89 protein-coding genes, 1 tRNA gene and 1 pseudogene are annotated in these 94,732 nt (G+C 63.6%); 43 read left to right on the forward strand and 48 right to left on the reverse strand.

Annotated features, from left to right (window positions below):
- Positions 1–43 precede the first annotated feature (43 nt).
- On the reverse strand, positions 44–997 hold the full coding sequence (gene tal / locus API01S_RS17320) for a transaldolase (protein ID WP_061305457.1): 954 nt from the start codon (positions 995–997) through the stop codon (positions 44–46).
- Between the two features lie 282 nt (positions 998–1,279).
- On the opposite strand from tal, the gene carA reads away from it, so the two are divergent.
- The 3 genes from carA to API01S_RS17335 all read left to right on the forward strand — a co-directional run bounded on the left by carA (position 1,280) and on the right by API01S_RS17335 (position 6,601).
- Positions 1,280–2,434, forward strand: coding sequence for a glutamine-hydrolyzing carbamoyl-phosphate synthase small subunit (gene carA, locus API01S_RS17325; protein ID WP_006221078.1), 1,155 nt, complete (start codon positions 1,280–1,282; stop codon positions 2,432–2,434).
- 10 nt (positions 2,435–2,444) lie between these two features.
- The gene (gene carB / locus API01S_RS17330) at positions 2,445–5,687 is read left to right on the forward strand and encodes a carbamoyl-phosphate synthase large subunit (RefSeq protein WP_050730890.1); all 3,243 of its coding nucleotides are present in this window, start codon (positions 2,445–2,447) and stop codon (positions 5,685–5,687) included.
- Between the two features lie 146 nt (positions 5,688–5,833).
- The gene (locus API01S_RS17335; protein ID WP_061305458.1) at positions 5,834–6,601 is read left to right on the forward strand and encodes an SDR family oxidoreductase; all 768 of its coding nucleotides are present in this window, start codon (positions 5,834–5,836) and stop codon (positions 6,599–6,601) included.
- 70 nt (positions 6,602–6,671) lie between these two features.
- Here the strand turns inward: API01S_RS17335 and API01S_RS17340 are convergent, their stop codons facing one another.
- The 6 genes from API01S_RS17340 to API01S_RS17365 form a co-directional block, all read right to left on the reverse strand.
- Entirely contained in the window at positions 6,672–7,316 is a 645-nt protein-coding gene (locus API01S_RS17340) for a histidine phosphatase family protein (protein WP_006221075.1), read from the reverse strand.
- A 25-nt stretch (positions 7,317–7,341) separates the two neighbouring features.
- Entirely contained in the window at positions 7,342–8,250 is a 909-nt protein-coding gene (locus API01S_RS17345; protein ID WP_050730892.1) for a LysR family transcriptional regulator, read from the reverse strand.
- 10 nt (positions 8,251–8,260) lie between these two features.
- Positions 8,261–9,346 carry an ABC transporter ATP-binding protein gene (locus API01S_RS17350; RefSeq protein ID WP_006221073.1) on the reverse strand — a complete coding sequence of 362 codons (1,086 nt, stop codon included), beginning with the start codon at positions 9,344–9,346 and terminating at the stop codon, positions 8,261–8,263.
- Positions 9,343–11,055: an ABC transporter permease gene (locus API01S_RS17355; protein WP_061305460.1), complete on the reverse strand. Its 1,713-nt coding sequence runs from the start codon at positions 11,053–11,055 to the stop codon at positions 9,343–9,345. The genes API01S_RS17350 and API01S_RS17355 overlap by 4 nt, the downstream gene beginning before the upstream one ends.
- A gap of 84 nt (positions 11,056–11,139) precedes the next feature.
- Positions 11,140–12,465, reverse strand: coding sequence for an ABC transporter substrate-binding protein (locus tag API01S_RS17360; protein ID WP_006221071.1), 1,326 nt, complete (start codon positions 12,463–12,465; stop codon positions 11,140–11,142).
- 131 nt (positions 12,466–12,596) lie between these two features.
- Positions 12,597–13,016 carry a FlxA-like family protein gene (locus tag API01S_RS17365; RefSeq protein WP_061305462.1) on the reverse strand — a complete coding sequence of 140 codons (420 nt, stop codon included), beginning with the start codon at positions 13,014–13,016 and terminating at the stop codon, positions 12,597–12,599.
- A 142-nt stretch (positions 13,017–13,158) separates the two neighbouring features.
- Here API01S_RS17365 and API01S_RS17370 point away from each other — a divergent pair, with 142 nt between their 5' ends.
- Together API01S_RS17370 and greA are read left to right on the forward strand one after the other, a co-directional pair.
- Complete coding sequence (locus API01S_RS17370) at positions 13,159–14,484, forward strand: solute carrier family 23 protein (protein ID WP_050730894.1); 1,326 nt, start codon at positions 13,159–13,161, stop codon at positions 14,482–14,484.
- A gap of 392 nt (positions 14,485–14,876) precedes the next feature.
- Positions 14,877–15,353, forward strand: coding sequence for a transcription elongation factor GreA (gene greA, locus API01S_RS17375; RefSeq protein ID WP_006221068.1), 477 nt, complete (start codon positions 14,877–14,879; stop codon positions 15,351–15,353).
- 129 nt (positions 15,354–15,482) lie between these two features.
- Here the strand turns inward: greA and API01S_RS17380 are convergent, their stop codons facing one another.
- Positions 15,483–16,085 carry a YhbY family RNA-binding protein gene (locus API01S_RS17380; protein WP_006221067.1) on the reverse strand — a complete coding sequence of 201 codons (603 nt, stop codon included), beginning with the start codon at positions 16,083–16,085 and terminating at the stop codon, positions 15,483–15,485.
- An 18-nt stretch (positions 16,086–16,103) separates the two neighbouring features.
- Here API01S_RS17380 and API01S_RS17385 point away from each other — a divergent pair, with 18 nt between their 5' ends.
- The 5 genes from API01S_RS17385 (at position 16,104) to API01S_RS17405 (ending at position 22,069) form a co-directional block, all read left to right on the forward strand.
- Positions 16,104–16,736 (forward strand): RlmE family RNA methyltransferase, encoded by a 633-nt coding sequence (locus API01S_RS17385; protein WP_006221066.1) that lies wholly within the window; start codon positions 16,104–16,106, stop codon positions 16,734–16,736.
- 216 nt (positions 16,737–16,952) lie between these two features.
- Positions 16,953–18,842 carry an ATP-dependent zinc metalloprotease FtsH gene (gene ftsH, locus API01S_RS17390; protein ID WP_006221065.1) on the forward strand — a complete coding sequence of 630 codons (1,890 nt, stop codon included), beginning with the start codon at positions 16,953–16,955 and terminating at the stop codon, positions 18,840–18,842.
- An 18-nt stretch (positions 18,843–18,860) separates the two neighbouring features.
- Complete coding sequence (gene folP / locus API01S_RS17395) at positions 18,861–19,706, forward strand: dihydropteroate synthase (protein WP_006221064.1); 846 nt, start codon at positions 18,861–18,863, stop codon at positions 19,704–19,706.
- Positions 19,703–21,046 (forward strand): phosphoglucosamine mutase, encoded by a 1,344-nt coding sequence (gene glmM, locus API01S_RS17400; protein ID WP_006221063.1) that lies wholly within the window; start codon positions 19,703–19,705, stop codon positions 21,044–21,046. Before folP ends, glmM begins: the two co-directional genes overlap by 4 nt.
- A 216-nt stretch (positions 21,047–21,262) precedes the next feature.
- Positions 21,263–22,069 (forward strand): GNAT family N-acetyltransferase, encoded by an 807-nt coding sequence (locus tag API01S_RS17405; protein ID WP_006221062.1) that lies wholly within the window; start codon positions 21,263–21,265, stop codon positions 22,067–22,069.
- 194 nt (positions 22,070–22,263) lie between these two features.
- Here API01S_RS17405 and ppx read toward each other — a convergent pair whose 3' ends face one another.
- Positions 22,264–23,751: an exopolyphosphatase gene (ppx, locus tag API01S_RS17410; protein WP_006221061.1), complete on the reverse strand. Its 1,488-nt coding sequence runs from the start codon at positions 23,749–23,751 to the stop codon at positions 22,264–22,266.
- 223 nt (positions 23,752–23,974) lie between these two features.
- On the opposite strand from ppx, the gene ppk1 reads away from it, so the two are divergent.
- The 6 genes from ppk1 (at position 23,975) to API01S_RS17440 (ending at position 30,576) form a co-directional block, all read left to right on the forward strand.
- Positions 23,975–26,050, forward strand: coding sequence for a polyphosphate kinase 1 (ppk1, locus tag API01S_RS17415; RefSeq protein ID WP_050730896.1), 2,076 nt, complete (start codon positions 23,975–23,977; stop codon positions 26,048–26,050).
- A gap of 220 nt (positions 26,051–26,270) precedes the next feature.
- Complete coding sequence (pstS, locus tag API01S_RS17420) at positions 26,271–27,311, forward strand: phosphate ABC transporter substrate-binding protein PstS (RefSeq protein WP_050730897.1); 1,041 nt, start codon at positions 26,271–26,273, stop codon at positions 27,309–27,311.
- Positions 27,312–27,479: 168 nt separating this feature from the next.
- Positions 27,480–28,496: a phosphate ABC transporter permease subunit PstC gene (gene pstC / locus API01S_RS17425; protein WP_006221058.1), complete on the forward strand. Its 1,017-nt coding sequence runs from the start codon at positions 27,480–27,482 to the stop codon at positions 28,494–28,496.
- Positions 28,497–28,522: 26 nt separating this feature from the next.
- Positions 28,523–29,377 carry a phosphate ABC transporter permease PstA gene (gene pstA / locus API01S_RS17430; protein WP_006221057.1) on the forward strand — a complete coding sequence of 285 codons (855 nt, stop codon included), beginning with the start codon at positions 28,523–28,525 and terminating at the stop codon, positions 29,375–29,377.
- 48 nt (positions 29,378–29,425) lie between these two features.
- The gene (pstB, locus tag API01S_RS17435) at positions 29,426–30,202 is read left to right on the forward strand and encodes a phosphate ABC transporter ATP-binding protein PstB (protein WP_006221056.1); all 777 of its coding nucleotides are present in this window, start codon (positions 29,426–29,428) and stop codon (positions 30,200–30,202) included.
- Between the two features lie 297 nt (positions 30,203–30,499).
- Positions 30,500–30,576: transfer RNA gene (locus API01S_RS17440), tRNA-Pro, on the forward strand.
- A 467-nt stretch (positions 30,577–31,043) separates the two neighbouring features.
- On the opposite strand, the gene API01S_RS17450 is transcribed toward API01S_RS17440, so the two are convergent.
- Entirely contained in the window at positions 31,044–32,813 is a 1,770-nt protein-coding gene (locus API01S_RS17450) for an AIPR family protein (protein WP_061305467.1), read from the reverse strand.
- 524 nt (positions 32,814–33,337) lie between these two features.
- Between API01S_RS17450 and API01S_RS17455 the strand changes: the two genes are divergently transcribed.
- Entirely contained in the window at positions 33,338–34,120 is a 783-nt protein-coding gene (locus API01S_RS17455) for a hypothetical protein (RefSeq protein WP_156487120.1), read from the forward strand.
- Positions 34,121–34,175: 55 nt separating this feature from the next.
- Here API01S_RS17455 and API01S_RS17460 read toward each other — a convergent pair whose 3' ends face one another.
- The 6 genes from API01S_RS17460 to API01S_RS17480 all read right to left on the reverse strand — a co-directional run bounded on the left by API01S_RS17460 (position 34,176) and on the right by API01S_RS17480 (position 38,761).
- Positions 34,176–34,415, reverse strand: a complete 240-nt coding sequence (locus tag API01S_RS17460) for a hypothetical protein (RefSeq protein ID WP_061305472.1) — start codon at positions 34,413–34,415, stop codon at positions 34,176–34,178.
- 42 nt (positions 34,416–34,457) lie between these two features.
- Entirely contained in the window at positions 34,458–34,628 is a 171-nt protein-coding gene (locus API01S_RS29650; protein WP_409360611.1) for an Arm DNA-binding domain-containing protein, read from the reverse strand.
- Between the two features lie 294 nt (positions 34,629–34,922).
- Complete coding sequence (locus API01S_RS17465; protein ID WP_061305474.1) at positions 34,923–36,713, reverse strand: sulfatase-like hydrolase/transferase; 1,791 nt, start codon at positions 36,711–36,713, stop codon at positions 34,923–34,925.
- Positions 36,714–37,063: 350 nt separating this feature from the next.
- Positions 37,064–37,285, reverse strand: coding sequence for a hypothetical protein (locus tag API01S_RS17470; protein WP_050731164.1), 222 nt, complete (start codon positions 37,283–37,285; stop codon positions 37,064–37,066).
- 152 nt (positions 37,286–37,437) lie between these two features.
- A complete protein-coding gene (locus tag API01S_RS17475; RefSeq protein WP_061305476.1) occupies positions 37,438–37,944 on the reverse strand; it encodes a YciE/YciF ferroxidase family protein in 507 nt (168 codons plus the stop codon).
- A 94-nt stretch (positions 37,945–38,038) separates the two neighbouring features.
- A complete protein-coding gene (locus API01S_RS17480; protein WP_254598607.1) occupies positions 38,039–38,761 on the reverse strand; it encodes a DUF4142 domain-containing protein in 723 nt (240 codons plus the stop codon).
- Positions 38,762–38,797: 36 nt separating this feature from the next.
- Between API01S_RS17480 and API01S_RS17485 the strand changes: the two genes are divergently transcribed.
- Positions 38,798–39,967 (forward strand): zinc-dependent alcohol dehydrogenase, encoded by a 1,170-nt coding sequence (locus API01S_RS17485; protein ID WP_050731166.1) that lies wholly within the window; start codon positions 38,798–38,800, stop codon positions 39,965–39,967.
- 32 nt (positions 39,968–39,999) lie between these two features.
- Here the strand turns inward: API01S_RS17485 and API01S_RS17490 are convergent, their stop codons facing one another.
- From API01S_RS17490 to API01S_RS17500, 3 genes are all read right to left on the reverse strand, one after another.
- The gene (locus API01S_RS17490) at positions 40,000–40,923 is read right to left on the reverse strand and encodes a DNA/RNA non-specific endonuclease (RefSeq protein WP_167351711.1); all 924 of its coding nucleotides are present in this window, start codon (positions 40,921–40,923) and stop codon (positions 40,000–40,002) included.
- An 85-nt stretch (positions 40,924–41,008) separates the two neighbouring features.
- On the reverse strand, positions 41,009–41,611 hold the full coding sequence (locus API01S_RS17495) for a LysE/ArgO family amino acid transporter (RefSeq protein ID WP_050731167.1): 603 nt from the start codon (positions 41,609–41,611) through the stop codon (positions 41,009–41,011).
- A gap of 112 nt (positions 41,612–41,723) precedes the next feature.
- The gene (locus API01S_RS17500; protein WP_006221028.1) at positions 41,724–42,632 is read right to left on the reverse strand and encodes a LysR family transcriptional regulator; all 909 of its coding nucleotides are present in this window, start codon (positions 42,630–42,632) and stop codon (positions 41,724–41,726) included.
- Between the two features lie 116 nt (positions 42,633–42,748).
- On the opposite strand from API01S_RS17500, the gene API01S_RS17505 reads away from it, so the two are divergent.
- The 3 genes from API01S_RS17505 to API01S_RS17515 all read left to right on the forward strand — a co-directional run bounded on the left by API01S_RS17505 (position 42,749) and on the right by API01S_RS17515 (position 46,018).
- Positions 42,749–43,705, forward strand: coding sequence for a hydroxymethylglutaryl-CoA lyase (locus tag API01S_RS17505; RefSeq protein WP_061305478.1), 957 nt, complete (start codon positions 42,749–42,751; stop codon positions 43,703–43,705).
- Between the two features lie 65 nt (positions 43,706–43,770).
- The gene (locus API01S_RS17510) at positions 43,771–44,997 is read left to right on the forward strand and encodes a CaiB/BaiF CoA transferase family protein (RefSeq protein ID WP_254598608.1); all 1,227 of its coding nucleotides are present in this window, start codon (positions 43,771–43,773) and stop codon (positions 44,995–44,997) included.
- Between the two features lie 34 nt (positions 44,998–45,031).
- Positions 45,032–46,018: a tripartite tricarboxylate transporter substrate binding protein gene (locus tag API01S_RS17515; protein ID WP_061305481.1), complete on the forward strand. Its 987-nt coding sequence runs from the start codon at positions 45,032–45,034 to the stop codon at positions 46,016–46,018.
- 15 nt (positions 46,019–46,033) lie between these two features.
- Here the strand turns inward: API01S_RS17515 and API01S_RS17520 are convergent, their stop codons facing one another.
- The gene (locus tag API01S_RS17520) at positions 46,034–46,258 is read right to left on the reverse strand and encodes a YdcH family protein (RefSeq protein WP_006221025.1); all 225 of its coding nucleotides are present in this window, start codon (positions 46,256–46,258) and stop codon (positions 46,034–46,036) included.
- Positions 46,259–46,512: 254 nt separating this feature from the next.
- On the opposite strand from API01S_RS17520, the gene API01S_RS17525 reads away from it, so the two are divergent.
- On the forward strand, positions 46,513–47,661 hold the full coding sequence (locus API01S_RS17525) for a sterol desaturase family protein (RefSeq protein WP_039883481.1): 1,149 nt from the start codon (positions 46,513–46,515) through the stop codon (positions 47,659–47,661).
- A 4-nt stretch (positions 47,662–47,665) separates the two neighbouring features.
- Here API01S_RS17525 and API01S_RS17530 read toward each other — a convergent pair whose 3' ends face one another.
- The 6 genes from API01S_RS17530 to API01S_RS17555 form a co-directional block, all read right to left on the reverse strand.
- A complete protein-coding gene (locus API01S_RS17530) occupies positions 47,666–48,403 on the reverse strand; it encodes an anti-sigma factor (RefSeq protein ID WP_061305483.1) in 738 nt (245 codons plus the stop codon).
- Positions 48,400–48,969 (reverse strand): sigma-70 family RNA polymerase sigma factor, encoded by a 570-nt coding sequence (locus API01S_RS17535; RefSeq protein WP_061305484.1) that lies wholly within the window; start codon positions 48,967–48,969, stop codon positions 48,400–48,402. Before API01S_RS17535 ends, API01S_RS17530 begins: the two co-directional genes overlap by 4 nt.
- Positions 48,970–49,088: 119 nt before the next feature.
- Positions 49,089–49,652 carry a DUF3455 domain-containing protein gene (locus tag API01S_RS17540; protein WP_006221021.1) on the reverse strand — a complete coding sequence of 188 codons (564 nt, stop codon included), beginning with the start codon at positions 49,650–49,652 and terminating at the stop codon, positions 49,089–49,091.
- 141 nt (positions 49,653–49,793) lie between these two features.
- Positions 49,794–50,420: an isochorismate family cysteine hydrolase YcaC gene (gene ycaC, locus API01S_RS17545; RefSeq protein ID WP_050731175.1), complete on the reverse strand. Its 627-nt coding sequence runs from the start codon at positions 50,418–50,420 to the stop codon at positions 49,794–49,796.
- A 118-nt stretch (positions 50,421–50,538) separates the two neighbouring features.
- On the reverse strand, positions 50,539–51,510 hold the full coding sequence (locus API01S_RS17550) for a LysR substrate-binding domain-containing protein (protein WP_006221019.1): 972 nt from the start codon (positions 51,508–51,510) through the stop codon (positions 50,539–50,541).
- A 267-nt stretch (positions 51,511–51,777) separates the two neighbouring features.
- A complete protein-coding gene (locus API01S_RS17555; RefSeq protein WP_061305486.1) occupies positions 51,778–52,743 on the reverse strand; it encodes an AraC family transcriptional regulator in 966 nt (321 codons plus the stop codon).
- Positions 52,744–53,058: 315 nt separating this feature from the next.
- Here API01S_RS17555 and API01S_RS17560 point away from each other — a divergent pair, with 315 nt between their 5' ends.
- Positions 53,059–54,105 (forward strand): aldo/keto reductase, encoded by a 1,047-nt coding sequence (locus API01S_RS17560; protein ID WP_061305488.1) that lies wholly within the window; start codon positions 53,059–53,061, stop codon positions 54,103–54,105.
- Between the two features lie 220 nt (positions 54,106–54,325).
- Positions 54,326–55,063: pseudogene (locus tag API01S_RS17565) on the forward strand (YoaK family protein); the annotation flags it as partial.
- Between the two features lie 77 nt (positions 55,064–55,140).
- On the opposite strand, the gene API01S_RS17570 reads toward API01S_RS17565, so the two are convergent.
- The 4 genes from API01S_RS17570 to API01S_RS17585 form a co-directional block, all read right to left on the reverse strand.
- Positions 55,141–55,857, reverse strand: coding sequence for a tetratricopeptide repeat protein (locus API01S_RS17570; RefSeq protein ID WP_061305490.1), 717 nt, complete (start codon positions 55,855–55,857; stop codon positions 55,141–55,143).
- Between the two features lie 131 nt (positions 55,858–55,988).
- On the reverse strand, positions 55,989–56,537 hold the full coding sequence (locus API01S_RS17575; protein ID WP_039883479.1) for a fasciclin domain-containing protein: 549 nt from the start codon (positions 56,535–56,537) through the stop codon (positions 55,989–55,991).
- An 86-nt stretch (positions 56,538–56,623) separates the two neighbouring features.
- On the reverse strand, positions 56,624–57,304 hold the full coding sequence (locus API01S_RS17580; protein ID WP_061305492.1) for an anti-sigma factor: 681 nt from the start codon (positions 57,302–57,304) through the stop codon (positions 56,624–56,626).
- Positions 57,301–57,846: a sigma-70 family RNA polymerase sigma factor gene (locus tag API01S_RS17585; RefSeq protein ID WP_006221012.1), complete on the reverse strand. Its 546-nt coding sequence runs from the start codon at positions 57,844–57,846 to the stop codon at positions 57,301–57,303. The genes API01S_RS17580 and API01S_RS17585 overlap by 4 nt, the downstream gene beginning before the upstream one ends.
- Before the next feature lie 235 nt (positions 57,847–58,081).
- On the opposite strand from API01S_RS17585, the gene API01S_RS17590 reads away from it, so the two are divergent.
- A complete protein-coding gene (locus API01S_RS17590) occupies positions 58,082–58,744 on the forward strand; it encodes a thiopurine S-methyltransferase (protein ID WP_006221011.1) in 663 nt (220 codons plus the stop codon).
- Positions 58,745–58,798: 54 nt separating this feature from the next.
- Here the strand turns inward: API01S_RS17590 and API01S_RS17595 are convergent, their stop codons facing one another.
- The 6 genes from API01S_RS17595 to API01S_RS17620 form a co-directional block, all read right to left on the reverse strand.
- Positions 58,799–59,566, reverse strand: coding sequence for an SDR family oxidoreductase (locus API01S_RS17595; protein WP_061305493.1), 768 nt, complete (start codon positions 59,564–59,566; stop codon positions 58,799–58,801).
- Complete coding sequence (locus API01S_RS17600) at positions 59,563–60,558, reverse strand: NAD(P)H-quinone oxidoreductase (protein WP_061305495.1); 996 nt, start codon at positions 60,556–60,558, stop codon at positions 59,563–59,565. Before API01S_RS17600 ends, API01S_RS17595 begins: the two co-directional genes overlap by 4 nt.
- An 18-nt stretch (positions 60,559–60,576) precedes the next feature.
- Positions 60,577–61,281, reverse strand: a complete 705-nt coding sequence (locus tag API01S_RS17605; protein ID WP_006221008.1) for an ABC transporter ATP-binding protein — start codon at positions 61,279–61,281, stop codon at positions 60,577–60,579.
- Positions 61,274–63,055, reverse strand: coding sequence for a branched-chain amino acid ABC transporter ATP-binding protein/permease (locus API01S_RS17610; protein WP_039883478.1), 1,782 nt, complete (start codon positions 63,053–63,055; stop codon positions 61,274–61,276). The genes API01S_RS17605 and API01S_RS17610 overlap by 8 nt, the downstream gene beginning before the upstream one ends.
- 22 nt (positions 63,056–63,077) lie before the next feature.
- Complete coding sequence (locus tag API01S_RS17615; protein WP_061305497.1) at positions 63,078–63,944, reverse strand: branched-chain amino acid ABC transporter permease; 867 nt, start codon at positions 63,942–63,944, stop codon at positions 63,078–63,080.
- A gap of 121 nt (positions 63,945–64,065) precedes the next feature.
- Complete coding sequence (locus API01S_RS17620; protein ID WP_006221005.1) at positions 64,066–65,265, reverse strand: ABC transporter substrate-binding protein; 1,200 nt, start codon at positions 65,263–65,265, stop codon at positions 64,066–64,068.
- A 330-nt stretch (positions 65,266–65,595) separates the two neighbouring features.
- Between API01S_RS17620 and API01S_RS17625 the strand changes: the two genes are divergently transcribed.
- The 3 genes from API01S_RS17625 to API01S_RS17635 are packed head-to-tail and all read left to right on the forward strand — an operon-like array spanning position 65,596 to position 68,283.
- Positions 65,596–66,378, forward strand: a complete 783-nt coding sequence (locus API01S_RS17625; protein WP_061305499.1) for an SDR family oxidoreductase — start codon at positions 65,596–65,598, stop codon at positions 66,376–66,378.
- Positions 66,378–67,355 (forward strand): 3-hydroxyacyl-CoA dehydrogenase, encoded by a 978-nt coding sequence (locus API01S_RS17630; protein WP_061305501.1) that lies wholly within the window; start codon positions 66,378–66,380, stop codon positions 67,353–67,355. Before API01S_RS17625 ends, API01S_RS17630 begins: the two co-directional genes overlap by 1 nt.
- Complete coding sequence (locus tag API01S_RS17635) at positions 67,348–68,283, forward strand: beta-keto acid cleavage family enzyme (RefSeq protein ID WP_061305503.1); 936 nt, start codon at positions 67,348–67,350, stop codon at positions 68,281–68,283. The genes API01S_RS17630 and API01S_RS17635 overlap by 8 nt, the downstream gene beginning before the upstream one ends.
- Positions 68,284–68,310: 27 nt before the next feature.
- Here API01S_RS17635 and API01S_RS17640 read toward each other — a convergent pair whose 3' ends face one another.
- The gene (locus API01S_RS17640) at positions 68,311–69,381 is read right to left on the reverse strand and encodes a glycerol dehydrogenase (protein ID WP_006221001.1); all 1,071 of its coding nucleotides are present in this window, start codon (positions 69,379–69,381) and stop codon (positions 68,311–68,313) included.
- 9 nt (positions 69,382–69,390) lie between these two features.
- Complete coding sequence (locus API01S_RS17645) at positions 69,391–70,095, reverse strand: GntR family transcriptional regulator (protein WP_006221000.1); 705 nt, start codon at positions 70,093–70,095, stop codon at positions 69,391–69,393.
- A 124-nt stretch (positions 70,096–70,219) separates the two neighbouring features.
- Between API01S_RS17645 and API01S_RS17650 the strand changes: the two genes are divergently transcribed.
- Genes API01S_RS17650 through API01S_RS17665 form a run of 4 tightly spaced genes read left to right on the forward strand, consistent with a single transcriptional unit; the run spans position 70,220 to position 74,527 of the window.
- Positions 70,220–71,077 (forward strand): transketolase, encoded by an 858-nt coding sequence (locus tag API01S_RS17650; RefSeq protein WP_061305505.1) that lies wholly within the window; start codon positions 70,220–70,222, stop codon positions 71,075–71,077.
- Positions 71,078–72,064, forward strand: coding sequence for a transketolase family protein (locus API01S_RS17655; protein WP_050731187.1), 987 nt, complete (start codon positions 71,078–71,080; stop codon positions 72,062–72,064).
- 25 nt (positions 72,065–72,089) lie between these two features.
- Positions 72,090–72,893, forward strand: coding sequence for a shikimate dehydrogenase family protein (locus API01S_RS17660; RefSeq protein WP_061305507.1), 804 nt, complete (start codon positions 72,090–72,092; stop codon positions 72,891–72,893).
- A 35-nt stretch (positions 72,894–72,928) separates the two neighbouring features.
- Positions 72,929–74,527, forward strand: a complete 1,599-nt coding sequence (locus API01S_RS17665) for a GMC family oxidoreductase (RefSeq protein WP_061305509.1) — start codon at positions 72,929–72,931, stop codon at positions 74,525–74,527.
- Between the two features lie 97 nt (positions 74,528–74,624).
- Here the strand turns inward: API01S_RS17665 and API01S_RS17670 are convergent, their stop codons facing one another.
- From API01S_RS17670 to API01S_RS17690, 5 genes are read right to left on the reverse strand one after another with little or no spacing between them, the layout of a single operon-like run.
- Positions 74,625–75,638, reverse strand: a complete 1,014-nt coding sequence (locus API01S_RS17670) for a proline racemase family protein (protein WP_006227860.1) — start codon at positions 75,636–75,638, stop codon at positions 74,625–74,627.
- Between the two features lie 53 nt (positions 75,639–75,691).
- Complete coding sequence (locus tag API01S_RS17675) at positions 75,692–76,483, reverse strand: ABC transporter permease (protein WP_061305511.1); 792 nt, start codon at positions 76,481–76,483, stop codon at positions 75,692–75,694.
- A complete protein-coding gene (locus API01S_RS17680) occupies positions 76,480–77,343 on the reverse strand; it encodes an ABC transporter permease (RefSeq protein ID WP_061305513.1) in 864 nt (287 codons plus the stop codon). Before API01S_RS17680 ends, API01S_RS17675 begins: the two co-directional genes overlap by 4 nt.
- Entirely contained in the window at positions 77,340–78,392 is a 1,053-nt protein-coding gene (locus API01S_RS17685; protein ID WP_061305515.1) for an ABC transporter ATP-binding protein, read from the reverse strand. Before API01S_RS17685 ends, API01S_RS17680 begins: the two co-directional genes overlap by 4 nt.
- Positions 78,393–78,405: 13 nt before the next feature.
- Complete coding sequence (locus API01S_RS17690; protein WP_061305517.1) at positions 78,406–79,458, reverse strand: ABC transporter substrate-binding protein; 1,053 nt, start codon at positions 79,456–79,458, stop codon at positions 78,406–78,408.
- A gap of 144 nt (positions 79,459–79,602) precedes the next feature.
- Between API01S_RS17690 and API01S_RS17695 the strand changes: the two genes are divergently transcribed.
- From API01S_RS17695 to API01S_RS17720, 6 genes are all read left to right on the forward strand, one after another.
- A complete protein-coding gene (locus API01S_RS17695) occupies positions 79,603–80,685 on the forward strand; it encodes a GlxA family transcriptional regulator (protein WP_061305518.1) in 1,083 nt (360 codons plus the stop codon).
- 23 nt (positions 80,686–80,708) lie between these two features.
- Positions 80,709–81,419: a glutathione S-transferase gene (locus tag API01S_RS17700; protein ID WP_061305520.1), complete on the forward strand. Its 711-nt coding sequence runs from the start codon at positions 80,709–80,711 to the stop codon at positions 81,417–81,419.
- A 527-nt stretch (positions 81,420–81,946) separates the two neighbouring features.
- Positions 81,947–83,431: a methyl-accepting chemotaxis protein gene (locus tag API01S_RS17705; protein ID WP_061305521.1), complete on the forward strand. Its 1,485-nt coding sequence runs from the start codon at positions 81,947–81,949 to the stop codon at positions 83,429–83,431.
- 93 nt (positions 83,432–83,524) lie between these two features.
- Positions 83,525–83,758, forward strand: coding sequence for a DUF1653 domain-containing protein (locus API01S_RS17710; protein ID WP_061305523.1), 234 nt, complete (start codon positions 83,525–83,527; stop codon positions 83,756–83,758).
- Complete coding sequence (locus tag API01S_RS17715) at positions 83,755–84,381, forward strand: 3'-5' exonuclease (RefSeq protein ID WP_006220985.1); 627 nt, start codon at positions 83,755–83,757, stop codon at positions 84,379–84,381. The genes API01S_RS17710 and API01S_RS17715 overlap by 4 nt, the downstream gene beginning before the upstream one ends.
- Positions 84,381–84,740, forward strand: a complete 360-nt coding sequence (locus API01S_RS17720; protein ID WP_050731196.1) for a nucleotide pyrophosphohydrolase — start codon at positions 84,381–84,383, stop codon at positions 84,738–84,740. The genes API01S_RS17715 and API01S_RS17720 overlap by 1 nt, the downstream gene beginning before the upstream one ends.
- A 3-nt stretch (positions 84,741–84,743) precedes the next feature.
- Here API01S_RS17720 and API01S_RS17725 read toward each other — a convergent pair whose 3' ends face one another.
- Complete coding sequence (locus API01S_RS17725) at positions 84,744–85,034, reverse strand: antibiotic biosynthesis monooxygenase family protein (protein ID WP_006220981.1); 291 nt, start codon at positions 85,032–85,034, stop codon at positions 84,744–84,746.
- Positions 85,035–85,115: 81 nt separating this feature from the next.
- On the opposite strand from API01S_RS17725, the gene API01S_RS17730 reads away from it, so the two are divergent.
- The 3 genes from API01S_RS17730 to API01S_RS17740 all read left to right on the forward strand — a co-directional run bounded on the left by API01S_RS17730 (position 85,116) and on the right by API01S_RS17740 (position 87,138).
- Entirely contained in the window at positions 85,116–85,526 is a 411-nt protein-coding gene (locus API01S_RS17730; protein WP_061305525.1) for a hypothetical protein, read from the forward strand.
- A 383-nt stretch (positions 85,527–85,909) separates the two neighbouring features.
- Positions 85,910–86,386 (forward strand): hypothetical protein, encoded by a 477-nt coding sequence (locus tag API01S_RS17735; RefSeq protein WP_006220979.1) that lies wholly within the window; start codon positions 85,910–85,912, stop codon positions 86,384–86,386.
- A gap of 44 nt (positions 86,387–86,430) precedes the next feature.
- Positions 86,431–87,138, forward strand: a complete 708-nt coding sequence (locus API01S_RS17740; RefSeq protein ID WP_050731200.1) for a hypothetical protein — start codon at positions 86,431–86,433, stop codon at positions 87,136–87,138.
- A gap of 9 nt (positions 87,139–87,147) precedes the next feature.
- Here the strand turns inward: API01S_RS17740 and API01S_RS17745 are convergent, their stop codons facing one another.
- Both API01S_RS17745 and API01S_RS17750 read right to left on the reverse strand, forming a co-directional pair.
- Positions 87,148–89,556 carry a DUF3772 domain-containing protein gene (locus tag API01S_RS17745; protein ID WP_061305533.1) on the reverse strand — a complete coding sequence of 803 codons (2,409 nt, stop codon included), beginning with the start codon at positions 89,554–89,556 and terminating at the stop codon, positions 87,148–87,150.
- A gap of 227 nt (positions 89,557–89,783) precedes the next feature.
- Positions 89,784–90,710: a LysR family transcriptional regulator gene (locus API01S_RS17750; protein ID WP_061305535.1), complete on the reverse strand. Its 927-nt coding sequence runs from the start codon at positions 90,708–90,710 to the stop codon at positions 89,784–89,786.
- A gap of 248 nt (positions 90,711–90,958) precedes the next feature.
- On the opposite strand from API01S_RS17750, the gene API01S_RS17755 reads away from it, so the two are divergent.
- Positions 90,959–92,476 carry an acetyl-CoA hydrolase/transferase family protein gene (locus API01S_RS17755; protein ID WP_061305537.1) on the forward strand — a complete coding sequence of 506 codons (1,518 nt, stop codon included), beginning with the start codon at positions 90,959–90,961 and terminating at the stop codon, positions 92,474–92,476.
- Positions 92,477–92,483: 7 nt separating this feature from the next.
- Here the strand turns inward: API01S_RS17755 and API01S_RS17760 are convergent, their stop codons facing one another.
- Positions 92,484–93,428, reverse strand: a complete 945-nt coding sequence (locus API01S_RS17760) for a LysR substrate-binding domain-containing protein (protein WP_061305538.1) — start codon at positions 93,426–93,428, stop codon at positions 92,484–92,486.
- Positions 93,429–93,557: 129 nt separating this feature from the next.
- On the opposite strand from API01S_RS17760, the gene API01S_RS17765 reads away from it, so the two are divergent.
- Complete coding sequence (locus API01S_RS17765) at positions 93,558–93,824, forward strand: isoleucyl-tRNA synthetase (RefSeq protein ID WP_254598609.1); 267 nt, start codon at positions 93,558–93,560, stop codon at positions 93,822–93,824.
- Positions 93,825–94,334: 510 nt separating this feature from the next.
- Here the strand turns inward: API01S_RS17765 and API01S_RS29205 are convergent.
- Positions 94,335–94,580, reverse strand: coding sequence for a hypothetical protein (locus tag API01S_RS29205; protein WP_156487122.1), 246 nt, complete (start codon positions 94,578–94,580; stop codon positions 94,335–94,337).
- Positions 94,581–94,732 lie beyond the last annotated feature (152 nt).

A 94,732-nucleotide genomic window follows, 5' to 3' on the forward strand; every position in this document is an offset into this window, starting at 1 on the left:
GACATCGGGATCGCTACTTGCGCACGCGAAAATATTTTCGCGATCAGCGGCGTTGGGCGTCGATCAGGGCATCCAGTTTCATGGCGTCGGCCACGAACAGGCGGATGCCCTCGGACAGCTTTTCGCTGGCCATGGCGTCGTCGTTGAGCAGCGTGCGGAAGCTGATTTCGTCTGCGGCGATGCGGTCGAGGGCAGGGCCGGTATCGTCGGCGCGCAATTGCGCGGGCGCATCGCCTTGCGTGTTCGCCAGTTGATTCAGCAGATCGGGGCTGATGGTCAACAGGTCGCATCCCGACAAGGCCAGGATCTGGCCTACGTTGCGGAAGCTGGCGCCCATGATTTCGGTAGAAATTCCCTGTTGCTTGTAGTAACGATAGATGCGGGTCACCGACAGCACCCCGGGATCGCGTGCGCCCGCGTTGTCCGCTTCCACCCACGCAGCGCCGGCGCTCTTCTTGTGCCAATCGTAGATGCGGCCGACAAACGGCGAGATCAGCTGCGCCTGCGCGTCGGCGCAGGCCACGGCCTGGGGCAGCGAAAACAGCAGTGTCAGATTGCAGCGCACTTCTTCTGCTTGCAGGACGCGGGCGGCCTGGATGCCTTCCCAGGTGGAGGCGATCTTGATCAGCACGCGCTCGCGCGGCACGCCGGCCGCTTCATACAGGGCGATCAGGCCGCGTGCGCGTTCGATGGTGGCGCGGGTGTCGAACGACAGGCGCGCGTCCACTTCCGTCGACACGCGACCGGGCACGATGTTCAGAATGGCGCGCCCGAACGCGACGAGCAGGCGGTCGACCAGCTCGGGCGAAGACGCGCCCGGATGATCGCGCACGGTCTGTTCCAGCAGGGGGCGGTAGGCATCCTGCTGGACGGCTTTCAGAATCAGGGACGGATTGGTGGTGGCGTCCGTGGGACGCAGCGCCTTCATCGCTTCAAAGTCCCCCGTGTCGGCGACGACGGTGGTGTGATTGCGCAGGGCGTCAAGTTGGCTGGACATGGACAGTAACGGCTCACGGCGGCTAGGGTTGAAGATTCCCTAGCGTATCACTGCCGCCGCCATCCGGCCGTCGCCCACAAGCGGGAGGTCGGATGCCATTGCGGTAACCGCGCTGGCAGGCGTGGACCGCGCCGCACCATGGCTATTCGACGCGCGCGGCAGCCTCGCCAAAGAGGGGCTAATCGTCGATCCCGGCCTTATTTGGCGCGGTTCGCCGGGGATTTTGCTCGGTCAAGGTATAATCCGAAGGTTTGATTATCGATTCTAAAACCGGGGTTTACTGTGCTGCCGCAACTTTTTCCCGAGGGGATCAACCGCTTCCCTCCTGCAATTCTGGCTCTGGCGGACGGTACCATTTTTCGAGGCGTGTCGATCGGTGCGCCTGGGGCTACCGTTGCCGAAGTGGTGTTCAACACCGCGATGACCGGGTACCAGGAAATTCTCACCGATCCCAGCTATAGCGGTCAGATCGTTACGCTGACCTATCCGCACATTGGCAACACCGGCGTCAACGCCGAAGACGTGGAAGCCAATCGCGTCTATGCCGCCGGACTCGTGGTCCGCGACTGTCCCGCCCGCGTGTCGAACTTCCGTTCCACGCAATCCCTGCCCGACTATCTGGCCGCGCAGGGCATCGTCGCCATTTCCGGCATCGACACCCGCAAGCTCACTCGCATCCTGCGCGAAAAGGGCGCCCAAGGCGCCTGCATTTTCGTGGGCACCGACGCCGAGCGCGCCGTTGAAATGGCCAAGGGCTTTGCCGGCATGGCCGGCCAGGACCTGGCCAAGGTCGTGTCGCTGAAAGCCAGCACCGAATGGACCGAAGGCACCTGGCAATTGGGCGAAGGCTTCTCCAAGCCCGACCAATCCAAGTTCCACGTCGTCGCTTACGACTTCGGCATCAAGACGAACATCCTGCGCCTGTTGGCCGACCGCGGTTGCCGCCTGACCCTGGTGCCGGCGCAGACCAGCGCCGAGGACGTCCTCAAGCTCAACCCCGATGGCGTGTTCCTGTCCAACGGCCCCGGCGACCCCGAGCCTTGCGACTACGCCATCGACGCCACCCGCGTGTTCCTGGACAAGAAGCTGCCGGTGTTCGGCATTTGCCTTGGCCACCAGATCATGGGCCTGGCCGTGGGCGGCAAGACGCTCAAGATGAAGACGGGCCATCACGGCGCGAACCATCCCGTGCAAGACCTCCAGTCCAAGCGCGTGTTCATCACCAGCCAGAACCACGGCTTCGCGGTCGACGCGGCCAGCCTGCCGGCCAATGCGCGCGTGACGCACGTGTCGCTGTTTGACGGCACGTTGCAGGGCTTCGAGCTCACCGACCGCCCGGCCTTCTGCTTCCAGGGTCACCCCGAAGCCAGCCCGGGTCCGCACGACATCCTTGAACTGTTCGACAAGTTCATCGCCCTGATGTCCGGCCAAAAGTAAAGATTGCATCATGCCCAAGCGTACAGACCTAAAAAGTATTCTCATCATCGGCGCCGGCCCCATCATCATCGGGCAGGCCTGCGAATTCGACTATTCCGGCGCACAGGCGTGCAAGGCGCTCAAGGCCGAGGGTTACCGCACCATCCTGGTGAACAGCAACCCGGCCACGATCATGACGGACCCGGAAACGGCCGACGTCACCTACATCGAGCCCATCACCTGGCAAGCCGTCGAAAAGATCATCGAGCGTGAAAAGCCCGATGCGCTGCTGCCCACCATGGGCGGCCAGACCGCGCTGAACTGCGCGCTGGACCTGGCCCACAACGGCGTGCTGAAAAAGCACAACGTTGAACTGATCGGCGCCAACGAGCACGCCATCGAAAAGGCTGAAGACCGCCAGAAGTTCAAGCAGGCAATGACCGACATCGGCCTGGAATCGGCCAAGTCGGGCGTCGCCCACAGCATGGACGAAGCCTGGGAAGTGCAGCGCCGCATCGCGGTGGAAGTGGGCACGTCGGGTTTCCCGGCCGTCATCCGCCCCAGCTTCACGATGGGCGGTTCGGGCGGCGGTATCGCCTACAACGCCGAAGAATTCGAAACCATCTGCCGCCGTGGCCTGGAAGCGTCGCCGACCAACGAACTGTTGATCGAAGAGTCGCTGCTGGGCTGGAAGGAATTCGAGATGGAAGTGGTCCGCGACAAGGCGGACAACTGCATCATCGTCTGCTCGATCGAAAACCTGGACCCCATGGGCGTGCACACGGGCGACTCGATCACCGTGGCCCCGGCTCAGACGCTGACCGACAAGGAATACCAGATCATGCGTAATGCATCGATCGCGGTGTTGCGCGAGATCGGCGTGGATACGGGCGGCTCGAACGTGCAGTTCGCCGTCAATCCGAAGAACGGCCGCATGATCGTCATCGAGATGAACCCGCGCGTGTCGCGTTCGTCGGCGCTGGCCTCCAAGGCCACCGGCTTCCCCATTGCCAAGGTCGCTGCGCGCCTGGCCGTGGGCTACACGCTGGACGAGCTCCAGAACGAAATCACCGGCGGTGCAACGCCGGCCTCGTTCGAACCGTCGATCGACTACGTCGTCACCAAGGTGCCGCGTTTCGCCTTCGAAAAATTCCCCACCGCCGACGCGCGCCTGACCACCCAGATGAAGTCCGTGGGTGAAGTCATGGCCATCGGCCGCACCTTCCAGGAATCGTTCCAGAAGGCGCTGCGTGGCCTGGAAGTGGGCGTAGACGGCCTGAACCAGAAAACCACCGACCGCGAAAAGCTGCAAGTCGAGCTGGGCGAACCCGGTCCGGAACGCATCTGGTACGTGGGCGACGCCTTCGCGCAAGGCTTCACGCTGGACGAAGTGCACAACATCACGCACATCGACCCGTGGTTCCTGTCGCAGATCAAGGAAATCGTCGACATCGAACTGGCGCTGGAACAAAAGACGCTGGCGGATCTGGACTACGCCACGCTGTTCGAACTGAAGCGCCGTGGTTTTTCCGACCGCCGCCTGGCGTTCCTGCTGGATTCGGCTGAATCCGAAGTGCGCAAGCTGCGTCATCAGCTGAACGTGCGCCCGGTCTACAAGCGCGTGGACACCTGCGCCGCTGAATTCGCCACCCGCACCGCGTACATGTATTCCACGTACGAAGAAGAGTGCGAATCCGCGCCCACCGACCGCAAGAAGATCGTGGTGTTGGGCGGTGGCCCGAACCGTATCGGCCAAGGCATCGAATTCGACTACTGCTGCGTGCACGCGGCGTTGGCGCTGCGCGAAGACGGGTACGAGACCATCATGGTCAACTGCAACCCGGAAACCGTGTCCACCGACTACGACACGTCCGATCGCCTGTACTTCGAACCGCTGACCCTGGAAGACGTGCTGGAAATCGTCCACAAGGAAAACCCGGTCGGCATGATCGTCCAGTACGGCGGCCAGACCCCGTTGAAGCTGGCGCGCGCCCTGGAAGCCAACGGCGTGCCGATCATCGGCACCAGCCCGGAATCCATCGACGTCGCCGAAGACCGCGAGCGTTTCCAGAAGCTGTTGAACAAGCTGGGCCTGCGTCAGCCGCCCAACCGCACCGCGCGCACCGAAGGCGAGGCCCTGGCCCACGCCACCGAGATCGGCTACCCGCTGGTCGTGCGTCCCAGCTACGTGCTGGGCGGCCGCGCGATGGAAATCGTGCACGAGCAGCAAGATCTCGAACGCTACATGCGCGAGGCCGTCAAGGTCAGCAATGACTCGCCGGTGCTGCTGGACCGCTTCCTGAACAACGCCACCGAAGTGGACGTGGACTGCCTGGCCGACGGCGAAACCGTCTTCATCGGCGGCGTCATGGAACACATCGAACAGGCCGGCGTGCACTCGGGCGACTCGGCTTGCAGCCTGCCGCCTTATTCGCTGTCGGCGGAAGTCATCGCCGAGATCAAGCGCCAGACCACGATGATGGCCAAGGCCCTGAATGTCAGCGGCCTGATGAACGTGCAGTTCGCCATTCAAGGCGGCGACGTCTACGTGCTGGAAGTGAACCCGCGTGCCTCGCGCACCGTGCCCTACGTGTCCAAGGCCACCGGCCTGCAACTGGCCAAGATCGCCGCGCGCGCCATGGCCGGCCGCACGCTGGCTGACCAGGGCATCACGAAGGAAGTCGTGCCGCCTTACTTCTCGGTCAAGGAAGCCGTGTTCCCGTTCGTGAAGTTCCCGGGCGTGGACACCATCCTGGGCCCGGAAATGAAGTCGACCGGCGAAGTGATGGGCGTGGGCATGAGCTTCGGCGAAGCCTTCGTGAAGTCGCAGCTGGCCGCTGGCGTGCGCCTGCCGGAGTCCGGCACGGTGTTCATCAGCGTCAAGAACCAGGACAAGCCCCGCGCCGTTGAAGTGGCGCGCGGCCTGCATGCCCTGGGCTTCAAGCTGGTCGCCACGCGCGGCACGGCGGCCGAGATCGAAACCGCTGGCATTCCGGTGCAAGTGGTGAACAAGGTCACCGAAGGCCGTCCGCACATTGTCGACATGGTCAAGAACGGCGAAATCGCGCTGGTCATCAACACGGTCGAAGAGCGTCGCAACGCCATCGTCGATTCGCGCACCATCCGTACGCAATCGCTGGCGGCCCGCGTGACGTTCTTCACCACCATCGCCGGTGCGCGCGCCGCGGTCGAAGGCATGCAGTATCTGCGCCAGGGCCTGGGCTTGCAGGTGTATCCGCTGCAAGACCTGCACGCGTCGTTGTCGAGTAACTGACGCAGGCAGCGCGCCCACGGCGCGCTGCAAATGAAATCTGCGAGCAGAGCAGCCCGTGCAGTCACGCCGGGCGGCTTGTTGTAGGATGCCGGGGCGGCCCTCTGTTATACAGGGGCCGCCCTTTTCAATTACCGCCCGGACCCACCATGAATCGAGTCTTCATCACCGGCGCCAGCAGTGGCCTGGGCCGCGCGCTGGCGCAACAGTACGCCGCCGAGGGCGCCACGCTGGGACTGCTGGGCCGGCGCGAAGATGCGCTGCGCGAACTGGCCGACAGCCTGCCGGGCGAGCATCGCTGCTATGCGGTCGATGTGCGCGATCGCGCCGCGCTGCATGCCGCCGCGAACGATTTCATCGCGTTTTGCCAGGGTCGAGTGGACGTGGTGATCGCCAGCGCGGGCATCAGCGCCGGCACCTTGACCGAGCACGGCGAAGACTACGACGTGTTCAAGGCCATCGTCGATACCAATCTGCTGGCCACCGTGGCCACCTTCGAGCCATTCGTGGGCGACATGCGTGCCGCCCGATCGGGGCGACTGGTGGGGATTGCCAGCGTGGCGGGCGTGCGCGGCTTGCCGGGGGCGGGCGCGTACAGCGCGTCCAAATCGGCCGTGGTGACTTATTGCGAAAGCCTGCGGCTGGAGCTGGCCGCCGACGGAATCCGCGTCGTGACCATTGCACCGGGCTACATCAAGACGGCCATGACCGCCAAGAATCCGTACTCCATGCCCTTCCTGATGGAAGCGGACGCCTTTGCGCAGCGCGCGCAGGCGGCGATCGCTCGCGGCACGTCGTACACCGTCATCCCCTGGCAGATGGGCGTGGTGGCCAAGCTGATGCGCTTGTTGCCCAACGCGGTGTATGACAAGCTGGCGCGCGATGCGCCGCGCAAACCGCGCAAGTCGGGGAAGTAGCGGCGCCGCTGCCCTTACGGCGCGACCCTTGAGGCGCGACCCTTAGGGCAAGATCCCTACGGCGCGACTCTTACGGCACGACGTCGTCGCCGACTTCGTCAGCCACGTGGCCGACATCGCCCCAATCCAGCACTTCCCATTTTCTGCCCTGCACACCGACGCGGTTGATGCTGACGTTCAGCAGCGCCGCATCGCGTTCGCCGTTCAGCGGCACGCCCGACGCATGGCGCCAGATGATGTCCAGCACGCCACCGTGGGTGAACAGCAGGATGCGTTCGCCGTCGTGGCGGCTGGCGATGTCGTCCACCGTCGAGATCACGCGCGACTGAAACTGGCCCAGCGTTTCGCCGCCGTCCAGCGGCCGCAGCGGATCGCGGCTTTTCCAGGCGGCGGCAGCTTCCGGCGCCTGCACGTCGATGTGTTCGTGGTCCAGGCCTTCCAGCACGCCAAAGCCACGTTCGCGTATGCCGGGTTCGACGCGCACGCGCAAACCCAGTTGTTCGGAAACGGGCACGGCGGTGGCGTGCGCGCGTTGCAGGTCGCTGCTGTAGATGGCGTGAATGGGCGTGTGGCGCGCGTCTTCGCGCAGGCGGGCGGCAAGCAGACTGGCCTGGTTGACGCCGAATTCGTTCAGGGGAATGTCTTTCCAGCCTTGCAGGCGGCGCTGGCGGTTCCAGTCGGTTTCGCCATGGCGGATGAACCAGATTTCAGTCATTACGGTCGTGATGCGGGAGAAAGGCTTAGAGCTGGGCCGGCGCGAGGGCCGCGCGCGGCTTCCAGATGGTTTGGATGATGGAGCTTAACGCCACCAGCGCGGGCTCGCTAGCGCGCTCGTAAGGGAGGATGAAGGCTAGCATGGCGTCGGCGCGCGCCTGGCCCCACACCATGAAATCGTTCGAGGCGGCGCCCGTCAATGCCGTTTCTTCGCGCAGCAGGGCGCAGCCCGCGCCCGCGCGCACCAGCGCTTCCAGATTGGCCTGGTCATCGTTCTGCATGACGATGCGGGGCGACAGGCCATGGCGTTCAAACATGTCGCGCAGTAGCAGATGGGTGTGGCTGCCAGAGGGGCCGTCCAGCCAGGGCAGCTGCGCCACCTCGCGCCAGCCGCCGCGCTTGAGGACCGCCGCATGTTCCTTGGGCAAGGCGATGCGATAGCGCACGCTGCGCAGCGGCAGCCAGAGCACGCCGCGAGGCGGATTGGCGGCGATGGTCAGCGCAGCCGGCAAGCGGCCGGTGCTGACCTGTTCGGCCAGCGTGGCGGTGGGCAGCGTCTGCGTCTTCAGCTCCACCAGCGGCAGGCGCTGGGTGACTGCCGAGGCCAGTTCGCCCAGCCGCAGGAAGTCCGGTTTTTCACTGGGCACGCCCAATTCCACCACCCCGTGCAGGCTGCCTTGCAACTGCTGCGCTTCGGACTTGAACTGCGCGCCCAGCACCAGCAGCGATTCGGCCGTGGGCAGCAGCACCTCGCCCGCTTTGGTCAAGGCCAGCCGGCCGCCGCTGCGATCGAACAGCGCCACGCCCAGGCTCTGCTCCAGCGCCTTGATCTGCGCGGTCACGGCGGGCTGGGTCAGCGACAGCGCCTCGGCCGCCTTCGTCAGGTTGCCCAATCGGGCGACCGTGACGAAGGCGCGGATCTGATAGATTTCCATGGCCGCCAGTTTAGGCCGCGAGCAGCCGTACCTGGGTAGGTTCCAAGCCGATGGAAACGGGTGCGCCCGTGGGGAACGGCGACAAGCCGGCCAGGTGCGACTGGTCCGCCGTCAGGCGTTGTTCGCCGATCAGCACCTGATAGCGCGTGAACTCGCCCAGGAACTCGCTGCTTTCCACGATGCCCGGCAGCCACACATAGCGGGCGTCGCCCAGGCCATCCGCCATTTCTATCTGCACCGTGTGCGGCCGGAAGCTGGCCGCCAGGCGGCTGGCGGCGGGCGCCTCGGTGGTCAGCGGAAGATGCAGGTCGCCCACGCCGGGCACCGCCAGCACGACGCTGCCGCTGGTGCGTTCGCGCACGTCGCCTTCCAGCACGTTCATCGTGCCCACGAAGTTGGCCACGAATCGGTTCACCGGATAGTCAAAGAGCGTGCTGGGCGCGCCGATCTGCTGCACCACGCCGTGGTCCAGCACCGCCATGCGGTCGGCCGTCGTCATGGCTTCTTCCTGATCGTGCGTCACAAAAATGGTGGTGATGCCCAGCCGGCGTTGCAGACTCAGCAGGTCCTGGCGCATCTGCACCCGCAGCTTCTTGTCCAGGTTCGACAGCGGCTCGTCCAGCAGCAGCACCTGCGGTTCGATGACGATGGTGCGGGCCAGCGCCACGCGCTGCTGCTGGCCGCCCGACAACTGGTTGGGCCGGCGCTTGCCATACTGCGACAGCCCCACCAGCTCAAGCGCGGCCTCGACCTTGGCGCGGATCTCGGCGCGGGGCAGCTTGCGTTCGACCAGGCCAAAGGCCACGTTGTCCCACACCGTCATGTGCGGCCATAACGCGTAGTTTTGAAACACCATGCCGATGTTGCGATTCCAGGGCGGGGTGCCGGTGATGTCCTTGCCGTCCACCAGCAGCTGGCCCGCGCTGTGGCGATTGAAGCCTGCGATCAGCCGCAGCAATGTCGACTTGCCCGAACCGGACGGCCCCAGCAAGGCGAAAAACTCACCCGGCTCGATATGGATGTTCACGTCTTTCAGCACTTCCGTCTTGCCATAGGACAGGCGGATGTTGCGGCACTCTACGCTGACCTTCTTCATGCGGATTCCCCTTCAGTGCGTGCCGGACGCTGGCGCGACTGCGCGCGCTCTACCAGCAAGTGCGATACATACGTGCCGATGGCCACGGCGGCCACCGCCAGCACGCCCAGCGCGGCGCCGGGCCCCCGGCCCGCCGCGCTTTGCATATACAGATAGATGCCGTAGCTCATGGGCGCCTGGCTGTCCTTGGTGACCAGCATGATGGTGGCCGACAGCTCCACCGCTGCCGTCACGAAGCTGGTCACAAAGCCAGCCAGCATGCCGCCGGCCATCAACGGCACGACGACTCGGCGGATCGTGCTCATGCGCGTGGCGCCCAGCGATTGCGCGGCTTCCTCCAGCGACACGTTGATCTGCTGCAGCGACGCCACGCAGGAACGCAGCGCATAGGGCAGGCGCCTAACGGAGTACGCGATCATGATGATGATCCACGACGAGGTCAGCAGCGTGCCGGTGCCCGGCAGCTCGACGCCACGGAACGTGCGCAGAAAGCCGATGGCCAGCACGATGCCCGGAATCGCCAGCGCCGCGGACGCCATGAAGTCCAGCCACTGCCGCGCCGGCAGCCGTGTGCGCAGCATCAGGTAGGCGATGGCGGTGCCCAGGATCACGTCGATACCGGCGGCCAGGCCGCAGTAAAGCAGCGTGTTTGCGATCATGCCCTGCGACTCTGAAAACACCGCCGAGTAATGCGCCAGCGTGTAGCCGTCGGGCAGCGGCGCGAAGCTCCAGACACTGGCCAGCGACAGCAGCAGCACGCCCATGTGCGGCGACAGCACCAGCAGCAGCACCAGGATGATCCAGCCATAGGCCAGCACGCTTTCCATCGGCCCCAGCTTGCGCTTCTGGATCGAGTTGCCGCCCTTTTGCAAGGTCGAGTAATCACGCCCCTTGAGCACACGCGCCGACAGCCACAAGGCCAGGATCGAAAACGCGATCATGATCACGCTGATCACATAGCCCAGCGGGTCTTCCAGGCCCACCTGCGTGATGCGCAGGTACGCCTGCGGCGCCAGCATGTTGGTGGTGCCCAGCACCAGTGGCGTGCCCAGGTCATCGAACACCTTGACGAACACCAGCGATGCGCCGGCCACATAGCCGGGCAGGGCCAGCGGGAAGATCACGCGGCGGAACAGGCGGAAGCCGCGCGAGCCCAGGTTGAAGGCCGCTTCTTCCATGGCGCCGTCGATGTTGCGCAACGCCACCACCAGGTTCATCAGGATGAACGGGAAGTAGTGCAGCGCTTCCACGAAAATGACGCCGTTCAAGCCTTCCATGAACGGAATCGTGAAGCCGAACCAGTCGTTCAGCAGCAGGTTGACGCTGCCCGAGCGACCGAAGATCAGTTGCATCGCCACCGCGCCGACGAAGGGCGGCATGATCAGCGGCAGCACGCCCAGCGTCTGGATGATCAGCGCGCCACGAAAGTCGAAGCGCACGGTGAAGTACGCCAGCGGCACGGCGATCAGGGATGCCAGCAGCGCCGACCAGCCCGCCACATACAGGCTGTTGAAGAACGCTTCCTGCATCAGTGGCTGATTGAAGAACGCGCCGAAGTGGCCCATCGTGAAGCTGCCGTCGGCGTTCACGAAGGCGCTGTAGAAGACGGTGCCCACGGGCACGGCAAGAAAAAGCAGCAGAAAGCCGAACACCAGCAGCGCCGTCAATACGGGGCCGGCGGGCAGGCGTGAGTGGCCCGAAGAATTCATCGAGATTCCCGAAATCGTTGCCAGGGGAAGCGAACGCGGCGCGCCAGATATTGCGCGCGCCGCGCGCGTATTGCCGGATGCGGCTTACAGCGCGGCGGCCTGCCGGGCCAGTTTCACGGCTTCTTCGTAGTTCGCCTTGGACTTGCCGTTCCACTCGCCTTCCAGCTGAGTGATCTGCTGGTTCACCGAGGCGTCTTTCTTGTTGCCCGCGAAGATGGCCAGGAACGCCGGGTCGGCGGCTTTCTTGCCATCGACCAGCGGCGCCCACGCCAGCTTGCGCGCCTGGGCCAGCAGTTCGGCGGCCTTGCCAGACTTGGCCTTGTCGCCCAGCTTGGCTTCGGCGTCGTAGATGGCCTTGGTGGCCGCCTGCAATTCCTTCAGGCGGAAAGTGACAGTTTGGTCATACAGCGACTGCACGACGTAATAGCGGGTCTGAGACAGGTCCGCGTTGAATTGCACCTTGCTGCGCTTGGCGATGTCGGCGGGGTCCGGATAGCCGGGCGGAATCTTGCCGGCAAGCGCCGAATACGGCAGGACCGGCAGGCGCGAGATCTTCGGTTCCAGCAACAGCTCCTGGCCGGCCTGGCTCAAGGTGAACGCGATGAACTTCTTGCCTTCCTCGGTGTTCTTGGCCCCCTCGATCAACGCGATGTTGGCGGGCACGATGGCGGTCTCGGACGGGTAGACGAATTCCACCGGGAACTTGGAATACTTGCTGGACAGGCCGAAGAAGTCGATGACCGGGCCTGCGCCGAACTGCCCGTTGTTGACGCCGTCAGGCACGCCGAACGAGCGCTCGGTCACGGCGCTGCTGTTGCCCGACATGCGCAGCAGGGTGTTCCAGCCATCGTCCCAGCCTTCGCCTTGCAGGATGGTTTCGACGGTCAGGTGCATGGTGCCCGAGCGCGATGGCGACGTTATGCCGACGTGGCCGAACCACTTGGGCGACAGCAGGTCCTTCCATTCCACGGGCGCGGGAATCTTGTGCGCCGCGATGTAGCGCGTGTTGTAGACAATGCCGTAGCCGGCGAGCGCCTGGCCCAGGTACATGCCCGAGGGGTCGTTGATGGGGTAGTTGCCGATCTTGTCCGGCACATCCTTGTTCGCCACGTCGGACGACTTGGCCAGCAGCTTGTCGCGGCCCAGCACTTCGAAGGCGTCGGGCGCGCTGGCCCAGAACACTTCCGGACGCTGGCCGGCAGGCGTTTCACGCACGTACGCAATGCCCGACACGGTGTTCTTGTTCAGGATCTCCAGCGTGATGCCGGGGTTGGCCTTCTCAAACGCGGATTTGTAGGCCTGGGTCAGGTCTTTGGGAAACGACGTGATCACCGTGACGGTGCCGGCCAGGGCAGGGGCCGAGCAGACGGCCAGCAGGGCTCCTGCAAGGGCGGTGCGCATTGCATGCATGGTTTGTCTCCGTAGTTTTAATTTGTCTGGAGACAGTAATGTCTGGTCTGCTACGCGTCCAATCAGAAATTTTGATGCGCCTCATCAGCGCGGGCGCCCGGATTGCAGCGCCCGGTGAGTCAGGGATTTCCTTAACCGCCGGCGGCTGCGGCGGCCATCGCGGCCTTGGCCTGCTGGATGATCACCTGCTGGATCTGGCCTTGGATCTGCATGGCCTGACCATTGAGCGACTGCAATTGCTGCGCCTTCATTTCGTCCGACATGCCGCTGGCCTGCACCTTGGCGATCTGATCCATGATGCGCTTGAGCTGCTTTTGCAGCTCTTTGATCTGACGGGTGAAGTGGTCGTCATTGCTGGTGTCTTCGGTCTCCTTGGCGCCGCCCACATTCATGGAGCCGGGGGTGGTGACCCGAATCTTGCCGTCAGGGGTAACCGTCGTCGCCGCCGCATCAGAGGCCGCTTTCGCCTCTTTGTTGGCTTGGATCTTCTGCGCCCACATGTCGGCAAGACTGCCGATCCGGGACGTGCCGCCGATGGAATTGATCGCCATGATGTCTCCTGGTACTTGGGGGGATTGCGGGGGCCTTCAATCCATGAACGGCAGTGGCGCGGCCGAACTTAAACATTGCCGCCTTTTCGCGGCCCCCTTTACACTGGCGCCCGCTTACCCCGACTCCTTATTTGGGATATCCATGTCCAATTCCTATTTTCCGCGTTGGCGTCTGGCGGACGACGCTGAACCCGGCGTCATCATCGCGCCTGATGAACGGCTGTCATGGCCGAAGAACGTCGCCATGGGCGCGCAGCACGTGGTGGCCATGTTTGGCTCGACGGTGCTGGCGCCGTTGCTGATGGGCTTCGATCCCAACGTCGCGATCCTGATGTCCGGCATCGGCACGCTGATCTTCTTTCTGTTTGTGGGCGGTCGCGTGCCCAGCTATCTGGGTTCCAGCTTCGCCTTCATCGGCGGGGTGATCGCCGTTACGGGCTACGCGGGCGGCGGTGCAAACGCCAACATCGGCGTCGCGCTGGGCGCCATCATCGCCTGCGGGTTGGCCTATACGCTGATCGGCGTGCTCGTGTGGATCGTCAACGCGCGCTCGGGCAGCGGCGCCAACTGGATCGACGCCTTGATGCCGCCCGTGGTCACGGGCGCGGTGGTTGCGGTGATCGGTTTGAATCTGGCGCCCATCGCCGCCAAGGGCGCCATGGGTGCGTCGGGTTTTGACACGTTCATGGCGTTGGTCACCATAGTTTGCGTGGGCGGCATTGCTGTCTACACCAAGGGCATGGTCCAGCGCCTGCTGATCCTGGTCGGCCTGATCCTGGCCTGCGTGGTGTACGCGGTGCTGGCCAATGGCATGGGGCTGGGCAAGCCCATCGACTTTTCGGGTGTGGCCGCGGCGGCCTGGATCGGCCTGCCGCACTTTGCGGCGCCGGTCTTCAAGGCCGAAGCCATGGGCCTGATCGTGCCGGTCGCCATCATCCTGGTGGCGGAAAACCTGGGCCACGTGAAGGCGGTCAGCGCCATGACGGGCCAGGACCTGGACCGCTACCTGGGCCGCGCCTTCGTGGGCGATGGCGTGGCGACGATGGTGTCGGGCGCGGTGGGTGGCACGGGTGTCACGACCTACGCCGAGAACATCGGCGTGATGGCGGTTACTCGCATCTACTCGACGCTGGTGTTCGTTGTGGCCGCGTTGATCGCCATCGTGCTGGGCTTTTCGCCCAAGTTCGGCGCGCTGATCCAAACCATACCGGGGCCCGTGCTGGGCGGCATGTCGGTGGTGGTGTTTGGCTTGATCGCCATTGCGGGCGCCCGCATCTGGGTGGTCAATCAGGTGGATTTCAGCGACAACCGCAACCTCATCGTGGCGGCGGTCACGCTGGTGCTGGGAGCGGGCGACTTCACCATCAAGATCGGCGACTTCATGCTGGGCGGTATCGGCACCGCGACGTTCGGCGCGATCATCCTGTACGCGCTGCTGCGCCGCAGAAAGCCGGTCGCCGTCAACTAGCGGCGGCGCAGGGGGCGGGGCCGTGGTTGGCGCCCCCTGATGGCCAAATGCTATCGAAGAGTATATTTTTGCCCGGTTCGTGGGTCGCTTCATGCAGGCGGCAACCCCCGCCATCCTGAGGATTTTTGAGAAAAATAGCGGGTTTTGGCGGGTTACGGCAGTGAAATGCGCGCAAAAGCACGTTTTCCGGGCTCGCTTGCAATTCCGGTGGAGTTTGCCCACAATATGACTTTGATTGCCCCGGTTCCGACCCGAGCCGGGGTTTTGTTTTGGTCGTCCGCGCCGCTTGCCTCGCTTCAAATCTTGTCCCGACCGCAGGTGCGCGCCAGGGTAACGACCTTCACCGAGAACGCTCCGTCGGGGCGTTTTCTACTTTTTGTTTGGGAAACGACATGTCTGCCATTCCTTTGACCGTGCGCGGGGCCGAGCGCTTGCAAGAAGAGCTCCAGCGGCTGAAAACCGTGGAACGTCCTGCCGTTATTAACGCCATCGCCGAAGCGCGAGCGCAGGGCGATCTGTCGGAAAACGCCGAATATGACGCTGCTCGCGAGCGCCAAGGCTTTATCGAAGGCCGGATTGCCGAACTTGAAGGCACGCTTTCCAATGCCCACCTGATCGACCCCACCTCGCTGGATGCCGAAGGCCGTGCCGTGTTTGGCGCAACCGTCGACATCGAAGACCTGGATTCGGGCGACCGCGTGACGTACCAGATCGTCGGCGACGTCGAGGCCGATATCAAGGCAAATCTGATTTCCGTGTCGAGCCCGGTGGCCCGTGCGCTGATCGGCAAGAGCGAAGGCGATGTGGTCGAGGTCAAGGCCCCGGCTGGCGTTCGCGAATACGAAGTTCTGGGCGTGCGTTACATTTAACGCGTTCGCCTTGGCGGTAAACTGTCAAAACGCCATAGCTTGAAGCCTGCTTAGGCTGGCTGCCCGCGGTACCTGCGCGGATCGCTATGGTGGACCGGGCGCGTGAAGCGCCCGTTTTTGTGCCCGGCCTTATTTTTTTGCAGTCTTGCGGCTGGTGCCGCTGCGTGCCCCGGCGCGCAGGCTCAATGCGCTGCCGGCGCGGCGCGGAATGCCGTGGCCGCTGGCGGTAGCCCGCTTGTTGCTGGGGCGCATGGGCTTGCCGTTCTTGTTCAGCTGGTCCTGGGGCACGAAGCGCGCCTTGGCGGGCTTGGGCTCTTCGGATTCGCTGCGACGCGGACGCTTGGCCAGGCTCTTGCCTTCGGCGGCCAGCTTCTTCGGCGTGTAGGGCTCGGAGGCACGGCGCTTGGCGGGAGCCTCGGGCTCCATTGCGGCCAGCGCGGCGGGCTTGACGTTGCCGGCCAGCGGGCGGAACAGAATCAGGGTCTTGCCCAGGTGATGCACAGGGGCGCAAGACAGAGTGTCGCAAATCGTCGACAACATGGTATCGCGGGCCTCGCGGTCATCGCCGCCGGCGCGTACCTTGATGAGGCCATGCGAAGCCAGTGCCAGGTCGATTTCCTTGAGCACGGCTTCGGTCAGGCCATTGTCGCCAATCAGGACGACGGGGCGCAGAGGGTGAGCGGCGGAGCGAAGGTCGCTGCGCTCACGAGAGGTAAGTTCTAATATAGGCATGCGTGGAATTGTACGGTAATGGCCAAGAATAAATTCTCTAAAGACTGGATTCACCAGCACATCAATGATCCCTATGTGAAGCTGGCGCAACAGAAGGGCTATCGCGCCCGCGCCGCCTTCAAGCTGATCGAGATCCTGGACACCGAAAAGCTGATGCGCCGGGGCGACCTGGTCATCGATCTGGGGTCGGCGCCCGGCAGTTGGTCCCAAGTGGCGCGCGAGCGTCTGGCGGGCCCGGGCGGCGTCGTGGATGGACGTATTATTGCGCTGGATCTGCTTCCCATGGAGCCGGTGGCGGGGGTGGAATTCATCCAGGGCGACTTTCGCGACGATGACGTTCTGAAACAATTGGAAGACATGGTCGGATCTCGCGCCGTGGACCTTGTAATCTCGGACATGGCCCCCAACTTGTCAGGCGTGGGTAGTGCCGACTCCGCGCGCATTCAACACGTGTGCGAGCTGGCGATGGAGTTTTCCCGCGCTCACCTCAAGCCCAATGGGGCGCTGATCGTCAAGGCCTTCCACGGCAGCGGATTCTCGCAAATCGTGCAGACCTTCAAACAGCACTTCAAGCGAGTGGTCGAGCGCAAGCCGAAGGCGTCACGGGATAAATCCTCTGAAACCTTTCTGGTTGCCCGCGATCTGAAGTAACCCGGGCCAGGGCGCGCTGCCCCGGAACCCCGAAGAACTTACCTGCTTGCCGAGACAACGACCACCATAACGACAAATCAGACGTAACTAAACGGGCCCCAGGGATCCCAGGACGCAATCAGGTCCAACAGGGTAGAATGGGCTATTGACATACTTGTGACTGTGCCATATGCGGGTGCGCGGTCGCTGGTCGGAATCGAAAGCAGGAGATCGACCTTGAATAATTCATTTTCGAAAGTCGCTGTCTGGATGGTGATAGCCCTGGTGCTATTCACTGTCTTCAAACAGTTCGACGGACGCGCTCAGACCCAGGACGGCGTGACCTACACGCAGTTTATGGACGACGCCAAGGCGGGACGTATCCGCAAGGTCGACGTTCAGGGCGACGTGCTGTACGTCACCCCCGACGCGGGCCGCGCCTACACGCTGACTTCTCCTGGCGACCTCTGGATGGTCTCCGATCTGCTGAAGTACGGCGTTCAGGTTTCGGGCAAGCCGCGCGAAGAACAATCGCTGCTGATGAGCATCTTCGTGTCCTGGTTCCCCATGCTGCTGTTGATCGGCGTGTGGGTGTTCTTCATGCGACAGATGCAGGGCGGAGGCAAAGGCGGGGCGTTCAGCTTCGGCAAGTCTCGCGCCCGCATGCTCGACGAAAACACCAACCAGATCACCTTTGCCGACGTTGCAGGCTGCGATGAAGCCAAGGAAGACGTCCAGGAACTGGTCGACTTCCTGCGCGACCCCAGCAAGTTCCAGAAGCTGGGTGGCCGCATACCGCGTGGCGTGCTGATGGTGGGCTCGCCCGGTACCGGTAAGACGCTGCTGGCCAAGGCCATCGCGGGCGAAGCCAAGGTGCCGTTCTTCAGCATCTCGGGTTCGGACTTCGTTGAAATGTTCGTCGGCGTGGGCGCTGCCCGTGTCCGCGACATGTTCGAGAACGCCAAGAAACATGCGCCTTGCATCATCTTCATCGACGAAATCGATGCAGTCGGTCGCCAGCGCGGCGCCGGTCTGGGTGGTGGCAACGACGAACGCGAACAAACCCTGAACCAGATGCTGGTTGAGATGGACGGCTTCGAATCCGGCCAGGGCGTCATCGTTATCGCCGCCACCAACCGTCCCGACGTGCTGGATCCGGCGCTGCTGCGTCCCGGCCGTTTCGACCGTCAGGTCGTCGTGCCGCTGCCCGATATCCGTGGCCGCGAGCAGATCCTGAAAGTCCACATGCGCAAGGTTCCGCTGTCTCCCAACGTCGACGCGACCATCCTGGCTCGTGGCTGCCCCGGCTTCTCGGGCGCGGACCTGGCCAACCTGGTCAACGAAGCTGCTCTGTTCGCCGCGCGCCGTAACGGCCGCACGGTGGATATGTCCGACTTCGAAAAGGCCAAGGACAAGATCATCATGGGCGCCGAGCGCCGCTCGATCGTGATGCCTGAAGAGGAACGCAAGAACACCGCGTACCACGAATCCGGCCACGCAATCGTTGCACGCATGCTGCCCAAGACCGACCCGGTCCACAAGGTCACCATCATCCCGCGCGGCCGTGCGCTGGGCGTGACGATGCAGTTGCCCGAAACCGACCGCTACAGCATGGACAAGGGCCGCTTGCTGTCCACCATCGCCGTGCTGTTCGGCGGCCGTATCGCCGAAGAACTGTTCATGGACCAGATGACGACGGGCGCCTCGAACGACTTCGAACGTGCTACCGCCATCGCCCGCGACATCGTCACCCGCTACGGCATGACTGACGAGCTGGGCCCGATGGTCTATGCCGAGAACGAAGGCGAAGTGTTCCTGGGTCGCAGCGTCACCAAGACGACCCACATGTCGGAAGCCACCATGCAGAAGGTGGACACCGAGATCCGGCGCATCATCGACGAGCAGTACAGCGTCGCGCGCAAGATCCTGGAAGACAACCGCGACAAGGTCGAAGTGATGACCTCGGCGCTGCTCGAATGGGAAACCATCGACGCCGACCAGATCAACGACATCATCGAGGGCCGTCCTCCGCGTCCCCCGAAGACGCCGCAAGGCCCGTCCGATTCCACCGACACGCCTCCCAGCACCGGTCTGGCAGCAGGCGGCAGCACGGCTGCAGCAGTCTGAGGTTTTTTGTCCTGAGTTATGGCAAATAACTTCCTTTGCGGGCGCTTCGAGTTTGATCTCGAGCGCCCGCTTGTCATGGGTATCGTCAATGTCACGCCGGATTCCTTTTCCGACGGCGGCCAGCACGACGATACGGATTCCGCGGTGGCGCATGCGCGCCAACTCATCGAAGAAGGCGCGCAGATCCTGGATCTGGGCGGCGAATCGACGCGTCCCGGCGCCGACCCAGTCTCGGTTGCTGACGAATTGTCCCGGCTCCTGCCGGTGATCGAGGCGTTGCGCGATTGCGGTGTGCCCTTGTCGATCGACACCTTCAAGCCGGAAGTCATGCGCGCCACGCTGGACGCGGGCGCCGACATGATCAACGACATCTACGGCTTCCGGCAGCCCGGCGCCATCGAGGCGGTGGCGCAATCGCGCTGCGGGCTTTGTGTCATGCACATGAAGGGCGAGCCGCGCACCATGCAGGCGGCGCCTCCCGAGTACACGGACCTGATCGGTGAAATCGGGCTCTTCCTGGGTTCGCGCGCACAGAAGCTGCGAGCCGCCTGGGTGGACCCGCGCCGTATCGTGCTGGACCCGGGGTTCGGGTTTGGCAAGACGGCAGATCAAAATTTCCAATTGCTACGCCGGTTGTCTAGCCTGCGTAGTATCGGTTATCCATTGCTGATCGGCCTGTCGCGCAAAAATATGATCGGGCAGGCCACGGGCCGACCGGTCGGCGATCGGCTGTCCGGCAGCATCGCCGCAGCGCTTGCCTGCGTGTCGCGGGGCGCCTCCATCGTGCGAGTACACGATGTTGCCGCCACCGTCGACGCCCTCAAGGTATGGCATGCGGCTGAACAAGGAGCAATCAGTTCATGAGTCAACGTAAGTATTTCGGCACCGACGGGGTGCGTGGTGAAGTCGGCGGTCCGGTGATCAACGCCGAATTCGCGCTGCGCCTGGGTTATGCGGCCGGCCGCGTGCTCGCGCGCGAACACGCCGTGCGTGGCGGCAGCCGCCCCCAGGTCGTCATCGGCAAGGACACGCGCATTTCCGGCTACATGCTGGAATCCGCCCTGGAAGCCGGTTTGTCGGCCGCGGGCATCGACGTGCTGCTCGCCGGGCCGATCCCGACCCCGGCCGTGGCATACCTGACGCGCGCGCTGCGCCTGGTGGCTGGCATCGTCATCAGCGCCTCGCACAACCCGTATCAGGACAACGGCATCAAATTTTTCTCGGCACAGGGCATGAAGCTGCCGGACGAAATCGAAGCCGCGATCGAAGCGGCGCTGGACGAGCCCCTGGGCTGCGTCAGTTCCGAAGGCCTGGGCCGCGCGCGCCGCATGTCGGATTCGCAAGGTCGCTACATTGAATTCTGCAAGAGCACGTTCCCCAACGATCTGGACCTGAACGGGATGAAGATCGTGGTGGACGCCGCCCATGGCGCCGCGTACAACATCGCCCCGCACGTGTTCCGCGAGCTGGGCGCCGAAGTGCATGCAATCGGCGTGCACCCGGACGGCTTCAACATCAACAAGGGCGTGGGCGCGCTGCACCCCGAGTCGCTGGCCAAGGAAGTGCAGGCGCGTGGCGCGGACCTGGGCATCGCGCTGGACGGCGACGCCGACCGCCTGCAAGTCGTCGATGGCGACGGCCGCATCTACAACGGTGACGAACTGCTTTACGCCATCGTCCGCGAACGCATGCAGCGCGGCAAGGTCGACGGCGTGGTGGGCACCTTGATGACCAACTTCGGCTTCGAGCGGGAAATGAACCGTCTCGGTGTCGGCTTCGAACGCGCCAACGTCGGCGACCGCTACGTACTGGAGCAGATGCAGGCGCGCGGCTGGCAGTATGGCGGCGAAAGCTCCGGCCATCTGCTGTGCCTGGATTGCCATTCCACGGGCGATGGCATCATCGCTGCCCTGCAAGTGCTGACGGCGTTGCGTCGCGCCAATACGACGATGGCCGAGTGGGTGCGCGATCTGCGCATGTACCCGCAGAAGATGATCAACGTGCCGCTTACGCCGGGTCAGGACTGGAAAACCCACGCTGGGCTGACTGCTGCCCGCGCGGCGGTCGAAGCCGAATTGAACGGGCGTGGCCGCATCCTCATTCGTGCCTCCGGCACTGAGCCGAAGCTTCGCCTGATGGTCGAAGCGGAAGATGAATCCCTTGCCGTTTCCTCTGCCGAGAAGCTCGCCGCCAGCTTGGCCTGAGCCGGGTCCAGCCCTTATGGAAAAAAAGCCACTCACCGGTATCGGTGAGTGGCTTTTGTGCATTCATTCACAGTATTGAATTGTAAAGTTTTGTCGAGATCTGCCCGAAATTGACCTATCTCCTCCGAACTACACTTCATGGTCACGTAACATATTGGTCAAGTCTTTGACATACAGGGCGTCCAAACTGACTGGACTCTCTAGGAGCAACGCGCAATGCTGGAATTAGCACGCACCACCCCAAGCCGCAATCCCGCCGGACCCTTCAAGGGAAACGCCCCCAAGGTGCTGGCGGTGGGCCTGGCGCGCACGGCGGAAGAAATCGAGCAGATCCAACGTCTGCGTTACGACGTCTTCACCGAGGACATGGGCGCGGTGTTTCCCGACGCGCATGACGGCATCGAACACGACCGCTTCGATCCTTACTGCGAGCACCTGATGGTCCGCGAAATGGATACCGGCCGTGTCGTCGGCACGTATCGAATCCTGACGCCCGAGAAAGCGCGCGAGGCCGGCGGCTATTACGCCCAGTCCGAATTCGATCTCTCCGGCTTGGGCCCGATTCGTGACCAGCTGGTTGAAGTGGGGCGCTCGTGCACCCATTCCGACTACCGCAATGGCGCGGTGATCATGTTGTTGTGGTCGGGCCTGACGGAATACCTGCGGCGCGGCGGCTATGAATACGTGCTGGGTTGCGCCAGCGTCAGCCTGCGCGATGACGGCGTCACCGCGGCCGAGGTCTGGCGCACCATCGCGCCGCACCTGCCGCAAGCCAGCGAGCCCCAGGTAACGCCCCTGCACCGCTATCCCGTGGAAAAGTTGAACAGCACCTTGCCCGCGCGCGTGCCGCCGCTGATCAAGGGTTATCTGAAGCTGGGCGCCAAGGTGTGCGGCGAACCCGCCTGGGATCCTGACTTCAACGCCGCCGACTTCCCCGTGTTGCTGAAGATGGAACGGATGGACGAGCGCTATCGCCGCCACTTCGGCCTGGACCAACCCACGGCCCTGAACGGCCAGCGCTGATCGCCATGCGCCGCCTGCTCCGCCGTATGAAAACTAGGTTGATACGGCGGGCTACGCGACCGCTGCGACTTGAACTCAAGCAACTGAGGCGGCAGACGAACCTGTCTCTGTTCTAAAAAAATGGGCGATGACGCGGTTGCGGCATCGCCCATTTCTTTGTGCGCCGCACCCCGGCAGGGTGCGCGGCGCGTTCGTCAGAATTCCAGCACTTCGAACGAGAACCCCACCTTGCTCCATTCGGCTTCTTCCGCGCGCAGCGTGAAGTCGCTCAAGGGGTGTTCGGCCAGCCATTGCCGATTGACGCGCACGACGATTGAGTTTTCGCGCACCGATGCCGTCAACGGCAGGGGTTCGATCTCGCCACGGCGGCGGAACAGCAGCACCGCCAGACGCAGGCTCAGGATGGCTTTCCATTGCGCCCGCGTGCGGATCAACGGTTCCAGCTTGGTCAACTTGCCCTGATGGCCCAGCGCCAGCAGCGCCAGCAATTGCTGGTCGGCGCGCGAGAAGCCCGGCATGTCGGCGTTTTCCAGCACGTAGGCGGTGTGCTTGTGATACGCGTTGTGCGCGATCGACAGGCCCACTTCGTGCAAGTCTGCCGCCCAGGCCAGCGCGGGCCGGAGCTCGGCGCGTTCCTGGCCTTCCGGGAACATGGCGTCGAACAACGTAAGCGCGGCATGGCGCACGCGGCGCGCCTGGTTCACGTCCACGTGGTAGCGCTTCATGAACTGACGCACCGATTCGTCGCGCTTGTCGTGCTCGTCATCGCGGCCCAGCAGGTCATACAGCACGCCCAGGCGCAGCGCGCCGTCGCCCGTGTGCATGACGTCGATGCCCAGCTCGTCGAAGAGCGCGGACATGATCGCCAACCCGCCTGGCAGCACATCGGAACGTTCGATCTTGATGCCGGGCAACTCGGATGGGATCACGCGGCCCGAACGCACGATGCGGTCTTTCAGCTTGGCCAGCCCCGCGCGCGTGATGCCGCGATCCGAAAAGCGGCTTTCGGTCAGGATGGCGAACAGGGCCTTGGCCGTGCCGGACGAACCATAGGCTTCTTTCCAGCCCATCTTGCGGTACTGCTTGGCGATCACTTCGATTTCGCGCCGCGCGGCTAGTTCGGCCTGCTTCATCTGGTGGGCATCGACCACGCCGTCCGAGAAGAACTGGCGGCTGTAGCTGACGCAACCCATGTAAAGCGAGGACATCAGGCCGGGTTCGTGGCCCTTGCCGATGATCACTTCGGTAGAGCCGCCGCCGATGTCGATGACCAGGCGCTTGTTGGGCGAGGGGGGCAGGGTGTGCACCACGCCCGAAAAGATCAGGCGCGCTTCTTCGCGGCCGGCGATGACTTCGATGGGAAAACCCAGCGCCGCTTCGGCGCGCGGCAGGAAGTCGCGCGTGTTGCGAGCGACGCGGAACGTGTTGGTGGCCACCGCGCGCACCCGGTTGGGGTGGAAGCTGCGCAGGCGGTCGCCAAAGCGTTCCAGGACGGCTATGGCGCGCTCGATGGCGTCGTCGCCAAGGCGTTTGTCGGCGTCCAGGCCGGCGGCAAGCCGCACGGTTTCCTTGAGACGGTCGATCTGATAGATCTGGGGCGTACCGTCCTGTTGAACGATGCGTCCGATGGAGAGGCGAAAGCTGTTGGACCCGAGGTCCACCGCGGCCAGAAGTTGATCCATGCGGCTCGTAATATAGGCTTTGAGGTGGCCTGATTATAGAGACCCCATGTGACAGTGCCTTGAGATACGGGTTTTCGCTTATGGATCATGGGCTTGGCCGAATAAAGACGATGCGCTATATGTCCCGATTTTGACGTACGCTACGGTTTTGGCGTTGTGTCATAGAACCGTCACTCTTTTGCAGTAAAACTCCACGCTCTGTCCCCAACGTATGGAATCCGGTATGCCCACACGCCCGCCCGGCGAGCCCTTGCTCATGAATCGAGAGTTGTCGCTGCTCAAATTCAACGAACGCGTGCTGGCGATGGCGGAAAACCCCACGACACCGCTGCTGGAACGGCTGCGCTATGTGTGCATCGTCAGTTCCAATCTGGACGAGTTCTTTGAAATCCGGATTTCCAGCCTGAAAGAGCAGCAGCGCCAGTCGCCCAATCTGGTGGGCCCCGATGGCATGACGCCCGACCAGGCGTTCGAAAATGTCCAGCACGCCGTGCACGCCTTGGTCGCGCGCCAGTACAACCTGCTCAACGACGACATCCTGCCGGCGATGCAGGCCGAGGGCATCACCCTGCATCACGCGTCCGAATGGAACGCCGAGCAGCAGCAATGGGCGCGAGACGTCTTCAATCGCGACGTGATGCCCTTGCTGACGCCGATCGGACTGGACCCCGCCCATCCGTTTCCCCGCGTCTACAACAAGAGCCTGAACTTCATCGTGTCGCTGGCGGGCGCCGATGCTTTCGGGCGGCAGGCGTCGATCGCCGTCGTGCAGGCGCCGCGCGCGCTGCCGCGACTGATCAAGATGCCGCCCGAGCTTTCCGGCCATCCCGAAGGCTTCATCCTGCTGACCTCGCTGCTGCGCGCCTTCGTCGGCGAACTGTTTCCCGGCCTGGAAATGCTGGGCTGCTATCAGTGGCGCGTGACGCGTAACAGCGATCTGTTCGTGGACGAGGAAGAAGTCACCAACCTGCGCCACGCGTTGCAAGGCGAGTTGTCGCAGCGCAATTTCGGCGCGGCGGTGCGGCTGGAAATCGACAAGCTGACGCCGGTCGAACTCGAAACCTTTTTGCAGCGCGAGTTTTCGCTCAAGGCCGAAGATACCTACCGCGTCCCAGGCCCGGTGAACCTGTCGCGCCTCATGCAACTGTGCAATTCCGACCTGCGCCCGGATCTGCTGTTTCCCGAATACCGTGCGCCCGTGCCGGCCCCGTTCGACCGGGTGGGCGACAAGCCGCAGGATCTGTTCGAGGCCGTGGCCGAGCAGGATCGCCTGCTGCATCACCCGTATCAATCGTTCCAGCCCGTCATCGATTTTCTGACGGCGGCGGCGCTGGACCCCGATGTGATGGCCATCAAGCAGACCATCTACCGCACGGGCGAAGATTCCGAGCTGATGAAGATCCTGCTGGCCGCCGCGCGCGCCGGCAAGGAAGTGACGGTGGTGGTGGAGTTGATGGCGCGCTTTGACGAGCAGACCAACATCAACTGGGCGTCCAAGCTGGAAGAGGTGGGCGCGCACGTGGTGTATGGCGTGGTCGCGCACAAGACGCACGCCAAGATGGCGGTGGTGCTGCGCCGCGAAAAGGGCCGCTTGCGCCGCTATGCGCATCTGGGCACCGGCAATTACCACCCGCGCACCGCGCGTCTGTACACGGACTTTGGCCTGTTGACCGCCGATCCCCGCCTTTGCGAAGACATGGACAAGGTGTTCGCGCAGTTGACGGGCCTGGGCGCGCGACGCTCGCTCAAGGCGCTGATGCAGTCACCGTTCACCATGCACGACGGCATGGTGGCGCTGATCCGCGCCGAGGCGCGAGCCGCCAAGGCCGGCAAACGCGCCCGCATCATGGCAAAGATGAATTCGCTGCTGGAAGAGCAGATCATCGAAGAACTCTACAAGGCCAGCCAGGCCGGCGTGAAGATCGACCTGATCGTGCGCGGCGTGTGCGCGCTGCGCGCCGGCGTGCAGGGGCTGTCCGAGAATATCCGCGTGCGGTCCATCGTCGGTCGCTTCCTGGAACACTCCCGCGTCTTCTATTTTTATGCCGAGGGCGAGGAAACGGTGTACCTGTCGTCGGCCGACTGGATGGATCGCAACTTCTTCCGCCGCGTTGAAATCGCCTTCCCGATCTACGACAAGACGCTGAAAAAGCGCGTCATCGATGAAGCGTTTACCTATGCGCTGCGCGATAACCAACTGGCATGGCAGCAACAGGCGGACGGGGATTACGCCCGTGTCAAAAGCCGTCGCGAACCCTTCAACCTGCACCAATACCTGATGCAGAAATTGGGCGTGTAATCACCCGGAAAGCAAATGGGGTTTGTCCCCGAAACATTGCGGCCGCCTCGTGAATACGGGCGGCCGCAATGTTTTTGGGTTGTCACAGGGGGGGCTGGATGAAGCGTATGTGACTGTCACTATCTTGTCACGTTGGCCCCCTAAGATGCGAGGGTCGCTGAAAGACAGGCACTAGAAAAAGCCTGACTAGACTCCTTTAACGAGCACAGAAGGAACCCTGATGTTCAAACGTGTCTTCAAACAAGTTTCCGTGGGCGTTGCGCTGAGCGCCGCCGTCTTCGCCGTCCAGGCCGCCGATGTGACCGGCGCCGGCGCATCGTTCCCGTACCCGATCTACGCCAAGTGGGCGTCGGACTACAAGGCAGCCACCAACAACGCGATCAACTACCAGTCGATCGGTTCGGGCGGCGGCCAACAGCAGATCATCGCCAAGACCGTCGATTTCGGCGCGTCGGACGATCCCATGAAGGCAGCTGACCTGGAAAAGAACGGCCTGCTGCAATTCCCGGCCGTGATCGGCGGCACCGTCGCCGTCGTGAACATCGACGGCGTGGAACCGGGCAAGCTGAAGCTGTCGGGCGCCGTGCTGGCCGACATCTTCCTGGGCAAGATCAAGAAGTGGGACGACAGCGCCATCAAGGCACTGAACCCGGACGTGAAGCTGCCGTCGGCCGACATCATCGTCGTGCACCGTTCGGATGGCTCGGGCACGACCTTCGGCTGGACCAACTACCTGTCCAAGGTGTCGGCCGACTGGAAGTCGCAAGTCGGTGAAGGCAAGGCCGTCAAGTGGCCCACCGGCCAGGGTGGCAAGGGCAACGAAGGCGTCGCCGCCTACGTCGGCCAGCTGAAGAACTCGATCGGCTACGTTGAATACGCCTACGCCAAGCAGAACAAGCTGGCCTGGACGCAGTTGAAGAACAAGGACGGCAAGTTCGTCCAGCCGGAACAGAAGGCATTTGCCGCCGCGGCCGCCAACGCCGACTGGAAGAGCGCGCCGGGCATGGGCGTGGTCCTGACCGACGAGCCGGGCGCCGATTCGTGGCCCGTCACCGCCGCCACCTTCATCCTGGTGCACAAGTCGCAAGCCAAGCCGGCGCAAGGCAAGGCCGTGCTGGAATTCTTCGACTGGGCGTTCAAGAACGGCGCCAAGTCGGCTGAAGCCATGGACTACGTGCCGCTGCCGGAAGCCGTCACCAAGGAAATTCGCGCCGCCTGGGGCGAAGTGAAGTCCGCCGACGGCACCCCCGTCTGGAAGTAAATCGGGGGTGGCGCAGGCAAGTGGCGGTAGTGATTCTTCGGATGACGCCACTGGCCCCAGCGCCCGGCCCTCAGCGACCGCCCCGGAATTCTTGCCTGGCAAGAGAGCCGGGGCGGCTCGCCCCAGCAGCTCCCGTTTCCAATCAGGTCATCTAAGGAAAGTCCATCCATGAGCGCGGTAATGGATAATAGTGTGCCGCTTCCGCCCAGCGTGGCGGACTCCGTGACTACCGGCACGCCTTCGCCTATGAAGCAAAATAAAAACGCGCTGATGGATGCGCTGTTCAAGAATCTGACCCGCCTGTTCGCCTTCTTGGTGTTCATCCTGCTGGCGGCAATTCTCGTATCCCTGATCTACGGCAGCCGCGAATCGCTGGCCAAATATGGCTTGTCGTTCCTGTGGCTCAACGATTGGGATCCGGTCAACCAGAACTACGGCGCGGTGGTCCCCATCATCGGCACCTTGCTGACGTCGGCCATCGCCCTGATCATCGCCGTGCCGGTCTCGTTCGGCATCGCAATCTTCCTGACAGAACTGTCACCCACCTGGCTGCGCCGCCCGCTGGGCACCGCCGTGGAAATGCTGGCGGCCATTCCGTCCATCATCTACGGCATGTGGGGCCTGTTCGTCTTCGTGCCGGTGTTCCAGCAGTACGTGCAACCCTTCTTGATCGCCACGCTGGGCAACGTGCCCGTCATTGGCGGCCTCTTTGCCGGGCCGCCTTTCGGCATCGGCATCTTCACGGCGGGCCTGATCCTGTCGATCATGATCATCCCGTTCATCGCCGCCGTCATGCGCGACGTGTTCGAGCTGGTTCCCGCAATGCTCAAGGAATCGGCCTACGGCCTGGGCAGCACGACCTGGGAAGTGATGTGGCGAGTCGTGCTGCCTTTCACCAAGTCCGGCGTCATCGGCGGCATCATGCTGGGCCTGGGCCGGGCGCTGGGCGAGACGATGGCCGTGACCTTCGTGATCGGCAATGCGTTCAAGTGGTCGGGGTCGCTGTTCTCGCCGGGCAACTCGATCGCCTCCGCGCTGGCCAACGAATTCAATGAGGCAGGCGGCATCCAGAAGTCGGCGTTGCTGGAATTGGGCCTGATCCTGTTCCTGATCACGACCGTCGTGCTGGCCCTGGCCAAGGTGTTGCTGGTTCGCCTTTCCGCCGGCGAAGGCAAGAAGACCTGACGCGCCGCGAGCACAAGGAAAAGATCATGGCTGTATCCGTACTCAATATGCAGAATGGCGTCTACCGGCGCCGCCGCATCCTCAACCGCATCATGCTGACGGTGTCGCTGGGCACGCTGGTGTTCGGCCTGTTCTGGCTGTTCTGGATCATCCTGACGCTGCTGACCAAGGGCGCGCCCGCGCTGTCCTACACGCTGTTCACCGAGATCACGCCGCCGCCCGGGCAAACGGGCGGCCTGATCAACGCGATCTTCGGCAGCGTGGTGATGGCGGGCGTGGGCACGCTGATCGGCACGCCGGTCGGCATCCTGGCCGGCACGTATCTGGCCGAATACGGCCAGCGCGGCTGGCTGGCGCCCGCCACGCGCTTTCTGAACGACGTGCTGCTGTCCGCGCCGTCCATCATCATCGGCTTGTTCATCTACGCCGTGTACGTGGCGCAGGTGGGGCATTACTCGGGCTGGGCCGGCGCGCTGGCGCTGTCCATCCTGGTCATTCCGGTGGTGGTGCGCACGACCGACAACATGCTGCTGCTGGTGCCCAACAGCCTGCGCGAAGCCGCGGCGGCGCTGGGCTGCCCCAAGTGGCGCATGATCACGCTGGTGTGCTATCGCGCCGCCAAGACCGGCATCATCACCGGCGTGCTGCTGGCGATTGCCCGGATCTCGGGCGAGACCGCGCCGCTGCTGTTCACGGCGCTATCCAATCAGTTCATGTCGTTCAACATGAACGCGCCGATGGCCAACCTGCCCGTCGTCATCTACCAATACGCCGCCAGCCCGTTCAAGGATTGGAACGACCTGGCCTGGGCCGGCGCCACGCTGATCACGCTGCTGGTGCTGGGCATCAACATCCTTGCCCGCAACATGTTCCGCAAGTAAAGATCGCTTTGCCGGCGCGCATGGCGCGCCGGAGCCAAGGGAAAAGAAATGGAAAACACCGCTACCGCCGTCAAGAACAAGATCGAGGTCAAGAACCTGAACTTCTACTACGGCAAGTTCCATGCGATCCGCAATGTGAACATGTCGATCCAGGAGAAGAAGGTCACCGCCTTCATCGGCCCGTCGGGCTGCGGCAAGTCGACGCTGCTGCGCACGTTCAACCGCATGTTCGAGCTGTATCCCGGCCAGCGCGCCGAAGGTGAAATCATCCTGGACGGCGAGAACCTGCTGACGGCCAAGACCGATATTTCGCTGATCCGCGCCAAGGTCGGCATGGTGTTCCAGAAGCCCACGCCGTTTCCCATGAGCATCTACGACAACATCGCGTTCGGCGTGCGCCTGTTCGAGCGCCTGTCCAAGGGTGAAATGGACGAGCGCGTGGAATGGGCCTTGAGCAAGGCCGCGCTCTGGAACGAAGTGAAAGACAAGCTGCATCAAAGCGGCAACAGCCTGTCCGGCGGCCAGCAACAACGCCTGTGCATCGCGCGCGGCGTGGCCATCAAGCCGGAAGTGCTGCTGCTGGACGAACCCTGCTCGGCGCTGGACCCGATTTCCACCGCCAAGATCGAAGAGCTGATCGCCGAACTCAAGAACGACTACACCGTCGTGATCGTGACGCACAACATGCAGCAGGCGGCGCGTTGCTCGGACTACACCGCCTATATGTACCTGGGCGAGCTGATGGAATTCGGCCAGACCGACCAGATCTTCGTGAAGCCCTCGCGCAAGGAAACCGAGGACTACATCACGGGCCGCTTCGGCTGATCCGTGCGTCGGCATCGTGCTTGACACAAAACGGCGCGCCTTCGGGGTGCGCCGTTTTGCATCTTGCGGATCAGGAGCGCACACCGGCGCCCGGGCGTGGCCCGGGCGCTTGCCAGGTGTTGCCCTTTGAATGCTCTGCCCCGGCGAGCTTGCCGGTAGACACGTCGACACTGCAAAATAATTTGTGCTTCAACGATAAAGGTGTCAATTACGGGCAGCTGACGGGGGACGCGATGAGGCCCCGGTATCGGGGGCTCTCGCCGGAGAAGCCGGGATTCTGGTATAGTTGCCACCCTTCGGGGCGTAGCGCAGCCTGGTAGCGCATCTGCTTTGGGAGCAGAGGGTCGTGAGTTCGAATCCCACCGCCCCGACCAAAAAATATCAAGGGCCTAGCTTAATCAACGAGCTAGGCCCTTGTGCTTTGGGGGCCTGCGCTAAGCGGAATCTTCAGTGGGATGCCTTCCTTGCTGCGCGGTCTGCTCTCCGGCCATACTGCGACTTCGCGCGCCCGGCCACGATGACCCGCCGAAGGCGTCAAATTTCCCAGGCTAGGGCTCTCAGGCCTCGGCGGTGGGGTCGCGGGCGTACAACTCGCGTATGCGAGCCGCATCCAGGGCAGGCGGGCGGTCGAAGACATCCATAGAAAGCGAAAAGAACTGTATGTATACACAGCATATCTCAAGCTGAGAGGTCTGGCGCGCAGTTCTCCCCCCGCCGCGCCCGCGCGCTAAATAGCGCACTCCCGACTCAAGTGTGCGCCACCCTAAGACCAGCGCCAATGCTCACTGCCGGCTAATTGGCCCCGCTCGCGCAAGTGACGCAAGAGGACGCAGTCGGATCGTCATTTTTTTCTTTTAGGTACAGTCGAGGAAGGTCGGGGCGTGGCCTTTTTCGTGGCGTTTCTTTGCGCTTGCATCTTGCATCGTTTCAAGACGCGCTCAGTGAACCCTTCAGTCCTCAAGACCGTGGCATCCAACGAGCCGCCAGCCGCCCGGCTTACAAGAGCGGCTGCTTTGCGGAACAGCTCCTCTGATTCCGTGTTATCCCACAACGCGTCGATCATGCTGCGGCACTTCCGTTCCATATCGTTAGAGTTCATTCGTGGGAGGGGCGCGGGCATCAATTGCCACCGGAGTGCCAACAAAATTTCGTATCGGGCGGCGCGGAAATCTTTGTCTAGAAACTGATTTCTAAAGAGGTATTCCAGACGGTACATCGCAAGTGCTGCGACATAGTAGGGGTCAAGTTTATCGTTCGCGCCAAATAGGTCTTTGCCGACCCTATCCAGAATTCTGCGATAGCTCTTCGTCGCTCTGTGGGGTTCTTCCAGAAACATAGAAGCAAATGCACGTATCAAACTGCCCGGTGTCACGATCCGCGTTTTCTCAACACCGGTGACACTGTGATACTGGCGCGAGCGTCGTTCATAGTAGAGCCGTTGAGACTCGTCAAACGAAGAAAAAAAGGCTTCCAGTTTTTTCTGGAAGCTGGATAACGCCAGAAGTTGCTCTTCACGAACCTCGGTCTGCCTATTGGTGGCGACAATTATCGAAGCGATAACATCGTCATCCTTGGTGGCTATAAGTCGAAGAGGCACCATGACAGTAGAGTCAAGCACTTCCCGTCGGTCAAACAGCACATGGCTCGTCTGGCAGCCATTCACGATTTGATAGTCTTCGATGTAAAACCGGTTGGCCGTTGCCCGAAGTGTTTTCGCAATGATGGTAACGCCGTTATTCATCAGCGCGAATCGAGAGCGTGACGTTGGATCAGCAAGAGTGTCGCGCATCTCTGAATTGACGGCGTTGAAGTCCTGCCAGTCACGCACATTGTCGTAGAAGATGCCTTTGAGGATGTCCCCGCGTGAATCAGAGATTAGGGGGAGAAATTCCGTTGCCGGTAATAATCCAATATATGCCTCCGAAACCGCTGTCACGGTTGGAACAACCGTCCGCAATGCAAATTCAAATTCCCTGGAGATTGAGTTTTTGGATTCGCGGTAGATGTCTTGGATGTCATCCGCGCCCATTGGGATGAAGTCGACGGCAGCAAAGAGTTTAGTGTCGAGTAGCTCTTGGACGGCAGCATCTTTCCGCGCAACAAGATTTGCGTCCCCAACCCAAGTTCCCGTCGTGACGTAAAACATCTTGCACGTTGGCCGCCCTCGCTTAAAGCGACTGCTATGGTTGTAGACTGCGGTCATCAGCTGTGCCGCTCGGTTCAACGGCTTATTACGCTGAAGTGCCGGTTTTTCTTTGAAAAAGTCGCTGACGCCGAAAGAGAACTGTCCGATTTTGGCCATGTCGAACGATGATGATCTTTCTGCTTGGACGAAAAGAAACGACGCTTCGATATGGCCATTACTGGTGACCAGTTCCTCAATTTGGGCTGCGTCTTCAATGAAGACCCCGTTCACCACTATCGCGAGCGCGTCGATGCCGGTGTCCCCGCCTGAACCGATTACCAAGTCTCCTATTTCGTCACCGTCGCCGAGATGCCGCCCAATAGTGAGGTATGCCGCGAAATGCTCAAACCGGCTATCTTCGTCTAGCTTTTCCAGCCCGTGTTCGACACTAAACTCATTTAGAAGCGATTTCGTTACTCTATCCATGATGTCCTTGGCGGCGTGTTTTTTAGCCAGATGTGAGCTGGGCGGTCTCCGGCGAGTTCGGAGTATTACTGGATGTTAACGCTTCTGCGGTGTAAGTAGTCGCCCTATGCATTCGATCTGGGTGGCCTGCAGGGTGCTCAATTTTTGCGCAGATTTGAGAAAGGGGTGGGGAACACGCAACCTTCCCAACCTGACCCGAAAATTATGTGTAAGTCATTGATTTATATGAATAAAAATGATTTTTCCTAAAACCTCACCTGACCTCAACTTGGACCCAGCTGTTTCGTAAGTTATTGATTTGTATGGGAATATATTTTTTATAAAGTTAGGGAATGGAAACCTAACCAAGTTAGGCTTTGGTTAGGAAAAGGTTAAGTTTTCTGAAACCGCCGAAACCCGCATAAATAAAGGCGCTCCTGCCGAATTGCTGTGCCAGTTAGGAAGGTTAGGTTTTTCCCAGCCCCTCCCGGAATTCATGAAAGGAGGCTACATTCGCGGCACCTTTGATCTCTTGGGTTGATGTCATGATCGCTTCGGTGCTGGCCTACCTATCGAGCCTAGAGTTCCTCGTTAATTCGCTCGTCACTGTGTTCGCGTTCCTGGGCGGATGCCTGCTAATCGCGGTTCGGCGCAGAATTCGCACGGTCGAATTTACGACGCACTTCGGAAGAGTCACGCATGAGGGGGCTGGACATCACCTCGCATCGCTCAAGGTCATGTTGCAGGGAGAGGAAGTGGCAAACCTATGGTGGGGCACGGTGAAGGTGTTCAATGATTCGGGGGAAGATCTGACCGCGTTAAACATTCATGTGGTATCTGGCCCTGGACTATTGCTCAACGAACATACCGCCGTCGAGGGGACTGCGAACATCCTATGGCATGCGCCCGAGTATGCGGAGAGGATTCGCGTTCCAGAAGGTGAGAAGCCCACGCAGAATCAAATGTCGCTTTATTATTCCGGCCGACACTACCTCCTGCCAGTTTTCAATCGTGGTCAAGCCGCTGTTATGTCGTACCTTATCTCAGTGCCGCCAGGCGCGTTTCCGAGCATAAACGTTTCGGTCGAACACAAGGGCGTCAGGACCAAGTATCGGCGGGATATTCCTCGCACCCTTGGCGTGTCTACCAAGGTGAGTGCATGGGTCGGGCTTCTCTCAGGACTCCTATTGGTGTGTGCGAGCGCCGTTTTGCAGGCAGATATCTGGGTTATTGGGCTTCTAGGATTCTTCTACGGCTGTTTCGCTTCACACATTGGTGCCCTGCTGACTCGAATGGCGCGAGTCTTTTGGTCTGTCGTTGCGCGATAAGCTCCTAAAGCACTGCCGATGCCTCACTTCCTTCCACCTCACGAGGCCATGGCAATCAATCAGCGGCGTCGCCTAGAAGGTCGGCCCGGTACGGAGCGACGTAGATGGCATATCGCCCCTTGATTGATTTGTGGTCGTTCTCGCTCTTGCGGTTGGTCTCGATCTCCTGGGAGAACCAGACATTGAACAAGCGGCCTTCTGTCTTCGGAATCGCGTCGCCCTCGGAATCGAGAAGGGCGGCGGCATGCTTTGGGTCCATGCCTTTCTGGAGCTTTTCCTGACGGGCCTGTCGCATCTCTCTCGCGGCCCTCGGGCTCAGCAACCGATAGGCTCCCAGCTAAATGTGCTCCCTCTTGCCCGTGGTCGGCCCGGTGTAGCGAAAGATCCACGCCCACCGGCCATCAGGTCGAATGCGATGGATGAGGCCGCCTCCGTCGTTCAGTTCGATTTCCTTTGCGCCGTGCCGTGCATTGCGCAGTGCCGTATCAGTCAGTAGATTCGTCGCCATAGAAAGCCTGGGTATTGGGGGCCATTTTTGGGGGAGCGTTTTGCGGCTGGTGCCGGCTGTGGGAAGACCTTGGCGGACTTCAAATGGCTGGGAAGCCAATAAAGATGCGAGTGAAGCGTTTCCTGGCGGACGTTCGCGGACTGCGGCGGAAACGCTTTTTTTTGCTTTGGGAGCAGAGGGTCGTGAGTTCGAATCCCACCGCCCCGACCAAAAAATATCAAGGGCTTACGCTGTCATGGCGTAAGCCCTTGTGCTTTTTTCTCCCCCATTTGCCATTCAATTGGCTTGACCCCGTTACAGGTCCAGCCGATCAATCCGCCAATCGATCCCTTCCATTTGGGGCATTTCACGCCCGTCATCGACGCCGATCTCATCCTTGATCGCGGCTTCCAGCTTGGCGCTCATCGCCGTCACCAATACTGCGTTACGGTCCTGGTCCGCCGCCATATTGGTAATTTCTGTCGGATCGGCCTGCAGATCGAAAAGTTCGACGTCGTTCCAGCGATAGAGCTCGTCGAGGGTGGACGGGCGGTTGCGTTGCAGCGGTGAGAAATATCGGGTGAGCTTGTAGCGGCCGTCGAAGACCGTGCGCAGGCTGCCGCGCTTTTTCAGGTCTGGCTGGTAAGCGGCGGCCTTGACCGCGGCCTTCGGGTCTTGACCGGCCGTCTTGGCTTGCGCAATCAGTCGAATCAATTCACTGTCGTTCGTCGCCAGCCCGCTGTAAGTGAACAGGATGCTCTTGCGGATTTCATTGACTCCGGCATTGCCGGGTTGGGTCAACAGCGCCGAGAAATCCTTTCCAGGCAATTCCCGGTTCGCGTATTCGGCGGCATGCGTCGGGGGCACTCCACACATGGCCAGAAGCGTGGGTGCGAGATCGATGTGGCTGGTCAGCGCATTGCATGTCTGGTGGCCCTGGACATCGGGATGCGAGATCAGCAGCGGGACGTGAATCGCTTCTTGATAGGCGAACGGCCCCTTGCCGCGCAGCCCGTGCGCTCCGCCCATTTCACCGTGATCGGACGTAAACACGATGATCGTGTTGTCGGCCAGGTCCAGCGCCTTGAGTTCGTCAAGAAGCCGGATCAGTTGCGTGTCGACGGAAAGGAGCGAGTTCGGATAGAAGTCGCTGAAGCGTTGCCAGCGCTCTTCCTGCATCGGAATCGCGCCAAGCGTATAGCCCCACGCCCGATTGAACTCAGCGTGCGCGCGCGGCCGGCCCGAGGCATCGATCGGCTGCTTGAGCGTGGCCGGCAAGCCGGTATTCCAGGTCTTGCGATACATCGTGTGGTCCGGCGCCCGCGTCGCGTGCATGAGCAGGCGGCCGTTGTCCTGCACCGCCTCGTCCGGCCGGTCGGTGTTGAAATACATGATGTCGTGCGGGTTCACCAGGCTCACGAAAAGCGACCACGGCTTGCCGTTCGCGTTGAGCGCCTGGCCGTGTTCACGCATCCATGAAATCGCACTCCCTGCCACCATGTGGTCGTGCTTGTAACCACCTAGCGAATGGGCAAGCACATCCCCCGGCCAGTTGAAATCGGAGAAGCCATAGGCGTCCATCTCGGTCGTGAACAGGCGCGAGGGCGTATCGGTGTCGAACTCGCGGTTCAGATGCCACTTGCCTTTGTAGGCAGAGTAGTAGCCCGCTTTGCGCAGCATATGGCCGATGGTGGGTATCTTGGTCGATAACGCCTGGACGTAGGGCATATCAGCGTTCTCGAACATCCGGTTGTCCGGTGTCTGCAAGCCGGTCAAGAGCACGGCGCGAGAACTGGTGCACATGACTGCCGGACAGTAGTGATTGGTAAAGCTGACGCCCCGGCGCATCAGGCGTTCGTGCCCGGGTAGCGAAAAGCCGACGGGGCGCTCGTTGAAGTAGCGCTCTTGATCGGTGAAAACGAAGAGTATGTTTGGCTGTTGCTGACGCTGGTTTGGCCTGCCGGGAGCGGCAGAGGAAGAGGGCGGGGAATGCGTCGCAAACGTGTCCTCGGCCAATGCGGCAAGAGGCGCCGCGGCAAGTCCGCCCGCCAGAGCCATGAAGCGCCGCCGCGCCACGGAAGTTGCGGGTTGGTCGACATCTTTCATGCGCGCCTCGATGGATAAGGAACCGACGGGAAAATTTGCCGCCTGGGCTCGGCAGACGGCCGGTTCGAGGGCCGTGACGCGCGCGCGAGGACATGGCACCTAACTAACGTATTCCCGCGCGGGAAAAATAACAATATCGGCGCATTGATGGATATCAATGACGCGCTATTCCACTTTTAGACCCGCGTACTGCGCAGGCGAATTCACAAGCCTGCCGTCGTATGGCCGCGCGAAGCGTGCACGGTTCAATGGTCTCCCTGGCCGCGATCCATACGGCCAAAGAAACTACCTCTTTAGGATGACGCAGGTGCAGAGCCGCATGACATTTGCATGCGGCCCCGCCATGGCTCCTATTCGCTGATGTGATGGAACTGCACAGACTCCGGCGCAATGCCGCCCTGTTGCAAACGTTGGTCGACCCGCGCTGCTTCCGCTGCCCCATTCTCCACGGTGGGAAGATCCAGCCAGTTCGCCAATTCCCGCTTCGCTTGCAGGGTGTCCGAAATATCGCCGTTGACCAGTGCAACGCCATCGGCGCCGTCCAGTTTTCGATAGCTGATCTGCGTTTTCATTGTTCTCTCCTGTAGTCGACCGACCCGCGCGTGCGCCGGGCCTGTACTGCAAGAGCGCAGCAAGTATCGTTCCCTGCCTTTTGGAACGCGGGGCAACGACGGTCAGGAGATTCCCGGAGGGCGGCTGCGCGCCGCCCCCCGGGCCTCTTTGCTTACTTGGCCTTGCCCGCCTTGGCTGCTTCGGCGTTGGTCTGTTGTAGCGCCAGCATGCTCAGTTTTTCGTCGGTGGCCTTTTCTTCGGCCAGCGTTTCCTTAAGCAGCGTCAGCGCCTCGGTCAAGCCCAGTTGCTTGGCGAAAGTGCACAACGTGCCATAGCCGGCAATTTCGTAATGCTCGACCTTCTGCGCCGCCGCGATCAAGGCGGCGTCGCGCACCGGTCCTTTTTCTACGTCGTCGATCACGTCCCGGCTTTCTTCGACCAGGCCTTCCATCGCCGCGCACTTGACGCGCTTGAGACGGAAATCGGCGGACTCGACGATCTTGTCGATGCGTTCAACCTGGCCGCGAGTTTCTTCCAGGTGCTGCGTGAACGCGTCGGCAAGCGCCGAGTCGGAGGCGGCGCGGGCCATCTTCGGCAAGGCGCGCGTCAATTGTTTTTCTGCGCTGTAGATGTCCGACAGTTCGTGGATGAATAGATCCTGCAAAGTCTTCTGCGTCATTGTCTGCTCCCGTGGGTGGTAAGGGGTGAATGCTGATCAGGATTGGCCAGGATTGGCGCACCCTCATCCAGCAAACGACATGCCTGCCGGCACGTCACTTTGCGTGTGACTTGACCGACTTCTGAAGCGCGCGCGCTTCTTCCAGATGGCGCTTGAGCGCCGGCAAGGTGTCGGCGGCAAAGCGCTTCAGGTCCGCGTCGGTAGCTTCCTTGGCCGCCTTCTCGAACAGCTCGATGGCGTCCTCGTGCGCGGCGACGCCGACCTCATCGGTATAGGCCTCGTCGAAACCCTCGCCGCGCAGCTCCAGCGCCTTCAGCTTGGCGCTCTGCACCAGCGATGGGGCGGAAGGAGTCTCGTAGCCTTTCCGTTTCGCCAACGCTTGTAATTGCTGCGCTACCTGCGTGTGGTCGTCGATCATCTTTTGGGCAAACTGCTTGACCTGTGCATTGCTGGATTTTTTCAGCGCCAGCTTGCTGCCCTCGATTTCGAGATAGCCGGACTCGGCTGCGCGCGTCAGGAAGCCACGGTCTTCGCTATTGAGTTTGGTGATGGACGCCGCGGAGTCCGCAGGGTTCTGGCGGGGCTGGGTTTGCGCCACGGCGACGCCTTGCGCGCTCAGTGCGACGGCGACGCAAAGCGCTGTGAAGTAGACATGCTTGGTCATGCGGCTCTCCTTGGTGGCGCCCGCCAGCGCGATGCGGCCGAAAGGGCCGCGCAATCCAGCAAGCCGCATGCCCGCGAGCGCGGCAGTGCGTTCCCCAAGTCGAATGAAAATTGCCCCGCGAGGGCACGATAGTTGCTGCCGCGTCCGGGCCATTCGCAACCGTGCGATTGCACGTCAAAGGGGACACACATGAAAGCACTCTGCTGGCACGGAAAGCACGATATCCGGTACGACACGGTTCCGGATCCGATCCTGGAGCATCCGGGGGACGCCATCATCAAGGTCAGCGCCTGCGCTATCTGCGGTTCAGACCTTCACCTGTTCGACGGCTTCATGCCGCAAATGAAATCCGGCGACGTCATGGGGCACGAGTTCATGGGCGAGGTCGTGGAAGTGGGCAGCGAAACCCGGCGTCTGAAAGTGGGCGACCGCGTCGTCATACCCTTCACCATTACCTGCGGCGAGTGCGATCAGTGCCGACGGGGCAATTTCTCGGTGTGCGAACGCACCAACCGCAACGCGGATGCGGCCGCCAAGATGTTCGGCCATAGCACGGCGGGCCTCTTCGGATACACGCATCTGACGGGGGGCTACGCGGGCGGTCAGGCGGAGTTCGTTCGCGTGCCGTGGGCGGACACCACACATATTCCCGTGCCGCCCGAACTCAGCGACGACCAGGTGCTGTTTCTGGGCGATATCCTGCCCACGGGCTGGCAGGCGGCCATGCAGTGCGAGATCGAGCCCACCGACACCGTGGCAATCTGGGGCGCGGGGCCGGTGGGACAGATGGCGGTGCGTAGCGCCGTGCTGCTGAACGCCAGGCAGGTGATCTGCATCGACGACGTGCCCGAACGCCTGAAGATGGCCAGCGACGGCGGCGCCATTCCGATCAATTTCGAAAAGGAAAGCGTGGTGGATCGACTCAACGCGCTGACCCAGGGCAAGGGGCCGGACAAGTGCATCGATGCGGTCGGCATGGAATCGCATTCGGCCAGCGCCATGGGCGGCATGGTGGATCGAGTCAAGCAGGCGGTGGGCGCCGAGACCGACCGGCCGCATGTGCTGCGCGAAATGATCTATGTGTGCCGCCCGGGGGGCGTGCTGTCCGTGCCGGGCGTGTACGGCGGGATGATCGACAAGATTCCGTTTGGCGCGTCGATGAACAAGGGCCTGACGTGGCGCATGGGCCAGACGCATGTGCGGCGCTGGACCGATGAATTGCTGGATCTGATCGTCAAGGGCCGGATTGATCCGTCGTTCGTCATCACCCACCACGAACAGCTGCAAGCAGGCCCCGATATGTACAAGACGTTCCGCGACAAGGTCGACGGCTGCATCAAGGTGGTGTTGAAGCCTTGACGCAGGCGCGCGGCCGCAATCGCCGCTGCGGGCTAACCGCCCGACGGCAGCAGTTGCATGCCCGTGCGCCGCACGAATTCGTCGTAGCTGATGGGCGCGCTTTCCTTGGTGCTGGCGCTGTTGGCTTGCCAGTGCACCCACGAGCGTCCGGTGGTGGCGTCGTACACCACCTTGAAGACGTGGCTGGGCACGGCCACGCCCGAGCCTATCGATGCCGGCTTGGCGCTGTAGTAGGGGCCCGTATAGACATACACATCGCCGGCCGCGCGCATCACGTACTTGCGCGTGTCCTGCTCGATGCGGCTCCACGGGCCGGCATTGTGCGTCTGGTCCTGCGGCACCATGTTGGCCAGCGAAAAACTCTGCGCCATGGTTTCCTTGGAATACATGTCGCCAGCCGGCGCCATGTGGCCGCGTGAATAGCCCGAGCCCTTGTAGTCATCCAGCGCGGCGCGTTCGCTGCCGGGCAGGCGCGCTTCGGCATAGAACTTGTCGGTGCGCTGCATGCCTTGCGCCTGCGTGAGCAGCTTGCGATTCAGACGTTCCGCTACGAAGACCGGCGTCTTGGTCTGGCCGTTGTGCAGGATGGCGAAACCCGAAAAGCAAAGCTCGCGCAGCGCCGTGCCGGATGGCACGACGGGCATTTGAGCTTGCGGGAAAAACTGTGGGCAATCGGCAAAGCGGGTGTGCGTCAGCGCGCCGGAGGGAATCGCGGCGGGCGCGAATTTTTCCTCTGCCGGCCACCCCAGGCGCGCGAGGATGGCGTCGGGGGTCAACTGCGCGGGCCAGATCTGCGCCGGCCAATGCGGTTTGAGGACGTAGGTGGCGGCGCCGAAGCTGGCCAGCGATGACACCAGCAACGCCCTGACGAACCGATAGGCTCGACCCGCCGATTTTGTATTGCCCCGAGCGACGGGGCGCCTCTTTCGTGCTGCTGGTTTCTTCGCGCGCGTCATGCTGCCTGTGTGTTGCGGGCCAGCCCTTGATGCGGCTGGCGTCAACGGATTGTAGATGACTGCGGCCGACCGCAAGCCGCTGCGTTCACAGCACCAGGTTCAGCCCGATGAGCAGCATGGCCAGACCCACGCAGGCATCCAGCACGCGCCAGGCACGCGGGTTGGCAAACAGCGGTCGAAGCAGGCGGGCGCCGTATCCCAGCATGAAAAAGAAGACGAACGATGCGCTCATGGCGCCCAATGCGAACGCAACCTTTTGCCCCTCGTATTGGCTGGAGATCGACCCCAGCAACACGACGGTGTCCAGATACACATGCGGGTTGAGCCACGTGAACGCCAGGCAGGCGGCCAGCGTGGCCCCAAGCCCGGTTGTCTGTTTGGCCGACGGAGCCAGACTATCGTGTTGCGTGCGCCAAGCAGACCGCAGGCTGCGCACGGCGTAGATGAACAGGAACAGCGCGCCGCCGTAACGCATGGCCGGTTCCAGCCAGGGCAGTGTATTGACCGCCAGCCCGAATCCCGCGACGCCCGACGCAATCAGAACGGCGTCGGACACCGCGCAGACGAGACAGACCGCGAACACGTATTCCTGGCGCAAGCCCTGTCGCAGCACGAAGGCGTTCTGCGCGCCGATCGCAACGATCAAGCCCAGGCTGAGCAGGAATCCAGGAATGAACGCGGTAGTCATTGCATACCCCATGAAAAGGGCGACAGACTAGCCGCTCGCGCGTCATTAGAAAAACTAAATGATCTAAAGCCTATTCAGATACGCTAAATCGACTGAAAGTGGGGCTGGCCAGTCATCCTGCGGCCTGTCCGGCCGCCGCCAGATGATCCAGCAACAGGCTGGCCGCCGCGGGCAGGGACTGCGCATCGCGCATGCAGATGGCAAAGCGGCGATGGCTCCAGGCGTCATGCAGGGGCAGCACGCGTAGCCCGTGCGCCAAGGCATAGGGCGTGGCGACCTCGATGGGGGCGACGCTGATCGCCAGGCCGGCCAGCACGACGCGGAACGCCGAATCGAAATTGCTGACCGTCACGCGGTGGCGCAGCGTCTTGCCGCTTGCGCTGGCGGCAGCCTGCAACATGCGCAAGACCGCGCTGGCGGCGGGCATGTTGACGTGTTCGAATTCCAGCGCTTCGTCGAACCAGACCGCATCGCGTTGGGCCAGGGGGTGGCCCGGCGCGGTGACGACGGCCAGCCGGTCGCCTCGATAGGGACGCGTTTGCAGGCCGTGAAAGTCGGCGGCATCCCAGCAGATGCCCAGGCTGGCAATACCGCCCTTGACCTCGCGTATGACTTCCTGGCTGATGCGTTCTTCCATGTCGACGCGGATGTTGCGGTGGGGCGCCGCTTGCAGGAAGGCCGCGATGTCTTCGGCCAGGGACTCGGCCAGCACGGACGCCGTCGCCAGGATGCGGACCTGGCCCTTGACGCCGCTGGCGTAGGCGGACATGTCGCGTTCGATGCGGTCGGAGCTGGCCAGTATCGAGCGCGCGTGTTCCAGCAGGGTCTCGCCGGCTTCGGTGGGTTCCACGCCCCGGCGCTTGCGCGTCAGCAGCTTGGCGCCCACCGTGTCCTCCAGTTGCGCCAGCCGCTTGCTGATGGCGGATCCGACGATGCTGGCGCGTTCGCCGGCGCGCGCGATATTGCCGGTTTCGCAAACCGAGATGAACAGGCGCAGGGTGGTGATGTCCAGGTCGCGCATGGGAAGCCGCCTACAGATGTGAAGTTCCAGTTTGGAATATTAGACGTTCCGAAATACCGCTGGTGCCAATAAGGGGAATATCTAAACTGGCTTGGTCTTCAGATTCGAGCCTTGCCATGTCGACTGCTTCACATCCCGGGTTGCCCGCCAGCGCCATCGTGCGCGAAGTGGGTTTGCGCGACGGCCTGCAAAGCCTGCCGGTCGTGCTGCCCACGCCAAGCAAAATGGACTGGATCGACGCCGCCTATGCGGCGGGCCAGCGCGAAATCGAGGTGGGCTCCTTTGTGCCCGCGCGCCTGCTGCCTCAGTTGGCGGACACGGACGCGCTGGTGGCCCATGCGAAAAAGCTGCCCGGCCTGACCGTGTCGGTGCTCGTGCCCAATGTGAAAGGCGCCGAGCGGGCGCTGGACAGCGGGGCCGACCTGATGCTGGTGCCCTTGTCGGCAAGCCATGCGCACAGCGTCGCCAACTTGCGCAAGACGCCCGACGAAGTGGTCCGGATGGTGGGCCAGATGCGGGCCGCGCGCGATGCGGCCGGCTCGTCGATGCTGATCGAAGGCGGCGTCGGCACGGCATTCGGCTGCACCTTGCAGGGGGCCGTCCCCGCCCAAGACGTGCTGCGGCTGATGCAGGCTTTGCTGGACGCAGGCGCGGACCGAGTGAGCCTGGCCGATACGGTGGGTTATGCGGATCCGGCGGCGGTGCAGCGCTTGTTTACCGAGGCTCGCCGTATTGCGGGCGAACGCCTGTGCTGCGCACACTTTCATGACACACGCGGCTTGGGGCTGGCCAACGTGTTGGCGGCGTTGCAGACCGGGGTCTCGCGTTTTGACGCGTGTCTGGCAGGCATCGGCGGATGCCCGCATGCGCCCGGCGCCAGCGGCAACGTCAGCACGGAAGATCTGGTCTTCATGCTTCAGAGCATGGGCATCGCAACCGGCGTGGACCTTGACCGCCTGTTGGCCCTGCGCGGATCGGTGGACGCCTGGCTGCCTGGCCAGCCATTGCACGGCGCGGTGTGGCGCGCCGGATTGCCCAAGGCCTTCCCACCTTCACGCGGGGCAAGCGCCTGAGCGGCGTCCCTGACCTGTATCCCCGACCTGCGTCCCTTACTTGCATCCCGTATCCGAGCATCCTCATGTCACAAGCGAACGAACAAACCAGCATGTCGCCTGCCGCCCGCGCCCTGCCGCTGGCCGGCCTGCGCGTCGTCGAATTCACCCACATGGTGATGGGCCCCACCTGTGGCATGGTGCTGGCCGACCTGGGGGCCGAGGTCATCAAGGTCGAGCCGGTGCACGGCGACCGCACGCGGCATCTGCTGGGCGTGGGCGCGGGCTTTTTCCCCATGTTCAACCGCAACAAGAAGAGCGTCGCGCTGGACATCCAGAGCGCGGCCGGGGCCGAGGCGGCCCGCAAGCTGGCCGCCAGCGCCGACGTGGTCGCCGAGAATTTCCGACCGGGCACCATGGCCAAGTACGGGCTGGATTACGCCTCGCTGGCGCGCGACAATCCCCGGCTGATCTACGTCAGCCACAAAGGTTTCCTGCCCGGCCCCTACGCCATGCGCACCGCCTTGGACGAAGTCGTGCAAATGATGGGCGGCTTGGCCTATATGACCGGCCGGCCGGGCGACCCCGTGCGCGCGGGCACCAGCGTCAACGACATCATGGGCGGCATGTTCGGCGCGATCGGCGCGATGGCCGCGTTGATCCAGCGCGGTATCACGGGGCGCGGCCAGGAAGTGCAATCGGCGCTGTTCGAGAACAACGTGTTCCTGGTGGGGCAGCACATGTTGCAGTACGCGATCACCGGCCAACCGTCCGCGCCCATGCCCGACCGCGTCTCGGCCTGGGCGCTGTATGACGTGTTCACCGTGAAGGATGGCGAGCAGATCTTCCTGGCCGCCGTCAGCGACGCGCAGTGGATCACGTTCTGCGACGCCTTCGGATTCGACGATCTGAAGCGCGACCCGGCTATGGCCACCAACAACGATCGCGTGCGTCTGCGTCCCACCTTGCTGGCGGACCTGCGCCAGCGGCTGGCGGGTTACTGCGCGGGCGAACTGGCGGCGGTGTTTGAACGTATCGGCCTGCCGTTCGCGCCCATCGTCAAACCCGAGGCGCTTTACGACGATCCGCATTTGCGCGCGACGGGTGGGCTGGCCGACATCCGGCTGCCCGACGGCGAACGCGCCGGCCAGATGGCGGGCGCGGCGCTATTTCCCTTGATGATGGACGGCCATCGACTAGGGGTACGGCAGCATCCGCCTACGTTGGGCGCGGATACCGACGCACTGCTGGCAGACCTGGGGTATGACGCGACGCAGATCGCGGCCCTCCGGGAGCAGGGCGCGGCGGCCTGACAGGCGGCACACAAAAAATAACCAGGAGACAGACATGAGCCATCAACGCGCGGGCTGGAGCCGCCGACAACTATTGGGGGCGCTGGGCGCCGCGATCCTGGCCGCGCCGGCCTTGGGCCGCGCGCAGTCCGAACGCCCCGTGAAATTCATCCTGCCCGTCGGGGTTGGTTCGGGCGTGGACACCATCACGCGCTCGGCTGGTCCGGCACTGACCGCTGCGCTGGGCCATACAGTGGTGGTCGAAAACCAGCCGGGCGCGGGCGGCATCGTGGGCACCTCGGCGCTGGTGCGCGCAGCGCCGGACGGCTACACCTTGAGCATGCTGTCCAACAACCATGTGATCTTTCCAAGTGTCTACAAAACGCTGCCGTTCGATCCGCTGGCCGACATCACGCCGATCAGCATGGTGGGCATGACGCCGTTCCTATTGGTGGCCAATCCGAAAAACATCGCGGCGAACAATCTGAAGGAACTGACCGCGCTGCTGGCGCGCGAGCCGGGCCGGTACAACTACGCCTCGTCGGGCAACGGCACCATCCTGCATCTGGCCGCTGAAATGTATGTGCAGCAGGCCGGGGTGAAGGCGCGCCATATTCCGTACAAGGGCGTGGGGCCCATGATGGCGGACCTGATCGGCGGGCAGGTGGATTTCGGCGTGCTGTCGCTGCCGTCGGTGCTGCCGCAACTGAAAAGCGGCGCGCTCAAGGCGCTGGCCGCCTGTGGCGGCGAACGGATGGCGGCGCTGCCGGATCTGGCCACCGCGCGCGAACAGGGTCTGGCGGACTATGAAATCGGCGGCTGGTTTGCGGCGGCGGGTCCGGCCAAGCTGCCGGCGGCCGATGTGCGGCGCATCTATGACGCGCTGGGCAAGGCGTTCAACGCCCCCGAGGTCAAGCAGGCCATGGCGACGCAGAACAACAAGATCCTGCTGATGCCCCCCGACCAGACCGCGGCCTATTTCCGTTCGGAAATGGCGAAGTATGCGGTCATTGTTCGAGGGGCGGGGCTGGAGCTGATGTAGCGCCAGGCAGCGGCGTCAGCCGGCCTTCTGGTCGGCGGCTCGCAGCAGGCCGTAGAGTTTGTCCTTGAGCTGGAGCTTTTCTTTTTTCAGCACTTCAATGTTGACACCCGAGGACGGCACGACGCCGTCCTCCATATTTTGAATTTCCTGGTCCAGGTCGTTGTGGCGCTGGAACAAGGCCGAGAAGTGAGCGTTCTCGGATTTCAGTTGCGTAATGAGTTGGCGATATTCAGGGAACATTGGGGCCTCTCTCTTGGGTACCCGTTGACGGGAACCGGCGACGCACCAGGACGCGGCGCGCGTCGGCCAGACCATCACACGCCAAGCTTTGCACCTTGTCAACCGCAGCGCTGACAGCCCCCTGCGTTGAAATTGATGGCGCGCAAGCGTCGGGCAAGTCAGGGGTAAAACTGTCGTTGATGCTCACGTTTGATTACATGACCGGGTTTGCCCGGAGATACACTCGGCACCCCGTAGTCCGTCATCCTTTAGACATGAAACAGCGCGCGTCGACCGTTCGGCAGGTTTTTGAACTTTTCAGGAAAGACGGGCGTATCCACCCGGGCACCGGCATGATGAGCGGCGTGATCGCGCTGTTCCTGGCAATCCTGGCCGTACTGGGCGTGCTGGCCTTTCACTTTCCCGCTTACCTGACCACGCCGGAGCTGCGCGCCTTCTACTCCGTGGAAGCCATGCGCACGCTGCTGTTCGCTGCGTTGCTGGTGTCGGGATCCATCGCGCTTGCCAACATCGTCCTGGGTCGCCAGCGATGGCTGAACATTTCGGCCTTCGTGCTGGTCTGCTGCGCGGTGGCGGCGGGCGGCAGCCAGGTGGTGGTGACGACGTCCAACACGGGCAACCATCCCTATCTGGGGCTGGACTGGTTCATCCTGGACCTGCTGGCCTCCAGCATGGTCTTCATCATCTTCGAAAAGCTCACGCCGCTGTATCCGGGCCAGCCCGTGTTTCGTGGCGAGTGGCAGGTGGACATGAAGCACTTCCTGTTCAACCACCTGTCCGTGGGCGCGGTGCTGCTGTGCATCAACTTCTTCATACACCGGCTGTTTTCCTGGGCGGCCTATGAGCCCTTGCAGGCGGCCATTCAGTCGATGCCGTATCTGTTGGAGCTGTTCGTCGCCGTGCTGGTGGCCGACCTGGCGCAGTACGCGGCGCACCGGGTCTATCACGAGGTGCCTGTCATGTGGCGCTTCCACGCCGTGCATCACAGCACGCGCACGCTGGACTGGCTGGCCGGTTCGCGGCTGCACATCGTCGAGTTGCTGATCACGCGCGTGGCGGTGCTGGGCGTGCTGTTCGTGCTGGGATTCTCGAAGGCGGTGCTGGACGCCTACATCATCATCGTGGGCTTCCAGGCGGTGTTGATCCATTCCAACGTGAAGCTGCCCTGGGGCTGGCTGCGCTACATCATCGTGACGCCGGATTTCCACCATTGGCACCACTCGTCCGATACCGAAGCCATCGACAAGAACTACGCCGCGCATTTCTCGTTCATCGATTACATCTTCGGCACCGCCGTGCGCGGCGTGGGCAAGCGCCTGCCCGAGAACTACGGCATCCTGGACAACGACATGCCGGGTACGTTCCTGGCGCAGCAGGCGTACCCCTTCTCGCGCAAGCGCTAGCGTTTTACAGCATCTTGACGGCGCGCCCGATGAATTGAATCGGGCCCGTCGGCTTGCCGATGGGCGAGCCGGTCTTGGGTTCAAGCGTCAGCTCGAATAGCTGGTTCGGTTCCAGCGGCGGCAGCTTGTCCAGCGGGATGACGACCGGTTCGCCGGGCTTGACCAGGCCCAGGGACACCGGCCCCGCCCAGCCATCGGCCTTGGTCCAGAATTCCAGCGCCCGATCTGCCGGCACCTGCGTCGCGGCCAGCGGCACCAGCTGCACGGCGTTCTGGCCGGCCTGCGCCTGCACTACCCAGCCCGGCGCCTGCGATTGCGGCGCCACCAGCACCACCACGTATTGCGGGCTGGTGGGCGTGGGCGCGGGACGCAATGCCAGCGTGCTGCCCAATATCAGCACGGCCGCCATGCCGCCCACGGCAATGCTGCGCCAGAAGAACAGGCTTTCCCACAAGCCCGGGGCGCGGCTGACTGTCGGGCGTGCCGACGCAGTATTTTTTGCGTGTGCGGCGTCCAGGGTATTGGCGATGCGCGGCCAAAGACTGGTGGACGGTTCCACCGGCTCGGATAAGTTCGTCAATGGCAGCAGGCGGGCTTCCCAGCGGGCCACGGCCGCGCGCAGGGCGGCGTCGTGTGTCATGCGCGTGGCCACAGCGCGGCGCTCGCTGGCGGGCAAGGTGCCCAGCACATATTCGCCGGCCAGCTCGTCGATGTCGTCGTGGGCGTTTTGCGGCGCGGTCATGCCAGGCACTCCCGCAGGGCTTGCAGGCTGCGCTTGATCCACGCTTTGACGGTGCCCAGCGGCGCGCCCAGGCGTTGGGCGATCTCGCTGTGCGTCAGTCCTTCGACATAGGCGTGCAGCACGCAATTGCGGCGCACGGGTTCCAGTTCTTCCAGGCAGGGGGCCATGCGGCCCGCGCTGGCGCGCCAGTCGAAGGCGTCGCGGGTGTCGTGCCATTCGTCGATGGCCTGGCGCGCGTCGAGCGCGGCGGCGGTGTCGTCGTCCACCTCGGTTTCCCGGGCGGTGTCGCGCAGCGCGTTCAGCGCCAGGTTGCGGGTGATGCTGTAGACCCAGCCGCGCGCTGAACCGCGCGAGGCGTCGAAGGCGCCGGCCTGGTTCCAGATCTTGACGAACGCATCGTGCACGATGTCCTCCGCCCAAGCGCGGTCGCGCAGGAGTCGTTGTGCCACACCTAGCAGGCGCGGGCCTTCTTGCCGATACAGGGCTTCAAGCGCGGGCCGGCGACCGGCGGCGCATTCCTGCAGGGCGGCTTCGTAATCGAAATCCGGGTCGAGACGGTTCGGCATGCGAGAGCGGGGGCGGGAAGAGGGCAGGCGCGCGGGCCAGGCCCGCGCGGTAGAAAGTGGTGCCATCTTACCGGAGTCCCCGACGTGGGCCCATCGAAAACGCGACGGGCCCAGGGCGATCAGTTCGCCTTGTAGAAGATGTAGTCGGCCTGGTATTGCACCTGGGTCTTTTGCCCCAGCGTGGCGGTGGTGCAGGGCGTCTTGGGCGCCACGCCGCCCTTCAGGGCGACGCGCTGGATGTAGGTCACGCCCGTCAATGCGCCCGCGCCCATCGCCGGGTTGGCCTTGACCAGCTGGTAGGGCAGGTTGCCATCGCCCGCCGGCGCTACGGCCACTTGCGTGCCCGTCAGCTTGGAACCGTCCATGGCTTCCCAGGTGGCGGGCGGGCCGTAGTACGTGCCCACCTGCTTGCCCTTGCGGTCATTGAGGACGGCCTTGGGACCGGCGAAGACCCATTCGGCCTGGCCCATCGTGTCGGCCTTGGCGCGGCATTCGTAGGTGATCTCGCCCACGCCCACGGTTTCCCAGGCCACCTTGTTGCCGGCCGGAGCCTGGACGCTGGCGGGCAGGCTGGCTTGCGAATAGGCCATGGATTTGGAACTCATCGAGCCGCAGGCGGCAAGCAGCGACACGGCGAACAGGGCGGCAACGGTGGGGGTGCGGTGCGAACGTTGGGTCTTCATGAGCGGTCTCCAGCAACGTGAAAGGTCTGAGAACGACGCGCACGATGCGCGCCGGTACAGGTACTACACGCGAGAGGCCGGATTGGATGCAGGCCGGATGCAAAAATATTTGCTCCGGCCTGATCGGGCGATACGTGATGCTTACTTGGCGGCGCGGTTGGACGAGTACGACGCCATCAGGTTGCGGTAGTCGGGGATGTGGTTGGCGAACAGCGTGCCCAGGCCTTCCACGTCGTTGCGCCAGTCGCGGTGCAATTCGCAGGCCACGCCGAACCACGACATCAATTGCGCGCCGGCTTGCTCCATGCGGCTCCAGGCGGCGTTGCGGGTGACTTCGTTGAAGGTGCCCGACGCATCGGTCACTACGAATACGTCAAAGCCTTCTTCCAGCGCCGACAGGGCGGGGAAGGCGACGCACACTTCGGTGACCACGCCGGCGATGATCAACTGCTTCTTGCCGGTGGCCTTGACGGCCTTCACGAAGTCTTCGTTGTCCCAGGCGTTGATGTTGCCGGGGCGGGCGATGTAGGGGGCAGTTGGGAACTTGTCTTTCAGTTCCTGGACCAGCGGGCCGTTGGGGCCGTTCTCGAAGCTGGTGGTCAGGATGGTGGGCAGCTTGAAGTATTCAGCCAGGTCAGCCAGGGCCAGCACGTTGTTCTTGAATTGGTCCGGTTGGAAATCGCGCACCAGGGAAAGCAGGCCGGCCTGGTGGTCCACCAGCAGGACGGCGGCTTCGTTCTTGTCCAGTTTCACGTAGGGCTTCGTCATGGTTTTGCTCCGTTATGTCTTCAGGTTTTGGTGCGCGGTGTTGCGCGGTGAGTGCATGAACAGAATTCTAATTACCAACCGAATACCCCGGTAGACGGGCAAATTGCGTCTCAGCGTTCTATTTATCGGACGATGGTGTGGGGGCGCCCAGCCCGGGGATGCCGTGGCGCTGCTGCGTATCGCATTCGCGCTGGACGTTTTCACGATACTCCGCCGCCATGAAATCCAGCAGTTCGCGCACGGCGGGAAGTAATCCGCGCCGGGACGGAAACACGGCGTGGACAGCGCCCGGTTCCGGCACCCAGGGCGCGCCCACGGGCACCAGCGTGCCCGCGTCCAGGTCATCTCGAATCATCATCAACGGCAGCGCGGCCACGCCCACCCCGCGCAAAGTGGCTTGCTTGAGCGCCAGCATGTCGTCGGTTACGAGGCGAGGGGTGAAGGGAACGTTCTGGCGCGCGCCGTTCGGCCCGTCCAGCCGCCACTGGCATTCGCGCTGCTCGGTGCCCAGCGCCAGCGTGGGCAGTTGGGCGTAGCGTTCGACTTCGGCGTCGGCAGGCAGCGTGCGGGCCAGGGCGGGGCTGGCGACCAGGCTCTGGCAGCTCATGCCCAGGTGCTTCATGACCAGATCGCTGCTTTCCAGCGGGCCGAAGCGCACGCGCACGGCCAGGTCGAAGCCCTCGCGCAGCACGTCCACCGAGCGCGAAAAACTCTTCAAGACCACGTTGACCTTGGGGCACCTTTCCATGAACCGCGCCACCACGTCGCCCAGGAAGTAATAGATCAGCGCGGGCGGCGCGCTCATGCGGATCGTGCCCTGGGGCTCGGCATGGGTGCGGTCGATGACGTCCTGGGCTGCGTCGGCGCCAGCCAGCATCGACAGGCACTGGTCGAAATACTCCTGGCCCAGTTCGGTCACGGCGAAGGTGCGCGTGGAACGCTGGATGAGGCGCACGTTCAGCCGTTCTTCCAGCAGGGCGATGCGGCGGCTGAGACGTGACTTGGGTATGTCCAGCGCGCGGCCGGCGGGCGCGAAGCCGCCGTTCCTGACCACCTGGACAAAGTAGTAGAGATCGTTCAAATCATGCATGGCCGTTTCCGCTGTTTCCGAGTTCCAAACGCAGCGGCGAGGATATAACGGCGCGGCGGCTTGTGGTCCGGATCAGCGTGGAGCGGTGGCTCATGGTGCGGGCTAGCGCGGCCCGGCCTGACGCGGCCCGGCCTGACGCGGCCCGGCCTGACGCGGCCCGGCCTGACGCGGCCCGGCCTGACGTGGCCCGGCCCATCGGAAGCAATCACGGCGTGAAAAGTCAGGGGCAGCAGAGGGCGCTTGCCCTGCATGCCTGTTCCCCGCAAATCAGGCGTGCGCGCCCACCGATTCTTCTTTCCAGCGCTGCTTGTCGCGCAGCGGCGGGGTGCCGAACAGTCGGCTGTATTCGCGGCTGAATTGCGACGAACTTTCGTAGCCCACGGCGTGCGCCGCCAACGCCACGCCGGCGTCATCGCTCAACATCAGCCGGCGCGCTTCCTGCAAGCGCAGGTGCTTCTGGTATTGCAGCGGGCTCATGGCGGTGGCCTGCTTGAAATGGTGGTGCAGGGACGACACGCTCATGTGCACGTCGCGCGCAATTTCTTCCACGCGCAGCGGCTGGGCGTAGTTGTCGCGCAGGATGCGGATGGCCTTGGCCACCCGATTCAGCTGGCTGTCTTGCAACACGGTCTGGCGCAGCACCACGCCCTGGCCGTTCATCAGCAGCCGGTACAGCAGTTCGCGCTTGACCATCGGCGCCAGGATGGGAATGTCGCGCGGGCTGTCCAACAAGCGCAGCAGGCGCAGCACCACGTCCAGCAACGAGCCGCCCAGCGGATTGACGCACAGCGCGCGCGAGGCTTCGGCGGGCACCAGTGGCGGCAGATTTTCGTCGCTGATGAGTTCGGCGATTTCCTCGGGGTTCAGGTCAAGCCGCAAGCCCAGGTAGGGCAGCGTGGGGCTGGCCACCGACACCTTGGCGACGACCGGCAGGTCCACCGACGAGATCAGGTAGTGGAAGGGGTCGTACTCGAAGCTTTCGTCCCCAATCAGCAGGCGCTTGGAGCCCTGCGCAATGACCGCCAGCGCAGCCTTTTGCAGGCTGGGCTTGGCGCCGGTCGGTTGCGACAGCCGGTGCAGGTACAGGCCCTCGATGGGCGTGTCGAGCGACCCCTCCAGGTTTCCCGTCATGCGATCCAGCGTGCACAAGAGTTCGTGGCGTGCGGGTTCATAGGCCGCGTCCACGACGGTGGTGTTGACGATAGCGTCTGATCGCACGGTAGTAATAGGCATGGGGGCTCCGGTAGGCGTCGACGTCGGAGCAGGGCCGGCGGCGTCGCGGAGAATAAGGCGAGCTCCAGTGTATGCGTGGTCTGCACGCACTGCACAGCGGCAGGATTTGGTGTGGAGAAATGGGCAAAAAGTTTGGAGGATCGGGCGCGTGCCCAATCCTCCAACGCGCTTGCCAGAGAATCAGGCAAAAAAAGGGCAGGATCAAGCAGCGCGCTGCGGCGTGCGCGGACGCATACTGTTTGCACCCCGGCAGTTGGCGTCCGGCGTCCCATCCCGGGGCGCCAGGGGCGGCCGCGCCGCAGAAGGAGCACCATCATGCGATACAAGAAATTCGGCAGCACCGGCCTTTTCGTTTCCGAACTTTGCCTGGGCACCATGACCTTCGGCGGCGAAGGCGAACTCTGGAGCAAGATCGGCAACCTTCAGCAAGAAGATGCCAACCGCCTGGTCGGGCGGGCGCTGGAAGCAGGCGTCAACTTCATCGACACCGCCGACGTCTATTCCGAGGGCCGCTCGGAAATCATCACGGGCCAGGCGCTACGTGACTTGAAGGTGGCGCGAGACGATGTGGTGATCGCCACCAAGGTGTTCGGGCAGACCGGCGCGGGCGTGAATGCGCGCGGCAACTCGCGCGTGCACATCCTGGATGGCGTGAAGAAAAGCCTGTCGCGCCTTCAGCTGGATCACATCGACGTCTATCAGATCCACGGCTTCGACCCGGCCACGCCCATCGAAGAAACCCTGCGCGCGCTGGACACCCTGGTCCAGCACGGCCATGTGCGCTATGTGGGCGTGTCCAACTGGGCCGCCTGGCAAATCATGAAGGCGCTGGGCATTGCCGAGCGCCTGGGGCTGGCGCGCTTCGAATCGCTGCAGGCGTACTACACGATTGCCGGGCGCGACCTGGAGCGCGAGCTGGTGCCCATGTTGCAAAGCGAAGGCGTGGGCCTGATGGTGTGGAGTCCGCTGGCAGGCGGCCTGCTCAGTGGCAAGTACAGCCGCGATGGTTCCGCCGAGGCCGGCAGCCGCCGCGCTGCCTTCGATTTCCCGCCGGTGGACCGCGACCGCGCCTACGACAGCATCGACGCGCTCAAGTCGGTGGCCGATGCGCACGGCGTCTCCGTGGCGCAAGTTGCGCTGGCCTGGCTGCTGCACCAGCCAGTGGTGACCAGCGTGATCATCGGCGCCAAACGGGTGGACCAGCTGGACGATAACCTGGCCGCTACCGGCATCAGACTGAGCCAGGATGAGCTGGCGGCGCTGGACAAGGTCAGCGCGCTGCCGCCGGAGTATCCCGGCTGGATGCACGTGCGCCAAGGCGAGTTCCGCCGCAAGCAACTGAGCGAATCGGGCGCGCTGTAAGCGACGATTTGGCGGCGGGGGAATCTTCGGGGTCGGCTGCGCCGAAGATTCGCCCCGCCCGTCGCCGCTTTTCGAATCCGATTCCCGCATCGACCCGGGCCTCGATGCCCGCGCCGGCCGCTGCCGCGATTGCATGCGCCCCCTGTGCGCGGCAGCGCGCTCCCCGACTAGAATGTGTGTCGCATTGCCGTGAGCACGTTCTACGTTTGAAGGGAATCGCGTGGCCATTCCGTATTTGCGTCGCTTGACGGCGGTAAGCCGTAGCCCGCAAGCCAACAGGCACCTTGCCTACTTCCTGACCTTTACCGCCGGCGCGGTCAACGCGGGCGGCTTTCTGGCCGTCCAGCAATACACCTCGCACATGTCGGGCATCGTCTCGATGATGGCCGACCACATGGCGCTGGGCGGCCTGGTGGTGGTGTTGCAAGGCTTGGCGGCGCTGCTGTCGTTTCTGGCCGGCGCGGCCAGCTCGGCATTCCTGATCAACTTCGGACGCCGTTCGCACCTGGCCAGCGAATATGCCTTGCCGCTGCTGCTTGAGGCCGTGCTGCTATTGGTCTTCGGCCTGTTGGGCGCCAACCTGGAAACGCTGCGCTGGTTCTACGTGCCGGGCACCGTGATGCTGCTCTGCTACATCATGGGCCTGCAAAACGCGATGATCACCAAGGTCTCGCGTTCCGAGATCCGCACGACGCACATTACGGGCATGGTGACCGACATCGGCATCGAGCTGGGCAAGCTGTTTTACTGGAACGTGGCCAAGAGCGATGCGCAAACCACGCCGCCCGTGCGCGCCGATCGCGGCAAGCTGATCGTCTTGAGCCTGATGGTGACGCTGTTCTTCGTGGGGGGCGTGACCGGCGCCTATTCCTTCTTCCACTTCGGCTTCGGGTCCACCTGGCCGCTGGCGCTGGCATTGATGCTGCTGGCGGCCATCCCGATCTGGGACGACGTGCGCAGCCTGCTTCGCCGCCTCATGCCACGCGTCTGAGCGCGCCACGCGCGTCGCCTCGGCGAGCGCGCTTGGCGCGGATTTTATTTTGGCAGGCTGTCCAGCGCAGACTTGGCCAGCGCGTAGTCCGGTTGCACGCGCAGCGCGTCTTCGTATGACAGCCGCGCGTCGGTCAGCCGGCCCTGGCGACGCAGCAAGTTGCCCTGGTTGGTCAGGATCAGCGCGCTGGCCGGCTGGGCGCGCACCGCTTTCTGGTAGGCCTCCAGCGCGTCGGCAGGACGGTCCATCGCATCCAGCAGCGACGCTTGCAGGTTGTAGCCGATGCTCCAGTGCGCAAAGCGCGTGGTCAGTGCCCCTGTCGTGGCCAGCGCGTTGGGCAGGTCCGACAGCTCGGCCTGCGCGCCGGCCTTGTTGACGTAGGCCCATTTGTTGTCCGGGTCCAGCTTGATGGCCTGATCGAACCAGTTTTGCGCACCGGTCAGGTCACCCTGCTGCGCGCGAAGTTTGCCCAGGAACATCCTGACGTCCGCGTTACGCGGATCTTGCGTGGCCATTTCCTGGGCCACGCGCTGCGCCTGCTGCCGGTCACCCGCTTTCAGTGCATCCGATATCTGCTCGTTCAAGGCTTGCAGCGCAGGCGGCAGTCGTTGGATGCGTTCGCGCAGCGCCTCGTTGTCGGCCTTCAATTCCGCCTGATATGCATAGTCCAGCTGCGCGGCGCTTTGGGCGTGGGCGGCGGGCACGACAAGGGCGACGCTCCCAAGACAGGCAAGCAGACAGCGGCGCAGGGTTGCAAGCATGACGGTTGGCGTTCCGATAGCGGTCAAAGACTGGGTGCCTACGATACCGGAAGCCGGCGCGCGGCAAAAAGCAAAAAAGCCCGACACGAGGGCCGGGCTTGGAACGATGGCCCCGCAGGGCGCGTTCCCAATCAGTTGGGCATCAGTACCGTGTCGATGACGTGGATCACGCCGTTGGACTGATAGACGTCGTAGGTGCTGATGGTGGACGTGCCGCCCTTTTCGTCCTTCAGGGTCAGGTTGTGCTTGCCGTTCATCATCACCCACAGCTTGCCGCCGCTGGCGGTGGTCAGCTCGGTCTTGCCGCCGCCCTTCTTGATCTTGGCGGCGAGCGCGTCGAAGTCCAGCTTGCCGGGCACCACGTGGTACGTCAGGATCTTGGTCAGCGTCGTCTTGTTTTCAGGCTTGACCAGCGTATCCACCGTGCCGGCGGGCAGCTTGCCGAAGGCGGCGTTGGTGGGCGCGAATACCGTGAACGGACCCTTGCCCTGCAGCGTATCCACCAAGCCCGCTGCCTTCACAGCCGCCACCAGTGTGGTGTGGTCCGCGGAATTGACCGCGTTGGCGACGATGTTCTTGGCGGGCATCATCGGCTGGCCACCCACCATGACGTCGGCCGCGAAGGTGGGCGACAGGGTCAGAGCGGAGCAAGCGATGGCAATCGAGGCTAGCAATTTCATGACGATCTCCTTTTGTGTGGCCGTCATGAGGAGATACGGGGCCAGCCTGCGATTGGATGCGCGATTGGTCTAAGGACAAACCCTGATCAGATGACCTTGCCGCTCAAGACGACCGGGCCGGTGGGGATGCCGTTGGGCGCGCCGCCTTCCGGTTCCAGCGTAATGGCGACGGTGTCGCCTTGCTGAGGCAGCAGGCTGGGCGCCAGTATCGTAGTCTGGCCGGGCAGCACCACGCCCAGCGAGCGCGGCGCCTGTCCCGGCGAAATGGACCACAGTTCCAGCGCGCGTCCATCGGCCAGCGCGATCAGATCCTGCATCGGCTGCACGGACAAACGATTGTCCGGCAAGGTGTTCACGACCATCGCGCCCGGCGTCTTGTCGTTGGACAGCACGGCTACGGTACGCACTTCGACCGGCTCGACCGGGGGCTTGAGCATCAGGAAGGCCAGCACCACGACAGCGGTGGCCAAGCCGGCGGACAGCGCGCGCCACCAGGTCAGGCCGCGCGGCGGGGCAAGGGTGCGAGCCGCCGTGGCGGCCGGCGCGATGCGGGCGGCGATGGCGCGCCAGACGTGCGCGGGCGGGGTTTCGGGCGGCAGGGCCAGCGCCAGCGGCAGCAGCCTGTCTTCCCATTCGGCGACCGCGCGGCGCAAGCCGGCGTCATCGCGCATCAGCTTGATGAAGCGCAGCCGCGCACCCGCGCGCAAGCCGCCCAGCACGTACTCGGCGGCCAGGCGGTCTTGCAGTTCGGGGTGGCGGTAATTCATTCCAAGCACCTTTTCAGCCGTTGCAAACCACGGCGTATCCAGCTCTTTATCGTTCCCAGCGGCGTATCCAGGCGTGCCGCGATGTCTGGATGTGCCAGGTCATCGAAGAACGCCATCGCGATGGCGACCCGCTGCGGCCCTTCCAACTGGCCCATGCAATCGGCCAACTGGCGGCCTTCCTGGCTGGCTTGCAGACGCGCGAGCGGACCAGGGCCTTCATCGGCCATGGCCAGCGTGAGCGTGTCGTCCGGGTCCGGCACCAGGACGTCGGGCCGCCGCAGACGGTCGATGCATCGATTGCGGACGATGCGGGTCATCCACGTCATGGGCTGGCTTTGCTCGGACTGGTACTGCCCGGCCTGGCGCCAGATCGACACGAAACACTCTTGCAGCACATCTTCCGCGGCGGCCTGGTCTCTCAACATACGTCTGGCGAGCGCAAACAGATGCGGGGACGCAAGGCGATAAATCTCGGCCAGTGCGGATTCGCGTTTTTCCGCGCACTGGACGAGCAGGGCCTGTAGGTGTTGAGCGTCGGGCATCGGTTCCTAGGGTGGGAAGGGAATGCTGGTCAAGAGCATACCGGGCCTGGGCGCCGGCGTCACTTATTTGACCTGTCGGGTGTGAGGGGGGCACTACAATGCCCGGCACCGGTTTGCGCTATTGCGCCGCCGGCCGTGGTATCCGGCGCGCCGCGCGCGCCACAGCCCCGGGCCCCGGCTTGGCCCGGAAAAAGCGAAGAGCTTGCAATCGAAACACAGGAGGAGCAGACAGGACATGGACGCAGAATTCTGGTTGGAACGCTGGCGCGAAGGGCGCACGCACTTTCATCAAACCCGGATCACGCCGCTCTTGCAGAAGTACTGGCCCACGTTGGCCGTACCGAAGGGTGGACGGGTGTTGGTGCCGTTGTGCGGAAAGTCGCTGGACATGGTCTGGCTGGCGGCGCAGGGGCATACGGTGCTGGGCATCGAGCTGTCGCAGCTGGCGGTGGAGCAGTTCTTTTCTGAGAACGAGCTGCGGCCCGTGACGCACGAATCCCTCTACGGCAAGCACTACGTGGCGGGCAATATCGAAATCATCTGCGGCGACATCTTCAAGCTGGATTCCCAGGTGCTGTCGCACTGCGTGGGCGCTTACGACCGCGCGGCGCTGGTGGCCTTGCCAGAGGAAATGCGCGCCGCTTACGTGCGCCATGTCTATGGACAGCTGTCGCCCGCCAGCCGGGGGCTGCTGATCACGCTGGACTATCCGCAGGAAGAAATGGCAGGGCCGCCGTTCGCGGTGCTCGATAGCGAAGTGCAGGCCATCTTCTCCGGCGTGGCCCCGGCGGTCATCATCGACCGCCGCGACATCCTGGACAAGGAACCGAAGTTCCAAAGCGCGGGCGTCAGCCGCCTGGACACGGTGGTGTACCGGCTGGGCGTGCAAGAGGCCTGAGTCCGGGCGCGCCCCCTTTGCGCCCGACCCGGGCGCAAAGGCGTGGCGGGCGGCTCAGGTCATCAGCCAGCCGCCGGCGACGTCCAATACCTGCCCCGTCACGAAGCGGGCCTGGTCGGACGCAAAGAACAGGCAGGCGTCGGCCACTTCCTCGGGGGTGCCCAGCCGGCGCAACGCCGTCACCTGCGCCACGGCGTCGTTGATTTCCTGCGGCACGCTCTTGAGCAGCGGCGTGCTGATGCGGCCGGGCGCCAGCCCGTTGACGGTGACGTCGTAGGGTCCCAGTTCGGCCGCCCAGTGGCGCGTCAGGCCGATCAGGCCTGCCTTGGTCGCGGCGTAATGCGCCGCCACGATGTCGCAATACGCCTTGCCGGCCACCGACGACATATTGATGACGCGCCCCTGGCGTTGCTTGACCATGTGCGGCGTGGCCAGGCGCGTCATGTAGAACACGCTGTTCAGGTTCACCGACACCACGCGGTCCCATTCGGCGGGCGGCATTTCCCAGACCTTGAGCGCGCGCCCGTCGGTCTTGGGCGAGATGCCCACGTTGTTCACCAGGATCGTCGCCGCGCCCAGCTCGGACGTGATGCGCTCATACGCCGCCTGGCAGGAATCGTAGTGGGCCACGTCCGCATGCGCGAACACCACGTCGTGGCCGCGTTCCGTGAGCGCCTTCTCGTACGCCTGCCCGGCCTGCGCGTTGACGTCCACCAGCCCCACGCGCGCGCCTTGCGCCAGCAAGCCTTCCACGATGGCCGACCCGATGCCGCCCACCGCGCCCGTCACCAGGGCAACCTGCCCCTGCAAGCCCGTGTTCATGCCTGCACCTTCAGCATGATCTTGCCGATGTGTTTGCTGCTTTCCATCAAGGCATGCGCGCGCGCGGCCTCGGCCAGGGGGAACACTTCATGGATGAGCGGCAGGCATTGGCCCTGTTCCATCAGCGGCAGGACCTTGTCGGCCAGCGACCGCGCGATGGCGCCCTTGTCATCGTCCGAGCGCGGGCGCAGCGTTGACCCCGTGAACTGCAGGCGCTTGGTCATGATGGGCAGGGCGTCGATCTCGGCCTTGCTGCCTTCAAGAAAGGCGATCTGTACCAGCCGGCCATTGATGGCCAAGAGTTTGATGTTCTTGTTGATGTACGAACCGCCCACCATGTCCAGGATGACATCGACCCCGGCGCCCTGGGTGTCCGAGCGCACCTGGGCTTCGAAGTCGGTGTCGCGGTACAGCACGGCGTGGTGCGCGCCGGCTTTCAGGCAGGCATCCGCCTTGGCCTGATTGCCCACGGTGGTCCAGACCTGGGCCCCGAAGGCGCGCGCCAGCTGAATGGCGGTCAGGCCGATGCCGCTGGAGCCGCCATGCACCAGGAATTTTTCGCCGGCCGACAGGCGGGCGCGGTCGAACACGTTGGTCCAGACGGTGAAATAGTTCTCGGGAATGGCCGCGGCCGTCAGCAGGTCCATGCCGCGCGGCACGGGCAGGCAATGGCGCTCGTCGGCCAGGCAATATTGGGCGTAACCGCCGCCGGGCGTCAGCGCGCAGACGGTGTCGCCGACCTTCCATGCGGTGACCTCAGGGCCGACTCCGATGATGGTGCCGGACACTTCCAGCCCCAGATAGGGCGATGCGCCGGGCGGGGGCGGGTACGAGCCCGAGCGTTGCAGCACGTCGGGGCGGTTGACTCCGGCGTAGGCCACTTCGATCAGCACCTGGCGGCCGACGGGCTCGGCCATGTCGCGTTGGGCCACCTGCATGCAGTCGGGCGAGCCGCCCTGGCCATGGTCGATGAATGTGCAGCGTAGGGACATAGATGGCAATCCTGATAATCAATGGCCCAGATAGGCCTTTTTCACGTGGGGGTCGCTAAGAAGTTCCGCGCCCGTGCCGGTGCGCACGATGGCGCCGTTCTCCAGCACGTAGCCCCGGTCGGCAAGGCGCAGCGTGCGAAACACGTTCTGCTCCACCAGCAACACCGTCACGCCGTGGGAAGTGACGTTGCGGATGATGTCGAACATCTGCTGCACCAGCAGCGGCGACAAGCCCAGCGAGGGCTCGTCGAACACCAGCAGCTTGGGGTCCGCCATCATTCCGCGCGCGATGGCCACCATCTGCTGTTCTCCGCCCGACAGCGACCCGGCATATTGCGACAGGCGTTCCTTCACGCGCGGGAAGATGCGCAGCACCTCTTCCAGCTTGCGCTGGACGATAGGCCGCGCGGCGCGCTTGTACGAACCCATCAGCAGGTTGTCCTTCACCGTGAAGTGCGGGAACAGCTGGCGGCCTTCGGGAATCATCGTGATGCCGGCATCGACGATGTCGTAAGGGTTGCGATTGGTGAGGTCCTGGCCCTCGAATTCCACCTTGCCCTGCAAGGCGGGAATGACGCCGCACAGCGTTTTCAACGTGGTGGTCTTGCCGGCGCCGTTGGCGCCGATCAGCGTCACGATCTCACCCGCGTTCACTTCGAAGTTCAAGCCGTTGAGCACCTGGCTCTTGCCATAGCCCGACGACAGATTCGACACCTTAAGCATCCTGGTACTCCTTGCCCAAATACGCCTCGATGACGGCGGGGTTCTCGACCACGTCCTTCGGCGCGCCGCTGACCAGCACGGCGCCTTCGTTCAGGACGATGATGCGGTCGGACAGCGCCATCGTGGCCTGCATCATGTGTTCGATCAGCAGCACGGATACGCCCGAATCGCGGATGCGCCGGATCATCTGGATCGACTTTTCGATGTCGGTGGGATTCAGGCCCGCCATCACTTCATCCAGCAACAGGATGCGCGGCTTGATCGCCAGCGCGCGGGCGATCTCCAGCCGCTTCATGCCGCCCACCGTCAGGCTGCGCGCCTCGGTGTTCAGGTGCTTCAGCAGGTCGGTCTGCTCGGCCACCTTCAGCGCGATCTGCTCGGCTTCGTCGCGGTTGGACGTGCGGATGAACGCGCCCAGCATGATGTTCTCAAGCACGGTCAGGCCGGTGAAGGGCTTGGCGATCTGGAAGGTGCGGCCCAGCCCCTTGTGCGCGAATTCGTCCGGCGTCTTGCAGGTGACCCAGTTGCCGTCCGCATCCAGCATCGAAATGTCGCCCTTGTCCGGCGACAGGAAGCCGGACAACAGGTTGAACACCGTGGTCTTGCCCGCGCCGTTCGGCCCGATCATGCCCAGGATTTCGTTCTGGTTCAGCGTCAGCGACACGTCGTTGGTGGCGCGCAGGCCGCCGAAACTCTTGAACAGCTTGTCGGCCTTCAGGACCGGCTGGTCGGAACGCGTGGCGCTGCGCAGGCGCAGTTCGTCGGCCAGCTGCATCTTCTTGCGGGGCGTGCCCAGATAGGGGAGGCGCGCCAGCGCACGTTCGATGGCGGGGCCGAAAGCGCCGGCCAGCCCGCGCGGAATGGTCAGCACCACGGCCACGAGGATCAGGCCGTAGATCAGCCCGTGCATGCCGTTGCCCACGCTGGACAGCCAGCCGCGCGCCAGTTCCGCGATGGGCAGCACCAGGAACGTACCGGCGATGGGGCCGGCCACCGTGCCCAGCCCGCCGATCAACGCAAACATGGCGACCTGGATCGACAGTTCAAGCGAGAACGCCGAGCTGGGGTCCACGAACGTCAGGTAGGTGATGTGGAAGGTGCCGATGATGCTGGTCAGCATGGCCGAGACGACCGCCGCGATGATCTTGACGCGCACGGTGTGGATGCCCACGGCCAGCGCCGCGTCTTCGCGTTCGCGGATCGCGATCAGGTAATGGCCGATGCGCGATTTGCGGATCGCCCAGGACACCCAGGTCACGAACAGGAACAGGCCGAAGGCGATGATCACGTAGTTGATCTTTTCGCGGAACACGATCCAGGCCCAGCCGATGTTCAGCGGCAGGCTGATGCCGCTGGAGCCGCCCGTCCAGCTTTCCTCGTGGATGACCAGCAGGCGCACCACTTCCAGGATGGCGATGGTGGCCAGCGCGAAGAACGGGCCGCGCAGGCGCAGCGTGGGATAGCTGATCACGATGGCGACCGCCGCCGAGATGACCGCGCCCGCCAGCATGCCGATCCACGGAGAAATGCCGAAGTTCTGCGTCAGCAGCGTGGCCGTGTAGCCGCCGATGCCGTAGAACACCGCATGGCCCAGCGAGAGCTGGCCGGCGTAACCGCCGACGATGTTCCACGCGACGGACAGCGAGGCGAAGACGAACAGCAGGACAAAAAGGTTGGTCCAGAAAGGCGTGCCCATGACGACGGGCACGAGGAACATCACGATCAGCAGAATCAGGCTGACGTAGGCTTTGGGGCTTCGAAAGTCGGGAAACACGTTTCGCTCCTGGTGGCTCTGATCACTCTGTGCCGACGCCAAACAGGCCGTTCGGTCGCAGGACTAGGATCAAGAGGAAGATCCCGAAATACACGACCTCTTTCAGGTCGGGGGCGATGTAATAGCCGGCCAGCGTATCGACGATGCCGATGATCATGGAGCCGGCCACCGCGCCATACAGGCTGCCCAGTCCGCCCAGCACCACGATCACGAAAGCGGTCAGCACGAAGTACGTGCCCACCGTTGGAAACACCGGATACTGCGGCGCCAAGAGGCCGGCGGCGATACCGACGAAGGCGGTGCCCAGGCCGAAGGCGATGGCGTAGACGTTGTTGACGTTCACGCCCATCAGCGTGGCGGCGTAGCGATGCTGGGCCACGGCGCGCAGCGCGCGGCCCAGGTAGGTCCGATGCATGAACAGGTGCAGCAGCACCGCCAGGCCGATGCCGACGAAGAACGTGATCACTTGCCCGGTCACCATCGAATAGTTGCCTACGTCGATGGCGTTCGTGCCCAGCTCGACGGGCGCGCGATACACATTCGCGCCGAAGATCACCAGCGCCAGGTTCAGCAGAATGGTGGACACGCCCACCGTGGCGAAAATCTGGATGTGCTGGTCAGCGTTGAGCAGTGGCTGGATGATGCCCTTCTGCGTCAGCGCGCCCAGCGCGAACAGGATGACGGCGACGGGAACCAGCCCGATATACGGGTGAACGCCGAATTGCGCGGCGATCAGGTAAACCAGGTACATGCCGATCATCAGGAACTCGCCGTGAGCGAAGTTCACGACGCGCACGACACCGAAGATCAGTGTCAGCCCCAGGCTGATGATGGTGTATGCGCCGCCCAGCAACAGGCCGTTGATGACCAGTTGAATGAAGATATCCATGGTGCAACCTCTTAGAGCGGGAGGCGGCCCCGGCGCGGTCGCTGCATAGGCGGCCACGCCGGGGCGCGCGCTTCCCGGGAAACGTCAGGCGCCCCCGAGCGCCTGATCACTGGCGTCGCGTTTATTTCTTGAAAATCGGCTTGCCAAGTGCGAGGTTGCTGGGCGCGATGGTGACGAGCTTGCCGTCCTGCCATTGCATGACATAGAACGTGGAGGCGTTGTTCTGCCCGTCTTCGCCAAAGTCGAAGCCCCAGCCGTTGGCCGTCTGGCCGGCCGGCTTCTTGTAGGCCAGCACGGCGGCGCGGATCTTGTCCTTGTCGGTGGACTTGGCGTTGCCGATGGCTTCGAAGAAGGCCTTGGCGCCCACGTAGTTCGTCAGGCTGTGGCCGGACTGCGGGTCGCTCTTGTAGGTGGCTTTGTAGGCTTCCAGGAATTTGTCCAGGCCCGGCGCGCCCGCCGGATTGATGGACGATTGGGGGAAGTCCAGATCGAACACGCCGTTCATGTCCGCGCCCACGGCCTTGGCCGTATCGGCCAACGAATAGCCGCCGCCCGCGCCGATCACGACCTTGGGCTTGAAGCCCGCGGCGCGCGCCTGGCTGAAGTACAGGATGGCGTCATTCTGATAAGCCGTTTGCAGGACGACGTCGACCTTGGCGCCCTTCAAACGCAGGATGAGCGAAGACAGGTCCACCGTCTTGGCCGAATACGGCAGCACTTCGGCCACGGTATAGCCCAGTTCCTGCGCGCGCTTTTTCTCGGTGGCGGCCACGTCGGTGCCATAAGGCCCGTCTTCGTGGATGATGCCGATCTTGATGTCCTTGGGGTTCAAGCCCATGCCGGGGCCGATGGAGTCATGCAGCGCATTGACGACAGACACGCCGTACAGCGCCGTATTGGGATTGCTGCGGAAGAGGTATTTGTAGCCGCGCGTGGTGATCTTGTGGGCGGTGGCGCCCAGCTCGAAGTAGGGCACCCCGGCCAATTCGGTCACGGGCGAGGCCGCATAGGAAATACCCGAGGCGTAGCTGCCGAACACGCCCACCACGTTGGCCGAAATCAGGCGCTTGGTTTCCGACACCGCCTGCGTCGGATCGACCGCGTCCGCCTTGACGATCTCGATCTTCTCTCCGTTGATGCCGCCGGCGGCGTTGATCTCGTTGACGGCCAGCTCCAGGCCGCGATAGCTCTCTTGTCCCAGGAGCGCAAGCGCGCCGCTGAACGGGAAGAGAGCGCCCACTTTCATGTCGGCCGCTGCGGTGCCGCTTGCCAGTACGCCGCACACGCCCAGCGCCAAAATAATTTTGTTGAACTTGAACACTGTCTACGCTCCTTTGTCGGTATGGGATGCGGACTGTTTTGAGTGTTGTCCGTCTTTTTTAAATATATGATATATGCGCCGGTCAGGTACAAAAACCCCGAATTGGATTCTAGTGGGGGCCGCAGCATGCCGAATCGGGGAATTCCCTAAAGCCGCATGAATAAAGCCTTAGCGGCCGATAGATGGGAAATCGACCGCAATATTCCGTCAGACGGAAGGCGTCGTGCAAGGGGTTGAGGCGGCGGATGAAAGCGCGGAAAAATTCGTGCTGAGTGATATATCGTATATCATCATCAGCGTGCTTTTCCATAAAAACCAGGAGACAACAGCATGTTCGAGGAAGTCGATTTCGCCGGAAAGCGGGTGTTGATTACCGCCGGCGCCGATGGTCTGGGCCTGGAGATGGCCAAGGTGTTCCGCCATGCCGGCGCGACGGTATTCGTGTGCGACGTGAACGAGGCGAGGGTGGCCGCGATACCGGCCGAACTGCCCGGCGTGCAAGCCATGGTCGCCGACGTTTCCGACGAGGACAGCGTGGGCGCGCTCTTTGCCGCCGTCAAGCAGAAATTGGGCGGACTGGACATCCTCATCAACAACGCTGGCGTCGCGGGCCCGACGGGCTACGTCGAAACCTTGTCCAAGGCTGACTGGGACCGCACGCTGGCCGTCAACATCACCGGCCAGTTTCTTTGCGCGCGCCAGGCCATCCCGCATCTGAAGGAATCCAAGGCTGGCGTGATGATCAACCTGTCCTCCGCCGCCGGCCATCTGGGCTTTGCCGGGCGTTCGGTGTATTCGGCGTCCAAGTGGGCGGTGATCGGCTTCACCAAATCATTGGCTATCGAGCTGGGTCCGCATGGCATCCGGGTGAACGCGATCCTGCCGGGCGCGGTGGAAGGGCCGCGCATCCGCGCCGTCATCGCCGCCAAGGCCGACACGCTGGGCAGGCCCGTGCAGGAGATCGCCGCGCAGTACGAAAACCAGGCGGTGCTGGGGCGCATGGTCACCGCGCGCGACATCGCCAACATGGTGCTGTTCAATGCCAGCGAGGCCGCCCGCAGTGTGACGGGGCAAGCCATCGTGGTGGACGGCTTCACGCAGAAGCTCTATTGATGGGCGCCGTTAACGTCTCCCGCGCCGCCCGCGCCGCCGCGCCTTGCGCCGCGATCATCGGCACCGGCCTGATCGGCCAGGGCTGGGCCATCGTGTTCGCCCGCATGGGTTGGCAGGTGCGCCTGCACGATGTCAACGCGGCCATGCTGGCCGAAGCCCGCGCGCTGATCTTGCAGCAGTTGCACGCCTTGCAGGCTGAAGGCTTGTTGACCGACGCCGACGCCATCATCGAACGCGTGTATGTGGCAAAGAGCCTGGCCGATGCGGTCAAGGGCGCGTGCTACATCCAGGAAAATTCTCCCGAGAAGGTCGAGATCAAGCGGGCCCTGTTCCTGGAGCTGGATGCGGCGGCGGAACCGGATGCCGTCATCGGCAGTTCGACGTCCAGCATCCCGGCCAGCGAGTTCACCGAGCATCTGCCGGGCCGGCATCGCTGCCTGGTGGCGCATCCCGTCAACCCGCCGTATCTGATCCCGGTCGTTGAACTATGCCCGGCGCCGTGGACCAGCCCCGAGGCGCTCGAAGCCGCCAGCAAGGTCATGACGGCCATCGGCCAGAAGCCGGTGCGGCTGCGCCGCGAAATCGAAGGCTTCATCCTGAACCGCCTGCAAGGGGCCTTGCTGCATGAGGCCTTCCGATTGGCCAAGGCCGGCATCGCCAGCGCCGAGGACATCGACACCACGGTCAAGGACGGGCTGGGCCTGCGGTGGTCGTTCATGGGGCCGTTTGAAACCATCGACCTGAATGCGCCCGGTGGCATTGCCGATTACTGCGCGCGCTATGGCGGGCTGTATCAATCCATCGGCGCGGAGCAGACCGAATGCGTGCCCTGGGACGCGCCGCTGGTCGATGCGCTGGCCGACGAACGCCGCGGCTTGCTGCCGCAACAGGACCTGGCTGCGCGCCGCTTCTGGCGCGATGAAAAACTGATGCGCTTGATGCGCCACAAACAACAGGACGGAGACAACAATGGCTAAACCGAAACAGAAAGTCGTCATCACCTGCGCCGTGACGGGCGCGATCCACACGCCCAGCATGTCGCCGCACCTGCCGGTTACGGCGGACGAGATCGCCGAAGCCGCCATCGGCGCGGCCAAGGCGGGCGCGGCGGTGCTGCACCTGCATGCACGCGATCCGCAAACGGGCAAGCCGTCGCAAGACCCCGCGCTGTTCAAGCCGTTCCTGGAACGCATCAAGAACGAGACGGACGCCATCATCAACATCACGACGGGCGGCAGTCCTCACATGACGGTCGAGGAACGCATGCGCCCGGCCACGACGTTCCAGCCGGAGCTGGCGTCGCTGAACATGGGGTCGATGAACTTTGGCCTGTTCCCGATGCTGGATCGTTTCAAGGACTTCAAGTACGACTGGGAACGCGAGCATCTGGAGAACAGCCGGTCGCTGATCTTTCGCAATACCTATCAGGACATCGAATCGATTCTGACGCTGGGCAACGCCAACGGCACGCGCTTTGAATTCGAGTGCTACGACATCAGCCATCTGTACAACCTGGCGCATTTCGTCGATCGCGGCCTGGTCCAGTCGCCGCCGTTCATCCAGTCGGTATTCGGCATCCTGGGCGGCATCGGGCCGCATCCGGAAGACCTGATGCACATGAAGCGCACGGCCGACCGGTTGTTCGGCAATGACTACGAGTGGTCGATATTGGGCGCCGGGCGCAATCAGATGCCCTTGGCCACCATCGGCGCGGCGATGGGTTCGAACGTGCGGGTGGGGCTGGAAGATTCGCTGTGGATCGGACCGGGCCAATTGGCCGAGTCGAACCGCTCGCAGGTCGAGCGCATCCGCACCGTCGTTGAAGCGCTGAACCTGGACGTGGCCACGCCCGACGAGGCGCGCGCCAAGCTTGGCTTGAAGGGTCGCGACAACGTGGCGTTCTGATTGGCAGGCGCGCCGCGCCCGCCGTGCTCAGGCGTGGCGGCGCAGCGCGTCGGCCAGCGTGGCCACGTCCAGCGGACGATCGAAGTTGGCGGCGTGGCGGGCCTTCAGGCTCAGCTCGGCCGCCAGCGTCAGATCGGCATCGCTGGGCATGTCGGCCGCGCCCAGCTCGCGCAACGTGGTCGGCAGGCCGACCTGCGCGTACCACTGCGTCAAGTCCGCCAGCATGCCGTCGTTGCGCTGTTCCAGATCGAGCTGCACCAGCAGGCCGACCGCGACCTGCAAGCCATGCAGCGCGGTGGCCACGCCGCCGATCTTGGGCAGCCCGCGCGTCAAGGCGTGGGCGATGGACAGGCCGCCGCTTTCAAAACCGAGACCGCTCATGAGGATCATCGCTTCCACCACGCGCTCGAATGCGGGCGTGGGCTGGCCGGTGCCAGCCGCCGCCACGGCGTCCACGCCGTCGGCCAGCAGCGTGCGCAAGCAGCCGTCTGCGATCAGCTGGGCGGTCAAAAGCGGCGCGCCGTCGTACATGTTCTTGCCGCCGTTGCGCTGGCATTGTTCCGCTTCGAATTTTTTCGATATGGCGTCGCCCAGGCCCGCGCGGAAGAAATGCACGGGTGCGGTGGCGATGATGGCGGTGTCGACCAGCACGATGGTGGGGTTGAACAGCATGTGTTCCACCGCCAGGAGCTGATGATGCGCGTCGTACAGCACGTAGTTCTTGCTGGTGGGCGCATCGTTGGATGCCACGGTCGGCACCGTGATCAGATGGCAGTGCGACGACTTGGCCACGGCTTTGCCCGCGTCCAGCGACTTGCCGCCGCCCACCGCGATCACCATGTCGATGCCGGCTGCCCGGGCTTGCGCGCGCAGCGCCTCGATCAGTTCGGGCGTCAGGTCGCCGTCCACGATCAGCGGCGTCAGCGCCACGTCGTGTTCGGCGCACAGGCTGTCGATTCTTGGCCCCAGCACGCCGTGCACATAGCGGTCGATGACCAGCGCGGCGCGGCGGCCGAACAATGCGGCGTATTGGCCCAGGGCGTCAAGCGCGCCCGCGCCTTGTATGTAGCGGCACGGCGCGCCAAAAATCTTCAGCATGAAGTCTTCCTATTTGCGGGGCACGGGAGGGCGGTAGTCGAGCTCTTTTTCGCGTTCGACCAACCAGTCGATCATGATCTTGCCGCCCCAGACCAGGTCGGCCTGGATGGCGCTGCGCGCGGCTTCGGAGTCGCGCGCTTCAAGGGCTTCGAGTACGGCTTCGTGGCGGTGTTCGTTTTCGGAATAGTCCAGCCCGGCGGTCTTGATGTGGAACACCTTGAGGATCGGGCCGGTGATGACCCAGAACGATTCGACGGTGCTGCGCAGGATGGGCTTGTTGCTGGCTTCCAGGATGGCGAAGTGGAACTTGCGGTTCAGGTAGCTGGCGCGCTTGGGATCGGTGGACGTGCAGGAAATGAAATCCTTCTGCAGGGCGACCAGGTTATCCAGCTGCTTGCGCGTGATGTTCTGCGCGGCCTCGGCCGCGCCCATGCCTTCCAGATGAAAACGGATCTGCTGGATTTCCCGCAATTTTTCCGAGTTCACATAAGGAACATAGACGGCCGTCGCCGCCTGCATTTCCAGGCCCTGTTCGCTGATGAGACGGAAGATGGCTTCGCGCACGGGCGTGATCGATACGCCCATCTCTTGAGCCAGTTCGCCAATGATCAGGCGTTCGCCGGGTTCGTACTGCCCGTTGATCAGGGCATTGCGGATTTCGTTGTAGACCCTGACGGAGAGGTTCTCTTTCTTTACCGGTTTGAGGCTGGGCATGACGTTTCGGGCTTGCTGTATGAGGGGAACGGGTGAATCCGGGATGAATTCTAGCCCGCCATAGCCAATCCGAGCACAATGGGTATATTATATATCATATATCCTAACGAAGAAAGGACGCGCCATGCGCCATCACCAGGAGGCCCCCACCCAGGGGGAGGTCGAGATGCTGCGGGAGAAGGCCCGCCACATCCGGCTGGAGACAATCCGATTGATCGAAATTGCGAAGGTCGGGCATTACAGCTCGGTGTTTTCCTGCGCCGAGATCTTTGCGTCGCTGTACTACGACGTGATGCGGCTGAGGCCCGGAGAGCCGCAATGGCCTGATCGCGACCGCTTCCTGATGGGCAAGGGCCACGCCGCCGTCGGCCTGTTTCCGGTGCTGGCCGACCACGGCTTCATCGACCGCGCGCTGCTGGACGACTACACCCGCCTGGGCAGCCCGTTGGGCGACCATCCCGACATGAGCAAAGTGCCCGGCGTCGATTTCAGTTCGGGTTCGATCGGGCATGCGCTGTCCAACGGCGTCGGCATGGCGCTGGGCGGCCGCATGAACCGCCGCGACTTCAACGTCTTCGTGATGCTGGGCGACGGTGAAATGCAGGAAGGCCAGGTCTGGGAAGCGGCGTTGTTCGCGGCGCACAACCGGCTGTCGCGCCTGATCGCCATCATCGACCGCAACGGCTATCAGCTGGACGGCAAGGTGGACGACGTGGTGGGCGTGGAATCGCTCAAGGAAAAATGGCAGGCCTTCGGCTGGGACGTTCACGAGGTCGATGGCCACAACCTGCACGAGCTGACCGCGCTGTTGCGGCGGCTGCGCGCGGACGACGCGCGCGACAAGCCGGCCTGCGTGATCGCCAAGACGATCAAGGGCAAGGGCGTGTCCTACATGGAGACCGAACCCGGATGGCACCTGGGCTATCTGGCGCCGCAAGACGCGCAAAGCGCCGTCGACGAAATTCTTTCCCGCGAGATCTGAATGGCACAGGCACAAGTTCTTTCCCCTGAATCCTGGCAGTACCGCGCGCTGAACGCGGTGAACCCCGGGCTGTCCTACCTTTCCGACGCGCTGATCGAGCTGGCCCAGGCAGGGCATCCGGTCGTGGCCGGATCGGCAGACTTGCAGTATTCCAACGGCCTGAACCGTTTCGCTACCGCCTATCCCGACCGCTATATCCAGTTCGGCATTTCCGAGCAGAACATGGTGTCGGCCGCGGCCGGGCTGGCCACCACCGGCATGATGCCTTTCGTGGCCACCTTCGCTTCCTTCCTGGGCCTGCTGTGCTGCGAACAGATACGCATGGACGTGGCGTACACCCGGCTGCCCGTGCGCCTGATTGGCCATCACACCGGCATCAGCCTGGGGTTCTACGGCACCTCGCACCACGCCACCGAAGACATCTCCACGATGCGCGCGCTGGCGGGGCTGACCGTGGTTTCGCCTGCCGACGGCCCGCAACTGGCCGCCGCCATCAAGGCGTCGGTGCATTGGCCCGAACCGATCTACTTCCGCATCGGCCGTGGCCGCGACCCGCAGGTCTATGAAGACGGCGCGCCGTTCGAATTTGGCCGCGCCATCGTGCATTCCACCGGGTCCGACCTGAACATCATTGCCTGCGGCATCACCTTGCACGCCGCGCTCGCGGCCGCCGAGCAATTGCGCGAAGACGGCCTGTCGGTCGGTGTGATCGACATGCCCACCATCAAGCCCCTGGACCGCGACGCTGTGCTGGCCGCCGCGGGCCACGCGCGCCGGATGATGACCGTGGAAGAGCACAATGTGCTCGGTGGGCTGGGATCGGCCGTCGCTGAAGTGCTGGCCGACGCCGGCACCGGCACCCGTTTGCGCCGCCACGGCATTTACGATGAGTACAGCCTGATCGCGCCGCCCACGACGCTGTACGCGCACTACAAGCTGGACGCGGCCGGTATCGGCGCCGTTGCGCGCGACGTGATCGCATCCTGAACTGACACCTGACTACGGAGACCCCATGAAGGAAATCACCGGCAATACCCGCCTGTTCGGCATCCTGGCCGACCCCATCCATCACGTGAAGACGCCGCAGCGCATGAACGAACTGTTCGACCAGCTGGGCTATGACGGGGTCTGCGTGCCGTTGCACACACGCCCCGACAATCTGGCCGCCGTCGTGCAAGGGCTGCGCAGCCTTGAGAACCTGGGTGGCGTCATCGTCACCATGCCGCACAAGACCGCCATCCTGGATCTGGTGGACGAGGTGACGCCGGTGGCGCGCAAGATCGGCGCGGCCAACGTCGTGCGCCGCGACGCCGACGGCAAGCTCACCGCGCACATGCTCGACGGCGAAGGGTTCGTGCGCGGACTCCAGACCGCGGGCGTGGACCTGCGCGGCAAGAGCGCCTATCTGGCGGGCGCGGGTGGCGCGGCCAATGCCATCGGCTTTGCATTGGTGCAGGCCGGCGTGTCGCGCCTGACCATCGCCAACCGCACGCCGGCCAAGGCCGAGGACCTGAAGGCGCGCATCCTGTCGCTGCATCCCGAGGCGAATATCGCCATCGGCACGCCCGACCCCTCTGGCCACGACCTGGTGGTCAACGGGACCTCGCTGGGCATGAAGGAAGGCGACGCGCTGCCCCTGGATACCGAGCGCCTGACGCCCGACCAACTGGTCTGCGAAGTCATCATGCAACCCAAGGACACCGCGCTGCTGCTGGCGGCGCAGGCCAAGGGCTGCAAGGTGCATTACGGCGCGCCGATGCTGGTGTGCCAGATTGCATTGATGGCCGAAATGCTGGGCGTGACGCCCGCGCGCTGAGGTTGGCAAAAGACATCAGGACGGGATGTAGAACGATGGGCGATTACGATTTCATTATTGCGGGCGGCGGCACGGCGGGCTGCATTCTGGCCAACCGACTCAGCGCCGACGGCAAGCACCGCGTCCTGATGCTGGAAGCGGGCCACGAAGCCCGCAGCATGTGGATCTCGATTCCGGCGGGCTTCTCCAAGCTGTTGGTCAATCCCGACTACAACTGGCGCTTCGCCACCGAGCCCGAAGACAACGTCTATGGCCGGACCATCGCCGTGCCGCGCGGCAAGGGCGTGGGCGGCTCCACGCTGATCAACGGCATGATCTATGTGCGCGGCCAGCCCCAGGATTACGACGGCTGGGAAGCGGCGGGCGCGACCGGCTGGGGCTATGCCCAGGCCGAACGGGTGTTCCGCAAGATCGAGCATTACGAGCCGGGCGGCCCGACGCGTGGCAAAGCAGGCCCCATGCACCTGGAAGAAGTGGCCGAACGCTTCCCGGTGTCCGACGCTTTCCTGCGCGCCGCCCAGGAAGATGGCCAGCCCCTGAACCCCGACTACAACAGCGGCGAGCAGGAAGGCGTGGGCCACTACCAGGTGCTTCAGCATCGGGGCCGGCGCTGGAGCGTGGTGGACGGTTATCTGAAGCCGGCCGCCGCGCGCAAGAACCTGCGCGTCGAATGTGGCGCGCACGTGACGCGGCTGGTGTTCGAGGGCAAGCGCTGCGTGGGCGTCGCCTATCGCAAGAACGGTCAGGAGCACACGGTGCGCGCCGCGCGCGAGACCCTGTTGTGCATGGGCGCGGTGCAGTCACCGCAGCTGCTGGAACTATCCGGTATCGGCAACCCGTCCTTGCTGAAATCGTTCAACATCCCGATGGTGCACGCGCAGCCGCAAGTGGGAGAAAACTACATCGACCACTTCGCCACGCGGATGAACTGGCGGGTGAAGAACACGGTGACCCTGAACGAGATGTCGCGGGGCTGGCGGCTGGCGCAGCAGGTGGCGCGCTATTACACGCGCCATGCCGGCATCCTGACGCTGGGCACGGGGCTGGTCCACGGCTTTGTCAAAAGCGCGCCCGACCTGCCCGCGCCCGACGTGCAGTTTTTCTTCGTGCATGCCAGCTACGCGAATGCCGCCGAACGCATCCTTGACCGGCATCCCGGCATGACCATCGGCGTGGCGCAATTGCGTCCGGAATCGGTCGGCACGATCCACATCAAATCGCCGGACCCCTTGGCCGGCCCGTCGATCCGCCCCAACTTCCTGTCGGCGCAGATCGATCGGGACAGTCTCGTGGGCGGCATGAAGGCCGCGCGGCGCATCGTCGGGCAGCCGGCGATGCAACACTATGTCGAGGCCGAAGTCAGCCCGGGCGACGGCGTCCAGAGCGACGAGCAATGGCTGGACTTCGCGCGCCGCAACGGGCAGACCATCTATCACCCGATCGGCACTTGCCGCATGGGCGCGGACGCGGCCGCCGTGACGGATGTGCGGCTGCGCGTGAACGGCGTGACGGGGCTGCGCGTCGTCGATGCGTCGGTCATGCCCAAGATGGTCTCCGGCAACACGCAGGCCGCCGTGATGATGGTGGCCGAGCGCGGCGCGGAATTGATCCTGGAAGACGCCGCTAGGGCTTGATTCGCACGCAGGCGCGTGCTGGCAGGCACACGCAAGCAGGCCCACGCAAGCAGGCGCGCGCGGCATCGTTGCCCCGCGCGCCTGTCTTGCGCCATGATCAGCGGATCAGGAAGCCCGCGCCGACCGGATCGTTGCGATCGATGACCCAGCGGGCGGTGCCCAGGATGCTGGCCGTGCCCTTGACCGTCGGGCGCACCGCGCGCGTGCCGTTCAGGTCCACTTCACCCAGCAGGCAGCCTTCGAACGTGCCGCTGCCCAGCAGGCCTTCCGATTTGATTGGTTGGTTCAAGCCCATTTTTCCGCGCGCCTCGAACATGGCCATCATCGCGCTGGTGCCGGTGCCGCCGGGCGAGCGGTCCAATTGGCCGGCGCTGAACACGTGCACGTTCTTGTAGAACGCGCCTTCGATGGTGGGTTGGTGCCAGAACGTGATGAAGTTCAGATTGTTGATGTGCGCTTCGGTCGGGTGCTGGATGCGGTGGCGCGCATTGAGCTGATCGCGCACGATCAGGCCCATGCGAGACAGTTCGGTGCCGTTGTCCGGCGAGATCCGCAGATCGCAGCCCGACAGGTCGACGATGCCGAAGTAGTTGCCGCCCCAGACGATGTCGGCCGACAGCTTGCCGTACCCCGGCAGCTCCACCGGGATGTCCTGCGCGGCGACGTAGGCCGGCACGTTTTCAAAGCGCGTCCACAGCACGTTGTCGCCTTCGGACGCGACTTCGGACACCACCAGGCCCGCCGTGGTTTCAAAGCGGATCTTGGTGATGCCGTCCTTGCCGCGCGCGACCAGGCCATTGGCCACCATCGCCATGCTGACCGCGATGGTGCCGTGGCCGCACATGTGCGAATACTCGGTGCCGTCGATGTAGATCAGGCCGGCGTCGAATTCCGGGCTGGACGGCGGCGTGAGGAACACGCCGAACATGTCCTTGTGGCCGCGCGGCTCGCGCATCAGCGCCTGGCGCAACCAGTCGTAGTTCTGTTCCAGGAAAGCCCGCTTCTCCAGGATGGTGGAGCCGGCGGGGTAGGGGATGCCGCTATGCACGATGCACAGGGGCTCGCCTTCGGTATGGGTATAGATGACATCGAACGCGTCTTGCTTGCGCATGACTGTAGCTCCAGACTAAGTAGGATGAATGGGAAAAACGGAAGTAGGGAAACTTATTTGCCGCGTTCGGACAGCATGTCCAGGCCGACGGTCAAATCCAGGATGACGATAGCGATCACCGCAACCACGATCGTGGCGCCCGATACGGCTGCGATGGTCGGATCGATCGTGTACTGCACGTAATTGAAAAGTTTGACGGGTATGGTGTTCAGGTCCGCCGTGGTGTTGAAAATGGACAGCTCCACGTTGATCCATGACGAGATGAACGCGAAGATGGAACCGGTGACGATGCCGGGGCGAATCTGCGGCAGCACCACCAGGAAAAACGTGGTCCAGGGGTTGGCGCCCAGGTCCGCAGATGCTTCTTCCAGCGCGCGCTGCTCGGGCGTCAGCAGCGTCAACGTCGAGCGCAACACGAACGGCGCGATGATGACGATGTGCCCGATCAAGAGCGACAGGAAGCTGCGCGTCAGCCCGAAGTACGCGCCGTATTGCAGCAGGGCCGCGCCCAGCACGATGTGCGGCAATACCAGCGGCGACATCAGCACCGAGGTCATCGCCGCCTTGCCTGGAAACTCATAGCGGGCCAGGGCCAGCGCGGCCGGCACGGTCAGCAGCACCGCCGCCACCGTCGCCGCCAACGCCAGCACCGTGCTGGTGGTGAACGCGGCCAGGTAGCCCGCTTCGACCAGCAAGGTGCGATACCAGTCCAGCGTCCAGCCTTGCGGCGGAAACGCCAGGTACGGCGTGGCCGTGAACGATGAGCCCATGATGACGACCAGCGGCAGCGCAAGGTATGCCAGCACGGCCAGTGCGATCAGGCGGATCAGGTGGCGGGCGATCATCGCGCGGCTCCCGGCAAGGTGGCGGCGCGGTTGGCCAGCGCCACCAGGATCAAGGTGAATACCAGCAGCACCATGCTCAATGCGCCGCCGTAATGAAAGTCGAAGACCGAGCTGTATTGCTGGAAGATCAGCATCGACAGCACCGATATACGTCCGCCCGACAACAGCGCCGGCGTGACGTAGGCGCTGACCGCCAGCGTGAAGACGATGATGGCGCCGGACACCACGCCGGGCAGCGTCAGCGGCCAGGTGATGTGCAGGAAGGTGGCGGCGGGGCTGGCGCCCAGATCGGCCGACGCGTGTTCGCAAGCCGGGTCCACGCGCGCCAGCGCATTGCCCACCGCCAGCACCACGAACGGCAGCAGCACGTAGACCATGCCGATCAGGATGCCCAGCTCGGTGCCGATGAACCGCACAGGCCGATCCGCCGCGCCCATGCCCACCAGCGCCTGGTTGACCAGTCCGTTGCGGCCCAGCAGCACCATCCAGCCGAAGGCGCGCACGATATTGCTGGTGAACAGCGGCACCACCAGCAGGATCACGCAAAAGCGCCGCCACGCCTGCCAGCGCACGACGCGCACCAGATACCAAGCCAGCGGGTAGCCCAGGATCACGCAAACGATCGTCGTGAAAAACGCCAGTCGGAAGGTCGTCAGGATGACGTCCCAGTGATACTGATCCGCCAGCACGCGCAGGTACTGCTGCGCGGTCAAGGTCACGCTGGCGCCGTCGGAGCTGCCGGTGGCGGACGTGATGCTGGCCAGCGCGACCACCGCCAACGGCGCCAGGAAGAACGCCGCGAAGAACAGCACCGGCGCGGCCAGCAACAGGCCGGGTGAGAGCCAGGCGCGGCGGTTCATCGCTGCTCACCGATCAGGTGCAGGTGTTCCGGCGCGAAGGCCAGGCTGACCGTCACGCCCGGACGCAGGCCCGACGGCGCGATGCCGCCGTGGCGCGCCACGACCGTCTGCCCGCCAACGTTGACGTGGATCATGCTGTGGCTGCCCACGTTGATCACGTCGGCCACCACGCCCGTCAGCGCGCAGTCGGCCTGTCCGTCGGCCAGGCGCAGGTCTTCGGGGCGCAGCACCGCCACGCCACGCGCGGGCGCGGCCTGTCCAACCAGCGGTACGAGCATGCCTTGCGCGTCCAGCCGCAGCATGTGCTGGTCCACGGCCGTGTACGCCATGAAGTTTGCATCGCCGATGAATTCCGCCACGAAGCGGGTGGCGGGCTGCCGGTAGATGTCCGTGCCCGCGCCCACCTGCTCGATGCGGCCGGCATGCATGACGACGACGCGGTCCGCCATCGTCATGGCTTCTTCCTGGTCATGCGTGACGAAAATGAACGCAATGCCCAGCTTGGCCTGCAAGTGTTTGAGCTCCAGCTGCATGCGCTTGCGCAGCTTCAAATCCAGCGCGGACAGCGGCTCGTCCAGCAACAGCAGCTTTGGTTGATTGACGATGGCGCGCGCCAGCGCCACGCGCTGCTGCTGGCCGCCCGACATTTCGCGGGGATAGCGCGGGCCGAAGTCAGCCAGCCCCACCATGTCCAGCGCGGCGCGGGCGCGATCCGCCGCGTCGGCCTTGGACGCGCCTTGGCGACGCGGTCCGTAGGCCACGTTCTGCAGCACGGTCATGTGCGGAAACAGCGCGTAGTTCTGGAACACCGTGTTCAAGGGGCGATGGTGCGCGGCCAGGCGGCTGATGTCCTGGCCGTCGATCAGGATGCGGCCGGATTCCGGCGTCAGGAAGCCGGCGATCGAGCGCAGCAGCGTGGTCTTGCCGCAGCCGCTGGGTCCCAGCAGGGCGACGAATTCCCCCTGCTGGATGTCCAGGTCGATGTGGTCCAGCGCCTGGTAGGCGCCAAAGCGCATCGACACGCCTTCGATGGTGAGCAAAGCAGACATGTGCGACCCCGGCCTAGCGCTTGCGGGCGACCTGGCGGTTCCACGCGTCGGTCACTTCCGCGCGGCGGCTGTTGATGAGGTTCCAGTCGAAGAGGCTGAGGTTCTTGACCGAGCCTTCGGCGCCCCATGGGAGCTTGCGGGCCACGTCCGGCGACACCTGCACGTCCTTGACGGCCGGGCCCAGGTACAGGCGAGTCGCCAGGCACGCGGCGGCGTCGGGCGTCAGCGCGGTGTCGATGAACTTCCTGGCGGCGGCCGCGTTGGGGCCGCCCTTGACCAGGTGCAGGCGCGCGTCGGTCGTCCAGGCGCCTTCCTTGGGCACCGCGAAGCCGATAGGCAGGCCCTTGTCGATCAGGTCCCATGCGCCCACGTTGAAGTGCGCGCCGATGATGGCTTCGCCGCTTTGGTAGGCGTTGCTGGCCGCGCCCGAGCTGTCAAAGAACAGCGCCGTGTCCAGCGAGGCGAGCTTGGCGTAGAGCGGCGCCAGGTTGGACGGGTCGATCGCCCAGACGCGCGCCAGGAAGAATACGAAGGGCACGCCGGAGGAATTCGCGGGCGAGGGCACGGCTACCGCGCCGGCGTACTCGGGCTTCCACAAGTCTTTCCAGCTGGTCGGGGCCTGCGGCACTTCCTTGGTGTTGTAGGTGATGCCCAGCGAGTAATAGCCCGTGCTCACGGCGTAGGCCGCGTCGCCGTTGCGATAGACGCCCTGGTCAATGACGTTTTTCATGTTGGGGATGGCGGCCGGGTCCAGCGTGTCCAGCACGCCGGCCTGCGCCGCCAGTTCGCTGATGCCGCCGTCCATCCACGCCACGTCGATCGTGGGGGCGTTCTTTTGCTGTTGCAGCTTGGCGAGCGTCGTCGTGGACGTGCCGACTTCCGGCACGACCTTGACGCCCGTGGCCTTGGTGTAGGGCTCGGCGACGCAAGTCCGAAACGCGTCGCCCCAGTTGCCGCCGTACCAGGCGACGGTGATCTTCTGTTCCTGCGCGCCGACCGGCCCGGCCAACATCAGGCCGGCGCCCATCAAGGCGGCGGCCCCTGCGCTGCGAGTAAGTGTTGCCATTATGGATTCCCCTTGTCGATTTGTTGGCGTGTCGTCCAAGTCTGAGGCATTGATGCGCTTGCAGACATCGCCATAGGTGCATCTTGGGCGATGCGCGGGAAAACGAGCTTGAAGGCTCGGGTCAAAAACTTGAATAATTGCGTCATGAAACCCGCCGACAACCCCACCGATGCGTCGTCCTCCTATGAGGGGCCCGACGATGCGCTGCCTCGGGAAAAACCCGCACTGAACGTCGGCATCGTGTTGATGGACCAGTTCACGCTGGCTGCTTTCGCCGGCTTGGTGGACGTGCTGCGCCTGGCGGGTGACCACGGCGGACGCAGCCGGCAGATCCACACGTCCTGGCGCGTCATGAGCTGGGACGGCAAGCCGCGCCGCGCAAGCGCCGGGCTGACGATCGACGTAGCCGACGGCCTGCCCGCCGACCCCGCCGAATTCGACTACGTGGCCGTCTGCGGCGGCAATGACTACATCAACGGCCGCATGCCTGACGTGCTGCGCGATTGGCTGCGGCTGGCGGCGGCGCGGCGCGTGCGCCTGCTGGGCATCTGCACGGGCACCTTCGCACTGGCCCAGGCCGATGTGGTCGGCCCGCGCACCGTCTGCGTGCACTGGAACGTGCTGGACGCCTTCCGTGAACGCTTCCCCGACACGCGCGCGGTGGTGGACCGGCTGTTCGTGGACGAAGGCGATTTGATTTCATGCGCCGGCTCCACGGCGGCCATCGACCTGGCGTTGTATCTGGTGGCGCGGCATTGCGGCCGGGACAAGGCGCAGCAGGCCATGCGGCACATGATGTTGCAAGGCGTGCGCCCGGGGAAGGTGCCGCAGGCGCATTTCCGCACCGATCTGTCCGGCATCCAGGACCTGCGCGTGCGCCAGGCCGCGCACTTCATCGAACAGCGCATTGATAATCCGCCGCCGCTGGATGCCATTGCCCGCTATGTCGGCGTGGGACGCCGGCAACTGGAACGCGCATTCCGGCTGGCGACGGGCAAATCCCCGATGGCGTTCCAGCGGCAGCTGCGATTGGAATATGGAAGCTGGTTGTTGCTGAATAATCCTTGCAGCATCACGCAGATTGCGTTGGACTGCGGGTTCGCGGACGGTGCGCATTTTTCCCGCGATTTTCGCGCGCACTTTGGATTGTCCCCGCGTCAGTATCAACAGGCCCAAGGCCTGCAAACCCAAGGGCAAGAAGGCAGCGTTGAGGGTTTGCCTGCCTGAGCCCGCCCCCGCAAGGAGACGGCATGACCTATGACCTTTGGTATTGGGAATCCATACCCGGACGCGGTGAATTCGTCCGCCTGGCGCTTGAGGCCGGAGGTATTCCCTACCGGGAGCGGGCGCGCGAGCCGGGCGCCTCTGATGATGCGTTGATTGCCGACATGCGTGCCGAGCGTGCGCATCCGCCATTCGCGCCGCCGTACCTGGTGGCGGACGAGATGACGTTGGGGCAAACCGCGAACATTCTGCTTTTTCTGGGGGAAAAGCACGGCCTGGCGCCCGATTCCCTTGAAGGCCGTTTGTGGGTCAACCAATTGCAGCTGACCATCGCCGACATGGTGACCGAGGCGCACGATACCCACCATCCCGTTTCATCGAGCGATTATTACGAAGACCAAAAAGGCGAGGCCGCGCGCCGCGCCCGCAGCTTCCGCGAAGAACGCATTCCAAAATTCCTGTCTTATTTCGAACGCGTGCTGGCCGGCACGTCGGCCTGGTTGGCGGACGGCGAGCGTTGGACTTACGTGGATCTTTCGCTTTTTCATCTGGTGGACGGGCTGCTGTATGCGTTTCCGAAGCGCATGGGCACGGTGGCCTCGCATTATCCGAACGTGATGGCGTTGCATGCCCGAGTGGCGGCGCTGCCGGAATTGCAGCCGTATTTTTCCAGCGGCAGGCGCCTGCCCTTCGGCGAATGCATATTCCGCCAGTATCGAGAGCTGGATGCGCCGTGATGGGAGGGTAGCGATGGCGGCGCGGGCGACGCTCTGTAAATGCAGCAGTTTTCGCCCTTAACGACTGACAAGCCGCTTAAGTTAAATGACATTCCAGAATTATTTTTATAAGAGATGGATGTCTTTTTCCTGATCAAGAATTATTAACGATAGGGCCGGTTCCACGCGTGGGGCCGGCTTTTTTCATTATCGAGAATGTGGCTGCCCGGTAACGCGGGTGACACCGGGTTAACACGGATATAACTAATCCCTGGTTAATCCGTCGGCCACGGATTTTTTTGCGCGACACACTTCAAAAGGTTGAGAAACGTACATTTATAGGATTAATATTTTCGACTAGATACATTCTGAACGGTTTATCGTTTTGTCCAGGTTTCGTCGCCGCTGGGGCGGCGGGCAAACGGAGTAGTGCATGCGGCGCGGCGTGCATTATTCAGGCCAAGTTGGGACGCGCCAGTCGGTACGGGTTTGAAAGTTACCTTTCGGTCATCGTCAGCACGTCGTCCCATCCTGGCAGGAGAAGCCACATGCAATGGATCACACTAGGCCGGTTGTTCGGAGCGAATCGCGGCATGCAGAAGGCAGAACTGTATGGCCAGATATCGGCCATTCATAAAGCCCAGGCCGTCATCGAATTCGATTTGCAGGGCCACGTGCTCATGGCGAATCAGAATTTCCTGGACACGATGGGTTATACGCTGGACGAAATCCTGGGCCAGCATCACGGCTTGTTCGTGGATCCTGAAGAACGCGAGTCCGCCGAGTACGGGGCCTTTTGGTACAAGCTGGGCCAGGGCGCCTACGACGCCGGGCGCTATCGCCGCGTGAAGAAGAACGGCGACGACGTCTGGCTGCAAGCGTCCTACAACCCCATCTTCGATAAACGCGGGCGGCCGCTCAAGGTCGTCAAATACGCTACCGACATTACCGACCAGCAACAGCGCCAGGCGGATACCGAAGGGCAGTTGGCGGCGATTTCGAAAGTGCAGGCCATTATCGAATTCGAACTCGATGGCACCATCATCCGCGCCAACGATCTGTTTTTGAAAACGGTGGGCTATCAGGCGTCCGAGGTGGAAGGCAAGCATCACAGTATGTTCGTGCGCCCGGAAGAAGCGCGCGGCGCTGCCTACAAGGACTTCTGGCGCAAGCTGCGCAATGGCCAGTACGACACCGGTCAGTATTTGCGCATCGGCAAGGGCGGCCGCCAGGTCTGGATCGAAGCCAGCTATAACCCGATCTTCGATGCCGAGGGTCGGCCGTTCAAGGTGGTGAAGTTCGCCACCGACATCACCAAGCGATTTACCGCCGCGCAGACCTTGCGCGTCGCCGTCCAGGGCCTGACCGAAAACGCCGAGCGCGCCAGCCAGGCCAACGCCTTGGCGCTGGATGCCAGCAAGGTCGCCGAGCAGGGCGGCAAGACCGTGCAGGGCGTGGTGCACACCATGGGCGCCATTACGGAAAGCTCGCGCCGCATATCGGAAATCATCGGCGTCATGGATGGCATCGCTTTCCAGACCAACATCCTGGCGTTGAACGCGGCGGTCGAGGCGGCCCGCGCCGGCGCGCATGGCAAGGGCTTTGCGGTGGTCGCGGCCGAGGTTCGCAGCCTGGCGCAAAGCAGCGCCGCCGCCGCCAAGGAAATCAAGGGCTTGATCACCACGTCCGTCGAGCAGATCGAAAGCGGCGCGGGGCAGGTGCAGTCGGCCGGCGTCACCATGGAGGACATCGTGTCCTCGTCGCGCCGCGTCACGGAAATCATGGCGGAAGTGGTGAATGTGTCACTGGCGCAGTCGGCCAAGCTGGGCGGCGTGACGCAGGACATCACGCAGATGACGGCTGAAGCCGAACAGACCTTGCGTGCGACGCAGGCAGCCGCGGACGCCGAGGCCGCGCGTTCGGGCCACGCGCCCGTGGCCGTGGTCAGGCCGGTGGCCGCCACCGTGCGCGCGCGTCCCGCGGCAAATTCAACGCTGCCCCCGCCGCCGGTGCTGGAATACGTGCGCTACTGATGCCGTGTGAGTGCGCTATAAAGACGGTTGTCTGAATCCCAGGCCTGGGCCGGAGCATTCCCGCCCAGGTCGATTTTTTTGCGGCCACCGTCCATGACTGAATCCGAAGCCCTGGCTCTTGCCTCGCACCGCCATTACAAAGGCGGTCTTTATCTGTATGTGGGCACGGCCCGCCATTCCGAAACCGAGGAATCGATGGTGGTGTATGAACACCTGTGGCCGCACGAGCGCGGCCTGTGGGTGCGTCCGGCGTCGCTGTTCTTTGGTCAGTTGCCGGATGGGGCGCCCCGCTTTGCGCCCTTGAACGCCGGGGTCCAGACGCCGTGACGTTCTATCAGCGACGCCCACGCACCGGAGCGACGGCTACGCGCGCGAGCGCCAGCAAGACGCAGGCCTCGGCCGCCCTGGCCTCGGCGCTGCAAGCGTTGCGCGGCCCGTTCATCGTGGCCGACTTGGAAACCACCGGCCTTTCCACCGCCACCTGCGAGATCCTGGAATTTGCGGCCGTGCGCGTCGAAACCTGCGGCACCCTGGCGCGCGAATACACGCAAGTCGTGCGAACGGCTGCGCCCGTGCCGTCCTTCATCACCCGGCTGACCGGCATCACACAGGCCGAAGTCGACCGTCACGGCGTGCCGGTGATGCAGGCGTTTTCATCTTTCCTGGAATTTGTCGAAGACCTGCCGGTGTTCTTTCATAACGCCTCTTTCGACCGACGGTTCCTGGGCGCGGCGGCCGATCGTACCGGCATGCCGTTTGCGAACGCCACCCACTGCACGCTGGCGCTGGCGCGGCGCGCCTGGCCTGAATTGCCTTCGCACAAGCTGGATATTCTGGCGCGTCATGTGGGCGCATCGAACCCCACTCACCGGGCGCTGGCCGACGTGCGCACCACCGTTGCCGTGGCCTTGGCGGCCAATGCGCGGCTGGCGCTGGCAGGGCAGGCGTGATGTCGGACCTTGAGCACATCAAGCTGGCGCTGCGCGAATTCAGCCGCGAACGGGATTGGCAGCCCTTTCATTCGCCCAAGAACCTGGCGATGGCTTTGTCGGGGGAAGCCGGCGAGCTGGTGTCGTTGTTTCAGTGGCTGACCGAAGCCGAGTCGCGCGCACTGTCTCCGCAGCGGCGGGAGGACGTGGCCGACGAGATCGCCGACGTGCAGATGTACCTGGTGGCGCTGGCGGATCAGCTAGGCATCGACATCGCCGATGCGGTGGCGCGCAAGATGGAAAAGAACGCCCGGAAATATCCGGCGGACCGATTTGCGGGCAGCGCCCGCAAGTACGACGATCCGCCCGGCCAGGACTGAGCGTCAGATCACCTGCTGTTCGTGATGCACCATCGGCGGCTCGACGAAAAAGCCCGCCACCAGCTTGCGCCATTCCTGAAAGTCGGCGGATTCGCGGAAGTCGACCATATGGTTTTCGACCGTTTCCCACGCCACTACCAAGGTGTAGCGCTGCGGTTGCTCGATGCTGCGGTGCAGTTCCATGCCGTGGCATCCACGGGCGCGCAGGAACAGCGGCTTGGCCTCGGCGACGCCCGCTTCGAACAGCGCTTCCTGGCCTTCCCGAACGTGAATGCTGGCAATTTCCTGGATCATGACGAGTCTCCAATTAAATGGGGCCAGGTAAGGCCTGGCCGGCCGGAGTAGTATGGCTGAAAATTTCTTCGCAGCCCGTACATGAATTCCCGAGCCGTCGTCCTGACTCGTCTTCTTGCCCCTCGCCTGCTGTGGTACGTGGGCATTGGCGTCATCGCCCTCATGGCCTTGTCCCTGCACACGCAATTTGGCGTGGCCGTGCTGCTTTCCGCGATTGCCATCTACATTCCCCTGTCGATGCTGTGCCTGCCGCTGATGGCATGGATCTGCATCGGTCGCGGGCCTCTGCCCAGCGGCGACGAGCCGCTGCCTGCCTGGCCGGCGTGGCTGGCTGCGGCGACGGGCATTGCGCTGTTGGCCAGCTACCATTCGCTGGCCAACCTGGATCTGGCCGAGTGCGGCTTCCTGCTGCTGCTGGTCGGGGGCGACCTTTGGCTGGCGCGCCGCGAAGCGCTGCAATGCTTCGCGCTTGTGCGATTGTCACAAGGCTGACAGTAAGCCTAAAGGTCATCAACGCGTTGGCCCTGCCCGTGCGCGCTAGGCCCCTTGCCCGAGCCGGCCAGGCCGCGCGCCATCCTTACAGCTGAAGCGACGTTCACGCGGGCCGTGCGCGACTGCGACTTTCTTCCGCCATACGCATGGCCTGACGCTTGCCAGCCCGCCATTCGCGCGGTGCGCTACCTGCGTTTGACGCCCTCCACTCAGACACGGTCCCCCGTTTAGCCGATATCGACGAGCCTAGGTCGGAGCAATCATTCCGTACCAATACGAAAGCCCCAAGCCCGATGTTTCTGGCGCCGGGCATGCGTAGCGGTCCGCGCCGGTAGGCCACCGGTACCTGAGCATCCGTATGAAACGGATCAGGAGGAGCTCAAATGAAAAAGCTCGCAGTCGTCGCAGCCCTCTCTTTGTTTGCCGCCTCGGCTTACGCCAGCGGTCCAAACATGCCTTCCGCGTCGATCACCGGCCACGCCGGCACGATCAATGGCACGGCTTCATCCATCTCGAACGGCAGTTCCGTCGTGGCCACCCAGGTCAACGGCTACGGCTCGTCCAGCCAGACCTCGTTTGGCGAAACGGGCGGCGTGGCGCAAGTCGGCGGAACTTTCAATCGGGATGGCACCACCGTGGTGACCAGCACGCGGCAATACGCCACCAGCGAAACCTATGGCCACGTGTCGGGCAACGCCCCGATCATGGTCGGCGACAGCATCGCCAACGGCGGCGCTTCGTTTGGACAGACGGAAACCAAGGCCTCTGCCTCGGGTACCTTCGCGTCCGCCAACATCGGCGCATTCGGGGCGATTGGCGGTGTGGGATCGATGGGTCACGTTGGCGGCTTCAATCGCTGACCCGATTTTCCGGACGGCTCCGGCCGTCCGGTCGAGGGGACATCATGAAGAAAATCGTGTTTGCAATCACGCTGTCGCTCGCGGCCGGCACGGCCGTCGCCCAGACCAGCAATTCAAGTTCCACGACGTCTGCATCGTCGGGATCAACCAACGCCGGCAACAACCAGGGCATCACGCTGAACTCGAACAACAGCGGATCCAGCACCGTCAAGACGGTGCCCCCGGTGGGAGGCCAGAGTTTCTACGGGTCGTTTTCGTCCGACAGCTGCATGGTGTCCGCCGGTGGTGGCGGGTCCGTGGTGGGCTTCGGCATGAACGTGGCGATTCCGATCGAAGACCAGAAGTGCAGCTTGCGGCGCAATTTCGAGCGCACGATGCAGGCGGCCGCTTCGACCAAGGACGCTGACCGTTCGCGCCGGCTGGAAACGGCGGCCATCGACATCCTGTGTCAGACGGATGACCGCACCAAGGCGGCGTTGGTCGCGCAGGGCTTGTGCACCAATCCCGCCCTGACGACGGCCGATCACCGTTTCGACACGACGGCGGTGGCCCAGACGGCGCCGACCACAACCACCGCCGGCGCACCCGCCGCGCCCGTCCAGCCCCAGGCGCAACTGCGTCCGGCCACGAGTACGGCCGCCTTGCAGGCGATGCCTGTGCAGACGGCGCAAACGACCGCGCTGGCCGCGCCGCCCCTGCGAAATCCGCGCCTGGAAAGCCAGCGCTTCGCCGACCTGTATTCGCCGGGATGAGGCGGGCGTCTACGCCGAGGGCGGCGGCGCGACCGCCCCGGTGGGCTCCACGGGACCGGGCGGCGCAGCGGCCAGCAGCATGGTGGGGGGCGAGGACACCTCAAGGCCGGCGTCGTGCAGGCGCTTGAGGACAGTGAACAACAATGCGCTGCGCACGCCATAGGCCGCGCGTGGCGACGACACATAACCCTTGGCGTTGAAGATCAGATGGCCGTTTTCCAGGCCGTCCAGGAACACATTGGGGGCGGGGGTGTCCAGCACGTCTTCGTGGTCGGCGAAGGCTTGCAGCATCAGTTCGCGCACCGCTTCGGCGTCCGTCGACAGCGGCAGCGGCAATTTGATCTGCACCAGGCCAAGCGGATTGGAGCGGGTGACGTTGCGCACGGTCTTGGTCACGAATTCGGAGTTCGGGACGATCACAGTGGAACGGTCGCCCATCTGGATCTCGGTGGCGCGCACGTTGATGCGCAGGATGTCGCCTTCGACGCCGCCCAGCGACACCCAGTCGCCTACCTTGACCGGCCGTTCGGCCAGCAGGATCAACCCGGACACGAAGTTCTGCACAACGGCTTGCAGGCCAAAACCGATACCGACCGACAGCGCGCTGGCAATCCACGCCACGCGTTCCAGCCCGATGCCGGCGGCGGACAAGGACAGAGCAAAAGCGATCACGAAGCCCGCATAGCCAAACAGCGTGGCCGCCGACAGCTGCATGCCGGGATCCAGCTCGGTCGTGGGCAGGTAACGGTTCGACAGCCAGCGCTTGAGCACCTTCACGCTGAGTAGCGACAAGGCCAGCACCAGCAGCGCCTGCAATACGGCGCCCGGCCGGATCTGCGCTTCACCGATCGCCAGGCCCTTGCGCAGTTGGTCGAATCGTTGCAGCAGGTCCATCGGCCCTTCGCCGAACGGCGCGAGCAGCAAAATGATGGCGAGCAAGCCGACCGCCACGCGGCCCACGCCCGAAAGCAGCACGGCCGCCTGGTCGCGCAGGCTGGGGCCATCGCGCTCGCCTTCGCGGTGGGACGTGCCCAGCAAGGTGCTGAAACCGTCCTCGATCAGGGTCGACAACAGATAGGCCGACGCCATCACGATCAGGACCCACAGCACCTGCTTGGCCAGGAACGCGCCGAACGCCACGTAGCCGGCCAGCAGGCTGGCCATGCCCAGGATCAGCACGGCCCACACGGTGCCCAGCAGCAGCGACACCCAGAAGGGGGCGGGCGCGTCGCTTTCCTGAATGAACTGGCGGCGCAAGCGGCGGCTGATGGCCAGCACCGTGCTCATGGTCGCCATGATCAGCACGGCCACGATACCGGTCAGCGTGATGGTTGTGGTCAGGCTGGCGTTAAGCAGGACGGGCAGGCGCTCGGCCAGCCAGATCATTACCACCAGCGTGCCCAGAACATTGGGCAACCAATGCAGCCGCGCGGCGACCACGTCGCTGATGGGCGGCAAGCGCCAGGACGGACGGCTGCGCGAGAACAGTGCATTGCCCAGCCCCGACACATACCCGCCAAAACAGACGGTGGCCACCAGCGTCGCCAGCAGCGCGGCGGTGTTGTCCGAGAGCTGCGAATTCCAGTCCAGGCCGGTATGGATCAGCAGGGCGATGACGCCGGGCGTCGCCACCGACAGCATCACCTGCGCCACGGCCAGGAAGGAACGGCGCAGCCGGCCGGGCGGCACGCGGGTAGCGGTCAGCCGCAGGATCAGCCGGCCGATCCAGATTCGCAACGCGATGACGAAGGCTGCCGCAGCGCTCAATAGCAGCCAGCCCCACTTCGGCGTCTGGCCGACGGCAGTGGACAAATCGTCGCCAAGCGCTTCCAGCCGTTCAAGATCGCGCGGAAATTCAGCGCGGAATTCGGTCCAGAACTGGCTCGACAGGAAGGAATCGCGGCGTTCGCCCATGCGCGCCTGGAACTGCGTGCGCCGCTGCGCGGAGATCTGTTCGGCGGTCTGGCCGGCATCCACCGACAGCAGCCGCGCCAGCTTGATCTGTGCGTCCAGCGCGCGACTGTTCTTTTCCAATTGCGCGCGCTGCGCCGCCACGTCGGGCGCTTCCTTGGCGCCTTCCGGCGGAGCGCCCAATTCGCTCAAGCGGGCGGTGACGCTGGCCAGCTGCGGCGTCAGCGCTTCGGTGGCCGCGTCGGCCTTGGATTGGATATCGAGGGCGTCGCCGCGTTGCTTGACCAGCGCGGCATCATCGGTTTCGTCGCTGATGTGCTTGCGGATCTCATCGATCTGCTTGCGGGCGGCGGCCAGCAGCGTTTCGGTTTCCGCGGGGTTCTGCGGCGGCGCGGCGTAGGCGGCCGACAAGCAAAACGACAACATCATCGCCGCGATCAGGGCGGCGAACCAGGACGTGCGCCAGTGGCGGGCGCTGGCCAGAAACAGGGCAGGGATGTGGTTCATATTCCGGGGGGCGAGACACTCGCGTCGAGGCGGCAGCATAACAAGCCGTGGCCCGGCCCGTTGCAACAAAAATCACGCTACGTCCCTGGTTTTTGATGCGGCGGATGGTGGCGGTGGGGGCGGCCGGGTGCCGGGCGAGAAACAGGGTCGGGTCTGTGGGACTCGCTGGGCGCGGTCGATGCCCGGCCGGCCCTGCGTAAATCCGCTTACCAGGCCAACGTTTGGATTCAACTGCGGCGCGGCGCCAGGCCTCGTGCGACCGGCTTTTTGGGCTTGCCCAGCACCGCGTCGCACACGTCCAGCCACGCCCGCGCGGCGAACGACAGGTAGCCCGATTGCAGCCAGATATGGCCCACTTCCCACTGCATGCCGGACTTGGCCAGCTTGGCGGTGCTCAGGCCGCGCGTTTTCATGCGCTGCATCAGGGGTTCGGGCAGCAGCGCCACGCCCAGCCCGGCCGACGCCATCGCCACCAGGAAGTCCCAATGCGCGCTCTGGGCGGCGATGCTGGGTTGAAACCCGGCGTCGGCAAAGGCCTGGCGTAGTCGCCGCGTGATGGCGAAGTCATCGGTGGGAATCAGCAGCCGCGCATCGCGCAGCGCATTGAGCGGCAGGGAAGTCTTGCCGGCCCATGGCGCATCTGGCGGGCCGATCACCCAGATCGGGTAGCTGCCAAAGGGCTGCGCGGCCATTCCGCCGTCGGGCGCAATCGGCAAAATGGTCGCGCCGACTTCGAGTTCGCCGCTGGCCACCAGGCCTTCTACGGCTTGCCCCGTGCCCTCGCGCAAGGTCAGGTGTATGCCGGGATGCAATTCCCGGAAGCGCTTGACGACCGGCGTGAACAGCAGATTGATCATGGGAGGAATGCCGACTTCCAGCGCGCCTCGCCGCAGGTCGGCGGTCTGGCGCATTTCTTCGTTCAGTTGCCGCATGGTGTCCAAGACCTGCAAACCGCGTTGGTACATGACGCGGCCGGTGTCGGTGGGCCGGGCGGTGTGTCCATCGCGGATCAAGAGCGGCGTGCCGGCTTCTTCTTCCAGCTGGCGAATCATCTTGCTGACGGTGGACTGCGTCACGAACAGGGTTTTGGCGGCCTGCGTGAAGCTGGCGTGTCTGACGGTTTCCACGAAATACCGCAATGCGCGCACGTCCATGGCGGCAGGCTCCCGGCGCTTGCGCGCGCAATGACAATTCAAACGATGAAAAAAACGACTGATTCGCATGATTTTAAGTCATTACGAGATTTAAGCGCGCCTTCCTATACTGCGGAAAATTCGTCGCGGGGCAGGCGTGCGCTTGCTTCGGGACATCGGGAAACGCCGCGTCAGACGGCGCCCGGACGCGCAATGACGTCATCGCCGCGTCCGGCCGCAAGCCGCTGGCCTTTAAATCTGGAGACACCATGCATCTCGACCGTATTCGCCATCCCGGGCTGCTCGACAAGATCACGTCCGCCGACAAGGCGGCACTGCTGGTCAAGGACGGCATGACTGTGGGAATGAGCGGGTTCACGCGCGCAGGCGACTGTAAATCCGTGCCGGCCGCCCTGGCCCGCCGCGCCGAGCGCGAGCCGCTTGCGATCACGCTGATCACGGGCGCGTCGTTGGGACATGACACCGACAAGATGCTGGCGCAGGCCAATGCGTTGACGCGCCGCATGCCGTTCCAGGTCGACACCACGTTGCGGCGCAAGATCAATCAGGGCGACATTGCCTTCATCGACCAGCATCTGTCCGAAACCGTGGAGCAATTGCGCGCCGGGCATCTGGGGCCGATCAACGTTGCCATCATCGAAGCGGCCGCCATTACGGAGACGGGCGGCATCGTGCCGACGATGTCGGTGGGTAATTCCGCATCGTTCGCGCGCCAGGCCGACAAGATCATCATCGAGCTGAACGTCGGCGTGCCGGCAGCCATCGAAGGATTGCACGACATCTATGAACCGGCGGACCGCCCCGCGCGTCAGCCCATCGGCTTGGTGTCGCCCGACCAGCGCATCGGTCAACCGTTTATCGAAGTCGACCCGGACAAGATCGCGGCGATTGTGATCACGCACGAGCCGGACAGCCCGTCCAATGCCTTGCCGCCCGACGACGAAACCAATGCGATCGCCGGCCACATCAATACGTTCCTGCGCGCGGAAGTTGACGCCGGTCGCCTGAGCAATGCGCTGCTGCCTTTGCAGGCGGGCATCGGAACCATCGCCAACGCCGTGCTGCATGGGTTCGAGTCGTCGGACTTCGAGCAATTGACGATGTACTCGGAAGTGCTGCAAGACAGCGCCATCGAGCTGCTGGATCAGGGCAAATTGGCGTTCGCGTCGGCCTCGTCGATTACCGTGTCCAAGCCGGTGTACGACAAGATCCTGGCGAACCTCGCGCATTATCGAGAGCGCATCGTGTTGCGTCCGCAAGAGATCAGCAACGCGCCGGAAATCGTTCGCCGCTTGGGCATCATCGCCATCAACACCGCTTTAGAGTTCGATATTTACGGCAACGTGAATTCCACGCATGTCGGCGGCACGCACATGATGAACGGGATTGGCGGCTCGGGCGATTTCGCGCGCAACGCACATCTGGCCATTTTCGTGTCGAAGTCGATGGCCAAGAACGGCGATATTTCAAGCGTTGTGCCGATGGTGTCCCACGTGGACCACACGGAGCACGATGTGGACGTGCTGGTCACGGAGTGCGGCCTGGCCGACCTGCGCGGACTGGCGCCGCGTGAACGCGCGCGCGCCATCATCCAGCATTGCGTGCATCCGTCCTACCGTGCGGCGCTGCAAGATTATTTCGACCGTGCTTGCCAACGCGGCGGGCAAACCCCGCATCTGCTGGAAGAGGCGTTCTCGTGGCACCAGCGTTTTAACGAAACGGATTCGATGCACGCTGATAAGCCGGCCACGCGCAAGGCGGCTTGAATTTGATTCAGGGTTCGCCTGCGGCCGGTTCGCCGTCCCTGTCGGGGATCGGCGTGACCAGGGCGCAGCGCGAACGCTCCAGCTCTTCGTGCAGCCACTCTTTCAGCGCGACCAGCGGCGCCCAGTCGCGCAGGCTGGGCGGGTAAACCAAGTGATAGGTTTGCGTCTGTTCATAATGGACGCTCATTGGCGACACGCGCACCAGCCGGCCCGCGCATAGCGCATCGGCCGCGAGCAACTCACGGCCCAGGGTGATTCCCAATCCTTGCTCGGCGGCTTGCAGCATCATGCTGGCGTCGTTGAACGTTGCCACCGGGGTAACGGGCGTGTTCAGGCCTGCCGCGTTGAACCAGTGTTGCCACATTTCGCGTTCACCCAGTAAGGGCTGGCGGGCTAGCGTTTCGGGCGAGTTGTCTTCAAGCGAGGCCGCCGTTTCCGGCGAGGCCAGCGCAATCAAAGGCAGGGGCATGTCGAACAGCGGTTCGGATTCGACGCCCGCCCACGGGCCACGGCCAAATCTCAAGGCGGCATGAAAGCCGTCCCGCACCAGATCGACTACTTGCTGAGAAGTCTCGATCTCCAGCGACACCCCCGGGTTGCGGGCGCGCCACCGCGCCATGCGCGGCAGTAGCCATCGCTGCGCAAATGAGGGCAGCACCGACACGCGCATCCGTTGTTCGCTGCCGGTGGCCGAGGCGGCAGCGGCCATCACGCCTTCATCCAGCAGCGCCAGCGCGCTTTGGACACTGCACAGCAGCGCGGCGCCCGCGCTGTTCAAGACGATGCCGCGCCCGCTGCGTTCGAACAGCGGAAATCCCAGCTGTTCCTCCAATCCTTTGATCTGCTGGCTGACCGCGCTGTGCGTCAGATGCAGGCGTTCGGCGGCGGCGCGCAGGTTCTGGAGTTCGGCCACGGCACGAAAAGCGGGCAGGGTATTAAGAGGCAGGCGCATGGGGGGAAATATCGGTCAGCGGAGTAATGGTTAGCTTAACTAACCATTATGTGGAAAACAATTGGATTTTCATGCGGTGTTTGGGCGATTACGCTTACCAAAACTTCAGTCCTTATCAAGGAGACCGCCATGTCTGCCCCAGTTTTCCCCGCATCCTCGCATTATGAAGCCGCAGCGTCAGGTCGGCCGGCACACTTGCCGGCGGGCGCCGGGTTGTTTTCGCTGCTGTGGGCCGCCTTTCGTCAGTGGCGGCTTCAGTCGCGCCTGCGCAATCTGGCCGCGGAAATGGATCCGCGCATCATGCGGGACATGGGTGTCCCGGATTGGTTGATCTCCGAAAGCACGGCGGAGCGCCAGTTGGCCCGTCTGCGCGACGTGGACTACTTGCGCTGGTGAGGTGGGAGCCGGAAATCTTCCCTCTGACGCTCAACGACAACCCCCTCTATATATAGAGGGCGCGATGTCGCGGCGCTTCTCTCTCTATATAGAGGGGCAGGCGACGGGGGCACGATCTTCTCGCGCTACCGCCATATATTTGCGTCGCCGTCATGACAGGCGCAAAACTTGTGCTATAGTCTCGCTCCTTCGCAGTTCAGACACTTTGAACCGCGAAGACAAGACAGCGCAACAGGCCACACGGCAGTGATCCGCAAGGAAATCTACCCAGCGTGCCGCCAAGCAGCCAGGAATGGCAGCGAAGCGGTTATTGCATGGATTGCAGCGAATTAGGCAAAAGCCAGTTGCGCAATCTGCAAAAATCGTGCTATAGTCTTGGGCTTGGCTGGTGATGAGGATTAAGGGTTTACCCGGATCAACATTGCAAGCCACCTGAGCAGTAACCGACCTCTGGTTTCCAGAGTCGCCAAAAGCGAAAGCGAGCGGCGGGGTTGCAAGATAGGATGCAAATTAGGCAAGAGCCGGTTGCATAATCTGCAAAAGTCGTGTTATAGTTTCAGGCTTGGCGGTTGCCGAAAACTTAGGGTTTACCCGAATGGGTGGTTCTGATGTTTCGATAGCTGCTAAAGAGAGCAGACCTGAAGAGGTCGCCGGCAAGAAAGCAAGGGTGCGAAAGCAAACGACGCTGACTTGACAAGCGATAAAAACTTCTTCATAATCTCGCCTCTCTGCTGCTGAAAACAGCAAGCGCTGCAAGGCAAAACGCCGAACAGCGTAGCAGTAAGAAGTACCGAATTTGCAGTACCGCTCTTTAACAATTAAACAACCGATAAGTGTGGGCGCTTGATGCGATGCACTTGTGATTTCGGGCCTGGGGTTAAACTTGGTCTCGGATCACAAGCACAATG

This window comes from Achromobacter piechaudii NBRC 102461, assembly GCF_001571245.1.
Lineage (GTDB): Bacteria > Pseudomonadota > Gammaproteobacteria > Burkholderiales > Burkholderiaceae_B > Achromobacter > Achromobacter piechaudii.

Coding starts and splice junctions, on each gene's coding strand:
- tal (WP_061305457.1), bottom strand. CDS start 997: ATGTCCAGCCAACTTGACGCCCTGCGCAATCACACCACCGTCGTCGCC.
- carB (WP_050730890.1), top strand. CDS start 2,445: ATGCCCAAGCGTACAGACCTAAAAAGTATTCTCATCATCGGCGCCGGC.
- API01S_RS17335 (WP_061305458.1), top strand. CDS start 5,834: ATGAATCGAGTCTTCATCACCGGCGCCAGCAGTGGCCTGGGCCGCGCG.
- API01S_RS17340 (WP_006221075.1), bottom strand. CDS start 7,316: ATGACTGAAATCTGGTTCATCCGCCATGGCGAAACCGACTGGAACCGC.
- API01S_RS17345 (WP_050730892.1), bottom strand. CDS start 8,250: ATGGAAATCTATCAGATCCGCGCCTTCGTCACGGTCGCCCGATTGGGC.
- API01S_RS17350 (WP_006221073.1), bottom strand. CDS start 9,346: ATGAAGAAGGTCAGCGTAGAGTGCCGCAACATCCGCCTGTCCTATGGC.
- API01S_RS17355 (WP_061305460.1), bottom strand. CDS start 11,055: ATGAATTCTTCGGGCCACTCACGCCTGCCCGCCGGCCCCGTATTGACG.
- API01S_RS17360 (WP_006221071.1), bottom strand. CDS start 12,465: ATGCATGCAATGCGCACCGCCCTTGCAGGAGCCCTGCTGGCCGTCTGC.
- API01S_RS17365 (WP_061305462.1), bottom strand. CDS start 13,016: ATGGCGATCAATTCCATCGGCGGCACGTCCCGGATCGGCAGTCTTGCC.
- API01S_RS17370 (WP_050730894.1), top strand. CDS start 13,159: ATGTCCAATTCCTATTTTCCGCGTTGGCGTCTGGCGGACGACGCTGAA.
- greA (WP_006221068.1), top strand. CDS start 14,877: ATGTCTGCCATTCCTTTGACCGTGCGCGGGGCCGAGCGCTTGCAAGAA.
- API01S_RS17380 (WP_006221067.1), bottom strand. CDS start 16,085: ATGCCTATATTAGAACTTACCTCTCGTGAGCGCAGCGACCTTCGCTCC.
- API01S_RS17385 (WP_006221066.1), top strand. CDS start 16,104: ATGGCCAAGAATAAATTCTCTAAAGACTGGATTCACCAGCACATCAAT.
- folP (WP_006221064.1), top strand. CDS start 18,861: ATGGCAAATAACTTCCTTTGCGGGCGCTTCGAGTTTGATCTCGAGCGC.
- glmM (WP_006221063.1), top strand. CDS start 19,703: ATGAGTCAACGTAAGTATTTCGGCACCGACGGGGTGCGTGGTGAAGTC.
- API01S_RS17405 (WP_006221062.1), top strand. CDS start 21,263: ATGCTGGAATTAGCACGCACCACCCCAAGCCGCAATCCCGCCGGACCC.
- ppx (WP_006221061.1), bottom strand. CDS start 23,751: ATGGATCAACTTCTGGCCGCGGTGGACCTCGGGTCCAACAGCTTTCGC.
- ppk1 (WP_050730896.1), top strand. CDS start 23,975: ATGCCCACACGCCCGCCCGGCGAGCCCTTGCTCATGAATCGAGAGTTG.
- pstS (WP_050730897.1), top strand. CDS start 26,271: ATGTTCAAACGTGTCTTCAAACAAGTTTCCGTGGGCGTTGCGCTGAGC.
- pstC (WP_006221058.1), top strand. CDS start 27,480: ATGAGCGCGGTAATGGATAATAGTGTGCCGCTTCCGCCCAGCGTGGCG.
- pstA (WP_006221057.1), top strand. CDS start 28,523: ATGGCTGTATCCGTACTCAATATGCAGAATGGCGTCTACCGGCGCCGC.
- pstB (WP_006221056.1), top strand. CDS start 29,426: ATGGAAAACACCGCTACCGCCGTCAAGAACAAGATCGAGGTCAAGAAC.
- API01S_RS17450 (WP_061305467.1), bottom strand. CDS start 32,813: ATGGATAGAGTAACGAAATCGCTTCTAAATGAGTTTAGTGTCGAACAC.
- API01S_RS17455 (WP_156487120.1), top strand. CDS start 33,338: ATGATCGCTTCGGTGCTGGCCTACCTATCGAGCCTAGAGTTCCTCGTT.
- API01S_RS17460 (WP_061305472.1), bottom strand. CDS start 34,415: ATGCGACAGGCCCGTCAGGAAAAGCTCCAGAAAGGCATGGACCCAAAG.
- API01S_RS29650 (WP_409360611.1), bottom strand. CDS start 34,628: ATGGCGACGAATCTACTGACTGATACGGCACTGCGCAATGCACGGCAC.
- API01S_RS17465 (WP_061305474.1), bottom strand. CDS start 36,713: ATGAAAGATGTCGACCAACCCGCAACTTCCGTGGCGCGGCGGCGCTTC.
- API01S_RS17470 (WP_050731164.1), bottom strand. CDS start 37,285: ATGAAAACGCAGATCAGCTATCGAAAACTGGACGGCGCCGATGGCGTT.
- API01S_RS17475 (WP_061305476.1), bottom strand. CDS start 37,944: ATGACGCAGAAGACTTTGCAGGATCTATTCATCCACGAACTGTCGGAC.
- API01S_RS17480 (WP_254598607.1), bottom strand. CDS start 38,761: ATGGCCCGGACGCGGCAGCAACTATCGTGCCCTCGCGGGGCAATTTTC.
- API01S_RS17485 (WP_050731166.1), top strand. CDS start 38,798: ATGAAAGCACTCTGCTGGCACGGAAAGCACGATATCCGGTACGACACG.
- API01S_RS17490 (WP_167351711.1), bottom strand. CDS start 40,923: ATGACGCGCGCGAAGAAACCAGCAGCACGAAAGAGGCGCCCCGTCGCT.
- API01S_RS17495 (WP_050731167.1), bottom strand. CDS start 41,611: ATGACTACCGCGTTCATTCCTGGATTCCTGCTCAGCCTGGGCTTGATC.
- API01S_RS17500 (WP_006221028.1), bottom strand. CDS start 42,632: ATGCGCGACCTGGACATCACCACCCTGCGCCTGTTCATCTCGGTTTGC.
- API01S_RS17505 (WP_061305478.1), top strand. CDS start 42,749: ATGTCGACTGCTTCACATCCCGGGTTGCCCGCCAGCGCCATCGTGCGC.
- API01S_RS17510 (WP_254598608.1), top strand. CDS start 43,771: ATGTCACAAGCGAACGAACAAACCAGCATGTCGCCTGCCGCCCGCGCC.
- API01S_RS17515 (WP_061305481.1), top strand. CDS start 45,032: ATGAGCCATCAACGCGCGGGCTGGAGCCGCCGACAACTATTGGGGGCG.
- API01S_RS17520 (WP_006221025.1), bottom strand. CDS start 46,258: ATGTTCCCTGAATATCGCCAACTCATTACGCAACTGAAATCCGAGAAC.
- API01S_RS17525 (WP_039883481.1), top strand. CDS start 46,513: ATGAAACAGCGCGCGTCGACCGTTCGGCAGGTTTTTGAACTTTTCAGG.
- API01S_RS17530 (WP_061305483.1), bottom strand. CDS start 48,403: ATGACCGCGCCGCAAAACGCCCACGACGACATCGACGAGCTGGCCGGC.
- API01S_RS17535 (WP_061305484.1), bottom strand. CDS start 48,969: ATGCCGAACCGTCTCGACCCGGATTTCGATTACGAAGCCGCCCTGCAG.
- API01S_RS17540 (WP_006221021.1), bottom strand. CDS start 49,652: ATGAAGACCCAACGTTCGCACCGCACCCCCACCGTTGCCGCCCTGTTC.
- ycaC (WP_050731175.1), bottom strand. CDS start 50,420: ATGACGAAGCCCTACGTGAAACTGGACAAGAACGAAGCCGCCGTCCTG.
- API01S_RS17550 (WP_006221019.1), bottom strand. CDS start 51,510: ATGCATGATTTGAACGATCTCTACTACTTTGTCCAGGTGGTCAGGAAC.
- API01S_RS17555 (WP_061305486.1), bottom strand. CDS start 52,743: ATGCCTATTACTACCGTGCGATCAGACGCTATCGTCAACACCACCGTC.
- API01S_RS17560 (WP_061305488.1), top strand. CDS start 53,059: ATGCGATACAAGAAATTCGGCAGCACCGGCCTTTTCGTTTCCGAACTT.
- API01S_RS17570 (WP_061305490.1), bottom strand. CDS start 55,857: ATGCTTGCAACCCTGCGCCGCTGTCTGCTTGCCTGTCTTGGGAGCGTC.
- API01S_RS17575 (WP_039883479.1), bottom strand. CDS start 56,537: ATGAAATTGCTAGCCTCGATTGCCATCGCTTGCTCCGCTCTGACCCTG.
- API01S_RS17580 (WP_061305492.1), bottom strand. CDS start 57,304: ATGAATTACCGCCACCCCGAACTGCAAGACCGCCTGGCCGCCGAGTAC.
- API01S_RS17585 (WP_006221012.1), bottom strand. CDS start 57,846: ATGCCCGACGCTCAACACCTACAGGCCCTGCTCGTCCAGTGCGCGGAA.
- API01S_RS17590 (WP_006221011.1), top strand. CDS start 58,082: ATGGACGCAGAATTCTGGTTGGAACGCTGGCGCGAAGGGCGCACGCAC.
- API01S_RS17595 (WP_061305493.1), bottom strand. CDS start 59,566: ATGAACACGGGCTTGCAGGGGCAGGTTGCCCTGGTGACGGGCGCGGTG.
- API01S_RS17600 (WP_061305495.1), bottom strand. CDS start 60,558: ATGTCCCTACGCTGCACATTCATCGACCATGGCCAGGGCGGCTCGCCC.
- API01S_RS17605 (WP_006221008.1), bottom strand. CDS start 61,281: ATGCTTAAGGTGTCGAATCTGTCGTCGGGCTATGGCAAGAGCCAGGTG.
- API01S_RS17615 (WP_061305497.1), bottom strand. CDS start 63,944: ATGGATATCTTCATTCAACTGGTCATCAACGGCCTGTTGCTGGGCGGC.
- API01S_RS17625 (WP_061305499.1), top strand. CDS start 65,596: ATGTTCGAGGAAGTCGATTTCGCCGGAAAGCGGGTGTTGATTACCGCC.
- API01S_RS17630 (WP_061305501.1), top strand. CDS start 66,378: ATGGGCGCCGTTAACGTCTCCCGCGCCGCCCGCGCCGCCGCGCCTTGC.
- API01S_RS17635 (WP_061305503.1), top strand. CDS start 67,348: ATGGCTAAACCGAAACAGAAAGTCGTCATCACCTGCGCCGTGACGGGC.
- API01S_RS17640 (WP_006221001.1), bottom strand. CDS start 69,381: ATGCTGAAGATTTTTGGCGCGCCGTGCCGCTACATACAAGGCGCGGGC.
- API01S_RS17645 (WP_006221000.1), bottom strand. CDS start 70,095: ATGCCCAGCCTCAAACCGGTAAAGAAAGAGAACCTCTCCGTCAGGGTC.
- API01S_RS17650 (WP_061305505.1), top strand. CDS start 70,220: ATGCGCCATCACCAGGAGGCCCCCACCCAGGGGGAGGTCGAGATGCTG.
- API01S_RS17655 (WP_050731187.1), top strand. CDS start 71,078: ATGGCACAGGCACAAGTTCTTTCCCCTGAATCCTGGCAGTACCGCGCG.
- API01S_RS17660 (WP_061305507.1), top strand. CDS start 72,090: ATGAAGGAAATCACCGGCAATACCCGCCTGTTCGGCATCCTGGCCGAC.
- API01S_RS17665 (WP_061305509.1), top strand. CDS start 72,929: ATGGGCGATTACGATTTCATTATTGCGGGCGGCGGCACGGCGGGCTGC.
- API01S_RS17670 (WP_006227860.1), bottom strand. CDS start 75,638: ATGCGCAAGCAAGACGCGTTCGATGTCATCTATACCCATACCGAAGGC.
- API01S_RS17675 (WP_061305511.1), bottom strand. CDS start 76,483: ATGATCGCCCGCCACCTGATCCGCCTGATCGCACTGGCCGTGCTGGCA.
- API01S_RS17680 (WP_061305513.1), bottom strand. CDS start 77,343: ATGAACCGCCGCGCCTGGCTCTCACCCGGCCTGTTGCTGGCCGCGCCG.
- API01S_RS17685 (WP_061305515.1), bottom strand. CDS start 78,392: ATGTCTGCTTTGCTCACCATCGAAGGCGTGTCGATGCGCTTTGGCGCC.
- API01S_RS17690 (WP_061305517.1), bottom strand. CDS start 79,458: ATGGCAACACTTACTCGCAGCGCAGGGGCCGCCGCCTTGATGGGCGCC.
- API01S_RS17695 (WP_061305518.1), top strand. CDS start 79,603: ATGAAACCCGCCGACAACCCCACCGATGCGTCGTCCTCCTATGAGGGG.
- API01S_RS17700 (WP_061305520.1), top strand. CDS start 80,709: ATGACCTATGACCTTTGGTATTGGGAATCCATACCCGGACGCGGTGAA.
- API01S_RS17705 (WP_061305521.1), top strand. CDS start 81,947: ATGCAATGGATCACACTAGGCCGGTTGTTCGGAGCGAATCGCGGCATG.
- API01S_RS17710 (WP_061305523.1), top strand. CDS start 83,525: ATGACTGAATCCGAAGCCCTGGCTCTTGCCTCGCACCGCCATTACAAA.
- API01S_RS17720 (WP_050731196.1), top strand. CDS start 84,381: ATGTCGGACCTTGAGCACATCAAGCTGGCGCTGCGCGAATTCAGCCGC.
- API01S_RS17725 (WP_006220981.1), bottom strand. CDS start 85,034: ATGATCCAGGAAATTGCCAGCATTCACGTTCGGGAAGGCCAGGAAGCG.
- API01S_RS17730 (WP_061305525.1), top strand. CDS start 85,116: ATGAATTCCCGAGCCGTCGTCCTGACTCGTCTTCTTGCCCCTCGCCTG.
- API01S_RS17735 (WP_006220979.1), top strand. CDS start 85,910: ATGAAAAAGCTCGCAGTCGTCGCAGCCCTCTCTTTGTTTGCCGCCTCG.
- API01S_RS17740 (WP_050731200.1), top strand. CDS start 86,431: ATGAAGAAAATCGTGTTTGCAATCACGCTGTCGCTCGCGGCCGGCACG.
- API01S_RS17745 (WP_061305533.1), bottom strand. CDS start 89,556: ATGAACCACATCCCTGCCCTGTTTCTGGCCAGCGCCCGCCACTGGCGC.
- API01S_RS17750 (WP_061305535.1), bottom strand. CDS start 90,710: ATGGACGTGCGCGCATTGCGGTATTTCGTGGAAACCGTCAGACACGCC.
- API01S_RS17755 (WP_061305537.1), top strand. CDS start 90,959: ATGCATCTCGACCGTATTCGCCATCCCGGGCTGCTCGACAAGATCACG.
- API01S_RS17760 (WP_061305538.1), bottom strand. CDS start 93,428: ATGCGCCTGCCTCTTAATACCCTGCCCGCTTTTCGTGCCGTGGCCGAA.
- API01S_RS17765 (WP_254598609.1), top strand. CDS start 93,558: ATGTCTGCCCCAGTTTTCCCCGCATCCTCGCATTATGAAGCCGCAGCG.